108 protein-coding genes and 2 tRNA genes (2 of these 110 only partly in view) are annotated in these 114,085 nt (G+C 52.5%); 72 read left to right on the forward strand and 38 right to left on the reverse strand.

From position 1 onward, the window contains the following. Window positions 1–464 carry the final stretch of an apolipoprotein N-acyltransferase gene (lnt, locus tag ACT53D_RS13115; protein ID WP_476156591.1) on the forward strand. Its footprint begins 1,015 nt before the window's first position, so only the last 464 of its 1,479 coding nucleotides appear in the window; its start codon lies beyond the left edge, outside the window; the stop codon is at window positions 462–464. A 497-nt stretch (window positions 465–961) separates the two neighbouring features. Here lnt and ACT53D_RS13120 read toward each other — a convergent pair whose 3' ends face one another. The 4 genes from ACT53D_RS13120 to ACT53D_RS13135 all read right to left on the reverse strand — a co-directional run bounded on the left by ACT53D_RS13120 (window position 962) and on the right by ACT53D_RS13135 (window position 6,917). Next, window positions 962–4,036: an efflux RND transporter permease subunit gene (locus ACT53D_RS13120; protein WP_476156593.1), complete on the reverse strand. Its 3,075-nt coding sequence runs from the start codon at window positions 4,034–4,036 to the stop codon at window positions 962–964. 2 nt (window positions 4,037–4,038) lie between these two features. Beyond that, window positions 4,039–5,127, reverse strand: coding sequence for an efflux RND transporter periplasmic adaptor subunit (locus tag ACT53D_RS13125; protein ID WP_476156595.1), 1,089 nt, complete (start codon window positions 5,125–5,127; stop codon window positions 4,039–4,041). Beyond that, a complete protein-coding gene (locus ACT53D_RS13130; protein ID WP_476156597.1) occupies window positions 5,124–6,416 on the reverse strand; it encodes a TolC family protein in 1,293 nt (430 codons plus the stop codon). Before ACT53D_RS13130 ends, ACT53D_RS13125 begins: the two co-directional genes overlap by 4 nt. 63 nt (window positions 6,417–6,479) lie before the next feature. After that, entirely contained in the window at window positions 6,480–6,917 is a 438-nt protein-coding gene (locus tag ACT53D_RS13135; RefSeq protein ID WP_379073507.1) for a hypothetical protein, read from the reverse strand. Between the two features lie 171 nt (window positions 6,918–7,088). Between ACT53D_RS13135 and glyQ the strand changes: the two genes are divergently transcribed. Genes glyQ through ACT53D_RS13160 form a run of 5 tightly spaced genes read left to right on the forward strand, consistent with a single transcriptional unit; the run spans window position 7,089 to window position 12,116 of the window. Beyond that, entirely contained in the window at window positions 7,089–8,033 is a 945-nt protein-coding gene (glyQ, locus tag ACT53D_RS13140) for a glycine--tRNA ligase subunit alpha (protein WP_275356646.1), read from the forward strand. Next, on the forward strand, window positions 8,030–10,129 hold the full coding sequence (glyS, locus tag ACT53D_RS13145; protein WP_476156600.1) for a glycine--tRNA ligase subunit beta: 2,100 nt from the start codon (window positions 8,030–8,032) through the stop codon (window positions 10,127–10,129). Before glyQ ends, glyS begins: the two co-directional genes overlap by 4 nt. Before the next feature lie 21 nt (window positions 10,130–10,150). Beyond that, window positions 10,151–10,693 carry a D-glycero-beta-D-manno-heptose 1,7-bisphosphate 7-phosphatase gene (gene gmhB / locus ACT53D_RS13150; protein ID WP_194749307.1) on the forward strand — a complete coding sequence of 181 codons (543 nt, stop codon included), beginning with the start codon at window positions 10,151–10,153 and terminating at the stop codon, window positions 10,691–10,693. Continuing rightward, window positions 10,693–11,406: a lysophospholipid acyltransferase family protein gene (locus ACT53D_RS13155; RefSeq protein WP_476156602.1), complete on the forward strand. Its 714-nt coding sequence runs from the start codon at window positions 10,693–10,695 to the stop codon at window positions 11,404–11,406. Before gmhB ends, ACT53D_RS13155 begins: the two co-directional genes overlap by 1 nt. Next, a complete protein-coding gene (locus ACT53D_RS13160; RefSeq protein ID WP_476156604.1) occupies window positions 11,403–12,116 on the forward strand; it encodes a M48 family metallopeptidase in 714 nt (237 codons plus the stop codon). Before ACT53D_RS13155 ends, ACT53D_RS13160 begins: the two co-directional genes overlap by 4 nt. 3 nt (window positions 12,117–12,119) lie before the next feature. Here ACT53D_RS13160 and ACT53D_RS13165 read toward each other — a convergent pair whose 3' ends face one another. The 4 genes from ACT53D_RS13165 to ACT53D_RS13180 form a co-directional block, all read right to left on the reverse strand. Then, window positions 12,120–13,028 (reverse strand): DMT family transporter, encoded by a 909-nt coding sequence (locus ACT53D_RS13165; RefSeq protein WP_476156606.1) that lies wholly within the window; start codon window positions 13,026–13,028, stop codon window positions 12,120–12,122. A gap of 180 nt (window positions 13,029–13,208) precedes the next feature. Further along, a complete protein-coding gene (locus ACT53D_RS13170; RefSeq protein ID WP_476156608.1) occupies window positions 13,209–14,615 on the reverse strand; it encodes an efflux transporter outer membrane subunit in 1,407 nt (468 codons plus the stop codon). A 27-nt stretch (window positions 14,616–14,642) separates the two neighbouring features. Beyond that, window positions 14,643–17,738 carry an efflux RND transporter permease subunit gene (locus tag ACT53D_RS13175; protein ID WP_476156610.1) on the reverse strand — a complete coding sequence of 1,032 codons (3,096 nt, stop codon included), beginning with the start codon at window positions 17,736–17,738 and terminating at the stop codon, window positions 14,643–14,645. Window positions 17,739–17,747: 9 nt separating this feature from the next. Further along, the gene (locus tag ACT53D_RS13180) at window positions 17,748–18,923 is read right to left on the reverse strand and encodes an efflux RND transporter periplasmic adaptor subunit (RefSeq protein ID WP_228518909.1); all 1,176 of its coding nucleotides are present in this window, start codon (window positions 18,921–18,923) and stop codon (window positions 17,748–17,750) included. Window positions 18,924–19,070: 147 nt separating this feature from the next. Here ACT53D_RS13180 and ACT53D_RS13185 point away from each other — a divergent pair, with 147 nt between their 5' ends. Then, window positions 19,071–19,697: a TetR/AcrR family transcriptional regulator gene (locus tag ACT53D_RS13185; protein WP_194749313.1), complete on the forward strand. Its 627-nt coding sequence runs from the start codon at window positions 19,071–19,073 to the stop codon at window positions 19,695–19,697. Between the two features lie 169 nt (window positions 19,698–19,866). Here ACT53D_RS13185 and ACT53D_RS13190 read toward each other — a convergent pair whose 3' ends face one another. The 4 genes from ACT53D_RS13190 to ACT53D_RS13205 all read right to left on the reverse strand — a co-directional run bounded on the left by ACT53D_RS13190 (window position 19,867) and on the right by ACT53D_RS13205 (window position 21,962). Further along, window positions 19,867–20,094: a (2Fe-2S)-binding protein gene (locus ACT53D_RS13190; RefSeq protein ID WP_194749314.1), complete on the reverse strand. Its 228-nt coding sequence runs from the start codon at window positions 20,092–20,094 to the stop codon at window positions 19,867–19,869. Window positions 20,095–20,229: 135 nt separating this feature from the next. Then, on the reverse strand, window positions 20,230–20,706 hold the full coding sequence (bfr, locus tag ACT53D_RS13195; RefSeq protein ID WP_194749315.1) for a bacterioferritin: 477 nt from the start codon (window positions 20,704–20,706) through the stop codon (window positions 20,230–20,232). Window positions 20,707–20,718: 12 nt separating this feature from the next. Then, window positions 20,719–21,207, reverse strand: a complete 489-nt coding sequence (gene bfr / locus ACT53D_RS13200) for a bacterioferritin (RefSeq protein WP_194749316.1) — start codon at window positions 21,205–21,207, stop codon at window positions 20,719–20,721. Window positions 21,208–21,371: 164 nt separating this feature from the next. Next, window positions 21,372–21,962 carry an SCO family protein gene (locus ACT53D_RS13205; protein ID WP_275356656.1) on the reverse strand — a complete coding sequence of 197 codons (591 nt, stop codon included), beginning with the start codon at window positions 21,960–21,962 and terminating at the stop codon, window positions 21,372–21,374. 130 nt (window positions 21,963–22,092) lie between these two features. On the opposite strand from ACT53D_RS13205, the gene ACT53D_RS13210 reads away from it, so the two are divergent. Together ACT53D_RS13210 and ACT53D_RS13215 are read left to right on the forward strand one after the other, a co-directional pair. Continuing rightward, window positions 22,093–23,010 (forward strand): branched-chain amino acid transaminase, encoded by a 918-nt coding sequence (locus tag ACT53D_RS13210; protein ID WP_379073770.1) that lies wholly within the window; start codon window positions 22,093–22,095, stop codon window positions 23,008–23,010. A gap of 31 nt (window positions 23,011–23,041) precedes the next feature. Next, complete coding sequence (locus ACT53D_RS13215) at window positions 23,042–23,230, forward strand: zinc-finger domain-containing protein (RefSeq protein ID WP_313986044.1); 189 nt, start codon at window positions 23,042–23,044, stop codon at window positions 23,228–23,230. Between the two features lie 870 nt (window positions 23,231–24,100). Here ACT53D_RS13215 and murI read toward each other — a convergent pair. Continuing rightward, complete coding sequence (gene murI, locus ACT53D_RS13220; RefSeq protein WP_476156612.1) at window positions 24,101–24,883, reverse strand: glutamate racemase; 783 nt, start codon at window positions 24,881–24,883, stop codon at window positions 24,101–24,103. A gap of 62 nt (window positions 24,884–24,945) precedes the next feature. On the opposite strand from murI, the gene ACT53D_RS13225 reads away from it, so the two are divergent. The 14 genes from ACT53D_RS13225 (at window position 24,946) to ACT53D_RS13290 (ending at window position 36,092) form a co-directional block, all read left to right on the forward strand. Then, complete coding sequence (locus tag ACT53D_RS13225) at window positions 24,946–25,497, forward strand: cob(I)yrinic acid a,c-diamide adenosyltransferase (RefSeq protein WP_194749321.1); 552 nt, start codon at window positions 24,946–24,948, stop codon at window positions 25,495–25,497. A 33-nt stretch (window positions 25,498–25,530) separates the two neighbouring features. Continuing rightward, window positions 25,531–26,877, forward strand: a complete 1,347-nt coding sequence (pcnB, locus tag ACT53D_RS13230) for a polynucleotide adenylyltransferase PcnB (protein WP_275356659.1) — start codon at window positions 25,531–25,533, stop codon at window positions 26,875–26,877. Beyond that, window positions 26,877–27,371, forward strand: coding sequence for a 2-amino-4-hydroxy-6-hydroxymethyldihydropteridine diphosphokinase (gene folK, locus ACT53D_RS13235; protein WP_313986054.1), 495 nt, complete (start codon window positions 26,877–26,879; stop codon window positions 27,369–27,371). Before pcnB ends, folK begins: the two co-directional genes overlap by 1 nt. A 13-nt stretch (window positions 27,372–27,384) precedes the next feature. Next, a complete protein-coding gene (locus tag ACT53D_RS13240; protein WP_228518910.1) occupies window positions 27,385–28,023 on the forward strand; it encodes a deoxynucleoside kinase in 639 nt (212 codons plus the stop codon). A 60-nt stretch (window positions 28,024–28,083) separates the two neighbouring features. Further along, a complete protein-coding gene (panB, locus tag ACT53D_RS13245) occupies window positions 28,084–28,893 on the forward strand; it encodes a 3-methyl-2-oxobutanoate hydroxymethyltransferase (RefSeq protein ID WP_476156615.1) in 810 nt (269 codons plus the stop codon). A gap of 10 nt (window positions 28,894–28,903) precedes the next feature. Continuing rightward, window positions 28,904–29,605 (forward strand): tRNA (adenosine(37)-N6)-threonylcarbamoyltransferase complex dimerization subunit type 1 TsaB, encoded by a 702-nt coding sequence (gene tsaB, locus ACT53D_RS13250; protein ID WP_476156617.1) that lies wholly within the window; start codon window positions 28,904–28,906, stop codon window positions 29,603–29,605. Between the two features lie 46 nt (window positions 29,606–29,651). Next, the gene (gene rimI / locus ACT53D_RS13255) at window positions 29,652–30,074 is read left to right on the forward strand and encodes a ribosomal protein S18-alanine N-acetyltransferase (RefSeq protein ID WP_476156619.1); all 423 of its coding nucleotides are present in this window, start codon (window positions 29,652–29,654) and stop codon (window positions 30,072–30,074) included. 10 nt (window positions 30,075–30,084) lie between these two features. Beyond that, complete coding sequence (locus ACT53D_RS13260; protein ID WP_476156621.1) at window positions 30,085–30,846, forward strand: uracil-DNA glycosylase family protein; 762 nt, start codon at window positions 30,085–30,087, stop codon at window positions 30,844–30,846. Window positions 30,847–30,967: 121 nt separating this feature from the next. Then, window positions 30,968–31,564: a LemA family protein gene (locus ACT53D_RS13265; RefSeq protein ID WP_194749326.1), complete on the forward strand. Its 597-nt coding sequence runs from the start codon at window positions 30,968–30,970 to the stop codon at window positions 31,562–31,564. A gap of 54 nt (window positions 31,565–31,618) precedes the next feature. Then, on the forward strand, window positions 31,619–32,440 hold the full coding sequence (locus tag ACT53D_RS13270) for a TPM domain-containing protein (protein ID WP_476156622.1): 822 nt from the start codon (window positions 31,619–31,621) through the stop codon (window positions 32,438–32,440). A gap of 9 nt (window positions 32,441–32,449) precedes the next feature. Then, window positions 32,450–32,959 carry a TPM domain-containing protein gene (locus ACT53D_RS13275; RefSeq protein ID WP_476156624.1) on the forward strand — a complete coding sequence of 170 codons (510 nt, stop codon included), beginning with the start codon at window positions 32,450–32,452 and terminating at the stop codon, window positions 32,957–32,959. Continuing rightward, on the forward strand, window positions 32,925–33,605 hold the full coding sequence (locus ACT53D_RS13280; RefSeq protein WP_476156626.1) for a hypothetical protein: 681 nt from the start codon (window positions 32,925–32,927) through the stop codon (window positions 33,603–33,605). Before ACT53D_RS13275 ends, ACT53D_RS13280 begins: the two co-directional genes overlap by 35 nt. A 67-nt stretch (window positions 33,606–33,672) precedes the next feature. Further along, window positions 33,673–35,382 carry a proline--tRNA ligase gene (locus ACT53D_RS13285; protein ID WP_476156627.1) on the forward strand — a complete coding sequence of 570 codons (1,710 nt, stop codon included), beginning with the start codon at window positions 33,673–33,675 and terminating at the stop codon, window positions 35,380–35,382. Between the two features lie 65 nt (window positions 35,383–35,447). After that, window positions 35,448–36,092 (forward strand): lytic transglycosylase domain-containing protein, encoded by a 645-nt coding sequence (locus ACT53D_RS13290; protein ID WP_379073546.1) that lies wholly within the window; start codon window positions 35,448–35,450, stop codon window positions 36,090–36,092. 75 nt (window positions 36,093–36,167) lie between these two features. On the opposite strand, the gene ACT53D_RS13295 is transcribed toward ACT53D_RS13290, so the two are convergent. Both ACT53D_RS13295 and queA read right to left on the reverse strand, forming a co-directional pair. Beyond that, the gene (locus tag ACT53D_RS13295) at window positions 36,168–37,040 is read right to left on the reverse strand and encodes a hypothetical protein (protein WP_476156629.1); all 873 of its coding nucleotides are present in this window, start codon (window positions 37,038–37,040) and stop codon (window positions 36,168–36,170) included. A gap of 71 nt (window positions 37,041–37,111) precedes the next feature. Next, complete coding sequence (gene queA, locus ACT53D_RS13300) at window positions 37,112–38,137, reverse strand: tRNA preQ1(34) S-adenosylmethionine ribosyltransferase-isomerase QueA (protein ID WP_476156630.1); 1,026 nt, start codon at window positions 38,135–38,137, stop codon at window positions 37,112–37,114. Between the two features lie 54 nt (window positions 38,138–38,191). Here queA and ACT53D_RS13305 point away from each other — a divergent pair. Beyond that, window positions 38,192–38,276, forward strand: a tRNA-Leu gene (locus tag ACT53D_RS13305). A 123-nt stretch (window positions 38,277–38,399) separates the two neighbouring features. Here ACT53D_RS13305 and ACT53D_RS13310 read toward each other — a convergent pair. Then, a complete protein-coding gene (locus tag ACT53D_RS13310) occupies window positions 38,400–39,185 on the reverse strand; it encodes a DUF2189 domain-containing protein (protein ID WP_194749333.1) in 786 nt (261 codons plus the stop codon). A gap of 529 nt (window positions 39,186–39,714) precedes the next feature. Further along, window positions 39,715–39,873, reverse strand: a complete 159-nt coding sequence (locus tag ACT53D_RS13315) for a hypothetical protein (RefSeq protein WP_476156808.1) — start codon at window positions 39,871–39,873, stop codon at window positions 39,715–39,717. Here ACT53D_RS13315 and ACT53D_RS13320 point away from each other — a divergent pair. The 5 genes from ACT53D_RS13320 to ACT53D_RS13340 all read left to right on the forward strand — a co-directional run bounded on the left by ACT53D_RS13320 (window position 39,851) and on the right by ACT53D_RS13340 (window position 44,731). After that, window positions 39,851–40,222, forward strand: a complete 372-nt coding sequence (locus ACT53D_RS13320) for a DUF2244 domain-containing protein (protein WP_476156802.1) — start codon at window positions 39,851–39,853, stop codon at window positions 40,220–40,222. The two genes, ACT53D_RS13315 and ACT53D_RS13320, sit on opposite strands and share 23 nt — an antisense overlap. Before the next feature lie 20 nt (window positions 40,223–40,242). Next, a complete protein-coding gene (coxB, locus tag ACT53D_RS13325; RefSeq protein WP_476156632.1) occupies window positions 40,243–41,409 on the forward strand; it encodes a cytochrome c oxidase subunit II in 1,167 nt (388 codons plus the stop codon). Window positions 41,410–41,439: 30 nt separating this feature from the next. Next, complete coding sequence (ctaD, locus tag ACT53D_RS13330; RefSeq protein ID WP_194749336.1) at window positions 41,440–43,032, forward strand: cytochrome c oxidase subunit I; 1,593 nt, start codon at window positions 41,440–41,442, stop codon at window positions 43,030–43,032. Window positions 43,033–43,218: 186 nt separating this feature from the next. Further along, window positions 43,219–43,758 (forward strand): cytochrome c oxidase assembly protein, encoded by a 540-nt coding sequence (locus tag ACT53D_RS13335; protein WP_194749337.1) that lies wholly within the window; start codon window positions 43,219–43,221, stop codon window positions 43,756–43,758. Window positions 43,759–43,798: 40 nt separating this feature from the next. Then, a complete protein-coding gene (locus ACT53D_RS13340) occupies window positions 43,799–44,731 on the forward strand; it encodes a cytochrome c oxidase subunit 3 (protein ID WP_476156634.1) in 933 nt (310 codons plus the stop codon). Between the two features lie 57 nt (window positions 44,732–44,788). Here the strand turns inward: ACT53D_RS13340 and ACT53D_RS13345 are convergent, their stop codons facing one another. Beyond that, the gene (locus tag ACT53D_RS13345) at window positions 44,789–44,989 is read right to left on the reverse strand and encodes a twin transmembrane helix small protein (protein WP_194749339.1); all 201 of its coding nucleotides are present in this window, start codon (window positions 44,987–44,989) and stop codon (window positions 44,789–44,791) included. Window positions 44,990–45,038: 49 nt separating this feature from the next. On the opposite strand from ACT53D_RS13345, the gene ACT53D_RS13350 reads away from it, so the two are divergent. From ACT53D_RS13350 to cyoE, 4 genes are read left to right on the forward strand one after another with little or no spacing between them, the layout of a single operon-like run. After that, window positions 45,039–45,764 carry an SURF1 family protein gene (locus ACT53D_RS13350; protein WP_476156636.1) on the forward strand — a complete coding sequence of 242 codons (726 nt, stop codon included), beginning with the start codon at window positions 45,039–45,041 and terminating at the stop codon, window positions 45,762–45,764. A gap of 2 nt (window positions 45,765–45,766) precedes the next feature. Then, window positions 45,767–46,381, forward strand: coding sequence for an SCO family protein (locus ACT53D_RS13355; RefSeq protein WP_476156638.1), 615 nt, complete (start codon window positions 45,767–45,769; stop codon window positions 46,379–46,381). Window positions 46,382–46,384: 3 nt separating this feature from the next. Then, window positions 46,385–47,359: a COX15/CtaA family protein gene (locus tag ACT53D_RS13360; RefSeq protein WP_275356682.1), complete on the forward strand. Its 975-nt coding sequence runs from the start codon at window positions 46,385–46,387 to the stop codon at window positions 47,357–47,359. A gap of 18 nt (window positions 47,360–47,377) precedes the next feature. Beyond that, window positions 47,378–48,274 carry a heme o synthase gene (gene cyoE, locus ACT53D_RS13365; RefSeq protein WP_194749343.1) on the forward strand — a complete coding sequence of 299 codons (897 nt, stop codon included), beginning with the start codon at window positions 47,378–47,380 and terminating at the stop codon, window positions 48,272–48,274. A 76-nt stretch (window positions 48,275–48,350) separates the two neighbouring features. Here cyoE and ACT53D_RS13370 read toward each other — a convergent pair whose 3' ends face one another. From ACT53D_RS13370 to ACT53D_RS13390, 5 genes are all read right to left on the reverse strand, one after another. Beyond that, window positions 48,351–48,872, reverse strand: a complete 522-nt coding sequence (locus ACT53D_RS13370) for a superoxide dismutase family protein (protein ID WP_228518914.1) — start codon at window positions 48,870–48,872, stop codon at window positions 48,351–48,353. Window positions 48,873–49,029: 157 nt separating this feature from the next. Further along, the gene (locus ACT53D_RS13375; RefSeq protein WP_275356683.1) at window positions 49,030–49,893 is read right to left on the reverse strand and encodes a fatty acid desaturase family protein; all 864 of its coding nucleotides are present in this window, start codon (window positions 49,891–49,893) and stop codon (window positions 49,030–49,032) included. Beyond that, window positions 49,894–50,766, reverse strand: coding sequence for a fatty acid desaturase family protein (locus ACT53D_RS13380; RefSeq protein ID WP_379073580.1), 873 nt, complete (start codon window positions 50,764–50,766; stop codon window positions 49,894–49,896). It abuts the gene before it with no gap. Between the two features lie 178 nt (window positions 50,767–50,944). Next, window positions 50,945–51,232, reverse strand: a complete 288-nt coding sequence (locus tag ACT53D_RS13385; protein WP_194749345.1) for a PsiF family protein — start codon at window positions 51,230–51,232, stop codon at window positions 50,945–50,947. Between the two features lie 145 nt (window positions 51,233–51,377). After that, entirely contained in the window at window positions 51,378–53,315 is a 1,938-nt protein-coding gene (locus tag ACT53D_RS13390) for an SMP-30/gluconolactonase/LRE family protein (RefSeq protein WP_476156641.1), read from the reverse strand. Window positions 53,316–53,499: 184 nt separating this feature from the next. Between ACT53D_RS13390 and ACT53D_RS13395 the strand changes: the two genes are divergently transcribed. Further along, window positions 53,500–54,465, forward strand: coding sequence for an AraC family transcriptional regulator (locus ACT53D_RS13395; RefSeq protein WP_194749347.1), 966 nt, complete (start codon window positions 53,500–53,502; stop codon window positions 54,463–54,465). A 155-nt stretch (window positions 54,466–54,620) separates the two neighbouring features. Then, window positions 54,621–55,664 (forward strand): NAD(P)-dependent alcohol dehydrogenase, encoded by a 1,044-nt coding sequence (locus tag ACT53D_RS13400; RefSeq protein WP_194749348.1) that lies wholly within the window; start codon window positions 54,621–54,623, stop codon window positions 55,662–55,664. Between the two features lie 124 nt (window positions 55,665–55,788). Here the strand turns inward: ACT53D_RS13400 and ACT53D_RS13405 are convergent, their stop codons facing one another. Next, entirely contained in the window at window positions 55,789–56,130 is a 342-nt protein-coding gene (locus ACT53D_RS13405; RefSeq protein WP_476156643.1) for a FlxA-like family protein, read from the reverse strand. A gap of 495 nt (window positions 56,131–56,625) precedes the next feature. Here ACT53D_RS13405 and ureE point away from each other — a divergent pair, with 495 nt between their 5' ends. The 18 genes from ureE to ACT53D_RS13495 all read left to right on the forward strand — a co-directional run bounded on the left by ureE (window position 56,626) and on the right by ACT53D_RS13495 (window position 76,139). Then, the gene (gene ureE / locus ACT53D_RS13410; RefSeq protein WP_476156645.1) at window positions 56,626–57,072 is read left to right on the forward strand and encodes an urease accessory protein UreE; all 447 of its coding nucleotides are present in this window, start codon (window positions 56,626–56,628) and stop codon (window positions 57,070–57,072) included. Beyond that, complete coding sequence (locus tag ACT53D_RS13415) at window positions 57,065–57,742, forward strand: urease accessory protein UreF (protein WP_476156647.1); 678 nt, start codon at window positions 57,065–57,067, stop codon at window positions 57,740–57,742. The genes ureE and ACT53D_RS13415 overlap by 8 nt, the downstream gene beginning before the upstream one ends. 24 nt (window positions 57,743–57,766) lie before the next feature. Beyond that, window positions 57,767–58,468: an urease subunit gamma gene (locus ACT53D_RS13420; protein ID WP_476156649.1), complete on the forward strand. Its 702-nt coding sequence runs from the start codon at window positions 57,767–57,769 to the stop codon at window positions 58,466–58,468. A 3-nt stretch (window positions 58,469–58,471) separates the two neighbouring features. Next, complete coding sequence (gene ureC, locus ACT53D_RS13425) at window positions 58,472–60,181, forward strand: urease subunit alpha (RefSeq protein ID WP_476156651.1); 1,710 nt, start codon at window positions 58,472–58,474, stop codon at window positions 60,179–60,181. Beyond that, on the forward strand, window positions 60,178–60,813 hold the full coding sequence (ureG, locus tag ACT53D_RS13430; protein ID WP_476156653.1) for an urease accessory protein UreG: 636 nt from the start codon (window positions 60,178–60,180) through the stop codon (window positions 60,811–60,813). The genes ureC and ureG overlap by 4 nt, the downstream gene beginning before the upstream one ends. A 214-nt stretch (window positions 60,814–61,027) precedes the next feature. Then, window positions 61,028–61,726, forward strand: a complete 699-nt coding sequence (locus ACT53D_RS13435; protein ID WP_476156655.1) for an urease accessory protein UreD — start codon at window positions 61,028–61,030, stop codon at window positions 61,724–61,726. A gap of 45 nt (window positions 61,727–61,771) precedes the next feature. Further along, window positions 61,772–62,344, forward strand: a complete 573-nt coding sequence (locus ACT53D_RS13440) for a HupE/UreJ family protein (RefSeq protein ID WP_476156657.1) — start codon at window positions 61,772–61,774, stop codon at window positions 62,342–62,344. Window positions 62,345–62,400: 56 nt separating this feature from the next. Then, window positions 62,401–63,552 (forward strand): transporter substrate-binding domain-containing protein, encoded by a 1,152-nt coding sequence (locus tag ACT53D_RS13445; RefSeq protein WP_476145104.1) that lies wholly within the window; start codon window positions 62,401–62,403, stop codon window positions 63,550–63,552. Next, complete coding sequence (locus tag ACT53D_RS13450; RefSeq protein WP_476156659.1) at window positions 63,518–64,174, forward strand: ANTAR domain-containing response regulator; 657 nt, start codon at window positions 63,518–63,520, stop codon at window positions 64,172–64,174. The genes ACT53D_RS13445 and ACT53D_RS13450 overlap by 35 nt, the downstream gene beginning before the upstream one ends. Window positions 64,175–64,304: 130 nt before the next feature. After that, window positions 64,305–64,808: a MarR family winged helix-turn-helix transcriptional regulator gene (locus ACT53D_RS13455; RefSeq protein ID WP_313987048.1), complete on the forward strand. Its 504-nt coding sequence runs from the start codon at window positions 64,305–64,307 to the stop codon at window positions 64,806–64,808. A gap of 60 nt (window positions 64,809–64,868) precedes the next feature. Continuing rightward, window positions 64,869–66,356, forward strand: a complete 1,488-nt coding sequence (locus tag ACT53D_RS13460) for an efflux transporter outer membrane subunit (protein WP_476156661.1) — start codon at window positions 64,869–64,871, stop codon at window positions 66,354–66,356. Beyond that, complete coding sequence (locus ACT53D_RS13465; RefSeq protein WP_476156663.1) at window positions 66,334–68,505, forward strand: FUSC family protein; 2,172 nt, start codon at window positions 66,334–66,336, stop codon at window positions 68,503–68,505. Before ACT53D_RS13460 ends, ACT53D_RS13465 begins: the two co-directional genes overlap by 23 nt. A 12-nt stretch (window positions 68,506–68,517) precedes the next feature. After that, window positions 68,518–68,730: a DUF1656 domain-containing protein gene (locus ACT53D_RS13470; RefSeq protein ID WP_275356702.1), complete on the forward strand. Its 213-nt coding sequence runs from the start codon at window positions 68,518–68,520 to the stop codon at window positions 68,728–68,730. 10 nt (window positions 68,731–68,740) lie between these two features. After that, window positions 68,741–69,625 (forward strand): efflux RND transporter periplasmic adaptor subunit, encoded by an 885-nt coding sequence (locus ACT53D_RS13475; protein WP_476156665.1) that lies wholly within the window; start codon window positions 68,741–68,743, stop codon window positions 69,623–69,625. A 72-nt stretch (window positions 69,626–69,697) separates the two neighbouring features. Next, complete coding sequence (locus tag ACT53D_RS13480; RefSeq protein ID WP_194749354.1) at window positions 69,698–70,792, forward strand: calcium:cation antiporter; 1,095 nt, start codon at window positions 69,698–69,700, stop codon at window positions 70,790–70,792. A gap of 65 nt (window positions 70,793–70,857) precedes the next feature. Next, window positions 70,858–71,799: a DedA family protein/thiosulfate sulfurtransferase GlpE gene (locus ACT53D_RS13485; RefSeq protein ID WP_194749355.1), complete on the forward strand. Its 942-nt coding sequence runs from the start codon at window positions 70,858–70,860 to the stop codon at window positions 71,797–71,799. Further along, a complete protein-coding gene (locus ACT53D_RS13490) occupies window positions 71,792–74,986 on the forward strand; it encodes an efflux RND transporter permease subunit (RefSeq protein WP_476156667.1) in 3,195 nt (1,064 codons plus the stop codon). The genes ACT53D_RS13485 and ACT53D_RS13490 overlap by 8 nt, the downstream gene beginning before the upstream one ends. Then, a complete protein-coding gene (locus tag ACT53D_RS13495) occupies window positions 74,979–76,139 on the forward strand; it encodes an efflux RND transporter periplasmic adaptor subunit (RefSeq protein WP_476156669.1) in 1,161 nt (386 codons plus the stop codon). The genes ACT53D_RS13490 and ACT53D_RS13495 overlap by 8 nt, the downstream gene beginning before the upstream one ends. A gap of 45 nt (window positions 76,140–76,184) precedes the next feature. Here ACT53D_RS13495 and ACT53D_RS13500 read toward each other — a convergent pair whose 3' ends face one another. The 3 genes from ACT53D_RS13500 to ACT53D_RS13510 form a co-directional block, all read right to left on the reverse strand. Further along, window positions 76,185–76,556, reverse strand: coding sequence for a YidH family protein (locus ACT53D_RS13500; RefSeq protein WP_194749358.1), 372 nt, complete (start codon window positions 76,554–76,556; stop codon window positions 76,185–76,187). Window positions 76,557–76,599: 43 nt separating this feature from the next. After that, a complete protein-coding gene (locus tag ACT53D_RS13505; protein WP_476156671.1) occupies window positions 76,600–78,834 on the reverse strand; it encodes a RelA/SpoT family protein in 2,235 nt (744 codons plus the stop codon). Window positions 78,835–78,949: 115 nt separating this feature from the next. Continuing rightward, window positions 78,950–79,123: a DUF1328 domain-containing protein gene (locus ACT53D_RS13510; RefSeq protein WP_194749360.1), complete on the reverse strand. Its 174-nt coding sequence runs from the start codon at window positions 79,121–79,123 to the stop codon at window positions 78,950–78,952. 252 nt (window positions 79,124–79,375) lie between these two features. On the opposite strand from ACT53D_RS13510, the gene ACT53D_RS13515 reads away from it, so the two are divergent. Continuing rightward, window positions 79,376–79,882 carry a hypothetical protein gene (locus tag ACT53D_RS13515; RefSeq protein ID WP_313987072.1) on the forward strand — a complete coding sequence of 169 codons (507 nt, stop codon included), beginning with the start codon at window positions 79,376–79,378 and terminating at the stop codon, window positions 79,880–79,882. Window positions 79,883–80,004: 122 nt separating this feature from the next. On the opposite strand, the gene ACT53D_RS13520 is transcribed toward ACT53D_RS13515, so the two are convergent. Next, window positions 80,005–81,450, reverse strand: a complete 1,446-nt coding sequence (locus ACT53D_RS13520) for a sensor histidine kinase (protein WP_476156673.1) — start codon at window positions 81,448–81,450, stop codon at window positions 80,005–80,007. Continuing rightward, complete coding sequence (locus tag ACT53D_RS13525) at window positions 81,447–82,118, reverse strand: response regulator transcription factor (protein ID WP_476156675.1); 672 nt, start codon at window positions 82,116–82,118, stop codon at window positions 81,447–81,449. The genes ACT53D_RS13520 and ACT53D_RS13525 overlap by 4 nt, the downstream gene beginning before the upstream one ends. Before the next feature lie 208 nt (window positions 82,119–82,326). On the opposite strand from ACT53D_RS13525, the gene ACT53D_RS13530 reads away from it, so the two are divergent. The 10 genes from ACT53D_RS13530 (at window position 82,327) to ACT53D_RS13575 (ending at window position 90,969) form a co-directional block, all read left to right on the forward strand. Beyond that, window positions 82,327–83,001 (forward strand): MtnX-like HAD-IB family phosphatase, encoded by a 675-nt coding sequence (locus tag ACT53D_RS13530; protein WP_194749363.1) that lies wholly within the window; start codon window positions 82,327–82,329, stop codon window positions 82,999–83,001. 15 nt (window positions 83,002–83,016) lie between these two features. Further along, window positions 83,017–84,390, forward strand: a complete 1,374-nt coding sequence (locus ACT53D_RS13535) for an aspartate aminotransferase family protein (RefSeq protein WP_194749364.1) — start codon at window positions 83,017–83,019, stop codon at window positions 84,388–84,390. Between the two features lie 10 nt (window positions 84,391–84,400). Next, window positions 84,401–85,273, forward strand: a complete 873-nt coding sequence (locus tag ACT53D_RS13540) for an arginase family protein (RefSeq protein ID WP_476156804.1) — start codon at window positions 84,401–84,403, stop codon at window positions 85,271–85,273. Beyond that, on the forward strand, window positions 85,270–85,638 hold the full coding sequence (locus tag ACT53D_RS13545) for an EamA family transporter (RefSeq protein ID WP_476156677.1): 369 nt from the start codon (window positions 85,270–85,272) through the stop codon (window positions 85,636–85,638). The genes ACT53D_RS13540 and ACT53D_RS13545 overlap by 4 nt, the downstream gene beginning before the upstream one ends. Continuing rightward, window positions 85,635–86,474, forward strand: a complete 840-nt coding sequence (locus ACT53D_RS13550) for an alpha/beta hydrolase (RefSeq protein WP_275356715.1) — start codon at window positions 85,635–85,637, stop codon at window positions 86,472–86,474. The genes ACT53D_RS13545 and ACT53D_RS13550 overlap by 4 nt, the downstream gene beginning before the upstream one ends. Window positions 86,475–86,505: 31 nt before the next feature. Continuing rightward, on the forward strand, window positions 86,506–86,760 hold the full coding sequence (locus ACT53D_RS13555) for a phosphopantetheine-binding protein (RefSeq protein WP_313987085.1): 255 nt from the start codon (window positions 86,506–86,508) through the stop codon (window positions 86,758–86,760). After that, entirely contained in the window at window positions 86,760–87,998 is a 1,239-nt protein-coding gene (locus ACT53D_RS13560; RefSeq protein WP_275356717.1) for a beta-ketoacyl-[acyl-carrier-protein] synthase family protein, read from the forward strand. Before ACT53D_RS13555 ends, ACT53D_RS13560 begins: the two co-directional genes overlap by 1 nt. A 2-nt stretch (window positions 87,999–88,000) precedes the next feature. Further along, entirely contained in the window at window positions 88,001–89,152 is a 1,152-nt protein-coding gene (locus ACT53D_RS13565) for a GNAT family N-acetyltransferase (protein WP_338656656.1), read from the forward strand. Beyond that, a complete protein-coding gene (locus ACT53D_RS13570) occupies window positions 89,127–89,522 on the forward strand; it encodes a DMT family transporter (protein WP_194749370.1) in 396 nt (131 codons plus the stop codon). Before ACT53D_RS13565 ends, ACT53D_RS13570 begins: the two co-directional genes overlap by 26 nt. 232 nt (window positions 89,523–89,754) lie before the next feature. Continuing rightward, entirely contained in the window at window positions 89,755–90,969 is a 1,215-nt protein-coding gene (locus ACT53D_RS13575) for a diguanylate phosphodiesterase (protein ID WP_313987092.1), read from the forward strand. Here the strand turns inward: ACT53D_RS13575 and ACT53D_RS13580 are convergent. The 5 genes from ACT53D_RS13580 to ACT53D_RS13600 form a co-directional block, all read right to left on the reverse strand. Beyond that, window positions 90,966–92,381: an efflux transporter outer membrane subunit gene (locus tag ACT53D_RS13580; RefSeq protein WP_476156681.1), complete on the reverse strand. Its 1,416-nt coding sequence runs from the start codon at window positions 92,379–92,381 to the stop codon at window positions 90,966–90,968. The two genes, ACT53D_RS13575 and ACT53D_RS13580, sit on opposite strands and share 4 nt — an antisense overlap. After that, window positions 92,378–95,506, reverse strand: a complete 3,129-nt coding sequence (locus ACT53D_RS13585) for an efflux RND transporter permease subunit (protein WP_476156683.1) — start codon at window positions 95,504–95,506, stop codon at window positions 92,378–92,380. Before ACT53D_RS13585 ends, ACT53D_RS13580 begins: the two co-directional genes overlap by 4 nt. Beyond that, window positions 95,503–98,589, reverse strand: a complete 3,087-nt coding sequence (locus tag ACT53D_RS13590) for an efflux RND transporter permease subunit (protein ID WP_476156685.1) — start codon at window positions 98,587–98,589, stop codon at window positions 95,503–95,505. The genes ACT53D_RS13585 and ACT53D_RS13590 overlap by 4 nt, the downstream gene beginning before the upstream one ends. A gap of 15 nt (window positions 98,590–98,604) precedes the next feature. Continuing rightward, on the reverse strand, window positions 98,605–99,906 hold the full coding sequence (locus ACT53D_RS13595; protein WP_476156687.1) for an MdtA/MuxA family multidrug efflux RND transporter periplasmic adaptor subunit: 1,302 nt from the start codon (window positions 99,904–99,906) through the stop codon (window positions 98,605–98,607). 387 nt (window positions 99,907–100,293) lie between these two features. Beyond that, on the reverse strand, window positions 100,294–100,860 hold the full coding sequence (locus tag ACT53D_RS13600) for an MOSC domain-containing protein (RefSeq protein WP_476156689.1): 567 nt from the start codon (window positions 100,858–100,860) through the stop codon (window positions 100,294–100,296). A 294-nt stretch (window positions 100,861–101,154) separates the two neighbouring features. On the opposite strand from ACT53D_RS13600, the gene ACT53D_RS13605 reads away from it, so the two are divergent. The 8 genes from ACT53D_RS13605 to kdpE all read left to right on the forward strand — a co-directional run bounded on the left by ACT53D_RS13605 (window position 101,155) and on the right by kdpE (window position 111,939). Continuing rightward, a complete protein-coding gene (locus tag ACT53D_RS13605) occupies window positions 101,155–103,281 on the forward strand; it encodes a molybdopterin-containing oxidoreductase family protein (RefSeq protein ID WP_476156691.1) in 2,127 nt (708 codons plus the stop codon). A 331-nt stretch (window positions 103,282–103,612) separates the two neighbouring features. Further along, window positions 103,613–103,696, forward strand: a complete 84-nt coding sequence (kdpF, locus tag ACT53D_RS13610; protein ID WP_379073774.1) for a K(+)-transporting ATPase subunit F — start codon at window positions 103,613–103,615, stop codon at window positions 103,694–103,696. A 1-nt stretch (window position 103,697) separates the two neighbouring features. After that, window positions 103,698–105,473, forward strand: a complete 1,776-nt coding sequence (kdpA, locus tag ACT53D_RS13615; protein ID WP_379073640.1) for a potassium-transporting ATPase subunit KdpA — start codon at window positions 103,698–103,700, stop codon at window positions 105,471–105,473. A gap of 68 nt (window positions 105,474–105,541) precedes the next feature. Further along, window positions 105,542–107,578 (forward strand): potassium-transporting ATPase subunit KdpB, encoded by a 2,037-nt coding sequence (gene kdpB / locus ACT53D_RS13620; protein ID WP_476156693.1) that lies wholly within the window; start codon window positions 105,542–105,544, stop codon window positions 107,576–107,578. Between the two features lie 20 nt (window positions 107,579–107,598). Then, a complete protein-coding gene (kdpC, locus tag ACT53D_RS13625; RefSeq protein WP_476156695.1) occupies window positions 107,599–108,174 on the forward strand; it encodes a potassium-transporting ATPase subunit KdpC in 576 nt (191 codons plus the stop codon). Between the two features lie 6 nt (window positions 108,175–108,180). Then, window positions 108,181–108,465: a hypothetical protein gene (locus ACT53D_RS13630; RefSeq protein WP_476156697.1), complete on the forward strand. Its 285-nt coding sequence runs from the start codon at window positions 108,181–108,183 to the stop codon at window positions 108,463–108,465. 31 nt (window positions 108,466–108,496) lie between these two features. Beyond that, window positions 108,497–111,226: a DUF4118 domain-containing protein gene (locus ACT53D_RS13635; protein ID WP_476156699.1), complete on the forward strand. Its 2,730-nt coding sequence runs from the start codon at window positions 108,497–108,499 to the stop codon at window positions 111,224–111,226. Window positions 111,227–111,228: 2 nt separating this feature from the next. Then, window positions 111,229–111,939 carry a two-component system response regulator KdpE gene (gene kdpE, locus ACT53D_RS13640; RefSeq protein ID WP_476156701.1) on the forward strand — a complete coding sequence of 237 codons (711 nt, stop codon included), beginning with the start codon at window positions 111,229–111,231 and terminating at the stop codon, window positions 111,937–111,939. Here the strand turns inward: kdpE and dapA are convergent. From dapA to ACT53D_RS13660, 4 genes are all read right to left on the reverse strand, one after another. Next, complete coding sequence (gene dapA / locus ACT53D_RS13645; RefSeq protein WP_476156703.1) at window positions 111,936–112,901, reverse strand: 4-hydroxy-tetrahydrodipicolinate synthase; 966 nt, start codon at window positions 112,899–112,901, stop codon at window positions 111,936–111,938. The genes kdpE and dapA overlap by 4 nt on opposite strands. Window positions 112,902–112,904: 3 nt before the next feature. Next, window positions 112,905–113,258, reverse strand: a complete 354-nt coding sequence (locus ACT53D_RS13650) for a hypothetical protein (protein ID WP_379073654.1) — start codon at window positions 113,256–113,258, stop codon at window positions 112,905–112,907. Window positions 113,259–113,570: 312 nt separating this feature from the next. After that, a tRNA-Arg gene (locus ACT53D_RS13655) sits at window positions 113,571–113,647 on the reverse strand. 90 nt (window positions 113,648–113,737) lie between these two features. Then, a protein-coding gene (locus ACT53D_RS13660) for a sulfite exporter TauE/SafE family protein (RefSeq protein ID WP_476156705.1) crosses the window boundary here: on the reverse strand, window positions 113,738–114,085 show its 3' end. It continues 687 nt past the right edge of the window; only the last 348 of its 1,035 coding nucleotides appear in the window; its start codon lies off the right edge, out of view; its stop codon occupies window positions 113,738–113,740.

Raw genomic sequence — 114,085 nt, forward strand, 5'->3', positions numbered from 1 at the left:
GCTGGATATACCGTGACTGGCTGCATATGCCGCTCAGCGATTTATCCCGCGGCACATCGAAACAGCCATTGCTGATTGCCGGGCAAAAAGTCGGCGTCAATATTTGCTATGAAGACGTGTTTGGCGAAGAAATTGCCCAGCAACTGCCGCAAGCCGAGCTCTTGGTCAATATCAGCAACGATGCCTGGTATGGACAATCATTTGCGGCCGACCAGCATATGCAATTCAGCCAGGTGCGCGCCATTGAAACCGGACGGATGGTGTTGCGCAGCACCAATACGGGCGCCACCGCCATCATCGATAAAAATGGCCAGGTATTGCAGCATGCACCGCATGATGAGGCGGTGATTTTGACGGGTGAAGCGCAGAGCTACCAAGGACAGACGCCTTATGTTTGGTGGGGGAATTGGGCGTTTTTGGTCTTGAGTGCGGCAGGATTGATCTGGATTAGGGTCAGAAGGTAATTCTTGCTGCTTGCGTTTGCGGATTGAAGTAGACCAGTCTTGTCGTGAGCGCAGCCAGGTCTGCGTGGATTTGGTAGGCGATTCTTAGGGCATTCTGTGTCCACATCATGGTTGATTGATAGAGTAGTAGAGTGGGCATGGATGCCCACGCGGATAGTTGCTTGTAATCTGTGATGTTCTATTTCGCCACTCGGCGAGTGATTTTTCTTTGCTTGCCCAAAGAGCAAGTCAGCAAAAGAAAGTGCACCCGAGTTTCTGCTGATTCCCTGCGGTGCTCGGCTTAGGGATTTCGTCCATTGCTTTGCCGGACTGAGGCTAAGCGCTCGCGAAACTCATCTTGGCTAGAACTGCCAATACGGCTTCACCTGAAGCTCAGCCTATGCCGCAACACTATGCAGGACGAGGTGACCTTCTGGAGGTAAGTCACTGGTCTAAAGGCAAAAAGATTGCCTGACTAGTCAGCCAAACATCAAGGCGAAGAAGAATTGCTTGCTCATTTAAACCCTTTTTTTCCTACCAAAAAAGTGCTGATACAAAATCGGCAAGACAAACAATGTTAAAAAGGTCGCGGTGATGAGGCCACCAATCACCACAATGGCTAATGGCCGTTGAATCTCAGCGCCTGGTCCAGTGGCAAACAATAAGGGAATCAAGCCAAAGGCGGTGATGCTGGCGGTCATGAGTACTGGCCGTAGGCGGCGTTTGGCGCCTTCGTAGGCGATGAGGCTGGCGGCCATCCCTTGTTCAGCCAGGTGTTGGAAGTGACTGACCATCACGACGCCATTTAGTACGGCGATCCCTAGCAGCGCGATAAAGCCGACCGAGGCTGGGACAGACAGGTATTCACCTGACAGCCACAGTGCGAATACGCCACCGATCATGGCAAATGGGATGTTGGCGAGTATGAGCAGGGCTTTGGGCAGGGAGCCGAAGGTCATGAACAGCAGCAGGGCAATCAGTGTGACCGCAATCGGGATGACGATGCTAAGCCGTGCGGCGGCACGTTGCTGGTTTTCAAACTGGCCGCCCCATTTCAGCCAGTAGCCTTCGGGTAGCGTTACTTGCTGTGCCACTTTTTGCTTGGCTTCTTCTACAAAGCTGACCAGATCGCGCCCTTTGACATTGGCGGTGACGACGACCATGCGGTTGCCGCGTTCGCGGTCTATCTTGACCGGGCCTTCTTCGCGCACGACGTGGGCGACGCTGGAAAGGGGGACGGTATCGCCTTGTGGCAGCGCCAGCATGAGCTGGCTGAAGTCGGCGGCGGATTCGCGCACGATCTGGCTGCCGCGCAGCAAGATCGGGGTGCGGCGGTTGCCTTCCAGCACGATACCCAGCAATTTGCCTTCGAGCTGGCTTTGCAGCAGGGTGTTGATGTCCGCCACGCTAAGGCCGAGTCGGCCGGCGGCGACGCGGTCTATCTTGATTTGCAAATATTGCACGCCACTGTTTTGCGGGGTATAGACATCCTGATTGCCCGGGATGGATTCAAGCACTTTGATGATTTGCTGCGCTTTCTGGTCAAGTACGTTGAGGTCTGTCCCAAAGATTTTGAGCGCCAAATCACCACGCACACCGAGGATCATTTCGTTTACGCGCATTTCGATCGGTTGCGTGAAGTTGTAATCCAGGCCTGGAATGCTGTGCATGACCTGGCGTAGCTTTTCGATCAGCGTGGCTTTGTCTGGCACTTGCCATTGGTCACGCGGTTTGAGCACCAGAAAATTATCGGTCTGATTCACGCCCATCGGGTCCAGGCCCAGTTCATCAGCGCCCGCCCTGGAGTAAACGCCTTCGAGTTCTGGCACTTGTTGTAGCAGGGTTTGTTGCAGATGGTTATCTGTTGCGATGCTTTGTTGCAGCGAGATAGAGGGCAGTTTTTCGGTGCCGATGATGATGTCGCCTTCATCCATGGTGGGCATAAAGGTTTTGCCGATCAGCGGATAGACGGCGCCGGTGAGCACCAGCAGGATAACCGCGGCTAAAAGCACAGGGCGCTTATGTTGCATGGCCGTGTTCAGTGCGCTGGCATACCAGTGATTGAGGTGCCGGATCAACCATGGCTCTTCGTTGGCCTGGTCGCGGATGAGGAACGAGGCCAGTACCGGAATAATGGTGAGCGATAGCAACAACGATGAACCTAGAGCGAAAATAATGCTCAGCGCCACCGGCGCAAACAGCTTGCCTTCCAACCCTTGCAGACTGAGTAAGGGGAGAAATACGGTCATGATGATGATCATACCGGCACTGACAGGCACACTGACCTCGCGCATGGCCGCGAGAATGATGCCGAGTTTATCTGTGGTGGGTGAGGCTTGCTTGTGCGCCAGATGTTCGACGATGTTTTCGACCACCACCACGGCAGAGTCGACCAACATGCCAATGGCGATGGCAAGGCCCCCCAATGACATGAGATTGGCTGACATGCCATATTGCTGCATGAGCCAAAAGGTGGCGAGCATGGCCAGGGGCAAGGCGCAGGCAACGGTGAGCGCTGCACGCAGGTTTCCTAAAAACAGTACCAGTAAAATCAGCACCAGCACTACCGCTTCCATCAGCGCCTTGTTCACCGTGTGTACCGCGTGTTCGACCAGATTACCACGGTCATAAAACACATGAATATTGACGCCCTTGGGGAGGGTGGGGGCGATTTCATCCAGTTTGGCACGTACGCCTTCCACCACTTGTCTGGCGTTCGCGCCCCTCAAGCCCAACACCAGGCCTTCCACCGCTTCACCTTTACCGTTACGGCTGACGGCACCGTAACGGGTCAATTCCCCGATGCGGACTTCGGCAACATCCGCGATGCGTATGGGGCTGCCCTGGTGACCTTTGAGCACGGTATGGCGCACATCATCCAGCGTCTTGAAGGCGCCTTCAGCACGTACCAGTAAAGACTCTTCGCCATCCTTGAGGCGGCCTGCTCCATCGTTGCGGTTGTTTTCGCTGATGGCTTGTTGCAGTTCGCTCAAGGCGACGCCACGTGCCTGCAGCTTGGTGTTATCCGGCACGATTTCAAAGCTGCGCACCAGTCCGCCCAGGGCATTGACATCGGCCACGCCAGGCACGGTGCGCAAACGTGGACGAATCACCCAGTCCAGGAGCGAGCGCTTTTCCTGCAGGCTGAGCGTGTCCGACTCTATGGTGAACATGAACATCTCACCAAGCGGGGTGGTCATGGGGGCGATGCCGCCAGAAATCTCGGCGGGCAAGTTGGGCCAGGCATTGTTGAGCCGCTCGGTGACTTGCTGTCGCGCCCAGTAGATATCGGTGCCGTCTTCAAAGTCGATGGTGATGTCGGTCAGGGCATATTTCGCCACCGCGCGTAAACTGGTTTGTTTGGGGATGCCCAGCATCTCGACTTCAATCGGTGCGGTAATTCGCGTCTCAACTTCTTCAGGCGTCATGCCCGGTGATTTGATGATAATTTTGACTTGCGTCGAAGAGACGTCCGGGAAGGCGTCAATGGCAATGGTCTGATAAGCGGTCCAGCCTGCGAACAGCAGGCCGATCGCAAACACGCACACCAGTAGCCGCTGCTTGAGCGAGGTTTCAATGAGCCAGTTCAACATGCTTATTCTCCCCCCATGCCCAGCCAATAGCCTTTTAAGGCGGCTACGCCATGCGTGGCGATACGCTCATTGCCGGTTAAATCGGCTTTGATAATGAGCTGTTGGTCTTCTTCCAGCAGAATGTTGACGGGCATGACGGTCACGCCGTTGGCTTGTTGCACAAAAATCAGGGCCTGTTCGCCTTGGCGGGCCACCGCCGTTCTCGGGACGGCAAAACTGTGTTGTGTCGTATGCTCAACCAGCGCCACATCTACGATTTGCCCGATAGAAAGTTGCTCGGCGCCTTCGCTAATCACGGCACGGACTTGCGTGGTTTGGTTGTTTTTGTTGAGCTTGCGCAACACGGTTTCAACTTTGGCGCTCAGCCCCAACTTGGGCAATTTGACGGCTGTGCCAGGCGTCAGTGTGCTGGCCTGAGCAATCGGCAGCTGCATCATCAGCCATAACGGCTTGGGATTCATGATCGTGAAAATCGGCATGGCCATGTCCACGCGTGCGCCTACGGATTGCTGCTGATCCATGATTTGGCCGCTGATAGGCGCAATAATGACCATGCCGTTTTGCATGCTGCGTTTTTGCGCCAGCTGATGGATTTGCGTTTCGCTCAGGCCAGACAGCTTGAGGGTTTGTTGCCGCTCATGCATGAGCGCCTGGCTGGTTTCATAGGCGCTTTGGGTTTCCTGCATCCGGCGCTGGGCAATGATGCCGTCCTTGAACAATTCCTGGTCACGTTTGAGGGCTTGCTCATGCAGTCTGGCCTGGGTTTCTGCTTGCAGATAATTACTTTGCAAGGCGATCAGGTCCGGGCTGCTGAGCTGGCCGATGACCTGGCCTTGTTTCACACTATCGCCGACACTGACATTCAGTTTAGTAATCAGGCCGGCTTGTGGCGCGGTGACCACGCGTGTTTGCGTGGGCGGCAAGACGACTTCTGCGGGATAGCTGGCAGAAAGACCGGTTTGCTGGGCTTTCAACGGCCCCCATTGCACCTGCATTTGCTGCAGTTGTGACGCGGTCAGTGGCAAGCGTGTGGCCGCCAGGGTGTTCAAGGACAGGCAAGCCGCGAGCGTGAATAACAGTATTTTTTTCATGGGAGGACTCCTACGGCCTGATTGTATTTGGCGATATTCCATTGCACTTGAAGTTGCTGGCTGCTCAAACTGCGTTCAGCTTCAAAAGCCAGCAGTTGCAGGCGTAATAATTGGTTGAGGTCAAGCTCGCCCAGCCGATAAGCTTTGCGTGCCAGCGCAAAATTTTCACTGGCGATGGCTTGTTGTTGCTCGATGACGGCGAGCTCCTGGCGGCTGACATGCAGGTTGTGCTCAGCCTCGTGCAGGCTGTTTTCGAGCTGGCGGCGCAGGGTTTCCAGTTGCATGCGGGCATCGCCTATATTTTGTTCTGCATTGGCAATCAGGGGCGCACGCTGCACTTCGCTTTGCAGCGGGATGTTGACATAAAGCCCCATGCTGCCATTGAACTTGCTATCAAACCCTCCTTGCATAGTGCGCGTGTTAACCGTGAGCGTCGGGTTTTGCCGCTGCTCTATCATGGTCAGGTCACGCTGCCCTTCTGCCAGCTTGACTTTTGCTTGGGCTGCCAGCCAAAACGGGGATTCTGTATAGCCTTCACGGCTGGAGAGGGATTCTTCGAGGCGGGCTGGCATTTCATTCAGACCGGTCAACTGCTGGTAGCGGAATTGCGCATGCATGAGTTCTGCCTGTGCCGTGATCCACAAGCGCTCAGCCTGCAAGGTTTCCTGGCTGGTTTGCATCACCTCGAGTCTGGCCACCTCTCCCGCCCGAAAGCGTTTTTGCACATCCTCGGCAATGCTGCGCAAGGTGTCGCGTCTGCTTTCTGCCAGACGCAACTCATTACGGCGCATGGCAATCTCCCAAACCGCATTGCGCAACAAGTCTGCCGCCAGTTGTTGCAGGCTGGCCTGGTCCTGTGACAGGCTGTTATCAGCCAAACTGGCCACCTGGCTACGCGCTTCGCGTTGCCCCGGTAGCCAGATCGGGATTTGCATTTGTGCTTGCCATTCGCGCTCATCGCGATCACTCAGCCAGGCATCGTTTTGATGAGAGAAACCGACGCTAGGTGCCAGGGGCAACCAGCTTTTTGCCATGATTTTGCGTGCGTTGACCATTTGCTGATGCGCGGCCAGCAAGGCTTGTTGCGGGTGAATGGCCACCACCTGCTGCAAAACCTCGTGCAGTGACAGGCGTGCATTGAGCGCCACGGTATCTTCGTGCTCGGTAGGATGCTGGGCGACACTGGCGGGCAATTTCTCGGCCAGCGCTGGTTGCGCAAGCCAGACGCCGCAGGCGGCAAGCCAGGCGATCAGCAGGGAGCGGTTGACTCCCCTAACTAAATGAAACATAGAGACTCCTGAATAAAACAGGCAAACGGATGGCTAATGCCAACCGGTGCTACGCGTATTTATTCAGGCGTAAGGCGGTGCGCGTGGGGCGTGGCAGGCGAGAGTGAGACTGGACGGAGCGCGTTCCTGACGGTGTCGCTCAAAAGGTTTTTCAGATCGTTGCAGCGCGATTGCCAGCAACAGTAGTGCGGGCAAAATGGCGGCGGGCAGCCAAAAGCTGGCATAGGCATCTATCAGTGATGACAGCGGATTGCTTTCGCTGATGGCTTGGCCTAAGCCGATGATTTGACCGTGCGATTTGTTGGAGTGTACATGCCAGTGAAAAGGGTGCTTGGAAGCTTCGGCCTGAGTATGCAGGGCGGGGATATCAACCATGTGCATGTGCGGACCGTCATCCGCCGCGGTATCGCCAGCAGCATGGGCGTGCATGAGCGGCGCGACGGTTTGCAGCAAGGCAAACCATAGCGTCAACAACAATACCCATGTGCGATAAGTGCTCATCTTCTCAATCTAACAAAATTCAGTGAATGCCACAATCGCAAAAAGCCGTAAAAAAAGCATTCAACTCTTCAAATGGGGCTGCCAGGTAGCTGGACAAGGCCTGAATGCAATTTCTTTACCCGGGCTGAATCAGGTAAAATATTGGTTTTACATTTATCTGGATCAGGCGTCATGGTACTGACCTTTCAGCAAATTATTTTAAAGCTTCAGGAATACTGGGACAAACAAGGCTGCACTTTGTTGCAACCTTACGATATGGAAGTGGGCGCTGGTACCAGCCACACCGCAACCTTTTTGCGCGCCTTGGGCCCTGAGCCCTGGAAAGCCGCCTATGTGCAGCCTAGCCGCCGCCCCAAAGATGGTCGCTATGGCGAAAACCCAAACCGTTTGCAGCATTACTACCAATTTCAGGTGGTACTGAAGCCCGCCCCGGCCAATATCCTGGAGCTCTACCTCGGCTCACTTGAGGCACTGGGGTTTAATCTGAAAGAAAACGATATCCGTTTTGTCGAAGATGATTGGGAAAACCCGACGCTGGGCGCTTGGGGGCTGGGCTGGGAAGTCTGGCTCAACGGCATGGAAGTGACGCAATTCACCTATTTTCAGCAAGTAGGCGGTATTAACTGCAAACCCATCACCGGTGAGATTACCTACGGTCTGGAGCGGTTGGCCATGTACCTGCAAGGCGTGGAAAACGTCTATGACCTCGAATACTCGCCCGGCGTGAAATACGGTGATGTGTTCCACCAGAATGAAGTGGAACAATCGACTTATAACTTTGAGCATTCTGATGCGGATTTCCTGTTCACGGCCTTTAATGCGCATGAGAAACAGGCCAAGCATTTGATGGAGGTGAAGCTCGCGCTGCCAGCGTACGAGCAAGTGCTCAAAGCCGCGCATACGTTTAACCTGCTGGATGCGCGGGGGGCGATTTCCGTCACCGAGCGTGCCGCTTATATTGGCCGTATCCGCAACCTGGCGCGCGCCGTGGCCGCCAGCTATCTCGATAGTCGCGCCCGACTGGGCTTCCCGATGGCGCCTAAAGCCTGGGCGGATGAAGTCATCGCCAAACTGGAAAGCGAACAAGCCGAACAAAACAAGAAAGCCGCCGCATGAGTACCCGCAATCTGTTAGTTGAATTATTTGTAGAAGAGCTGCCGCCCAAAGCACTGAAAAAACTGGGCGAGTCGTTTAGTAGTGTGCTGGCCGAGAGCTTGAAAGCTTCTGGCCTGGTGGCAGAAGGCAGTGTAGTCACCTCCTTTGCGTCACCCCGTCGTTTAGCCGCACACATCACACAGGTATCCGAAAAAGCGGCGGACAAGCAAGTCGCGCAGAAACTGATGCCAGCAACCGTTGGTCTGGATGCCAACGGGCATGCAACGCCGGCATTAGTGAAGAAGTTGCAGGCCTTGGGCGAGAATGAAAGCGCGGTTGCCAAATTGCGCAAGGAGCACGATGGCAAGGCCGATATTCTGTTTCTGGATGCCACTCAAGCGGGGGCGACCTTGCAAGAAGGCTTGCAAAAAGCGCTGGATGAAACGCTAGCCAAATTGCCTATTCCCAAAGTGATGACTTACCAGATCAATGATGGCTGGGAAAGTGTTAATTTTGTGCGGCCGGCGCATGGCTTGGTCGCCTTGCATGGCGATACCGTCGTGCCGATTTCAACCCTGGGGTTGACGGCAGGCAACACCACGCAAGGGCATCGTTTTGAAGCGAAAAATCCGGTGGTGACGCTCACGTCTGCCGACACCTATGCGCAACAACTGGCGGATGAAGGGGCGGTGATTGCGAGTTTTGATGCCCGTCGTGCCGAGATTACGCAGCAATTGCAAGCTGCGGCTGACAAACAAGGCCTAAAGCCGATTGAAGACGACGCATTACTTGATGAGGTCACGGCGCTGGTGGAGCGCCCGAATGTATTGCTGGGCCAGTTTGAAGAAGCGTTTTTGGCGGTGCCGCAAGAGTGCCTGATCTTGACCATGAAGGCCAACCAGAAATACTTCCCGCTACTGGATGCCAACGGCAAGCTGACAAATAAATTTTTAATTGTGTCCAATATTAATCCGGCCGATCCTAGCAAGGTGATTGGCGGTAACGAGCGCGTGGTGCGTCCGCGTCTGGCCGATGCCAAGTTCTTCTTTGACCAGGATCGCAAAAAGACGCTGGAAAGCCGTCTGGCTGGCTTGGCGAGAGTGGTTTACCACAACAAGCTTGGCTCGCAAGGCGAGCGCAATGAGCGCGTGGTGGCGATTGCCACCGCGATTGCGCAACACATCGGCGGTGACGGCTTTGTCGCCAAAGTGGCACAAGCCGCGCGCTTGTCCAAGGCTGACCTGCTGACCGATATGGTCGGCGAGTTCCCTGAATTGCAAGGCATTATGGGCCGCTACTACGCCCAGCATGAAGGCTTGGCCGATGACGTGGCATATGCGATAGAAGACCACTACCGCCCACGCTTTGCCGGTGATGAGTTACCACGCAGCCAGGTAGGTGTGGTGGTGGCGTTGGCCGATAAGCTGGAAACCTTGGTCGGCTTGTTCAGCATCGGCGAGAAGCCGACTGGCGATAAAGACCCGTTTGCCTTGCGCCGTCAGGCCCTGGGCATTTTGCGTATGCTGATGGAAACCGATTTGCCGTTGGCCTTTGACCAGTTAATCGCACAAACGCTGAGCGTCTTTCATGGGGATGCCGAAGTGGCAGAAGCTATCCAGGCCTTCTGTTTTGATCGTTTGGCTGTCAATCTGCGTGACGGTGGCCACAGCGCACAAGAGGTCGATGCAGTATTGTCATTGTCTCCCAGCCAGTTGGCTGAAGTGCCACGCCGCCTAAATGCTGTAAGATATTTTGCCTCCCTGGCAGAAGCACCAGCGTTGGCTGCTGCCAATAAGCGCATTGCCAATATCCTGAAAAAAGCGGACGAGGATGTTAAGGCCGAAGTGAACGACAGTTTGTTGCAAGAGGCGGCTGAAAAAGCCTTGTATCAGGCCCTGGCTGACACCAAGCCTAAAGCGGATCAGCTGTTTGAAGCAGGCGATTACACCGCTTCTTTACAGGCACTGGCCGTGCTTAAGGCTCCGGTGGATACCTTCTTTGATGAGGTCATGGTGAATGCCGAGGACCCTGCTTTGAAAGCCAATCGTCTGGGACTGCTGGCGACCTTGCATCAGGCCATGAACCGTGTGGCTGATTTGTCCAAGTTGGCCAGCTAAACAGCCGTCAGGAGTGTAGCCATGAAACTCGTCATTCTTGATCGTGACGGCGTGATTAACCGCGACAGCGCGACCTTTATCAAAAATCCTAACGAATGGATTCCGATTCCGGGGAGCCTGGAGGCAATTGCGCTGCTCAACCAGCATGGCTACCGGGTGGCGGTGGCGACGAATCAGTCGGGCATCGCGCGCGGCTATTTTGATATGGCCACGCTCAATGCCATTCACGACAAAATGCACAAAGCCTTGGCGCAAGTTGGTGGCCGTATTGACGCCGTCTTTTATTGCCCACATGCGGCCGATGCACATTGTGACTGCCGCAAGCCCAAGACCGGCATGCTGGAAGAAATCAGCCGCCGTTTTAATGTTGAGCTGACCAAAGTGCCAGGCGTGGGCGATGCCTTGCGAGACTTGCAGGCCTTCGCCAAAGCCGGTTGCCAGCCTTACCTGGTGCGCACCGGCAAGGGCGAAGAAACCTATAACTTGTCCGAGGTGCCTGCGAACACGATTGTGGTGGCTGATTTGGCCGCTGCGGTACAGCACATCATCGCCGGGGATAAGTAATGCAAACCGTGCTGCTGTATCTGCGAGCCTGGCTGTTTTATCTTGGCCTGTTCGTGCTGACGATTCCATTTTCATTGTTGGCAATCTTGCTGATTCCGCTGCCTGCGGTGACGCGTTCACGCTGGGTCAGTGGTTGGGCGCATGCGGTGATGTGGTGGCTGAAGGTCACATGCAATCTGCGTTATGAAGTCAGTGGCCGCGAGCATATCCCGGCCACGCCCAGTATTATTCTGGCAAAACATCAATCTGCCTGGGAGACCATTGCCCTGCAAACCATTTTGCCGCCGCAAGTGTGGGTGCTCAAAAGAGAGTTGCTGATGATCCCGTTTTTTGGCTGGGGTTTGTGGGCGGTGGGCTCGATTCCGATTGACCGCAGCAGTGGCCGCGAAGCGCTGAAGAAATTAGTGAATCACGGCAAAGACCGGCTCAAGCGTGGCTTGTGGGTGGTGATTTTTCCGGAAGGCACACGTACCGCCCCCGGTGCCCGCGCCAAGTATCATATTGGTGGCGCCTGGTTGGCGAGCCATACCCAAACCGCGGTGTTGCCGGTGGCGCACAATGCAGGCCGCTACTGGCGTAAAAACTCCATCCTTAAATATCCAGGCGTGATTCAGGTGGTGATCGGTCCAGCCATCGCCACCAACGGCCTCAAGCCGGATGCACTGAATCTGCAAGTCGAAACATGGATTGAAACGGAGATGCAGCAGTTGTGATCACGCAGCAGTTGCAACTGCCAAATGGGCAAACGATTGCTTACCAGCTGGATCTGCGGGCACGTAGAACCATAGGCCTTAAAATCACGGCCGAGGGCTTGGTGGTCCATGCGCCCAAGCGCATTTCTACCTCGCAATTGCAGCAAGTTTTGCAGGAAAAGTCCAGCTGGATACAGCAAAAGCTGGCCCTGCGTGAGGCCAACCAAGTGGCCCCCATGCAATGGCTGGATGGTGAGCCGCTGTTGTTTATGGGCCAGGATATTGTGCTGACCCTGATTGCGCATCCCACCAGTAAGGCAGTCACGCTCGAAGGTGACAAGTTGCTGGTCCGTTCACCTTTTATCAACAATCCCGACTGGGTCGCGCGCAAAGTGCTGCAATGGTATGCGCAGCAGGCTTTGCCTGATTTTAAACGCCGCGTGGCCTTAATTGCCGCCCAGATGGGCGAGCAGGTGAGCGGTGTCGGACTATCCAATGCCAAGTCCCGCTGGGGCAGTTGCAATAGTCGCAAGCAGATTCGCCTGAACTGGCGCTTGATCCAGGCGCCGCCGCATGTGATTCAATATGTGGTGTGTCATGAAATGGCGCATCTGAAAGAAATGAATCATTCAGTCAGGTTTTATGCGGTGCAGGCCAGTTTGTTTCCGCAATACGAACATGCCGAGAAGGCGTTAAAGGCCCTGTCACCCATCTTGCATCGTATGGCTTGATTTTTAATGCACCTTACCGGTGTTCGCCAGCCCAATACCACAAAAAATTGTCAGCATGCCTGCCAGTTGGTAGCCATGAAAGGGTTCGCTCAATAACACGCTGGAGAGTAAGGAACCAAAAATCGGCATGGCGTGAATAAACACACTGGCGCGCACCGAGCCGACCAATGTGACAGCCTTGGCATAAGCCAGGAAAGCAATCACCGAAGGAAAAATCCCAATATAAAGCAGTGACCAGACCGTTTGTATATGATCTACCGTTGTCACAGCGGTCTGCTTCTCCCAAATATAGAGCGGTAACAATAAAATCAGCGCAATCAGGACCTGGCATAGCATGAGCCCGGTGCGGTCAATCAACGCTGGAATCTGTTTTAGCCACAAGGTAAACAACGCCCAGCAGATCATGGCGACAAAAATAATCATATCGCCAGGAGCAAATGCCAGCGATCGCAGCACTTGTATATCGCCATGCGAGACGACCGTCAGGACGCCGATCAATGAAATCAGTAGCCCGAGCAATTGACGGGTCGATAAGCGTTGCTGATAAAACAACCCGCCAAAGATTGCGACTAGAAAGGGAATAAACGAATTCAGGATAATCCCGTTGGTTGCGCTGGTGCTATGCAACCCCCAGTACACCAGCAGATTAAATGCAAGTACGCCCGTCATTGCGGTCCCTAGCACATGCCAGCGGTAATTTAGGTAGTGGGCGCGGTCACGAAAAAACGGTTTGATCGCAAAAGGGAGCAAGCATAAAAACGCCAGGCCCCAGCGGATCAGGGATAAAGCAACGGGCGGCACCTCATGGCTGACGGCGCGGCCTGCGATAAAGTTACCTGCCCAAAGCAGGGGCGGGAGAAGTAACAGCCCCAGTGTATATGGGGTAAGAGTGGCGTGCGATGTATCTTTCATCTGGGGATTGCATACGATGATTACCATGTTTGCTGACATGGTATGCTGGCCTAGCCTCTATGGCTAGGGGCAATGTTGGATGATTGTGTGCCTGAGTGACTGAAAGGGTCCTTGAGGCGAGTGATCAGGCCGCTGGCGGGTCAGGGGGTAATCGCCAGCGTTTCCTTTGTGCTCCTGATGTCAGAATGCGCCGCCCCCCAGGACTTTATATAAGGTCACCTGATTGGAGACTTCCGACAGCCTGACGCTGATAAGCGTCTGTTGCGCAGCGTAGTAGCTACGTTGCGCATCCAGTACCGTCAGGTAACTATCCAGGCCTTTCTCGAATCTTGCGCGTGATAGTACAAAGCTTCTTTGCGTGGCATTCACCTGCGCCGTTTGTGCCGACAATTGTTCTTCCAGCGTGGCACGTAATGCCAGCGCGTCAGAGACCTCTTTGAACGCGGTTTGAATCGCTTTTTCATATTGCGCCACGCTAATCTCCCGGCTGACTTCGGCAACTTTCAGGTTGGCCTTGTTCAACCCCCCATTGAAGATGGGCAGCACGATTTGCGGTGCAAAACTCCAGACATGGTTGTTGCCGCTAAACAGGCTGCCCAACTCCGGGCTAGCCAAACCGGCGGATGCCGTCAATGAAATGGTCGGAAAGAAGGCTGCTCTGGCCGCACCAATATTGGCGTTATTGGCCTGCAGCGTGCGCTCTGCTTCCAGTACGTCCGGCCTGTTCTGCAAGACCGTAGAGGGAAGGCCATCCGGCAGGCTGGCGGTTTGGGAGACGGCCTGTAAGTTGTTCACCTGTTCAAGATTGATATTCGGAGACTCACCCACCAGTAGGGCCAGCGCGTTTCTATCCTGGTCTACCTGGGTCATATATTTGGCGACATTGACTCGGGCAGACTCCACGCTGGTTTCCACTTGCCGCAGCGTCAGCTCATTGATACTGCCCAAAGCCAGTTGCCGTTTACTCAAGTCGAAAGTCGCCTGTTGGGTGCGCAAGGTTTCCCGTGCCAGCGCCAGGTTTTCACTATCTGCGGCCAATGTCAGGTAGGCGTTCGCCACCTCAGACACCAGGCTGATCTGGGCGCTTCTCTTGGCCTCTTCTGTTGATAGGTATTGATACACGGCCTGATCGCGCAGGCTGCTGATGCGCCCGAAAAAGTCCATCTCATAGGAAGAAAATCCCAGGTTTGCCGAGTACTGGTGGCTGTTAAATGTCATGGGTCCGGTCGGCAAGTTCAGCATCATTCGTTGATTTGTCCCGCTGACCGTGCCATTCACCTTGGGAAACAGGGCCGCCCGCTGGATCTGATATTGGGCACGCGCCTTTTCGATATTGAGCGAGGCGACCCTTAAGTCACGGTTGTTTTCCAGCGCCTGCCGGATCAACTTTTTCAATTCGTTGTCGGTAAAAAACTGCTCCCAGCCCAATTCAGCCGAGAGTGTGTCTCCCGCCAGTTTTGCCTGGCCGGCAGATGGCTGCCATTGTGCAGGAATCGGTGCGGCAGGTCTTTCATAGTTTGGTTGCATGTTGATGCAGCCTGCCAGCAGCAGGCTGGCAATCACAATGGGATAGCGTGATTTATTCATGTTCGTTATTCCTTTTAATGAGCGACCTTAGCCTTTGAATACCCTGCGTACCGCCACGAAAAACAGCGGGACAAACAGGATGGCCAGTACGGTGGCTGTGAGCATGCCGCCAATCACACCTGTGCCCAACGCATTTTGGGCACCAGAGCCTGCGCCAGTCGAAATGGCAAGCGGCAGCACGCCAAGGATGAAGGCAAGCGATGTCATGATAATTGGCCGGAAGCGCAGCCTTAACGCCTCTAATGTGGCCTCTGTCATCTCTTTGCCTTGCTCCATTTTTTCCTTCGCAAACTCCACAATCAGGATGGCATTTTTGGCAGACAGGCCTATCGTCAGCAGCAAGCCAACCTGGAAATACACATCGTTGGAGAGTCCCCGCATGGACGCTGCAATCAAGGCGCCGACGATCCCCAGGGGCACCACCAGCATGACTGCAAATGGAATGGACCAACTCTCATACAATGCGGCGAGGCATAAAAACACAATGAGCAGGGATAAAGCATACAGCGCGGGGGCTTGTGAACCGGTCATGCGCTCCTGGTATGACAATCCTGTCCACTCGTAGCTGATGCCGGGAGGCAGGGTTGCCGCCAATGATTCCATGATGGCCATCGCCTCGCCGGTACTATGTCCCGGTGCCGGGGCGCCCAGGATTTCTACCGAGGATTGACCGTTATAGCGTTCCAGCTTGGGTGACCCATAAGCCCAGTGTGCGCTGGCGAATGAAGAAAATGGCACCATTTCACCGCTGGCATTTTTCACATACCACTGATCAAAATCCTTGGGTTCCATCCGTGCTGAAGTGGCCCCTTGCAGGTACACACGCTTGACCCGGCCGCGGTCCATAAAGTCATTGACGTAAGTGCTCCCCCAGGCGGTGGAAAGTACTGAATTGATATCCGCGAGGGAAATGCCCAGGGCACTGGCTTTGGCTTGATCAATATCCAGCTTGTATTCTGGTGAGTCTTCTTGCCCGTTTGGCCGCACCCCGACCAATGAGCGATTCGCCGAGGCCATCCCCAGCAGTTGGTTGCGTGCCTGCATGAGGGCTTCATGCCCAAGGCCTGCCCGGTCTTGCAACTGTAGGTCAAAGCCCGAGGCATTCCCTAACTCGACCACGGCTGGCGGGCCGAATGCAAAGACCATGGCCTCGTTAATGGTTGAGAATTTGCCCATGGCTTTTCCGATCACCGCTGATATTTTCAGGTCAGGTCGTTTACGTTCTGACCAGTCTTTCAAGCTGACAAAGGCGAGCCCATTGTTCTGGCCACTCCCCGCAAAGCTGAAGCCAGACACCGTGAACACGGATGCAACGGCCTCTTTTTGTTCGCCCAGGAAATGATGCTCTACCTTGTTTAGGACTGCCCGGGTGCGCTCTGTTGTTGCACCGGCAGGCAAGATCACTTGCGTAAACAGGATGCCCTGGTCTTCATCAGGCAAGAAAGCCTGTGGCAAACGGACAAATAATAGGGCCATCACGACAACAATCAGTGCATATATCAGTCCGTAGCGGCCAAGACGATGCAGCATACGGGCAACCACGGATTGACTGCCCTGGGTGGTACGTTCCACTCCTCGATTAAATACCTTAAAAGCACCCGTCAACGGGTTGTGTGTCTTGCTGTGTGGTTTCAGTAAGGTGGCGCATAGGGCAGGCGTCAGAATCAGGGCTACCAGCACTGAAAGCACCATGGCCGATACGATTGTGATGGAGAATTGCCGGTAAATGACGCCGGTAGAGCCGCCGAAAAATGCCATGGGGACGAATACCGCCGAGAGCACAAGGGCGATGCCGATCAAGGCCCCACTAATTTGCGTCATGGAACGACTGGTGGCTTCCTTGGCAGACAGTCCCTCTTCGTGCATCACGCGTTCAACGTTCTCTACCACCACAATGGCATCGTCTACCAGCAGGCCAATCGCCAGTACCATGGCAAACATGGTCAGCGTATTGATCGAGTATCCGGTGGCGGACAACACGGCAAATGTCCCCAGCAGGACCACAGGCACGGCAATGGTCGGGATGAGTGTGGCACGGATATTTTGCAGGAAAAGATACATCACCAGGAATACCAGGATGATGGCTTCTACCAGCGTTTTGATGACTTCCTCGATGGAGACTTTGACAAAGGGGGTCGTGTCATATGGCATCACCGCCTTCATGCCCGCCGGGAAAAACTGCTCCAGCTCAAGCAGTTTAGCCTTGACGGCTTGAGCCGTTTCCAGCGCATTGGCGCCGGTTGCCAATTTGATTGCCAGGCCTGTTGCCGGTTTGCCGTTATATTGAGCGACAACCTCATAGCTTTCGCCACCGAGTTCAATTTGGGCGACATCCTGCAATCTGACCGCAGCCCCATTGGCAGTGCTTTTTAATAAAATCTGCCCAAACTGCTCGGGTGTTTGCAAACGACTTTGCGCCGTCACCGTGGCATTTAATTCTTGCCCTTTTTTGGCAGGCATGCCACCGATTTGGCCTGCTGACACCTGGGCGTTCTGTGCTGTGATCGCCGCGCTGATTTCGGCAGGCGTCAGCCCAAAATTGTGCAGCTTGGCTGGGTCCAGCCATATGCGCATGGCATATTTGGTCCCAAAAACCTGCGTATCGCCTACGCCATTCACCCGGCTAATAATGTCCTGGACATTCGACCCGACATAGTCCCCCAGATCGATGCTCGACATGCTGTTGTCTTCTGAGATAAACGCAGCCACCATCAAGAAGTTATTGGAAGCTTTGGCGACCTGCACGCCTTGTTTTTGCACATCCTGCGGCAGAAGCGGGGTAGCCAGCGCGAGCTTGTTCTGGACCTGTACCTGTGCAATATCCGGGTCGGTTCCCGCGTCAAAGGTCAGTGTAATGGTGACGCTGCCTGAAGCGTCGCTGGTCGAGGACATATAGGTCAGGTGGTCGATCCCTTTCATTTTTTGCTCGATCACCTGCGTGACGCTGTCTTCCACCGCTTTGGCCGAGGCGCCCGGGTAAGTGGTCGTGATGGAGATCGCAGGCGGTGCAATCATCGGGTATTGCGCAATCGGTAATGACCGGATCGCGAGTATGCCTGCCAGCATGATCACGATCGCAATCACCCAGGCAAAAATAGGGCGGTCAATAAAAAATTTAGACATGATGACTCCCTATATTGGCTTGGTTGTGCGGCTTTTGTCGGTCGACACAATTTTTACTGGCATTCCAGGCCGTATTTTTTGCAGCCCATTCACTACCAGTCTGTCGCCTGCATTCAGGCCCTGGCGTACCACCCACTGGCCATCCAGCGTCTTGTCCGCCTGAATATTCCTGAGTTGCACCTTGCTATCCTTGTCCAGCACATACACGACAGGGTCCCCTTTGGCGTCGCGACTCACGCTTCGTTGTGGCACCAGGATGGCGGTTTCTGCAACGCCTTGTTCCAGGACTGCGCGCACATACATGCCCGGTAACAGTACGCCTTTGGGGTTGGGGAATATGGCCCGCAGCGACACGGTGCCTGTCGACTGGCTTACGGTAATGTCTGCAAATGCCAGCTTGCCAGTCAGTGCATAGGTACTGCCATCCTCAAGGACGAGTTTCACTTCGGCCTGATTTTCTCCTGCCTTCTTGAGGCGGCCACTCTCCCAGTCATGGCGCAGCCGCAACAGATCAGCGCTAGACTGGGTCACATCGACATAAATGGGATCAAGCTGCTGGATATTGGTCAGCATGGTTTCCTGATTCGCAATCACCAGGGCGCCCGGTGTAATGTTCGATTTCGCCACCCGTCCAGAAATCGGCGCCAGGACGCTGGTGTATGCCAGGTTGATTTTTGCTATTTGCAATGCGGCCTTCGCCAAATCTACCTCTGCCTGTGCCTGATCCAGCGCTGATTGCGCATCTTCCAGATCCTGCTTGCTCACGGCTTGTATGCTCGCCAGCTCGTGATAACGCTCAGCCTTGCTTTTTGCAGCCACAAGATTCGCCTGGGCTTTATTCAGGCTTGCCTGCGCACTGTCTAATGAAGCCTTGTATGTGGAAGGGTCAATTTGGTACAGCTGTTGGCCCGCCTTGACATCTGTCCCTTCGGTGAACAGGCGTTTTTGCAAAATACCACTGACCTGCGGCCGGATCTCGGAAACCAGAAAGGGGGAAGTGCGTCCAGGTAACTCGGTTTTCAGGTTAACCGATTGTGGCTGGAGGTTAATGACTTCCACTTCTGCTGGCGGAGGGGCTGCCGGTGCAGGGGCTGCGCCCTGATGACAACTGGTAAGTAATTCACATAAAGCGAGCAATACCGGAAATGCCGTCGCCAAACGCATGGTCTGTAATGTTGGTTTCATAGGATTCTCCTTTTAAGTGCCGCCATGAAAATTGGTTTTTTTCAGGTTGCCTTAAATTAGATTGAGTATTCATTCTAGATTGAATGATCATTCTAATATAGAATACTAAAAAAGCAACTTTTATTTTTAATGATGACAGGAGAAGTCATGTCCCTCTCGAACATACAGAATAGCCGTGCGGACCTACGGCGCAACCAGGTGCTGACGGCCGCGACTGAGTGCTTTAGAAACCAGGGCTTTCATGGCACCAGCATGTCCCAGATATCCAAAGCTTCGGGCATGAGTGTTGGGCACATCTATCATTACTTTGAGAATAAAGAGGCCATTATTGAGGCGATCGTGGAAAAAGATTTGCTCAAAATACTCAATGTTGCTAACCGCGTTGAGCAAAACCGGGGCGACGGTGATATCTTTGATGCCCTGATTGCTGACGTTGAAACGACTGCGATGGATACTTTCTATGATCCAGATGCGCCCTTATTGCTGGAGGTGATTGCCGAGGCCGCACGCAATCCAAAAATTGCCAATATCATCCGCCGCGCAGAAGCCACGGCCATGGAAAGTATCAAAAGTTATTTTCGTAAAGGAATGATGCAACGGCAAATGAACATCTCAGAAGAGGCGCTAGATACCGCTTGTAATTTGATAGCTTCTTTGTTTGAAGGCTTTACTATCCGGTTGATCAGGAATCCTGACCTTTCACTGAAACGTACTATCCCGATGTTAGGCAGGACGATTCGGTATGTTCTGGAGCACGAGTTAAATGCCAGCTAACAAGTAGGATGGTTAAAAGTAACTGTGTTTTGAGAGATTAGACAAGCGCTGAGAGTTGCTTTTGGCTCACTTGTGCACGCGGAGAAGATCGTGATTGGCAAGAGTGATGTTTGCCAAAAGCGGGCAATAAAAAAGGGCTGATAGCCCCTTTTTTTGAAACTGTATGTAATCAGGCGGCGCCTAATTGTACAGGTGTTAACTGGATCAGTTTTTTAACCAGGCCCGGATGTTGTTCTGCATGTGCCTCTTTCAGGCAGGCTTTGGCACAGCTGGCACATTTGCCGCATTCTGCCCCTACGCCCAGTTGATCTTTCAAATGCTTGACGGTTTTTGCGCCATTCTTCACTGCTTGATGAATCTGTCGCTCTGTCACTGCATTACACACGCAAACGTACATATTGCCTCTAATTAAGTTCACTAATGATAATTATTATCATTTAATGTGACTTTGTCAAGCGGCATATGGTTCCTTGCAGCCATAAAAAAAAGCCGCTTTCGCGGCTTAATTCAATGATTCACTAGCGTGTATCAGCTAATCAGACTCAATCTGTGATTGCAGGTAATTAGGTAGGGTCACGTCTTCGATCAGGCTTTGCTGGGTTTCCAGCCAGTCGATGGCTTCTTCACACGCTTCAAGCAACTCGGTCAACAAGTCGCGTGTGACGTAATCTTGCAGTTTCTCGGCTTCTGCAATCGCCTCTACCAGTTGCGGGCGCTGTACTTCTTTTTCAAAGCTCAGGTCGCCCTGCAGACATTCCACCACCTCTTCGCCTATGAGTAACTTGCCCAGGTTTTGCAGGTTAGGCAGGCCATCCAGAAAAAGAATGCGTTCAATCACCTCGTCCGCTTCTTTCATGACGCGGATGGATTGTTTGTACTGGTAGTCATTCAGTCGCTCGAGCCCCCATTTTTTGAACATGCGCGCATGCAAAAAATATTGGTTGATCGACGTCAGTTGGTTTTTAAGCACCTTGTTCAAGGTGGTAATGATTTGTTTATCGCCTTGCATGCGTGATACTCCTTATGCAGCAGAAGGGCTGCTGCCCATTTGGCTCTGGCAGTAGTTTTCGATACCCACCAGTTTGATCAGATTGAGCTGTTTTTCCAGCCAGTAGGCGTGGTCCATTTCGGTATCTTCGAGTTGCACCAGCAACATTTCGCGGGTGACGTAATCTTGCGCTTGTTCACAGGCTTCCATAGCCTTTTTCAGGTGTTTGACCACGGTGTATTCCAACGCCAGGTCAGACTCCAGCATGGATTTTACATCCTTGCCAATATTGAGTGATTCACGCTTGGCCAGATTGGGTTTGCCTTCGAGGAACAGAATGCGCTGTATCAAGGCACGTGCATGTTCGCGTTCGTGCAGCGATTCATGCAGGCTATGCTCTGCCAGGCTGCCCAGGCCCATATCGGCATACATTTCACCGTGAATCAGGTATTGATCGGTGGCGGACAACTCGCCTGCCAGCAAGTCGTTCAGTATCTCTATAATTTTTTTGTCGCCCTTCATGACGGCTCCTTGCACGTTTCAGATGCTAGCCATCATACAGCAAAAATAAATTGATGCAATTGAAATTTTTATGTAACTATTTGATTTTAAATGATATTTTAAATAGAAACATAAATGACAATCGTTCTTGATGCGCTTGGGGTGAATCATTCCAGTCAGCGAGGCTATAACAGCAACGAGAGGTCATGCGCAATATTCTCTGGCTTCTCGCCATAGCCCTCGTAAACACGCGGTGCGCCAGTCTTATCAAACACATACAAGCCTGCACTGTGGTCCATGGTGTATCCTGATTTTCCCGGCTCACTGACTTTGGCAGCATACACCTTATATTCGCTCAAATTGGCCGCCACTTCAGCCGGGGTGCCGCGCAAGCCAATAAAACGCGCATCAAAGCCGGGGACGAACTGCGCCAACACCGCTTGCGTGTCGCGCTCTGGATCCACCGTCACAAACAGCACCTGTACATCGTTGGATTTTTCACCGAGTAATTGCATCGTCTTTTTCAGGTCGGTCATGGTAGTGGGGCAAACATCCGGGCAATGCGTGTAACCAAAAAACATCACCACGACCTTGCCTTTAAAGTCGCTCATATGGCGCAATTTGCCCGTGTGATCGGTGAGAGACAGCGGCTGCCCAAACTGGGTACCAGTCAGGTCGGTGCCAATAAAGCGGGCAGAGGGCCCTTGCTGGCAAGCCACCAGCAGCATGCTCAATAGCGAGAACACCAGATAAAGCCACTTAAATCGCACAGGCATGCAAAAAATCCTTGTAAATCATCATTGAAATGGATTCTAGCATAGGCGAAAAGCGCGCAGATTAGTTTACAATACTGGTTTTTGATGACTGACGGATTAAAGGCGAGTTTAAATGGCAATACCGAGTTCGATGGCAGACCGTGACGGCGTTATCTGGTACGACGGCAAAATGGTCAACTGGCGTGACGCCACCACCCATGTATTAACCCACACCCTGCACTATGGCATGGGCGTGTTTGAAGGGGTGCGTGCCTACAAAACTGACAAGGGGACAGCGATTTTCCGCCTCAAAGAGCACACAGACCGCTTGTTCCGCAGTGCGCATATCCTCGGCATGAAAATGCCGTTTGATAAAGCGACCATCTCCGAAGCCCAAAGAGCTGCTGTGCGTGAGAATAATCTCGACTCTGGCTATCTGCGCCCGATGGCGTTTTATGGTGCAGAGGCCATGGGCATTTCTGCCAAAACCTTATCTACTCACGTCATTGTTGCCGCCTGGAGCTGGGGTGCTTACATGGGCGAAGAGGCGATTACCAAAGGCATTCGCGTAAAAACGTCTTCTTTTGCGCGTCACCACGTCAACATCACCATGTGTAAAGCCAAAGCCAATGGCAACTATATGAACAGCATCCTCGCACATCAGGAAGCGGCGCAGGACGGTTACCAGGAAGCGCTGTTGCTGGATGTGGACGGTTTCGTGGCTGAAGGTTCCGGTGAAAACATTTTCATCATCCGTAACGGCAAGCTGTACACGCCAGACCTGACCTCTGCGCTGGAAGGCATTACCCGTGACACCATCATTCACCTGGCCAAAGAAGAGCTGGGCCTTGAAGTGATTGAAAAACGCATTACGCGTGACGAAGTCTACAGCGCTGACGAAGCCTTCTTCACCGGGACTGCTGCTGAAGTGACGCCTATTCGTGAACTGGATAACCGCGCCATTGGCGAAGGCACCCGTGGTCCGATCACCGAGAAACTGCAAAGTATGTATTTCGATGTGGTTAAAGGGAAAAACGCCAAGTACGCTCACTGGCTGACCCTGGTTTAATGAATTGTTGCCTGTTTGCTGGAGAGTTTGAATGTCTGATGTCAAAGAGTTTGAAGTAGACGGCAAAGACTTGCCATTGCATTGCCCAACCAAAGAAGTGGCCTTGTGGGCATCACATCCCAGGGTGTTTCTGGATGTGGCGAAAACGGGAGAGGTCTCGTGCCCGTACTGCGGGACGAAATACCGGTTGAAACCCGGCACACAGGTGCATCACCATTAAGTCAAAACCCACGCATCGCGTGGGTTTTTTGTTGGTGGGGTTGTTGCGTAGTTTAGAAGTTTTAGGAAAGTCATTTGGTATTTCTGCGTCATTCCGCGGAGGCTAGAATCCAGGCGAGGCGAAGGGTTGGTTTGGCTGTAATAAAAGAGCAAACGTTGCATATGTTGGAAGTACAAATGGATATTTCTTTGGATAGTCATACTTCTATTTCGCCTGTAGGCGAGTTACTTTTCTTTGCTTGCCCAAAGATAAAGTAACCAAAAGAAAGTGCACCCCAGCTTCCGCTTGTTTCCTGTGTTGCTCGGTTTAGGACTTTCGTCCGTTGCTTTGCCGGACTTAGGCATAAGCGCTCGCAGAACTCATCCTAGCGGCCTGCACAAAACGCAGGCCACCGCGGGATTCGAACAGCCGCTCGCTTAATCTTATTTTGTCTGCGCTACTCGGCGCGGCAGATGGGGACCCCGAACACCATGCGAGCGCAACCGTCATTTGTTTCAACAAAAGAATTGGAGATTCAAACCGTCCAAACTTCAACGATGCAACTTTGGCGAGATAAATCCCATTCCATCACGCTGAGTAGCGGAGACAAAGTAAGAAACAAGGGAGCGACTGTCTGAGCTCCGCGGCAGCTTGCAGGGTGTGCAGGCTGCTAGGACGAGTTTCGTGACCGCTTACTTTGTTGAGCAACGCAAGGGAGCCGCAAGGCCGTGATGGCTGGGTGTCGTCCTCTTTGGTTACTTTCTGGGGGACCAGCACCAGAAAGTGACTCGACGAGAGGCGAAAGAGTAGTCTGTGAATGCGACGAGTTGAAGAGTCTTTTAAGTGATAAATAAAAAATTACTTTTTTAGGATGTCCCTATTCGTAATCAGCTAAACCGAGTTGCTCCACAAGGCTTGCATTACTTGCTGAGTTTCTTCTGTTCCACTGGTCAAAAACACAAAATCCCCAGCTTCCATAGCTGCATTAAGTATCTGCTTTTGCTCCAGCACCTGATGTAGACGCTTGGCAACAGCTGCCCCGGTATCAATCAAGGTGACTTCGGGCCCCACAATCTCTTGAATCTGCTTTTTAACAAACGGATAGTGTGTGCAGCCCAGCACTATGGTGTCTGCGCCTGCAGCCATCAGCGGTCGGCAGTACTGTTGCAGAAGTGCCAGGGTTTGCGGGGTATCTAGCTGACCTTGTTCTATGCACTCTACCAGTCCCACGCAGGCTTGTGTCACGACTTGCACGCCTTGACCGTAATGCTCGAGCAGGGCGGCGAATTGTGCGCTTTTAAGCGTGCCAGTGGTGGCGAGCACGCCGATGATGCCGTTTTTGCTGGCCGCTGCCGCGGGTTTGACGGCGGGTTCCATGCCGATAATGGGTAGAGTGTAACGCTCGCGCATGGCGCTGATGGCCGCGGCAGTGGCGGTGTTACAGGCGACGACCAGTGCTTTTGCACCTTGGTCGATGAGGGTGTCGGCGATGGTAAAGCAGCGCTGCTGAATTTCTGTCGCCGTTTTGTTGCCATAAGGCGCATGTGCGCTGTCAGCAAAGTAGTAGAAATGCTCGTGTGGCAGCTGGCGGGTTAAGTGTTTGAGGACGGTGAGGCCGCCGACCCCGGAATCCATGACCCCGATTGGGGCGTTGACTGCAATCGCTGAGCACATCGAAATGGCACGGTATGATTTATAATGGCTGGATTATATCGGATTTTATACGGGTGACAGGGATGGCCAACCGGCTGAGCAAGATTTACACGCGTACCGGCGATAGCGGTACGACCGGGCTGGGCGACGGCACGCGCGTCGCAAAGTCTGATCTGCGCGTGGAAGCCATGGGTGACGTGGATGAGCTGAATGCGGTGTTAGGCATGTTGCTGGTTGAAACCTTGCCTGAGGATGTGCGTGACAGTCTGCTGGCGATACAGCATGACTTGTTCGATTTGGGCGGTGAATTGTGTATGCCAGGGCATACGTTTATGCAGGCTGGCCGTGTCGCGTTTTTGGAAATGACGCTGGATACCTGGAACGAAGCATTGACGCCGTTAAAAGAGTTTATATTACCTGGCGGCAGTCGGGCAGCCGCGGTGTGTCATTTGGCACGCACGGTGTGTCGGCGTGCCGAGCGGGTGTTGCATGCCTTGCATGCGCAAGCACCGGTGACGCCCGTGGCCTTGCAATACCTGAACCGTTTGTCCGATTTGCTGTTTGTCCTCTGTCGTACCTTAAACCGGCATGCGGGTGTGCCGGATGTCTTGTGGAATAACCAACATAAACTGTAGCGCGGCGCAGGCTGACGCTCGAATTGCAAAATAATGATTAAACAATTACTGCAGAAAGTATTCCGTCGGCGTGCCAGCGCGAATACACACACTCAATTGCCAGCGGCACAAATCATCCAGGCGGGCAAGCACAAAATCAACCAGAAACATATCAGCCAGGCGGCCCTCAAAACCTGCGACCAGCTGCAAAAGGCCGGGTTTCAGGCTTATATCGTCGGCGGCGCAGTGCGCGATTTGCTGCTTGATCATCCGCCCAAAGACTTTGATGTGGCAACCAATGCCACCCCTGAGCAGGTGCATAAGGTTTTCCGCCGTTCGCGTATTATTGGCCGCCGTTTCCGGCTGGTGCATGTGTTATGGGGGCATGAGACTATAGAAGTGTCTACCTTTCGCGGGCATCACCTGAGTGAGGGCGATGCTGAAACCAATGACAGTGGCCGTATCATTCGCGATAACGTGTTTGGCAGCATAGAAGAGGATGCGGTGCGCCGCGACTTCACCGCCAATGCTTTATATTACGACCCCAAGCGGCAGGAAGTGCTCGATTTTCATAATGGGGTGGCCGATATTCGTGCCAAAACCTTGCGTATCATCGGCGACCCGATCAAGCGTTATCAGGAAGACCCGGTGCGTATGTTGCGCGCCGTGCGCTTGTCAGCCAAACTGGGCTTGAAGTTGGAGCGAGATACCGAGACCCCGATTCGCAAGCTGGCCGATTTACTTGAAGACGTGCCGCCTAGCCGCTTGTTTGATGAAATGCTTAAGCTGTTCTTGTCCGGGCATGCCATTGAAAGCATCAATGCTTTGCGTGCGCAGCAGTTACATCACGGCTTGTTGCCGTTGCTGGATGTGATACTTGAGCAGCCCATGGGCGAGAAGTTTGTCATGCTGGCGCTTAAGAATACCGACGAGCGCATTTCGTCCGGCAAGTCATCCAACCCCAGCTTTTTGTTTGCAACCTTGTTGTGGCATGAAGTCTTGCTTGCCTGGCAAGAAAACCAGAAGCGTGGCGAACATATGATTCCTGCGCTGCATGAGGCGATGAACGAAGTCATCGACAAGCAAGCCGAGAAGATGGCGATTCATAATCGCTATACGACCACCATGAAAGAGATCTGGGCGATGCAGCCGCGCTTTGAACAGCGCTCGGGCAAGCGGCCATATGCCTTGCTCACGCATCCGCGTTATCGCGCCGGCTATGATTTTCTGCTATTGCGCTGTGCCTCTGGCGAGCTGCCGCAAGAAATCGGTGACTGGTGGACGCGTTTTGCCGATGCCGGGACAGAAGAGCGTACCGCCATGTTGCTACCGGAAAGCGGCCCGAAAAAACGTAGACGCAAGCCACGCAAGAAAAAACCGGCGGGTGGAGACCTGGCCTGATGGCGATTGCCTTGATTGCCCTGGGCGGCAATTTGCAGCAGCCGGAGCGGCAGGTTAGCAAAGCCATTGAAGTGTTGGCGCATACGCCAGGCTTGACGCTGCTGCAAGCTTCTAGTCTCTATGCCACCGCCCCAGTGGGGTATGATAACCAGCCAGACTTTATCAATGCCGTGGTGCAAATGGCGACCGAGATTAAGGCGCCACACCTCATGCAATTGCTGTTGGAGATAGAACAGCAGTTTGGCCGCGAGCGCCCCTTTCCCAATGCGCCACGTATTCTGGACCTGGATCTGCTCGATTATGACGGCATGCAGTTGGATACCCCGCTGCTCACCCTGCCGCATCCACGCATGCATATGCGCGGCTTTGTGGTGGTGCCGCTGGCTGAAATTGTGCCGGACTTTGTGCTGCCATCCGGGCAGAGTGTTGTAGAATGGTTGACAACAAACAAGCACGACGACGTGCGCAAACTGGATCCGAATTCAATCCGCTAGACGAGCAATCTCCATGTTTACCCGCTTTCCTTATGTTGTCATTGAAGGTCCTATTGGCAGTGGCAAAACCACGCTGGCCCGCATGCTGGCAGACAAGTTTTCGGTAGAGTTACTCTCCGAAAAAGCCGAAGCCAATCCTTTTTTGACCCGCTTTTATCAGGATGCGCAACGCTACGCCTTGCCTACGCAGCTATTTTTCCTGTTTCAGCGTTCACGGCAGATTGAGGACATGGCGCAGCGTGACATGTTTGGCCAGCCTACGGTGTCTGACTTTTTTCTCGAAAAAGACCCGCTGTTTGCGCGCCTGAATCTCGATGATGAAGAGTATTCGCTTTACCATCAGATTTACCAACATCTGCAGCTCAAGGCACCCAAGCCTGACCTGGTGGTCTATCTGCAAACCCCGGTCGATGCCTTGATGGATCGTATTGAAGAGCGCAATATCAGCTATGAGCAAGACATGCCGCGCGAGTATATTGCGCGTCTGGCTGAGGCTTACAGTGAATTCTTTCATGCTTATGATGCTTCACCTTTGCTGATCGTCAACAACGAAAAGCTCAATATCATTAAAGACCCGGAAGCCTTTGATTTGCTGATCGAACGCATAGGCCAGATCAAGAGCAGCCGCGAGTACTTTAATCCCAATTTCTGATGCGGGTCTGCTGCGACGCATGTGCTTTTTGCGGGCAGCCTTTTAAGACGACATAACGACATGCTGAATACTCTGATCACCAGGGCCAGATCGGGCGAGAAGATTGCCATGCTGACCTGCTATGACGCCACCTTTGCCAAGTTGCTGGCATTGGCGGGAGTGGATGTATTGCTGGTCGGGGACTCACTAGGCATGGTGATACAAGGCGGCAGCAACACGCTCGCCGTCACCATGCAAGACATGGTTTACCACACCCGTATGGTCGCCAGAGGCGCGCCGCATACGGTCATCATGAGCGACATGCCTGCTTGCAGCTATGAGCATGATAGAGAAACTGCGCTCACTAACGCACAAACCCTACTCGCGGCAGGCGCGCATATTGTCAAAATCGAGGGCGGTGGAGACATGGTCGAAACCGCGCGCTATCTGATTGAAAACGGTGTGCCGGTCTGTGCGCACCTTGGCTTTACCCCGCAATCCGTTGAAAAGCTGGGCGGCTATAAAATCCAGGGCAAGACAGAAGAAAGCGCCCGCGCCATGCTGGCCGATGCGCAAGCGATGGCCGCCGTCGGCGTCAGTATGGTGCTGTTTGAAATGGTGCCCGCCGCTCTGGCGACGCAGATTACGCAAACGATTCAGGTGCCTACCATAGGCATAGGCGCCGGGGCAGGCTGTAGCGGCCAGGTGCTGGTATTACAAGATTTGTTGGGCATTTATACTGGCCCCGCCGACAAAGCGCCGCAAGACTACAAAGCGCCCAGGTTTGTGCAAAACTTTTTGCAACAGGGCGGCAGTGTGCAGGGCGCGGTGGAGAGTTATGTGCACGCCGTAAAGACCGGGTGTTTTCCTGAGGAAAAGCATCGTTATTAATCTGCGTACCATGAAATTACTTGCCATCGAATCCTCCACCGAAACGCTTTCTCTGGCCCTGCAAACCGAGGCCGGGTTATTGACGTTTGATGAAGTCACCGGCCCTGCCGCTTCGCAACGCATCTTGCCGGAAATCCAACATTTATTGATGAAGGCTGGCGTAAAGTTGCCTCAGTTGGATGGCATCGTCTATGGCATGGGGCCAGGTGCATTTACGGGTGTGCGTGTTGCCGTCGGCGTGACACAAGGCTTGGCTTTTGGTGCAGATTTGCCAGTGGTAGGGATCAGCTCGGTCTTGGCCGTGGCTGAGACAGCGTGGCTGCAAACGCAGTCCGAGAAGGTGCTGGTGTGCCTGGATGCACGTATGGGCGAGGTCTATCATGCTGCTTTTATCCGCGAAACGGATCAGTGGCTGGCGGTGAGTCCGCCGGTGGTGTGTAAGCCACACGAGGTGCCTGCAATAGCGGGCGAAGGTTGGTTGGGGGCGGGCTCGGGGTGGCGGGTGTTTGCCGAGGGCTTGTCCGCGCAATATGCAGGGCAGGTGAGTGAATTTGCCCCTGAATGTTTGCCTAAAGCCAGTGCCATGCTCGCGTTGGCGCAGCCATTGTTTGTGGCTGGGCAAGGGCAGGCAGCCCATGAGGCGGCCCCTTTGTATGTGCGCAACCGGGTGGCGTTGACCGCTGCCGAGCGTGCGCAAGGCCAGACCTTGTAAGGGCCATATGAGCGCATTACCACATTCTCAACCCAGCTTCAGGCCGATGACAGAGCAAGATCTGTCTGCCGTGATGCGTATCGAACCCACCATTTACAGTCATCCGTGGACCCTGGGCAATTTCAAGGACTCCCTCAATGCCGGCCATAGCGCCTGGGTCATGGAGTTGGCGGGCGAGTTGGTCGGCTATGCGCTGGTGATGATGGTGCTGGATGAAGCCCACTTGCTCAACATCAGTGTGGCAAAACCGTTTCAGGGGCAGGGTTTTGGGCGTGCGTTGCTGGCGCAGATGATTGCCATCTCTCGCCGCTATCAGGCGGCCAATATGTTTCTTGAGGTGCGGGTCAGCAATACGTCCGCGATTGCCTTGTATGAGGCGGTGGGGTTTTGTGAAATGGGCATACGCCGCAATTATTATCCGACCAAGAGCGGCCGCGAGGATGCGGTGCTGATGGGCTTGGCCTTATGAGCAGGAGGGCATGATGAGCTTGACCCGTGACGATATGCTGCGTGAACTGGAGTTGTTGCCGGCATGGCATGTGCGCATGCCGCCAGTGCTGGAGATGGCTGCTGCCATGCCGCAAACAGCGCCTGTGACTGTGGGCGAGCAAGTGACCCTTGTCGCAGAAAAAACGGTCCCTCCAGATGTGACAGAGACCCCTCCCGAGTTACCTGTCACTGAGTCGCCAACCATGGCCCAAGGGCTTGCTACAGCGGAGTCAGCACATGTTTCCCCCTCCAACTGGGATACAAAAGTTGCTGAAGAGGCCCCCGTGCACAGCGTGTCGCTTGACGCGCCAGTACTGGCGCTTGAGGTGGATAACCCTGTAGAGGATATCGCCGCTGAGACGCCAGCCGAGAGCGTTGCAACGCTGATTCAGTCTCCCTGGCTGATCTATTCGACCCGCCCCGTTGACGCCCCCAGCCAGCAATTGCTGCAAAACATCATGCAAGCCATGCAGTTACCTGCTGATGAGGTGACCGTGACTCATGAACCGTTGCAACGCGCACAGGTCAGCAGCCGCTTTTGTGTGCTGTTTGGCCTGGCGGCCGCCAATCAGTTTTTAAATGCCCAACATAACGAGATCGCAGCCGTGCGTGGTCAGTTGCATGCAGTGGGTGACTTGTCGTGTGTGGTGACGCATGACTTGGCTGCGATGGTGCAAACACCTGCGCTCAAGCGTGAGGTATGGCAGGACTTGTGCCTGTTACTGGCAAAGAAAAGCGAACTGATGGCTTGAATAAACACTTCTTTGGCCGCATCTATTGCAGTGTTGTGGAGTGTTTGAATGTGGCTAACCAATCGTGGCAAGCCCGTCACCACCAAATATTTTTAAGTGATTGAAGACTGGAGTCTCAAATATGCGCCGTTTATTCACTCTGTTGTTGCTGACTGCGACACTTAGCCTGTCTGGTTGTGGTTATAACCAGTTCCAAAGCCTGGATGAAGAAACCAAAGCCAATTGGTCTGAAGTGCTCAACCAGTACCAGCGCCGGGCCGATCTGGTGCCTAATCTGGTTTCGACAGTCAAGGGCTATGCCAGCCACGAAGAAAAAGTACTGACTGAGGTGACCGAGGCGCGCGCCAAAGTTGGCAGCATGCAAGTGACGCCAGAGCTGCTGAATGATCCTGAGGCGTTTGCCAAGTTTCAGGCGGCGCAAGGTCAATTGACCAGTGCCTTGTCACGCTTGATGGTGGTGTCAGAAAACTACCCTAACCTGAAGGCAGATGCCAGTTTCAGGGACTTGCAGGCGCAGCTGGAAGGCACAGAGAACCGTGTCACCGTGGCGCGTAATCGTTACATCGAATCCGTGAAGCAATACAACGTCGCTGTACGCAGCTTTCCAAACAACCTGACCGCCATGATGTTTGGTTATCAGCCCAAGCCCACGTTTACGGTAGAAAACGAAAAAGCCATTTCTAGCGCGCCTAAAGTCGATTTTGGTGACAGCAAGTAACGGCGGGTGGCTTTGCGCTTAAGAGCATTATTTCTTACCTGGTGCCTGTTCTGCATGGCGTTGGTTAGCCATGCAGAAGATCTGGTTGCTATCCCTGCTTTACAGGCTGCGGTCACTGATTTGACGCAGACCTTGCGTCCTGAAGAGCAAGCGGCCCTGAACCAGAAGCTGAGCCAGTTTGCCCAGCAAGCTGGCTCGCAGGTCGCGGTACTGATCTTGCCCAGCACGCAGCCAGAAGACATCGCGCAATTTGGCATTCGCCTGGCCGAAGCCTGGAAAATTGGCCGCGATAAGCAGGATGATGGCGTGATTGTGATCGTCGCCAAAAACGACAAAAAAATGCGCATTGAAGTCGGCTATGGGCTGGAAGGGGCGATTCCTGACGCGATTGCCAAGCGCATTATTGCCGAGCAAATGGCGCCGGCCTTCAAGCAGGGCCAGTTTTACAACGGCCTGAATCTGGCCACGGATACCTTGATCAAGCTGATACAAGGCGAGCAACTGCCCGCAGCGGATAAACCATCCTCGCATCACTCAAATGCGGATGGCTGGATGACCATGCTGCCGATATTGATGTTTGCCGCCATTATCGCCGGGGCGATTTTCAAGAGCATGTTAGGGGATTTTCCGGGCAGCCTAGTGACCGGCGGTGCGTTGGGTGTACTGGCCGGATTCCTGGGGGCCACCTTGCTGGTCATGGGCTTGGTCGGCCTGGCGGCATTTGTCTTTACACTGGCCATGGGCGGGCGTGGTGGCAGTGGTATGCCGTATTCTGCGGGCGGCTTTGGCGGCTACTCGGGCGGCAGCCGTGGGCCGGATATTTTCAGTGGCGGTGGCGGTGATTTTGGCGGCGGCGGGGCTTCCGGCGATTGGTAAACTAAACTCATGAAACCCATTCATCCTCTCAAACGCTGGTTTAAGCATGCCTGGAGCCATCCTCGCCAGGTCAAGGCGCTGTTTTCTGTACAGGCGCTGACCAATATTGAAAATGCTATCTCACAAAATGAACACCATCATGCCGGTGAAATACGCGTGGTGATTGAATCTGGCTTGCCCGCCTATGCTATCCTGCGAGGGCTCACCCCAAGGCAACGCGCCATTCACTTGTTTGGTCATTTGAATATCTGGGATACCGAGCATAACAATGGCGTACTGATTTACCTGTGTCTGGCCGATCAGGATGTTGAAATTGTCGCCGACCGCGGTATTCATCGGCAGGTGGGGCAAGCAGGCTGGCAGCAGATTTGCCAGCAGATGGAAGGGATGTTCAGAAGTGGGCAGTTTGAAGCAGGTGTGGTTTACGGTATTCAGGCCATTGGCCAACATTTGGCAGCGCATTTTCCGCCCGAAGCTGTGCCGCGTGACGAGTTGTCTAACCGCGTCCTTATTCTCTAGCGCACACCTGTTCTCCGGTTTTGTATTGGCCTGCTTATCGGGCGCGATGCCAGCACAGGCCGATCTCAAAGACATCTATCGTATTTATCACAGTCCTCCCACCCTGCAAGCTTTTGAGATTTGTCAGGGCGGGGGCTGTGTCCAGTCAGACGTGCTGAGCCTGAGTTCTGCCGAATGGGATAACGTCGAGCAACTATTTACGCCGCTGCCAGCGACTGCAGAGGCCGAGCGCGAGGCCATTGCAAAAGCCATCGGCCTGCTGGAGGACATGGTCGGTACCAAAATTGGTACTGCAGCAGACCGTGCCGGGACGTTTAACAACAGTGAATACCTGCATCAACAAGACTGCAACGACGAAGCGATCAACAGTACGACCTATCTGCGACTGATGCAGCAAGCTGGCCTGATCCGTTACCATGACATTCTTGATACCCGCACCCGCAAGTTTTTTCTAACCGGCTGGCCACATACGGCCGCCGTCATCCGTGAGCAGGCCAATCAAGCTGAATATGCGGTTGATAGCTGGTTCTACGATAACGGCTATCCGGCCACCATCATCCCGATGGCGACCTGGAAAGACGGATACATTCCTACCGATAGTCCGATCTTGCAACGGCCACAGCAAAAAGAGGCGACTGCCGAGTAGGCGCGGATGACGCCGCCAGCGAATAAGGCTAAAATCGCGCTTTCGGATTTTAATTAAAGTTATTCTTATGCGCGCCTCACAATTTTTCATTGCTACCCAAAAAGAAGCCCCTTCAGACGCTGAACTCATCAGCCACAAACTGATGGTGCGTGCCGGCTTGATCAAAAGGCTGGGTAGCGGTTTGTATAGCTGGATGCCGCTGGGCTTGCGCGTGTTGCGTAAGGTAGAAAACATTGTGCGCGACGAAATGAACAAGGCGGGTGCGCTGGAGCTGTTGATGCCCGCCGTGCAGCCTAAAGAGTTGTGGGAGGAAACCGGCCGCTGGGCGGTGTTTGGCCCACAAATGCTCAAGATTCAGGACCGGCACGAGCGTGACTTCTGCTTTGGCCCCACGCATGAAGAAGTGATTACTGACATCGCGCGTAAGGAAATCAGCAGCTACAAACAGTTGCCGCTTAACTTTTACCAGATTCAAACCAAGTTTCGTGATGAGATTCGCCCGCGTTTTGGCGTGATGCGTGCGCGCGAATTTTTGATGAAAGATGCCTACTCTTTCCATACCAGCGTCGATTGCCTGGTGAATACCTACAACACCATGCACACGGCTTATAGCAATGTGTTCACTCGCCTGGGCCTCAAGTTCCGCGCCGTGAAAGCCGACTCAGGCGCCATTGGTGGCGATGGCTCGCAAGAGTTTCACGTACTGGCAGACAGCGGTGAAGATGCACTGGCCTATTGCGAGCAATCTGATTACGCGGCTAACGTAGAACTGGCCGAAGCCGTGGCGACTGGCAGTCGTGCCGCAGCCACAGAAGCCATGCGTGAAGTGGATACACCCAAGCAAACGACCTGCGAAGATGTGGCCAAGTTGCTGGAAGTGCCTGTGAGCAAAACCGTGAAGTCGGTGGCCTTGCTGGTGGATGGTGTGTTTACGCTGGCCTTGTTGCGCGGTGATCATCAACTCAATGAAGTGAAATTCGGCAAGGTAGAGGGCGTGAAAGAGTTCCGCCTGGCCACCGAAGAAGAAATCCGCGCCAACCTGAACTGCCCGCCTGGTTTTATTGGCCCGGTGGGCGTGAATGCCAATGTACGTGTGGTGGCCGATAGAACCGTGGCCCTGATGAGTGACTTTGTCTGTGGCGCCAATAAACCTAAGTTTCACCTGGCAGGGGTCAACTTTGGCCGCGATTTGCCTGAGCCAGCCATCGTGGCCGATATCCGCAACGTGGTAGAAGGCGATGCGAGCCCGGATGGCAAAGGCAGCCTGAGTTTGTGCCGTGGCATTGAAGTCGGCCATATTTTCCAATTGCGCACCAAGTATTCAGAAGCCATGCAGGCGACTTACCTGGACGAAAACGGCCAATCACAAGTGATGGAAATGGGCTGTTATGGCATTGGCGTGTCACGGATTGTGGGGGCAGCGATTGAGCAGGGCAATGATGACAAGGGCATTATTTTCCCCTTGAGCATGGCACCGTTTGCGGTGGTGATCTGCCCGATCGGCCTCGATAAGAGTGAGGCCGTCAAACAGGCCGCGTTTGAGCTCTATGCGCAACTGCAACAGGCGGGTGTAGATGTCTTGCTCGATGACCGTGGCGAGCGTCCTGGCGTGATGTTTGCCGAGAGTGACCTCATGGGTATTCCGCACCGCGTGGTAATTGGTGACCGTGGCCTGGCTGAAGGCAAGGTGGAATACAAAGGCCGCACCGATGCTGAGGCACAAAACCTGCAAGTGGCTGATTGTTTGGCCTTTTTGCAGCGCAAGCTTGCTGAGTAATTAGCGGGATTTAATCCCTCTTTTTGCCCGTCCACCGCACGCCGCTTGTGATTACAATAGGCAACATGAAAAAAGTGTTTTTTTATGTGTTTGCCTTGTTGGTCACCGGCCTTTGTCTGTGGGCGGCGCCTTCTATGGCGGGCAATCAAAAAGAAGAGCCGCTGGCCAATAGCGTTAAAGCTGTGATGCAAAAATCCGTCAGTGACCTGGCGGCGCCGCGCCTGATTTTTGATTCCGAGCAAGCGGCACAAGTCTGGTTGCAAGAAATGTCAGCCCGCTTGGCCAAGCGCATGCCAGACGCGCACTACCGTGAAGATTTTCTCAAGTCCGTGCATTATGAAGCCACACGCGCCGGGCTGGATCCTCAGTTGGTGCTTGGCCTGATTCATGTTGAAAGCGGTTTTAAAAAGTATGCAGTCTCTAGCGTGGGCGCAAGAGGCTATATGCAGGTGATGCCTTTCTGGGTGCAGTCTATTGGTACGCCTGAACACAATCTGTTTGATATGCGCCTGAATCTGCGTTATGGCTGCACGATATTGCGCCATTATCTGGATATTGAGCGCGGCGATTATTACCGGGCCTTGGGTAGATATAACGGCAGTCTGGGCAAGCCGGACTATCCGAATCTAGTGGTGGGGGCTTGGCGCAATCATTGGCATTACACGCCATCGCCGCAAGTGATCAAAGTGAATATGACCAGCAGCCAGTAAAAAGTGCTTTGCAGATAACGTGTGCCTGCCAGCAATCAAAAAACCGCGCTTGAATCAGCGCGGTTTTTTTATGGGTTACTTGACCACCTTGAATCCGTAATAGGTGCCAAACTCGCCTTCAGATTCGTGATAAACGAATAGCATGCCGTTGGTGTATCCCAGCCCATTAAAGTGATTTTGTGAGCGCAGTTTCATGGTAGCGGGTAGGGCGCTTTTACCCACATATTGCCCGTTCAAGTCAAAAATCAATACGGCTTTATGGTCTACGTCTAGCAAGGCCAGCTCATTACCCGCCACGCCGGTGAAGGCGACAAAATGGTCGCTGACATCATCGTGGGCTACTTTGGCTTTGGCAAAGTCCAGCTTGATCTCCTGCAGTTTTTCGCGCTGCTTGGTATCCACAACAAACACGAGATTGCCGTGCTCTTGCTTGGCGAAATAGTGTTTGCTCACTGGGTCATAACTTGGCATGGTAGCCGCATCGCCAAAGGCTGGGTTGAATTGTGAAATTTCGCCAGAAGTGCCCAGCAGCTCGCCAGTCTCGGCCACTTCCAGGCTGAAAATCCCGGTGTTAGGCAAAAAGCCTACCGCGCTAGAAATGTTGTAAGTAATGATCTCCAGCTTGCCGCTATTGGGGTTGAAATAGAGCGAGCGGTTATCAAACCCCGGTTTGGCTGACTGCACATACTTGCCGTCGCCGGTAAACGTATGCACTTCAGACTTGGAGATGGGTGCTTCAAACTCGCTGCCCATGGGCGCCAGGCCGCCATCGGCAATGTAGTAATGCTGGTTGGCTGGCAAGTAGGCCACGCCCATCGGGCGTGTGGTTGGTTTCTTGGCCAGCGGGATTTTGATGCCGATTTCTGCCTCAGGCAAAATCTCGGCCTGGGTGGTGAGCGTCAGGCATAGCAGTGCCAAGCCGCTCAAAGTTTTTGGGATGAATTGCATATCTCCGTATCCTAGTTTTTATCAGTGTTTAATAGACGTTATTTTAGTCTGCAAGTTTAATGCTGGGCGGATTACTTGCGCGTGATCAGCATGGCATCGCCATAGCTAAAAAAGCGGTAAGACTGGGCAATGGCGTGCGCATAGGCCTCACGCATCAAGTCGTAACCGCCAAATGCCGAGACCAGCATCATCAAAGTGCTCTTAGGCAGGTGAAAGTTGGTGATCAAACGGTCTACCAGTTTAAACTCAAATCCTGGCGTAATAAAAATATCCGTGTCGCCATGGTGCGCAAACAACTTGCCTGCATGTGCTGCGCTTTCCAGCGTGCGCAATGAAGTGGTGCCCACGGCCGTGATCCGCTTGCCCGCGGCCCGCGCAGCGAGGATGGTAGCGATCGTCTCTTCCGGCAAATGGTAAACCTCGCTATGCATATGGTGCTCGGCGATATTATCGACCTTCACTGGCTGAAACGTCCCCGCGCCCACATGCAGCGTCACATAACGTACATGGACGCCTTTATCCATTAGCGATTGCAACAGCACCTCGTCAAAATGCAACCCTGCCGTTGGTGCGGCCACTGCGCCCGCATGCTTGGCAAACACCGTCTGGTAGCGGCTATCGTCGGTCGCATCTGCCGCGTGCTCAATATACGGCGGCAAAGGTAATTGGCCATACTGTTCCAAAAAGTCATACCACGACTGTTCGCCTAGTAAGCGAATATGGAACATATCCTGCACCCTGCCGAGCACCTCAGCCTGCATCTCGCCAGCCAGGTGCAGCATACTCCCTGCCTTTGGAGAGCGGGATGATTTGATTTGCGCATAAGCTTCTTGCGGTGACAGTACGCGGTCTATCATCACCTCAATCTGTCCGCCGGTGGCTTTCTGACCAAACAATCTGGCCTTGATGACTTTGGTATCGTTCAGGACCAGCACATCGCCTGCGGCAAACTGCTTGCCAATCTGCCGGAACAAATTATCCTTGATGGAACCGTCTTGCGCATTGACCTCCAGCAAGCGGCTTTCTGAACGATTGGGTAACGGATATTGGGCAATCAGGTGGGGCGGAAGATAAAAATCGAAATCTAGAGTTCTCATAAATGAAAATTATGGTTATAATAGCGGTCTTTGATGTCCTACATTATATCCCATGCCGGGATGGCGGAACTGGTAGACGCACTGGACTCAAAATCCAGCGCCGCAAGGCGTGCCGGTTCGATTCCGGCTCCCGGCACCAAGCGCTCTTAAATAGAGCTCAAAAGACTCAAGAACGTATAAACTTTAAAGGCCTAGATGAAAATCTAAGCCTTTTTGCTTTACGAGAGACTATATCGCAGGATATGGACTTTAAACGAGCGGATTAATTTTTTACCTCAATCAAATCCCGATAGACATGCCAACTTGCGTGCCCAACCACGGGCATGGTCAGCATTAAACCTAAAAAGTTGGTCGCCAGGCCAAATCCAATGAGCACGACAATACAAAAAGCCCAGAGCAGCATGGGGATAGGGTTGCGGGCGCAGGTGCGCAGGCTGGTAATGGCGGCGGTCCAGGCGCTGGTGTTTCTATCTAGCATGAGGGGCATGGCAATGACGCTGATGCTGAAAATGGCAGCGGCAAACAAGGCGCCAGTGCCAAAGTAAACTAACAGGAAAACCGGTTGTTTGAATGTGAATACATTGATGACGACATCGGTAAAGGTGGGCAGCGCACCGTGAAAGTAATGCGAGAAAATGGTCATGGAGAGCCGCACCCAGCTTAAAAACAAACACACCAGCAGCACGGTAAACAGAGTGATGTTGATGAGGTTGGGTAGCCAGGCCATGAGCGTGGGGGCGAGGGCGGGTGGCTCACCAGCTTCCATGCGTCTGCTCAGATCGTATAGCCCCATGGCCAGGAATGGCCCTAGCAGGAAAAACCCGGTAGTGAGCCCGGCGAGCAGCCAGTAATTTTCAGCGAAGATGGTGTGTAACAGGATGCCTGTTGCCGCAAAAAAAATGCCATAAAACAGGCTGGCACGGCCACCGAGATGAATGTCAGTGACGCCGGAGTGTAGCCAGTCTGGAATGATGTGGATGGGGACTTTTCGAATTAAAAATTCATCGTCAGCGTGTATTTTGTTGGCTGAAATATGCTGTATGCCCATGTGTTTGGCCCCCGTCAAAAATGATGGCTATCATTCATTGCTGCTGGCAGTGGGGCCGGTCTTAAAACTAAAAATACACTTTCGTGGACGGCGGTCCCGCTACTGGCATTTCTAATCAATCAACACAAAAAACTGCTTTGAATGCGCCAAGGTTTGAGGCTTTGCGCACGTCACCCGGAGCGCATTTCTGTTCCGAGAGTTGTTTAGCTTAATCATGAATGGTGGCTTAAGCAACAACAAAAATGTGACAACACCCACCGGAATATTTTCTTGATTGTGCTTTTAAGTGACATTTTTCGGTGTGAGTGCGCGCGATGATCTTGATGGCCGAACCAAGGTTTTGAATTGCTTTGCCGCGTTTTTAAAGGGCTGTGAGGGGGATTGCAATTGTGAGATTGGTAGAGTGAGAGTGTTTTTTTGTTAAGCGTGGCTATTCATAAATTTACATTGATGACATTGGCACGGGGCATTTTTTGTCTTGTCACTGCGATTATCTTGTGCTAATTTACAACATGTAACAAATTTGTAACTAAACGTAATTTGGTTGATACAAGCTGAATTCTGGGTTGGCAAACATGTTATCTATTTGCGAAACACAATGCGTTACCAGGCCAAATGCCTCGGCTTCATCGGAAAGTGTGTTGAGGTTGTTGCTGAGTTTGGGCGTGTTTTCGGGGCTGATTGCCATGGCTTTTTTGCATATCGGTGCCTGGATGGTGTTGCCATTTGCTGGCTTGGAATTGGTGTTGGTGGTTCTGGCGTTTGTGGTGGTGCTGCGTCATAGCGGTGACTACGAAAAAATCACTTTCGTTGAGGATCATATTGAAATCGAACAAAGTGTGTTGGGGAAAATAAAACACGTTCGGTTTCAGCGCTACTGGACCCGTATAACGCTCAGGGAAGGTGAGAACGGCAAGACGTCACTGTGGATAGGGTCCCATAATCAAGAAGTCGAGTTTGGTCGAGATACCATGGATGATGCGCAACGCGAAGCCCTGGCCTCTCATCTCAAACGAACACTTCTAAAAACTAGATAACTGGATTTTGGAGCGATTAGATGCAAGGGATGAAGAAACTCGGGGTTGGTGCGGTTGCATGGTTTTTGTCTTTAAGTGCGCATGCTGACTACACCTGGAATTTTCCGGAGCCAGTCACGCCAATGGCTTTGGATACCCTCCACGTACATAATAAATTCATGCTGATTACTGCCGTGATTTTTGTGGTGGTGCTGGCAATCATGATTTACTCGATTGTGACCCACCGTCACAGCAAAGGCTACAAACCTGTCGCCGATAACCCTCCCTCTACTGCCGTAGAAATTTTCTGGACCTTGATCCCGTTTGCGATCCTGCTGTTGATTGACTTTGTCATCATGGGTATCCCGGCCTATCACAGCGTGGTGATGATGGAAGACACGCGAGACCAATCGACCATGGTGATCAAAATTACCGGGTCACAGTGGCGCTGGCAATATGAGTATCTTGATGGCGATGCCAAGGGCATCAAGTTCGTCAGCAACCTGGCGACGACTAACGGCCAAATGCATAACGAGGAAGGTAAAGGCGAGCACTACCTGCTTGAAGTCGATAATCCGCTGGTGTTGCCTGTAGGCGAGAAGGTGCGCATTTTGATGACGGCCTCTGATGTGTTGCATAACTGGTGGGTGCCACAGTTTGGCTCGTCACGTGTGGCCGTGCCTGGGTTTATCCGTGAAACCTGGGTGCAAGTCGAGAAGCCAGGCGTCTACCGTGGCCAATGCAAAGAACTCTGTGGCAAGGGGCATGGCTATATGCCGGTGGTTGTGAATGCGGTTTCCAAAGAAGAGTTTGCGCAGTGGGCAAACAAAAAACAGGATGAGCAAAAAGCCGCGAATGATGTGAAAGAAATGACCAAGGATGAGTTGGTGGCGCAGGGTAAAGTGGTTTACGAGAAAAACTGTGCCGTCTGCCATCAGGTGACCGGGGCTGGCTTGCCGCCTGCATTCCCGGCCTTGACCGGCAGCAAAATTGCGACGGGCGCTATTTTTGGCTCTGATGGCAAATATCAGAAAGATAGCCACCTTGACCGCGTGCTGAATGGCAAGGGTGTGATGCCCGCCTGGAAGGCAACTTTGAACGATACGGAAATTGCAGCGGTGATCACCTATGAGCGTAATGCCTTGGGTAACGCGGCGGCAGTGGATGCCGTGTTGCAGCCAGCGCAAGTTAAAGCAGCCCGTGAATAAATATTTAAGCGATTGATTTAGGAGAGCACTATGAGTACTACTTCAGTAGCACATCATGACGAGCATCAGGATCACCCAACCGGGATCATGCGTTGGCTGACGACGACAAACCACAAAGATATCGGGACCATGTACCTGACGTTTTCACTGATTATGTTCCTGGTCGGTGGCAGCATGATTCTTGGTATCCGTGCCGAGTTGTTCAAGCCCGGACTGCAATTGATGAACCCCGAGTTCTTTAATCAGTTGATTGGCGTGCATGCACTGATCATGATTTTTGCAGCGTTGATGCCTGCTGCAACCGGATTTGCCAACTGGATGTTGCCGTTGCAGATCGGTGCGCCAGACATGGCTTTGCCACGCTTGAATAACTGGGGCTTCTGGATTTTGCCCCCTTCCGCCATCTTGCTGACGTTGCCATTCACTCTGGCATTGTTTGGCGTGGGTGATGGCGCGCTGGCCACCGGTTGGACCTTTTACCCGCCGCTGTCTGTGCAAGGCGGCATTGGTGTGGACTTTGCCATTTTTGCGGTTCACTTGCTGGGTATTTCGTCTGTGTTGGGTTCAATCAACATTATTGTGACGATTTACAACATGCGTGCGCCTGGCATGACCTTGATGAAAATGCCGATGTTTGCCTGGGGTTGGCTGATCACCGCTTTCTTGCTGATTGCCACCATTCCCGTGCTCGCCGGTGCAGTGACCATGTTGCTGACGGACCGTCACTTTGGTACACACTTCTTTGACGCGGCCGGTGGCGGTGACCCGATTATGTTCCAGCATTTGTTCTGGTTCTTTGGTCACCCGGAAGTCTACATTCTGCTATTGCCCGTCTGGGGCTTTATCCCCCAGATTCTGCAAACCTTCAGCCGCAAGCCTATGTATGGCTATAAAGCGCAAGTGTATTCATTGTGGGCGATTGGCGCTTTGGCGGTCGTTGTTTGGGCGCACCACTTCTTTACAGCCGGTATGCCTGTGCCTGCATTGCTGTACTTTATGTATAGCACCATGGCAATTTCCTTACCGTTGGCGGTACTGTTCTATTGCTGGATTCGCACCATGTGGAAAGGCTCCATGAGCTTTGAAACCCCCATGCTGTTCACGGTTGGTTGGATTATTCTGTTTGGCGTGGGTGGTCTGACTGGTCTGGTGCTCGCAGACGTGGCTGCCGATGCGCAATATCACAACAGTTACTTTGTGGTCGCACATTTCCATTACACCCTGTTTGCGGGTGGCATCATGGGGATTATGGCGGGCGTGTACTACTGGCTGCCAAAAATGACAGGCCACATGTATAACGAGAAACTGGGTAAATTACATTTCTGGTTAACAGCCATTTCATTCAATGTGACCTTTATCCCTCAGTTCTTTGTTGGCTTGGCCGGGATGCCGCGCCGTATTCCAGACTATGCCTTGCAGTTTGCCGAATTCAATATGATTTCGAGTATCGGTGCATTTGCCTTGGGTCTGTCACAGTTGCTGTTTGTCTACATCATTATCAGCTGTGTCAAAGGTGGCAAAAAGGCATCAGACCGAGTCTGGGAAGGGGCGCAAGGCCTGGAGTGGACGTTGCCATCTCCTCCGCCATATCACAGCTTTACTGAACAGCCGGTGGTTAAATAAATGCTAAAAAAGCCAGTCAATCCAGTTTTTTTGGTTGATTGGCTTTGTTTTAAGGTTGACGTATTTTGAGTGATCCCAAGCAGTCTAATAACAGGAAAATTGCATGGCTGCTCGCTGCGGTAGCAATTCTCTGGTACCTGATTTCGATGTTTACGATCTGGAAGTAAACCAGTTGCATAAACAGTTATGGCATTAAAACAAGATCAGGTAGAAGCCAATCGAAAATTGGCTTTTAAATTGGTGTGGATCATCGTCGGTGCGCTGTTGTTTGCCTTTGCCTTGGTGCCATTGTATGACGTCATTTGTTCTGTGACCGGGCTCAATGGCAAAACCAAAAATACGGCGGAAACAGCCACAAAAGCAGTTGTAGATTTAAAGCGGGAAGTCACCGTGCAGTTTGTGTCATCGGTGATGCCTGGATTGGGGTGGAATTTTTATCCTAAGCAAAACAGTGTGGTCGTGCATCCTGGCCAAGTCACTACGGTCATGTTTGAGGCAAAAAACATTACCAATGAGGAGGTGGTCGGGCAGGCCATTCCCAGTGTGACCCCAGGCAAAGCATCGGCCCACTTGAAAAAAATAGAGTGTTTCTGCTTTGTCAGGCAATCGTTAAAACCGGGTGAAGTGAAGGCATTGCCACTGCGATTTTTCGTCAGTGCCGAACTGCCCAAAGATGTACAAGAAATGACCTTGTCGTATTCGTTTTTTCCGGCAAGTCAGCAATAAATAATATGAGTAACACGATCAAAGGATAGGGAGTTAATGCATGGCTAGTCATTCAGAAAATCACTATTTTGTCCCGCACGGCAGTATCTACCCGGCATTGATTTCAGTCGGGTTGCTGTCGATGGCGAGTGGCTTTGTCTTTAATGTTACCGGCTCGGACACGCGGCTGGATGGGTCTATGAAAAATCCGGCCTTGTCCTACCTCGCTACCCCGGGCAAGTACATGATGTATCTGGGCCTGGCGATTGTGCTGACCATGATGTTCAAATGGTTAAGTACAGTTGTCACTGAAAGTGTCACCGGGCAGTATAAAAAATGGGAAGACAAATCTTTCCGTATTGGCATGATCGTGTTCATTTGCTCTGAGGTGGCTTTTTTTGCGGCGTTCTTCGGGGCATTGTTTTATATGCGCGTGTTGTCGGTGCCTGATCTGGCTTCTTACGCGCCAGACATTACGCCTTACAAGGACTTTTTAAGTACTTGGCCATCACAGGGGCCTGGCGGAACGGTTCTGGGGGAGACCTATCAACCAAGCACCGCCTTTCACCCCATGACTTGGAGTGGCCTGCCACTGATCAATACCTTATTGTTGTTGAGTTCTGGTGCGACCATTACCTGGGCACACTGGGGCTTGATCAAAAATAACCGCAAACAACTGATTGTAGGGCTGTTCCTGACGATTGCACTAGGGGTGACCTTCTTGTGCTGCCAGGCAGCCGAGTATCACCACGCTTATACAGAAATGGGGCTGACGCTGAAGTCTGGCGCCTATGGTGCGACCTTCTTCATGTTAACCGGTTTTCATGGCTTTCACGTTACCATTGGCACCCTCATGCTGATTGTGATCTGGTTGCGCAGCATTCGCGGTCACTTTACTCCCGAGCACCACTTCGGGTTTGAAGGCGTGGCTTGGTATTGGCACTTTGTGGATGTGGTTTGGCTCGGTTTGTATATCTTTGTTTACATGCTCTGACGGTTAAAAAGGGCGCAAACAGCGCCCTTTTTAGTCTGGTGATTCCATCGTTCTGGATTAAAGCGTATGGCCCACGTAGCCAAAATGTGCGGCGATGACCAGTGCGAGAAACAGGAAGATAGACAGACCAATACGCAGGGTAAGTGCTTTAACCGTGCGGTCTGATCCGCGTTTGTCTTTGAGTAAAAAAAGCAGGGCAGAAAACAGGCTGCCAATAATGACGATCAGTATCAAAATGGTGGCAATTTTAATTAACATGATGTGATCTCTCGGTAACGTGATGACATTATGGGCTGTAAGCAAAAAAATGCAAATACCCTTGGGAAATTATGTTTTTCGTCTGCGCTGGATGGTGGTGGCTGTGATGGTGGTGGCAATCTGGAGTTGTCTGCGCTTGGGCCTGTGGCAGTGGCATAAGGCTGAGCAAAAACAGGCGATTATGCTGGCATTGAAACCGCATGGCGATGCCGTGGAGCTGCGCGCACAAGCGCTGGATATTCCCAGTCATGTTGAGGCCCTGCACTTGCAGACAGTGATGATCGGCGGCCGCTATCTACCACAATACAGTTTTTTTCTGGATAACCAGGTGGTTCAAGGGCAGGCCGGATTTGCTGTCATCACACCGTTTTTACTGCATGACCAGAAGCATCTTATTTGGGTGAATCGTGGTTGGGTGCCCGGTTTTGCAGACCATCAAAAAATCCCCGAGATTCAGACCCCTGAAGCAGAGCAAGTCATCCGGGGGATGTTCTGGCAACAAAGCAAAACCGGATTCCGGTTGGATAAAGCGGGCTCAAGCTGGCAGCCGGTGCAACCTGTAATCGATTTTTCCTACTTACGGCAGCATGTGCCTTTTTCGTTTGCAAATGTCATCCTCAAACTTGATCCAACAATGCCTGCCGGATTCGTTAGAGTATGGGAAGTGCCTGGTGGGCAAATTGAAAAGCATATGAGTTATGCCTATCAGTGGTTTGGGTTTGCCTTGGCGAGTTTTATGATTGGTCTTTATCAAATGATAGAAAAGCGGTCTTGATCATGCAGGAACAGTTGACAGAGGTGGTTTTGGACCCGGTCCAGCAGCGCAAAGGCCGCAGGGTATTTTTTCTGCTGGCGGTATTTTTTACAGTGCCGCTGCTCGTCGTGGTCGCGATGTTCAAGTTTGATTGGCGACCCAGCGGTAAAAGTCATGGTCAGCTCATTCATCCGCCGGTCTCGATTGCGCATGCGACGCACTGGGTCAGCGACAGGCAGCAAGCGCTGCCCACCTTCTGGCAAGACAAATGGAATATGGTGTTTATCGCACGGGAGTGCGACAGCGCTTGTATGCAGCGGCTGTACGACCTCAGGCAGATTTATGTCTCCTTGTATAAAGACATGATCCGCGTGCAACGGGTGCTCATCACGCAACAGACCGATACCACAGAGATCCGTGCACGTTATCCTGATTTGCTGATTATTAATGGAGAAACGCAGCAAGTTGCAGAATTGGGTGGGCTATTAAGCGGTGGTGGACAGAATACGCTGGATGCCCACCGCGTGTATTTTATTGATCCGCTCGGCAATATCATGATGCAGTACGGGCCAGAGATGGAAGCCAAGTGGATACGCAAGGACTTGGTCAAATTATTAAAAGCTTCTTGGGCTGGATAGTCGATGTTTAAACGCTTAAGTGTGCTGGCGGCGATGGTGGCCTTTTGTGTGGTGGTGCTAGGGGCTTATGTCCGGCTCTCTGATGCCGGCTTGGGCTGCCCAGACTGGCCGGGTTGTTATGGTGCGCTCACCGTGCCGCAAAGTGAGGCGGCGATCGCGTCTGCGCAACAGGCCTATCCGGATAAACCACTGCAACATGCCAAAGCCTGGAAGGAAATGGCACATCGCTATCTGGCTGGCAGCTTGGGCCTGTTGGTATTGCTGCTTGGTGTATTGGCTTACAGGCAAAGGCAATTCTTGCACACCCCGTGGCAGCTCTCGGCGGGATTGATCGGCTTGATTGTGTTGCAAGCGTTGCTGGGTATGTGGACGGTGACTTTGTTGCTGAAACCCATGATAGTGACTTTACATTTGCTGGGCGGCATGACGACCTTGGCTGTCTTAAGCTGGATCGCATGCCGGCATGTTGTCAGCCAACGTATCGTGATCAGGCCGTGGCAATTGCGCTGGTTGCAACTGGCTTTGCTGGTCTGGATACTGCAGGTGCTACTTGGGGGCTGGACCAGCAGTAATTATGCGGCCTTGGCCTGTACGGACTTTCCCACTTGCCATGGTGCCTGGTGGCCAGACATGGATGTGGGCGAGGCGTTTCATTTGACACGGGCGTTGGGTGAAAGCCGGGACGGCGGACAGCTACACCTGAATGCATTAACGGCCATCCAATGGGTGCATCGGCTAGGGGCACTGCTGGTGTTTGTATGGCTCATGGTCAGCGTCAAGCTGTTGTGGCAATCAGCCATGCCGCGTTGGTTAACTGGTTGCTTGCTGATGCTCGTGTTGGGTCAGATTGCATTGGGGATTGCCAACCTGATTTTGCAGTTACCGTTAGTGCTGGCGGTCATGCATAACGCCGGGGCTGCGCTGCTCGGAATATGCCTGGTCGCCATTAATGCCAGATTGAAGCATTCATTAGATTAAAACAAGGGGGAGTATGCGATGCAAACAGCATGGATCACACACATGGCCGCTGCAAAAATGGGCTTGCGGCACTTTTATGCCTTATGTAAACCGCGCGTCACTGCGCTGATCGTCTTTACCGCCATGATAGGCATGTTTATGGCCACGCCGGGTATGGTGCCGGTCACTGTGCTGGTGGCCGCCACGGTGGGCATTGCTTTCGCATCTGGGGCTGCCGCGGCATTCAATTGCCTGATCGAGTATAAGATTGATGCCATGATGGCGCGTACGCGCGCACGCCCATTGCCTACCGGCCAGTTATCGCAAATGGAGACCTTGCTGTTTGCCAGCGTGCTGGGCGGGGTAGGGTTGAGCATCCTCTATTACTGGGTAAACCCGCTCACCATGTGGCTGACCTTAGCTACATTTGTCGGCTATGCGGTGATTTACACGGTGTTTCTCAAACCCGCTACCCCGATGAATATTGTGATTGGCGGCGCTTCTGGCGCCATGCCGCCGATTCTGGGTTGGGCAGCAGTCAACAATACCGTCTCGCCAGAGTCGCTGGTGATGTTTTTGATTATTTTTGCCTGGACGCCTCCGCACTTTTGGGCGCTGGCTTTGTATCGCCGCGAAGAATACGCCAAAGTCGGCATGCCCATGTTACCGGTCACCCATGGTGAGCGGTTCACACTGTTGCATATTGTCTTGTATACCGTGATTCTGGTGGTGGTGTCGCTGATGCCTTACGGCCTCGGCATGAGTGGCTGGCTCTACCTGTTGTCCGCCGTGCTGCTCAATGCAGTGTTTATGTATTATGTGGTCAGCCTCTACCGACAGTATTCAGATGCGCTGGCTAAAACCACCTTCAAGTATTCCATCCTCTACTTGAGCCTGATTTTTGCGGCGCTGTTACTGGATCATTACCTCATTTAAAAAACAACAGCGTTTAAAATCAAAGCCACAGTGCCGATGCGGATAGCTCCCGTATCGGCACTGTGCTTTTAGCCCGTTATTTAATCACGCCACACGCGATTCTTGGCCCCGCATTGCCCGCTGGCTGAGTCACATAATCGTCAGCATCGCGATGAAGAATCATCGCATGTCCAATCAGTGCATGTGCCCCTTCAGCCAGGCTGGCATTCTCCAGCGTAGCGCGGTAAATGGCATGGCCAGTGTTGTCTGCTTTCAGGTTAGGAAGGTCGCCAAAATGATGGCTAGGCGTTGCTTGCGAGGCATGTGGATGTGCATCGGGATTGAAGTGCCCGCCTGCACTCGAAGCATCCGCCGCAGAGCAATCGCCTTTCTCATGAATATGAAAGCCGTGTATGGAGTTGGGCGTCAAGCCCGCCACACGGGCAATCAACAGTACTTTCGTGCCCTGTTGAATCAGGTCTACATCGCCGGTGACCTTTGAGTCGGATTTGGCTTCCAGCGTGGCGTGCGCAGAAGTCTGCTGCATGAAAGGTATTTGACTGCAGGAGGCCAATAAAAAAGGCGAGAGGCTGAGCAGCAAGCGGGAGAGGGTTTGCATGAAATACTCCTTGGTATGAATCATTGAGCGAGAGATTACTGTCACCAGGCGAGGGCAGGTGTCGCAAAGTCGGGCATAGACCCTTAAAGCAGGCACCGGGCTTTAAAAGTTTCCATGACGATCACTGGCACCATGCCACGATGCCTGGGTGATCCGACTACTTGGGTTGCAAGAAGCCCAGACCATGCGACCAGGTAATCACATGCACGCCGGCCTCTTTCTGTTTGTCAGCAATTTGCAAATGCAGTTCATGCATTTTGGTCCAGTGGTGCTTGGGACGGTAATGGTGCTCGGCATGATAGCCATTGTTAAACCAGATCAGGTTGTAAAGCTTGCTGTAGCTGCTGACCCCCCAGGCAATCGGCAGGTCAGGATTGCCGCGCCAGTGCTCATACCAGCCGTTAAGCGAAGACAGGCAGTGACCAAGGTAATAAAACGGCACCATAAACAGCATGAATTTCCAGTTCAGCACAAAACCGACCAGCACCAGCAGGATGGAGCAGAGGATTTCAAACACACCAAAGCGCGCCAGGCCAGGATTACGTTTTTTAATTTCCCGGTAGATTTCCGCCGGGTCGTCCCTGAAATAACTTTTGAAGGTATACGCCCAGACATTCTCAGGCTCTCCGTTGCTGCCATAGCGGTAAATTGAGAGCCAGTCTATGGTGTTGCCATTGGCATCCGGCCGGTCGCTGTTACCGATATGATGGCGTTTATGCACGGCATCATAAAAGGTTTGCGAGAAGACCATGGTCACAGACTCCAGCAGGCTGAATATCCGGTTCAGGAACTCAGACTTAAAGTAGGGGTTGTGGATGAAGTTATGCGAGATGCCATTGATGTTCCATGAAATGCTGACGGCGTAGACCAGCCCCAGTAGTACATTGGCGTACCAGGGCAGGCGGTCAAACCATAGAAACATGCCAATCAAATAGGCAAAATGCAGTATTCCGAACACAACGGGGATCACATCCCAGTAAGAGTAGGCAAATAGAAAGCCTGGCTTGTTTTTGGCGGCCATTTATTGTTCCTTCATCCATTCCATCATAAATCCAATCGGGTGTGGCCAAGGGATCACCTTGACCCCGGCTTGTTTTTGTTTCTCGGCAATTTCTGTGTGCAAGGTATGCATCTGTGTCCAGTGATGCTTGGGCCGGTAGTGATGTTCGGCGTGATAGCCATTGTTTAACCACAACCAGTTATAGAGTTTGTTATAGCAGCTGACACCCCAGGCAATTGGCAAGTCCGGGTTGGCGCCGGCGTGCTCATAGTAGCCATTCATGGCCGTCAGCGAATGGCCCAGGTAATAAAAGAACACGAAGAACAGCCCGAATTGCCAATCCCACAGCAAAAAGCCCACGATCATCAAGGTGACCACGACGACTTCAAACACCGCAAAATAAGCCAATGCCTGGCTATGTTTTTTAATCAAACCGTAGATGCGTTTGGGATCATCACGGAAATAACTCAGCAGCGAGTATTTGAGTGGATGCTCGGCTTGACCATGCTCGCCATGACGATAAATGGAGATCCAGTCTATGGTCTCGCCATCGGCACCTTTGCGGTCATTGTTGCCGATGTGATGTTGCCGGTGGACATAGTCATACATGGTTTGCGAGAAGCCCATGGTGACTGATTCCATCAGGCTGAACAGTCGGTTGAGCAGGGCAGATTTGAAGTAGGCATTGTGAATAAAATTATGGGAAACACTATTCACATTCCACGAGATGCTAAAGGCATAGATCAGTCCCACCACACATTTTTGCCACAGCGCCAGACTATGAAAGCTGGAAATCATCCATGCAAAAAACAGAAAATGCAGGCAACCGGCAAGGACAGGGATGATATCCCAGGCGCTATAAGCGAACAGGTAAGGAGATTTTTTGACGCGCACGGGCCAAACCTCAGCAATGATCCACAGATAAAATAATCTCGTATCATGCAGCGGATCACTTACTTAATCCTTACAGCGGCAGAATTTTGCCAAACAGGGGCATGCGCCGACGTTTAGCGCATCGCAGAAGCAACAAAAAAGCCTGTGTAAAACACAGGCTTTTTTTGCAAGTGGTCGCTTAACTGGCGGACAGGCAGGATTTCATAAATGCTTTACGCTCATCGCCTTTGAGCGCTTTGGTTTTAGCGTCGGCGTTACAGGTTTTCATTTTTTCCTGTTGCGCGGTCAACCCTGAGCTGGCGCCCTCTGCGGACAGGCATTGTTTCATGAATGCTTTGCGTTCATCGCCGGCCAAGGCCTTGGCTTTTGCATCGGCGTTACAGGTTTTCATTTTTTCTTGTTGCGTGCCAGCCTGAACAGAAAAACAGACACAAGACAGCAACATAGCAATCACCAGTTTATTCATCGACGTCTCCAAACAAAATAAATTTTTCGAGTTTGAGGCTGCCAGCGGCGGGCCTGTGTTGCATTTTGACATAGAGCGCATGGCTTGGGGAATAAAAAAAGCCCGGGAGATCCCGGGCTTTTATGCCTGACGCTGAGACGTCTATTTAATGAATGGGCATACGATAGAGCAAGCCGGCTTTCATGTCGGGGATCAGTAGTGATTTGCCATCCGCGGAGAGGCTGATATCGGCTGCTGACTGATAGCCCTGGATGATGCGTTGCGGCGTCGCTTTGGGGTCACTGAGTTGCCAGACGTTGCCGCCCGCCCAGTCACTGACATACAGCATGCCGTAGGCGTCGCGGATCAGACCATCTGCACCACCAAAGCCCTGGTTCAGTAGCGTCACTACCGGCTTGCTGCCACACAATTGAACACTGAACAATTTGCCTGTGCCAAAGTCTGCGACCAGCAAACGGTTAGGACCATCCATGAGCAAACCATTGGGGCGTTTGATCCCGGCATTGGCTTTGAGCACTTGCGTGACCTTACCCTCAGGCGTGAGTTTGAAAATCCCCGCGCCCTTGCCGTTGTCATCGCCACTGTCAGAGACGTAGACATTGCCCAATCCGTCAATCTCGATATCGTTCAGAAACACTGGTTTTTGTGGGAAGGCACTGGCGGCAGCGACTACGGTCTGCTTGCCGTTGCTGGTGTCAATCCGCACCACGCGATCATTATCCGCCACATACAGTTGACCGTTAAACAGATCTAGCCCTTTGGGGTCATTCAGGCCTTCTGCCAGTGTGGTACGCGTGCCGTCGGCCGCAATGCGCGTGATTTTGCCATCGCCCGCTTTACCAAATTCACCGATTTCAGACACATACAGGGTGCCGTCCGGGCTGGCAAAAACGGATTCAGGCATGGCGAATCCGCTCAGTGTGTTGGCGGTGTTGGCGTTCACGCCGGACGCACCTGCTTTGCCGGTGTAGCTCACCCGGTAAATCACGCCATTGTAATCGTCCGAGACCAGCAACGAACCATCCGCAAGCTGTAACACATCCGTCGGGCGGCCCCAGACTTCGCCATCCGCGGTGAGCCAGCCATCAATAAATGGCTTGGTTTCCTTGACCTGGTGCTGAGCATCAAAAGTCACGCGCACCAACTGGTAGCCAACCGGCACCTTGCGGTTCCACGAGCCATGCTGGGCAATCACCGCATTGCCCTGATACTCGGCAGGGAATTGCTTGCCTGTGTAAAACTTGAAGCCCAGATTGGCGCTGTGCGCCTGGAATTCTGCGACAGGCTTGGTCACCTCAGCGGGCGGCGTTTTGTTTTTCCAGTTGGGATCGCGTGTATCACCGCCTGCAAAATAGGGAAAACCAAAGTGCAGCCCGGCTTTAGGCGCTGCGTTAAGTTCGTCATGCGGGATATCAGGTCCGAGCAGATCGACGCCATTGTCAGTGAAAAACAGGGTTTGGGTGTCTGGCTGAAAATCCATGCCGACCGAGTTACGCACGCCTTTGGCAAACGTTTCCACCTGACTGCCATCGGCATTCATGCGGATAATTGAGGCCTCGTGACCTGTCGGGTCGCAGATATTGCATGGCGCGCCTATTGTTACGTACAGCTTGTTGTCCGGCCCCACCGCCAGATAGCGCCAACCATGATGCGCCTTGTCCGGCAGTTGGTCATACACGACTTCACGCATGGCCTTAAACGGCAGCGTGAGATCAAAGTCTGGCGCGGCATAGCGTGTGATGCGATGCTGCTCGGCCACATATAAATGGCCATCCACCATGGCGACGCCATTGCCAACCTTGAGATCGTCCAGAATGCTGACCACCTGGTCAGCCTTGTGATCCTTGTTTTTATCGACGACGGCATACACATGATTGCCACGTGTACCGACATACACATTGCCATTGGTGCCCAGCGCCATCTGGCGGGCCCCCGGCACCTCGGCATACACATCAATCTGAAAGCCATCCGGCAGATGCAGTTTGTTTAAATTGGCACGTACATCATTGATATCTGCCCAGGATGCATTCGCCACTGTCGTGAGCACGGCGCCTAGCAGGCAGGTGATTAATCTTTTTTTCATCACGGATATCCTCTTCTCTACAAATATTTAAACCAATATACCTAGCTCAGCCAGTGTAAGCACTTGCGCAAGCCCTGCAAAGTTTAAAAATATGAAATGATTGCCTATTCCTATTTTGGATATGCTGCTTATTGCTATTTGGTAGTAATATCAATGCCTGATTATTCAATGAACCGGGGATATTATGAATAATGAATGCTGGCATGCGCACGACAAGGAACGGACTATTTCTCTGCTCTCGGCACTGACGCCCAAAGAGGGATTTACCCTGACCGCACTTGATGGCGTCAAACTCATGCGCTGGAACCGGTCGATTGCACGCAGCCCAGTGTTTTACGAACCCAGTATTGTGTTTGTCTGCCAGGGCAGAAAAGTGGGTTACCTCGGCGGTGAGGTCTACCAGTATAACCCGCAGCAGTTTCTGATTCTGTCAGTGCCGTTGCCGTTTGAAAGCGAAACCATCGCCTCCCCAGACGAGCCACTACTGGCCATTTCTATCCGTATCAACTTATCGGTGATCTCAGAGTTATTAATGAGTCTGGAGCACACAACGCCGATGCAGGTGAATGGCAAAAGCGGCATTATTTCTACCGCGCTGGACAAACAACTCTCCAATGCAGTGGTGCGATTACTGGAGTGCCTGCAATCCAAAACGGAGGCTGCCGTGCTTGGCCAGGCGATTATCCGCGAGATTCATTACCGGCTGCTCACCTCGGCGCAATCTTCTGCCATCCTGGCCGCGCATAGCACGCACAGCAATTTGGGCCGCATCAGCAAAGCCTTGCGCCTGATTCATGCCGAATATGCCAACGCCCTCAATGTGGACACTCTGGCGGCGGTCTCTGCCATGAGTGTGCCGTCGTTTCATGCCGCCTTTCGCGATGTCACGGCCACTTCGCCTATCCAGTATTTGAAAAAAACGCGGCTGCACAAAGCCAGGCTGCTAATGGTGCAAGACGGCATGAATGCCACGCTGGCGGCGACCAAGGTGGGGTATGAGAGCGCTTCGCAGTTTAGCCGTGAATTCAAGCGCATGTTTGGCCGCAGCCCGATGGAAGAGGTGAGTGCAGTCCGTAGTGCCTTGATCACTTCACCAGGGGAATTTATTGGCAATCAACGGGACTATGCTTATGTGACCGTTCAGCAATAGCGTTTATGCGGCCTGTCAAAACATCCGAGAGGAATAGGCAACGATTTGAGAAGAGCAGGCAAGCCGGATGGCGTACGCTTGTTTAGACTGTTGATCAGACTGCGGACGACTTTGGCCGCGGAACATTTGGTTGAACAAAAAGACATGGAGATGCGATGAAAACTGCAGCCTACGGCGTACAAAATGCAACCTCGCCCGTTGCCCCTATGAGTATAGACCGCCGGGAACCCGGTCCGAATGATGTGCTCATCGACATCGAGTACTGCGGGATTTGCCATTCGGATATTCACCAGGCGCGCAATGAATGGGGCGGTGGTTCACTCTATCCCATGGTGCCAGGACATGAAATTGTCGGCCGCGTGCGGCAGGTCGGCCCGCAAGTGAGCAAGTTCAAGCCTGGGCAATTGGTGGGGGTCGGTTGCATGGTGGATTCGTGCCGTCACTGTGAGGCCTGCGATGAAGGCGAAGAGCAATACTGTGACCACACGGTATTCACCTACAACGCCAAAGACCCCAAGCATGGCGGCCTGACCTTTGGTGGCTATGCCGAGCGGATTACCGTTGATGAACACTTTGTGGTCAGCGTGCCGGAAAACCTGGATACCAAAGCCGTGGCTCCCTTGCTCTGTGCCGGCATTACCTTGTATTCGCCATTGAAACACTGGCAGGTGCAGCCCGGCCAGAAAGTCGGCATTATCGGCCTGGGCGGCTTGGGGCACATGGGCGTCAAGCTGGCGGCCGCGATGGGCGCGCATGTGGTGATGATCACCACTTCGGCCAGCAAGGCGGCTGATGCGACCAAGCTGGGGGCGCATGAGGTGCTGATCTCCACACAAGCCGAAGACCTGGCCAAGCATGCATCCAGTTTTGATTTGATTATTGACACGGTGCCGGTTGCCCATGACCTGAACCCTTATATTGGCCTGCTCAAGCGGGATAAAACTATTGTGCTGGTCGGTCCGCTGGACCCGGTTGACGTCCATGGCGCCAATCTGATCACGCAACGTCGTCATGTCGCCGGGTCACTGATAGGCGGCATTGCGGAAACCCAGGAAATGCTGGATTTCTGTGGCAAACATAATATCGTCAGTGATGTCGAGATGATCGATGCCAACTATATCAATGATGCTTACGAGCGCATGCTTAAGAGTGATGTGAAATATCGTTTTGTGATTGATATCAATTCCATGAAAGCTTAAGCGGTGATGACACGTAAGTGTTGAGTACTTGCCGTCTGGCGATAAAAAAGCCCTGTTGAAATGAACAGGGCTTTTTTATAGGTAATGCCAGGCCCGATCACCAAAGCTAAGGTCCGAAAACAGTTTAAACATATTCGTCTATCATTGAGCGTTTCTGCTTGGCAGGCGCCTGGTTGTTCTGGTTGAGAGTCGACGAGCCTTCTGTCTGTTTCTGCTTTTCTGCCGTTTCCTGTTTTTGCCGGATAAGTTGGTCCAGTTGTGCTTGTGTCGCCTCGATTTGCAATTGGATGAGCTTGGCTTTGGCCTGCCCTTCTTTCGATTGCGTATTAATTGCTTCCTTCAGGTCTTTTTGCAGGGAGGTCAGCTTTTTCTGCAGTGCTTCTATGGCCGACTGGCTGCTGCCGCTCGTGCTGGCTGTACTGGTCATTTGAGTGCTCACAGCGGACATCGAAATAGAAATGGACATGGCATGCTCATAAAAGTATTGGCTACAATTGAATTACGACACAAGTTAGCCAAACTTGAGAAAAGCGCTGAATGTTTGACCAGGCATGTCTTGGTTTTGAAACCATATTCGCTGAAAAATCTGGCTGGTATTTTGTTTTGTCAGTATTTTGCGTATAGCCTCCGATATTTAGACTGTGCTGGTGGGTAATGGGGTTATTGATGCGGCAGGATGATCTCAGTTGATTGACGACTGACCTAGTAGAAAAAGTCAGTGTGACCAAGCCGACGATGACGGGTTTTATGGAAATTATTCAAAGCAAAACACAAAAATGTTGACAATGAAAGTATTTAAGAATAGTTTGAATACAGTTTGTTAATTCTACACAAATCGCCAATGTTGCCGGTTTAGTGTATGGCTAGGAAAGCCCTGTTCAGTCAGTTTGTTGACTGAACAGGGCTTTTTTTTGCTCAAAATTTACATCGCTGTACTTATCAAGCTTAAGGGAACAGATGAATGCTCGTACTAAATAAAATCATTGCTAACTCGACTGATCAGGGAGTCGCTGAGCAGTTACACGATTTAAATCACCATGGCGTTGTTGAACACTTGGTACTGAATAAGGACGATGTTCTGAGGCACCGACTGCGGATGAAGACGGATAAAGGCACGGAGTGTGCGATTCAGCTTTCCAGAAATGAGATGCTGTCCAATGGGGCAGTCCTCCTACTTGAAGACAAAAAAGCCATCGTCGTTCAAATGGCTAAAGTTGAATATCTTTGCTTGCGGCCCACTAGCTTAGCTGCCGCGCTGGAGGTTGGGTATTTCTGCGGGAATATGCACTGGAAAGTGGATTTTGAGGGCGATATTTTGAGAATCATGTTGAATGGTCCGAAGGAACGATATATCGAGCGCATTTTCCATTTTATTTCGGATGTGAAAGTTGAGTTGATGCATGAGTAGTGATTCCCTATTCATCACTCTGCAGCATGCAGACAGCTTCTTTCCTTCAGGAGCAACCTCCTTTTCCTGGGGATTGGAGACGCTCTGCAATGAAAAAAAAATTCAATCTTCGTTTGATTTAAATACGTATATCGAGGGTCAGTTAAGAGGACGTTGGGTCACTTGTGAATTGCCAGGCCTCATCGCTGCATACCAGGCGAAAGGGGATTTAGCAGCGGTTGCGCGCGTGGATAAAGAGCTACATGTTTTATCGCTTACTAAAGAGTTTAGAACAGGTGCTGAACGCGCTGGTTCTGGCTTGTTAACCACGCATGCAAAATTAGGCACGCCGCATGCGGAAGAATACAAGAAACTCGTCAAAAGCCTAAAAGCGCCTGGGCAACTCTCGGCAGTTCAGGGGCTGCTGTGGTTTGGGGTCGGTTTAACCAAGCATCAGGCAGCCGTGTTGTCTGGATATAGTTTTTGTTCAGCCTTCGTCAGTGCAGCCATCAGGCTGGGTCTGATTGGCTATGTTGATAGCCAGATCATCATCAAGAACATGCATGAGATTTCTGCTCATTTGCTCTCGCAACCCTTGGTGCCGCTTGAAGAACTTCATTCGTATATACCCGAAACAGACATTGCTGTGATGCGGCATGAAACAGCAGATTCAAGATTGTTTTTTAATTGATGGCATACATTGAGGGAGAAATGCATGTTACTAACACCCGTAGAAATGGAGCGCTTTGCAATATTCAATGCAGCCCAGTTGGCGCGTAGAAGAATGGAGCGTGGCCTTAAGTTGAACCACCCTGAGGCGATTGCCATTATTGCTGACGAAATTATGGAAGGGGCAAGAGACGGACGTTCCGTGGCCGAGCTCATTAGTTATGGCTCACAGATTCTGACGACTGACGATGTCATGCCAGGCGTGGAAGCCATGGTCACGATGATTCAGGTGGAGCCTGTTTTCCCTGATGGGACAAAACTCGTTACCGTGCACGATCCAATCCGGCCAGGAAAACTCAAGCGAGCGCCAGAGGATGAAATTGTTCCTGGTGAAATCATTGCAGCCGATGGAGACATTGAAATTAACGCCGGTAGAAAACAGGTTTCATTGAAAGCTGTGAATACTGGAGATAGGCCTATCCAAATTGGCAGCCATTATCACTTTTTCGAGGCTAATCGAGCCCTGGATTTTGAGCGTAGATTATCTTTTGGAATGCATCTCGACATCCCAGCTGGTACCGCAGTGCGTTTTGAGCCCGGTGAAAGCAAAGTGGTGACCCTTGTCGCTTTTGGCGGTAAAGCAGAAGTATATGGTTTAAACAACTTGACCAATGGTTCTACAAAAAATGAAGAACTACTAGAGGTCGCTTTAGAGCGTGCACGTCAATCAAACTTTAAAGGTGCGTAAGAGATGGCAAAGATCACGCGTAAAGAATATGCAGCAATGTACGGCCCAACTGTTGGCGATGCTGTTCGACTTGGAGATACCTCACTGCTCGCTGAAATCGAAAAAGATTTTGGATTCCCAGGGGATGAGTGTTTGCATGGCGGCGGCAAAACGCTCCGTGATGGACTTGGAATGGCGCCGGGGTTTGATAGCGCATCCGGATCATTAGATATGTTGATCTCAAATGTGGTGATTATTGATCCAGTACTCGGCATCGTTAAAGGGGACATTGGGATTAAAGCCGGGAAAATAGTCAAGATTGGCAAGGCCGGTAACCCCGCCATTATGGATGGCGTAGATAATGACTTGGTGATTGGCGCAGCGACCACGGTGCGGGATGGTGAAGGGCTCATTGCCACGCCTGGAGGCATTGATGTTCACGTTCATTTTGACAGCGCACAACTTTGCGAGCACGCCCTTAGTTCTGGCCTGACAACCCTCATAGGTGGGTCACTAGGGCCGATTACAGTCGGTATTGACAGTGCCGGGGAGTGGAATGTTGGCAAAATGCATCAATCCAGTGAGCATTGGCCAATCAACTTTGGATTCTTGGGTAGAAGCTCCTCCAACCCTCAATCAATATACGATCAACTTTCAGGCGGTTGTTTTGGTCTGAAAATTCATGAAGACTGGGGCGCGATGCCCGCTGTCATCGACACTTGCCTCTCTGTTGCGGATGAACTTGACTTCCAAGTTTGCCTTCACTCAGACACTTTAAATGAAAGTGGTTTTCTTGAAGACTCATTGGCCGCGGTCAAGGGTAGAACAATACACATGTACCATACGGAAGGCGCTGGTGGTGGGCATGCACCTGACATCATCAAAGTCGTCGGGGAGCTGAACTGCTTACCTTCTTCTACTAACCCCACCAATCCTTACACCATCAATACCTTCGATGAGCACCTGGATATGATTATGGTTTGCCATCATCTGAACCCATCCATTCCAGAAGATGTGGCCTTTGCTGAGAGTCGCATTCGAGCTCAAACAATTGCGGCTGAGGATGTTTTACATGATATGGGCGCCATCTCTATGCTGGGTTCTGACAGTCAAGGCATGGGGCGTATCAACGAAGTGGTTTGTAGAACCTGGCAGTTGGCAAGCAAGATGAAAGACCAGCGCGGCCGTTTAGCCGAGGAAACCTCCCGAATTGGGGATAACGAGCGGATCAAAAGGTACATCGCTAAATATACGATTAACGCAGCACGCGCGTTTGGGATCGATGAACATGTTGGCTCATTAGAAAGTGGAAAAATTGCGGATATCGTTTTATGGCGCCCTGCATTTTTTGGCATCAAACCTGAGTTAGTCGTGAAAGGCGGTTTCATTGTCTGGTCTCCCATGGGGGATAGTGCTGCATCACTAATGACCTGTGAACCAGTCATTATGCGTCCACAATGGGGCGCTTTTGGTGGCGCGCCAAGTCAGTTGAGCTTTAACTTTGTGAATCCTTTGGCAATAGAGGCTGGTCTGTCCGACAAGTTAGGGCTCAAAAAAGGCCTGCTTCCATCGTATGGCACCAGAAAAATCAATAAGTCCGATATGCTTCACAACAAGACCCTGCCTAATATCAGTGTCAATTCTCAAACCTTTCAGGTCTCCATTGATGGCGTTCCGATCACTTGTGAGCCTTCAACGAAACTCCCATTGGCGCAAAGGTATATGTTCAGATGAATACAGACACTGTCAAACCACATCAGGGGGCCGCCAGGGTCGGCATTGGCGGTCCCGTTGGGTCGGGTAAAACGGCCTTACTTGAGCAACTTATTCCAAGATTTATTGCAAGAGGCACCCAACTCGCTGTCATCACCAATGATTTAGTAACTAAAGAGGACGCAATCAGGATTCAACGGAGCGGACTGATTTCACCTGACCGGGTGATGGCAGTCGAAACTGGCGCCTGTCCTCATACTGCTATCCGTGAAGATCCAACGATGAACATCCAGGCGGCTGATTTTCTGGATGAGAAATATGGAAATCTGGATCTCATCCTGATTGAAAGTGGCGGTGATAATTTGGCCTCTTCCTTTTCACTTGATCTCGTTGATTATTGGTTATTCGTCATTGATGTCGCAGGCGGTGATGATATTCCACGCAAACGCGGGCTAGGTGTCATGCAGTGCGATTTGTTGATCATCAATAAAACGGATTTAGCACCCTATGTGGGGGTGAATATCGAACGGATGTTGATGGAAGGTGAAGAGGTTCGAGGTGGCAAGCCAATACTGCTCACCAATTGCGCCAAAGGTCATGGCATTGATGAGGTGGTCGAGAAAATTGCCAGGGAGGTTCTTTTTGAGGGCTAACCATTTACAGGTTGTAGCGCCCATCGTCGAGACAATAGGGGCTGGGGATGCCCTGCCTTTGTCTTTAATGAAGCTTGGTTCAACAGGCGGTAATCAAGTCAGATTGGTATTTGTATCTCCTGGGCCTGGTAAGCGCACTTATATCGATGAGCAATTTGTCACTTATCCCTTTCATGTATGCCGAGCATATTACAAACCAAATGATCCGCCCAGTATGGCTACTTTATGCTTGCAATCGACTAGCGGCGGTATTTTTGAGAGTGATAGAACCAGTGTTTCGATCGTCCTTGCAGAGAATAGCCAGGCACGCGTTACCACTGCGGCCGCGACGGTTGTGCACAGGATGGAGAAAGACATCGCGCAACAGAAAGTCTTTATTGAAGCAGGGCCGGGCTCATTTTGTGAGTATGCGCCTGGGCCTCTGATTATGTTTCCGATGGCCAATTTAATATCGAGTCTAGAGTTGAAAGTGGATCCATCAGCGACTGTGATATTTTGCGACTCTTTTATCGCGCACAACCCCAATCACAATGGCGAGACGTTTACGCGTTTACGGACAGACGTCTGTGTCCGTAATCTACAAGGGGAAGTGCTGGTGAGGGATCGCGCCTTGGTGACTGGGGAGACCTACGAAAGCAAGACCCTGGGCATTACCGGCAAATATAAGGCGCAGGCAACACTCATGGTGATCGCCCAGCAGGTGCCTGCAGACGCTCTGGTGACCCATCTGCGGGCAGGATTGGTTGCGATGGAGGCGTTATATGTGGGCGTGTCTACCTTGCCATCCAACGCCGGGGTGTGGATACGGATGCTGGGGGAGGATGGTGCATCCCTCAAGCAAGGGCTGGATTTAGCATGGATATTGGTTCGAGAGTTTATGGTTGACGCTTTGCAATTAGCTGCGCTTGATTAGGGCAGATGCGTAGGAATGATCAATTTAAATGGAAATGAGGAAAATATGAGAAGTGATATTAAATATCTAGTGACGATGTTTTTGATGATGTGGGCCGGAAGCACCTACGCGCACCCTGGGCATTTCGACGATATGATGGGTTTTTTTGCAGGCTTCAGTCACCCTTTTAGCGGGGTTGACCATTTACTTTCTATGTTTGCAATAGGACTGCTCGCTGGTCAAAGAGGTGGCAAAGCAATCATGTTGGCGCCGGTGGTATGCCTTTCGGCAATGGCGCTAGCATGTGCTGCAGCCATTTCTGGGCTGGTTATTTCTTTCAGTGAAATGGGTATCCTTTTAACCTTGGTCATCAGTGGCGTGCTGTTAGCATGCAGGGTCAAATTGTCCCTGCCATTGTTATTACCTTTGGTAGGGATGTTCTCTCTTTTTCATGGCTATGCGCATGGTCTTGAAATGCCGTTTAATGCAAAAGGTTTTGAATACGGGGTGGGTTTGGTGGCAGGTTCGTCATTACTTCTGTTGGCGGGTATGCTCACTTCACTCAAAGGGCGTGAGAAGATAGTGGCCTATCTTGGCGCTGCAACCGCAGTGGTTGGGTTGTCGCTTCTGGTTGTATAAATACAATAAAATGCTTGAAGGCCGATTGCCTTGGTACGTTGTAGGGGTTTAAATTAATGCAAGATCATTCAATCAAAGTGGGCGTTCTGTACTCCCAAACTGGCGTCGTCTCGGCCATCGGAAACTCGCAACTACAAGGTACTCTGCTTGCGATAGATGAGGTGAATGCCGCTGGCGGTGTGAATGGCAGAATGATCGTTCCGATTTCATATGACACCCAGTCAAATCCTGATCTCGATGCTGCTTTTGCTGAAAAGTTAATCTTGGAAGATAAGGTAAAGGTGATTTTCGGAGGGTACACCTCCATCAGTCGTAGAGCTATTTTACCCGTGGTAGAAAAATGGAACAGGCTACTTTTTTATCCAACCATGTATGAGGGGTTTGAGTTCTCCAATAACGTCATTTATACAGGTGCAACGCCCAACCAGAATATCGTGCAATTAGTCGAGTATATGACCTCCAATTATGGTACAAGGGTTTACCTGGTTGGCTCTGACTATATCTTCCCCTATGAGTCGAATCGCATCATGAAAGAATTACTGACCCAGTATGAAGATGGTGAAGTCCTTGGTGAGGTATATTTGAAGTTGAATGCCAGTGAAGACGAGTTTCTGCCCATTATTGAAGATATCAAAGAAAAAAAACCTGACTTTATTTTTTCGACTGTGGTTGGAGAAACCACTGCATATTTGTATAAGCACTACGCTCAGGCTGGACTGAATCCTCAGCAAATGCCGATAGCAAGTTTGTCTACCTCAGAGGCTGAAATTGCACAAATGGGCGCTGAGGCTGCGGTAGGCCACTTTACAGCCTCACCCTATTTTCAATCTGTAGACTCTCAAGTCAATCGGGAGTGTCTAGCTAACTTTAGAAAAAAATTCGGGCATGGCGCAATCCCAAATATGAATTGGGAAGCAGCGTATTTCCAGGTTCACTTGTTTGCCAACGCGATGGCTCAATCCAACGATGATGATATTGAAGCACTCTTACCCTATCTATTGGATTCAGCGTTTAATGCCCCACAAGGCCTGATCAGTATTGATCCACTCAGTCATCATACAAATCTAAATCCTAGAATTGGACGAGCAAACGCTGATGGCCAATTTACGATTGTGCGTGAATCGTCAAATCAAGTGTATGCGGATCCCTATTTAGTGACACATACATTTGAAGATGTCCGTCTGGTTTCAGGACGATTGGGGATGTAATTTGACCAACGGCCAGCCCACTCAGGCTTTGAGACTAACTTCAGAGTTATTAAGAGATCTGCGATCTTTGAATGTGGTGGTATTTCACCCTCAGGATAAAGATGGGGAAATGCTACTTCAACAATTAGAGCGGATTGGCTGCAAGACGTCGCAATTCTGGCCGCCACGACCAGAGTTATCTGAATTAACAGATTTAATTTTTCTATCCATCAATCCTGAGTTTAATGTGGCAGAGTATGCTTGGTTTAACTCAGAGAATTGCCCACCCATTATTGCCGTTGTGGCCTACGAAAACCCAACCATCGTAAACCTGGCATTAAAAATAGGCGTAAAAGGCGTTGTCGCTTGCCCTATTCGCGAATTTGGCTTGCTTACGTCCATGGTGATTACCAGGCAGTGTTTCAAAGATATTGCCGAAGGGCGTAAGCGTATTCAGCGACTTGAAAGGAAAGTTGCGGGGGTGGCAACAGTCTATGAGGCGAAGCGAATTCTAATGGCTTCGAAAAAAATCTCAGAAGAAGAGGCTTATGCAATACTTCGTGACCAAGCCAAGAGTAAGCGAGTTGAGATAGAAGTGATTGCGGAAACAATCATTTATGCTCAATCAATTATGAATATTTGATATTGATTGATTGAGCCTGCGTTGGGTCAATTAAATTTTTTGTGATGTTGCTGAGCCTACATCAAACAACAAGGACTCTTAACAGCAGCACTTGCATTTTGTTTGATGCCATACTATACTGATCCGTACTATGTTGCTGCTCAAAGAATTACCCACCTCCAAAAGCCTGGAAAAGTTTGTGACCCGCTATCCTGGCACAGACATTACAGCGATTTCTGACTTTGTCAGTATTTTGCGCGCCGCGTCGGATATTTCGACGGCGCTGGATGCGTTACTGGCCAGGCATGGGTTGCTGCAAGGCCGCTGGTGGGTGCTGGTCTTGCTGATGCGGCAGGATGACCTGACTTCTTCGCCTTCAGACCTGGCCGACAAAGCCGGCGTGACCAAGGCCACCATGACTGGCTTCATTGACGGGCTGGAGCGTGAGGGCCTGGTGTCGCGCTTTATGGATACCAGCGACAGGCGCAAATTCCTCATCCGTTTGTCGGTGGCCGGGCAACAAAAACTCGATGAAGTCATGCCGGACTATGTGCAATGCGTCACCCAGTTTATGAACGTCCTGGCCAAGGCACAAAGAGACACCCTGATTGCGGATTTGGCGACATTGGCCAGCCGCGTCGATTTGATTAAATAAACGGCGGCATCATTTTTTTAATTATTTAGTTTGATGCCGTACTATTAATAGCCATACTTTATGTCTCTGCCTTTCACCTCAACACTGACTGTTTTGTCGCCGCGTCAGCTCTGGCAGGTTGCGCGCAGTGCGGTCTGGCTCTTGGCGCTGTTGCTCAATGGATGTCTCAGCAGTCAAGGCATTGCGCCCGTGTCGCAGCCACTGCTACAGGATCAGTTAGCGCTGGGTAAAACCATTTCGGAGGCGCCTGTCATGGCGTGGCCCACCGAGCACTGGTGGCAGGTCTATGGGGATGCACAGCTCAACCGTCTGATTGAGAAAAGTCTGCATGACCATCCTGACCTCAAAAAAGCGACGGCACGAATAGCCGTAACCACCGCCATGGCCGAGCAGGCCCATGCCGCCACCTTGCCCAACCTTGGCGGTAAAGTCAGCTCTTCACGCGAGCGGTTTACCGAGTTGAGCTTTATCCCCAAGCCGTGGGCAGGTCGCTTTAACTGGAACAACCAGGCGACCGTAGACATGACCTACAACCTGGACCTGTGGAAACAGCAGAAATCGGCGTGGCTGGCGGCACTGGATGAAACGCGGGTGGCGGACGCCGAAATGCAGCAGGTCAAGATTGAGCTCACGGCGGCGATAGTCAAAAGTGAGATCCAGCTTGCGGCCGAATATCAATGGCGCGACCTGGCACAAGACGAGCTGGACGATTTGCGTCACGAGATTGCTATTGCCCAAAAGGCCCTGGCGGCCGGACTCAATACCCAACTCGCCCTGAGTCGTCTGGAGGCGAGGCTACCAGCGGCGCAGAACAAACTGGTATTGATAGACTTGCACCTGACCTTGCTCAAAAACCAGATGGCGGCACTGAGCGGCGAGGGGCCTGGCGCGGGCGAAAGCATTACCCGCCCGACCTTGCATTTGTCCGCCAGCGTTGGCCTGCCTGACCACTTGCCCGCTAACCTGGTTGGCCGTCGCCCGGATATGGTAGCGGCCAGATGGCGGGTGGAGGCGGCACAGAAGCATATACAAAGTGCCAAAGCCGCGTTTTACCCGAATATCAATTTGCTGGGCTATGTCGGCTTTCAGGGACTTGCGTTTGCGAGTCTGTTTTCCAGTGCCGGTCTGGTGGGTAACCTCGGCCCAGCCATGACATTGCCGCTGTTTGATGGCGGCCGTCGACGCGCCAATCTGTCCGCCGAAACGGCCTTATATGACATGGCAGTGGAGGACTACAACGCCACGCTGCTGAAGGCACTTGAGCGCATCTCCAGCCAGTTGTCGGTCATGCAAACGGTAGAGGCTGAAATGACAAATACCCGGCAAGCCCTGGACAAGAGCGAGCAGACCCATCGGCTGGCGCTGAAAAACTACCGCGCCGGACTCAGTAACCGGGTCGAGAGCCTGCAAACCAATCTGCTGGTCTTGCAGCAAAAAAACGTGCTGGTCGAACAGGAGGCCGCGCGCCTGGAGGCGTATGCGGCACTGATGCTGGCCTTGGGTGGCGGCGTGATGGAGGAGGCGCATGCAACGCAGGCACGCCCTTAGGCAAGGTTGGCACGCGCTGGCGGCTGGCATTGCAATACTTGGCCACGGGGGGCGGTGGCTGGCCATCTGTGCGCAACAGGCCGGACTAGACTGGTACCGGCAGGATTTCCCGCTCATCGGATATTTGTTCAAGTATTTGCTCGCCTCTTGGCTGGCCTTATGGCTGGCTTTGAAAATGGAAATGGACCAGCCGGCGACGGCGCTGTTGACGGTGGTGATCGTCATGCATTTTCGCTCGGGCATGGTAATCACCAAGAGTTACTACCGGTTGATCGGCACGGGCATTGGTATCCTGTTTTCATTGCTACTGGTAGCCAGTTTTGCGCAGGACCGGTTCCCGTTTTTTATCGCGGCTGCGCTTTGGATAGGCTTGTGCACGGCGGGATCGCTGGTTTACCGCAACTTTCAATCTTATGGCTTTGTGCTGGCCGGTTACACACTGTGTATTGTCGGCTTGCCAGCCACGCTGACGCCCTGGCACACCTTTCAAATTGCTTCAACGCGCATGTCAGAAATCGGGGTGGGCTTGCTTAGTGCCAGCCTGGTGAGCGAGCTGGTGCTGCCGCAGCGCCTGTGGGAAACCATTCAGGCCGTGGTGCGTGGCAAGTTCCGTGATTTCAGTCTGTTGCTTGGGCAGGGCGAAGCTGCTGGCCTGAATCAGCCCGTGCTCAAGTTTATGCAAGACCTGTATCAACTGGAGTCTTTCCGGGCTTCGGCGCAATTTGAAACCGATGATGCGCGCGTGCATAGCACCACGATTAACCAGCTTAATCTGCAGTTTATGGCGGTTTCAACCACCTACATCGTCTTTCAGCGCCTGCAACAGCGGCTGCAGCGCAGTGGATGCAAGCATGAAGCCGAGGCTTTGCAGGAGTTGATGCAACCCCTGGCGACGGCGGTGTTGAGTAAAGGACAACCCGCCATAAGTGCGCCAGAGCTGACGCAATTGCAACAGGCCGTTGCTGCGTATCAGCAAGCGTTTGCTACCGCGTTTCAGCGGCAGAGGCAGGCCTTGTCGATTCTGCCTGAGGGACAGCTGCTGACATTCGAGAGTGGGGCAGCGTTGTTGCAACGTCTGGCCGCCGAATTGGCCGCTTATCTGGACACCTATGTGTTGCTGGTGGCCAATCCGCGCAAGCGGCAAGTGGCCAGCCGCGAGTTTGCAGCCGCGCAGTTGCAAATGCATATTGACTGGTTGCCGGTGGCAATTGCCGCGACACGTGGCGCACTCACCTTGCTGGTGCTGGCCGTGCTCTGGATGACCATAGACTGGCCTTCCGGCATCCTGGCCATGACCCTGGGGGTGATTACCAGCACCTTGTTTGCGGGCAGCCCGACGCCGATGGCTACCTTGCGCCAGTTTACGCTTGGCGTGGTACTGGGCATTGTGCTGGTTTACCTGAGCAATGTGTTCTGGCTGACGGCGGCACACGACTACGTCATGTTGTGCATCGTGATTGCCCCGGCCATTTTGCTGACGGCCTGGCTCAGTGCCCGGCCTGCCACCGCACTTGTCGGGGCTGGGCTGGGCATTGCCTACTTTTTAATGGTTGGCTTTAACCAGGCGCTGGGTGATCTGCCGGTCAGATATTTCAATGATTCGATTGCACTCATGATTGCGCTGGCGGTGTCCGCCATCCTGTTCAGCCTGACTGACTATGCCGCCAGCCCCTGGGCCAGGCGCCGCTTGCTGGCGCAATTGCGCGGGCTAGTGGTGGAGGCTTGCCTGAATACCACCATGACCGCGGCGGCGTTTGAAATGCGGGCACGCGACCTGATCCAGCGCTCGGGCGACCTGCATAGACCACAAGCGGCAGACAGCGTCCACGTCGCAGAGGCATTGTGTGCGGCGCTGGAGATGGGCCATGCCGTACTGGCCTTGCGCACGGCGGCGGTGGCGTTGCCTGCGCAGCCGCAGCGATTAGTGCAACATACACTGTTGCTGGTCGCACACGACTACAAACAGCCCAGCCGCAAACATCAGCAACAGGTCTTGCAATGGCTGGATCACTTTTTGGTCTGGTTGCAAGGCGGTGAATATGCGCAGAGCTTGTCGCCGACGCAAGTGCAAAAGCTGGTAACGCAGTTACATTTTGTCCGGCTGGTGATCGACACCGAAATGCCTGCGCTCAGCCCTAGGTCCTTATGAAGGAGACGACACATGTGGCATGCATGGATTCCGCGTGAACTGACATTTCTGGATGCACATGTGCCGACGCTGTTCGTCGCCTTTTTGCTCGCCGCCGTGGTGGTCTGGCAGTTGGATCAATGGCTGGCGGCATGGGCGATTTACGAGCGACTCTGGTATCCGGCGCTGTTTCGGGTGGCGCTGTTTTTTGGCTTGTTTTCGCTATTTGGCTTAATGGTGTATTGAAGGGAGACACATGCAAACGCAACGTATCTGGATGAAGGTCACCACAGGTGTACTGCGCGCAGGGATCACGCTAGCCATTGCCGTGGCGGCTGGCTGGTTGGCTTACACGTTGTGGGTGCGCTATACCGACTACCCATGGACACGGGATGGCCGTGTGCGTGCCGATGTGGTGAATATTGCCCCGGATGTGGCAGGGCTGGTGACGGCGGTGCCAGTGCACGATAACCAGTATGTGCATCAAGGCGACGTGCTGTTTCGCATAGACCCCCTGCATTATGCACATGCCCTGGCCGAAGCCAAGGCCGTGGCCCAGCAGCGCAAATCGCTATGGGAGATGAAGCAGCAACAAGCCTTACGCCGGGCCCATCTGGATGATGAAGTCATTTCTCGCGAGAACCGTGAAGATACCGATTTGGGGGCGCTGGCGGCGAAAGCCGATTTTGAGGCGGCCGTCGCACAGGTTGAAAAAATAAAGCTCGACCTGGAACGTACCGTGGTGCGCTCCCCCGTGGATGGCTGGGTGTCGAACTTGCTGGTTCGGCCCGGCGATTTTGCCCAGGTCGGGGCGGCCAAGCTGGCAGTCATCGACCAGCACTCGTTCTGGGTCTATGGATATTTTGAGGAACACAAACTGAGCATGATCAAGCCGGGTGACGCAGCCGACGTGCAGTTGCTGGGCAGCCACACCACGCTCAAGGGGCACGTGGAAAGCATTGCCCACGGCATTACCGACCGCGACAACCCTACCGACGTGCGCCTGCTGGCCAATGTCAACCCGACCTTTAACTGGGTGCGGCTGGCACAACGCATCCCGGTGCGTATCCGGCTGGATCAGATTCCGGCAGGCCTGACGCTGGTTGCCGGCATGACGTGTTCGGTGGTCATCAACCCCTAGTGCATTGCGCAACATGCAACAGAAGGGCGCGGCTCTGTTAAGATGAGAACTCATTGATGACAATCTAAGCGCATGCTTAAAGAAAAACCGCCCCAGGGACTGTGGTCCCTGCTCATTTCCATCCTCGCTTATCTGGCGCTGGCGCAAGCCGACAAAGTCATCACGCTCGGGCAGCCTGAGTCGCTCATCATTGCGGTCCTGTTTGTCTTGCTGATTATCAACCTGGCTTTTCAGTTATCGTTTCAGGTGGAATATGTCGCCGAACGGCTCAAAGAGCCTTATGGCACCATGATCCTTACCATCAGCGCGGTCATCATCGAAGTGGTGATTATTGTCATGATGCTCAGCCATACCTCCTCGACCACCTTGGCCAGAGATGCGATTTACTCCGCGGTGATGCTGGATATCAACGGCATTCTCGGCTTGTGTGCCATTGTCGGCGGCATCAAGTACGGCGAGGTCGAGTACAACGTCAACTCGGGCAATACCTATATCGTCATGATCATGACCGCGCTGGGCATCTCGATGGCCTTGCCCGCTTTTTTGCCGCCTGAGCACTGGCGCGTGTATTCCATGTTCACCATCGTTACCATGAGTGTGTTTTATGCCCTGTTTCTCAAGATGCAAACCGGGCGGCACCGCAATTACTTCAGCTACCGTGATCAGCACCAGGCCATGCTGGAACAGGGCCAGCCTGTGCCGGTGATCAGTACCAATGTCAAATTTTCTATTCTTTACATCCTGGCCGGCATCGTTACCATCGGCTTTCTGTCTGAAGAAATGAGCCTGCATATGGATGCGGGCCTGACTGGCAGCGGCGTACCGCCGATTGTGGCGGCGATTGTGGTTGCGATTATTGCGGCCAGCCCGGAAGTGCTCACCGCCTTAAAGGCCGCCGTTAATGACCGCATGCAAACCGTGGTCAATATTGCGCTCGGGGCCACCTTGTCTACCGTGATTTTGACGGTGCCGGTGATTGAAGCGATTGCGCTGATTGAAGACAGGCAGCTCATTGTCGGCTTGTCGCCCACGCAGATGGTGATGACGTTTTTGACTTTGATTGTGGCCACCATTAATCTGCATGATGGTGAAACCAATGCGATTGAAGGCATGACGCATTTTGTCTTGTTTATGGCGTTTGCCATGCTGGCATCCCTAGGCATGTGATGATTGACTTGTGATGATGAGCATGTGATGGTCTGTGTGTGATTTCCCGTTAAAAAAGAACTGTTATGAATGTCGTGCTTGAGCTGATTCAGCAATATGGCTTGCTGATTGTGTTTGCCAGTGTATTTCTGGAGCAGATGGGCTTGCCTTTACCGGCCTATCCTACCTTGCTGCTGGCCGGGGTCTTGATCGGCAATGGCCAGTATTCCTGGGCGGCCATGTTGCTGGTGGCGCTGGTGGCAGCCTTGCTGGCAGACTCCATCTGGTACCGCGCCGGGCGCAAATATGGCAAGCGCGTCATGGGCAAGTTATGCAAAATCTCCTTGTCGCCAGACACCTGTGTGCGACAAACTGAGGCGCTCTACCTGAAATTCGGCCCGCCCGCGTTGCTGGTCTGCAAATTTATCCCGGGCTTTGCCTCAATTTCGAGTGCGCTGGCCGGATCATCCGGCACGCCTTATTGGCTGTTTGCGCTCATGGATGGCCTGGGCGCGCTGCTATGGTCGGGCTCCGCATTGTGGTTGGGCAATCTGTTCAGTTCTGCCATTGACGAGCTGATGCTGACGCTGGTCGAAATGGGTAAATGGGGCACCGGGCTGGTTTTACTGCTGTTGACCGCGTTTATTGCGGTCAAATGGTGGGACCGGCAACGCTTTCTCAAAAGCCTGCGCATGGCGCGGATCAGTGTCGAAGAGTTGCATACACTGATCGCCAGTGATGCGGCGCCGGTGATTCTGGATACGCGTGCCCCGCACTTGATAGAAGACGGCTGGATTCCGGGGGCACAGTTTGTCACGCTGGAAGACGTGGACCAATTGACGCTGGATATTGATGAAGATGCGCCCGTCATTTTGTACTGCTCCTGCCCGAATGAGGTCACCGCAGCCAAAGTGGCAAAAAAACTGATTCGTCGTGGCTATCGCAATATCCGGCCGTTAAGCGGCGGCATTGATGCCTGGCGGGATGCCGGTTTTGCCATCACCGCAGCAAAGGACGCGCATGTTTAATGTGGTAGGGATTGCCCTCAAACGGCCCTACACCTTTGTGGTGATGGCGCTGCTGATTCTGATTTTTGGTACTTTGTCTGCCCTGCGCAGCCCGGTGGATATTTTTCCGGATATCCGTATCCCGGTGGTAGCGGTGGCCTGGCAATACAATGGCTTGCCGCCAGATGACATGGCGGGCCGCATCAGTACGCTATATCAGCGCAGCCTGACCACCACCGTCAACGATATCGAGCATATCGAGGCCAATTCATACAATGGGTTTGCCATCGTCAAAATCTTTTTCCATATGGGCGTCAATATCGCCACCGCCAATGCGCAGGTGGCGGCGATTTCGCAAACAGTGACGCGGCAGATGCCCGCCGGCACCACGCCGCCGTTGATTCTTAACTATAACGCCTCCACGGTGCCCATCTTGCAGATTGCCTTGTCTGGTAAAGGGCTGACCGAGCAGAACCTGGCTGACCTGGGCCTGAATGCCGTGCGTATCCGGTTGGTCACGGTGCCCGGTGCGGGCGTGCCATTTCCCTATGGCGGCAAAAGCCGGCAGATCCAGATTGACCTGAATCCGGCCGCGTTGCAGGCCCGTGGCTTGTCGGCACAGGATATTGCCAATGCGCTGGCTGCGCACAATATGATCGTACCGGTGGGGACGCAAAAAATTGGCAGCATTGAATACACGCTGAACCTGAATAATGCCGTCACTCAAATTGAAGAGCTGTCCAATATCCCGGTCAAGGTGGTTAATGGCGCCACCGTCTATATGCGAGATATCGGTCAGGTACGTGATGGCAACCCGCCACAAACCAATATCGTGCATGTGGATGGCAACCGTTCGGTGCTGATGACCATCCTCAAAAACGGCGCCATCTCGACGCTGGATATTGTCGATGGTATCAAGGCCAAACTGGAAGAAATCAAGCCGGCCCTGCCTGAGACGCTGGTGGCAACCCCGATCAACGATCAGTCGCTGTTTGTGCGCGCGGCGATTGAAGGCGTGGTTTTTGAAGGCGTGCTGGCGGCGGTGCTCACCAGCCTCATGATCCTGCTGTTTTTGGGCAGCTGGCGCTCGTCACTGATCATTGCCACCTCCATTCCCTTGTCTATTCTGGGGGCGGTGATGGGGCTGTCGGCGATAGGCGAGACGCTCAATATCATGACCCTGGGTGGCCTCGCCTTGGCAGTAGGTTTGCTGGTCGATGAGGCCACCGTGACTATTGAAAATATTAACTGGCACCTGGAGCAAGGCAAGCCGGTCGAGCAGTCCATTCTCGATGGTGCCGCACAGATTGTGACGCCTGCGTTTGTGTCGCTGCTGTGTATTTGTATCGTGTTTGTGCCCATGTTTTTTCTTGAGGGCGTGTCGCGCTTTTTATTCGTGCCCATGGCCGAAGCCGTCATGTTTGCCATGGTCAGCTCGTTTATTTTGTCACGGACCCTGGTCCCGACCATGGCCAATTACTTGCTCAAACCACATGTCGCAGGTGAACACCGCCCAGCCAGCCGCAATCCGCTGGTCAGGTTCCAGCAACACTTTGAAACCCGCTTCGAGCAGCTCCGGCAGGGCTATCATGGCTTGCTGAGCCTGGCGATTGCCCACCGCCGACTGTTTATGATCGGCTTTATGTTGCTGGTCATGCTGTCATTTTTATTGCTGCCCATGCTGGGACGTAACTTTTTTCCGGCGGTGGATAGTGGCCAAATCCTCATGCATGCCCGCGTACCGGTCGGCACCCGTATTGAAGACACCGCCAACCGTTTTGCCCGCATCCAGGCAGCCATCAAACAGGTGATCCCGCCGGAGGAAATCCTCACCATCGTCGACAACATCGGCATGCCGATCAGCAGTATCAACATGGCCTATAACAATACCGGCCTCACTGGTGCACATGATGGTGATATCCAGATTGCGCTCAAACCCGAGCATGCGCCGACGGCAGATTACATCCGTACCCTGCGCGAAGTGCTGCCCAGGCAGTTTCCGGATACGACCTTTTCATTCCCGCCAGCGGATATTGTCAGTCAGATCCTCAATTTTGGCTCACCGGCCCCGATTGACATCCAGATTCGCGGCGGCAAGCTGGCCGAAGATTTTGTCTATGCCAACCAGTTGCTGGCGCGCATCCGCGCAGTGCCGGGTGTGGTCGATGCGCGTATCCAGCAGTCGCGTCGGCGTCCCGGTTTTGAAATTACCGTCGATAAAACCCGTGCGCAGGAGTTGGGCATCAGTACGCGCGACGTGACCAATAGCCTGGTGGTGAACCTGGCGGGCAGTTCGCAAGTCTCCCCGACTTATTGGTTGAACCCAGCTAATGGCGTGACTTACCCGATTGTGCTGCAAACCCCGCAATACCAGCTCGATAGCCTCAACACGCTGGCCAACCTGCCGATAGGCGGTGCAGATGCGCCGCTGCAGACATTGGGTGGGTTGGCAACATTTAAACGCAGTGTCGGCAATGCCGTCATCAGCCAATATGATATCCAGCCCATGGTGCAGATTCATGCCAGCACGCAGGACCGCGACTTGGGGGCGGTGGCCGCCGATATCCGCAAGATTCTGGAGGACACGCAAGCGCAAGTACCTAAAGCCGCCAGCGTGGTGATGCTGGGCCAGGTGCAGACCATGCAAAGCGCATTTACCGGCCTGTTCTTTGGACTGCTGGGCGCCATTGTGCTGATTTACCTGCTGATTGTGGTCAACCTGCAATCCTGGAGTGACCCGTTTGTGATTATTTCAGCTTTACCAGCGGCGCTGGCCGGTATCGTCTGGATGCTGTTTGTGACCTTCACGCCTTTGTCGGTGCCCGCCCTGACCGGCGCCATCATGTGTATGGGGGTGGCGACGGCCAATAGTGTGCTGGTGATCAGCTTTGCCCGCGAACGGCTGGCTGTGTTGCAAGATGCGACTGCTGCGGCGCTGGAGGCGGGCTTCGTCCGCTTTAGGCCAGTACTCATGACCGCGCTGGCCATGGTCATCGGCATGACCCCCATGGCTTTGGGCCTGGGCGAGGGCGGCGAGCAGAATGCGCCGTTGGGCCGGGCTGTGATCGGTGGCCTGCTGTTTGCCACCGTCGCCACCCTGCTGTTTGTACCCGTTGTCTTTAGTGCGATTCATCAAAAACGACAGGCTTCCCCTGAGGCAAGTGTTTCAGGGCCAGTCAGTGATTCAGGAGACCCTATCCATGAGTAATCCACCCACGGCCAGCCGGGGCCTAAAGCTGGCGGGTCTGATCTTGGCCCTGATCGCTAGTGGCATTGTGATTGCGGGCATCAGCAGCCGTCACAGCCATGACGCCAGCGTCAAGGCCTGGACCGACCAGCAGGCGATTCCGACGGTCAGTATCCACCCGCCTGCACAGTCTGACCAAGGGGGCAGCCTGATCTTGCCAGGGCGATTTGAGGCCTACGCACGAGCACCGATTTATGCGCGCGTCAGTGGCTATCTCAAATCCTGGAAAGCCGATATTGGCACGCGGGTGAAAAGTGGGCAATTGCTGGCCGAGATCGAGACGCCGGATCTGGATCAGGAATTGTTGCAAGCCAAAGCCGATCTCGCCAGTGCGCAAGCCAATGTGGCACTGGCAGAAACCACGGCCAAGCGCTGGCAGGAAATGCTAAAAACGCAGTCGATTGCCCGTCAGGCGGTGGATGAGAAAGTGGGAGACTTGCAAAGCAAGCAGGCGATCGTGAAGGCGGCCGAAGCCAATGTCAACCGTTTGCTCGCCCTCAAAAGTTTTGCCCGTATCGTGGCGCCGTTTGACGGCTCAGTGACAGCGCGCAATACCGACACTGGCGCGCTGATTAATGCGGGCAGTAGTAGTGCGACGGTGTTGCCGCTCTTTGAAGTGTCGAACACGCGCAAGTTGCGCCTCTATATCAATGTGCCACAAAATTATGTCGGTCAGATCCGGACCGGTGACAAAGCCAGGTTTACCGTGCCGGAAGCCGCGGGTGAAGCGTTCGAGGCCACGATACAATCAACTTCAGGTGCCATCAATGCGTCCTCTGGTACAACGCTGGTACAGTTACTGGTGGATAATGCAGCGGGCCGTTTTTTGCCCGGGGGCTTTGCCAATGTCAATCTGCTATTCAATGATGCCGTCGCGCGGCTGAGCATTCCTGCCAGTGCACTGATTTTTGACCAGAATGGCCTCAAGGCGGCTACCGTTGGTAAAGATCGCAAGGTGACTTTAAAAACGATTACCATTGCGCGTGACCTGGGTAAGCAACTAGAAGTGCAGTCCGGCCTGACGAGCACGGATATGGTGGTAGAAAATCCGCCAGATGGTCTCAACGATGGGGATCAGGTCAATATTGCCATGAGGGCCGCAGCAGAAAAATGATGATTGCGTAAATCTGCCAATCCAGTTTATCTGAGCCTGGAAAGGCTAGCGAGTAAACACTAACCAGCCGCTTAATGCCGCAGCAGAGACCGCCAGGAACAAGTTGACTGCCGGTGGCAGCCAGTAAACGTGACCACGTGGTTTTTCCTGTGTGCTGAGTGATTGGTAAAACAGCAGAAACTGGATGGCAGACAAGATTGCCGTACAGGCCCCCAGCAGAATAAATCCAACCCCGAGATAGAGCGATAACATGCTTTGGGAGGGCGACACTGGCTGACCCTGTGCCATGAGCTGCATAAACAAGCCAAAACGCTCAATCACAAACCCCAGCCCCATCAGGGCAATGGCTGAACGTTGCCAGGCCAGCAATGTCCGTTCCGCCGCAAAATAAACCCGTGGGTCATCAAGGTAAGACATGTGCTGGATTCTCCCGTTTCATGATGTCACCATTCACCGTGGCTTAGGTCTGTCGCTGGGCCATGATTACGCCTGGCACTTGCTTTAGCCTTGCCAGCAAGTGCTCTAGCTGGTCGAGGTCAACCAGCTCCACCGTAAAGTGCATGAGCGCCACATGGTTGCGGCTGAGCGTGTTCGCTTTTGTGGTATTGATTTTTTCACGTGCAAACAGCTCGCTGATGTCACGCAACAATCCCTGACGGTCATTCGCTTCCAGCACAATATCCACTTCGTACACGCCAGATTGTTTATTGCCCCATTGCGCATTGAGCAGACGGTTGTGGCGTGCCTGGTCCAGCCGCGTAATAAACGAGCACGCCTGGCGGTGGATGGTCACACTGTGGTTGCGCGTCAGATAAGCGACTATCGGTTCTGGTGACACCGGCTTGCAGCATTTGGCCATGGTGGTTTGCACATTGCCTATGCCTTCAATCATAATGCCCGCATGGTTCACCTGAGAGGCGCTGGGGCGCTTGATGATGGCTGGCGCATTGCCTTGCGCAACCGGTGTCAATTCCCCCTGAATGGTGATGGCAATTTGGTGTTCGCTGATATCGCCGCGGCCAATCGCAGCCAGGCAATCTTCCAGTTTCTGGAACTGCAGCTTTTGTGCGACTTTTTCAAGCGGCAGGCTACTGGCACCGGCACGGTGTAACTCTTTGTCCAATTTAGCCCGGCCCTGGGCGACGTTTTCTTCAAAATGCTGGTATTTAAACCAGTGGCGCACCTTGGCGCGTGCACTGGCGCTTTGCAAAAAGCCGAGCGCAGGGTTCAGCCAGTCTCGGCTGGGGGCGCCATGTTTGGCGGTCAGGATTTCCACCCGCTGGCCGTTTTCCAGCTTGGTATGCAAGGGGACGATCTGGCCGTCGATTTTCGCGCCGCGGGTGCGATGACCCAGGTCTGTGTGTAACGCGTAAGCAAAGTCTATGGGGGTGGCGCCTTTGGGCAAGTCCATGACTTTGCCTTGTGGTGTCAACACGTATACTTTGTCCTGCAATAATGCATTGTTGAATTGCTCCAGCAAATCACCGTGATCAGCGACCTCATCCTTCCAGGACAGGATCTGGCGCAACCAGGCAATTTTTTCGTCGAATTTCGCGTCGGATTTTCCACCTTCCTTATAGCGCCAATGTGCGGCAACGCCCAGCTCGGAATGCTGGTGCATTTCAAATGTGCGGATCTGCACCTCCACTGCAAGGCCACGAGGGCCGCTGACAGCGGTGTGCAGTGACCGGTAGTTGTTGCTTTTGGGGCGGGCAATATAGTCATCAAACTCACCGGGAATCGGTTGCCACAAGTGATGCACCAGGCCAAGTGCGGTATAGCAGTCTTTCACATCTTGCACCATGATGCGTACCGCACGCACATCATAGAGCTGGTTAAATTGCAGATGCTTGCTACGCATTTTTTTCACGATGCTGTAGATGTGTTTTGGCCGCCCGCTCACTTCCCCCTGGATGCCCGCTTGGGTCAGTTCATGCTGCAGCTGCCGCACGACCTCTGCAATATACTGTTCACGATCCACGCGCCGTTCGTCCAGCATTTTCGCGACTTCTTTATACAGCTGCGGTTCGAGGTAGCGTAAGGATAAGTCTTCGAGTTCCCATTTGAGTTGCCACACGCCCAGGCGGTTGGCCAGCGGGGCAAAGATACTCTGGTTCTCGCGGGCAATCTGCACTTGTTGCTCAGGGCTGGCGCCAGACAAATGCCGTAATAATTGGGTACGCTCTGCCAGCTTGATCAACACGACCCGGATATCTTGCACCATCGCCAATAGCATTTTGCGCAGCGCTTCCAACTGTTGCGCGCGGTCATTCTGTTTGTGGTCCGCTTTGGCGTCCGCATGGTGCAAGCCATCCATTTCACTCAAGGCATGGATCTGTGACATGCGCGAAATACCCTCTATCAGACTGACAACGCACGGATTGAAGCGGGTAGATAAGTGGACGGACCAGTCATCAAGAAAGTCTGGCGCGGCATATAGAATGCAGGCAGTCAGGCTGTCTGCATCCATGTTGATATCCGAGAGGGTAGAGGCCGTTTCTAAGGCATGTTGCAATAGGGGATAACGGTTGATGGCATGGTGTTGCGCATACAGAGACGCTGCCAGCTCAGCCGCCTGCCGTATTTGTGTCAATTCATCAGCCGTAAACCGTTGCGCTAAGGAATCCATCCACAAACTGAGTGCCTGTGGATCAAGTACAGTGGGCGTGTGAGTAGAGCGGTGACCAGAAACCATGCCCTATTATCGCCGCTATCCCGAGGCAGCGTAAAGATAAAACACGTCCTGACGCATGGATCAGGACGCGTCCCCGCTGCAGAAGGTGGTGTCCGCTGCCAGGGTTGAATGGTCATTAAGCGATCATACTGATGCCAAGCACCGTTGCCAGCGCAATGCCGATGGCCAGCAGCAGGAAAATAAAGAAAAATACCTTGGAGATGGTGGCCGCGCCCGACTCAACGCCTCTAAACCCCAAGAGCCCGGCGATAAATGAAATGACCAGAAACAAGAGTGCGTAATAAAGCATGTTCGACCTTTCCCAATTGGTTAAATACATGCTCATGATAAAAAAAGCCTGGCATGCGCACTATCAGCCTCTGTCGTGACTGCCAGTCAGAAAAGGCTGACGCAGCGCGCAGTCTGATCATGCGTGATTGACAAGTATAAAAGTGCTTGGCGAGCGTCAAAATGCGCGTATATTATTTCAAATCAAGGATAGGCAAGTCCGCCAGTGTGAATGGCGGAGTGCAAATGAGTTAACCTGCAGGAGGGCGCAGTCATGGGCGGGATCAAACAGTGTCGAGCAGCCTGGCTGGTCACAGGAAGTTGCCTGTTAAGTCTTTGGTGGCCAGTTTCTTTTGCGCTGGCTTCCAGCGATAGTGCCAAAGTGATCAGTGCCATGACAGTGGCTGAGGATAAGCACGGTAGCAAATCCACAAGCAAGCCTGCCGTCATTGCGCTGGTCAATCTGGATGAGGTGTCGCCTGACTGCCAGCAGCAAGTCACCATGGCCAGAATCAAAACCGTGGCTTATAGTGAAAGTGGCATGACGCCTGAGAAAATCAAGTTTGACTGGCAAGGCAATGCGCTGGATGTGGCCACCAATGTCGGTGAAAACCCGGTATTGACGCTAGAAGAGATTCAGGCCGCCCACCAGTTTATCCGCGTCGGCAAGCAGTACCTGATTCATTTTCAGCTGTGTTCTGATGGTCAGCAACGCAGTCTGATTAATTTATATGCCACGCTGAATCCGCCGAGTCGGCCAGCACGTAAAATCAAATCGTAAGATCGTTCTCCCTATCAAGATGAAGCATGATGCCAGGGTGGGTTGGATGGCCAGCAACCGCTCGTTTTCAGCCCATACTGTTCCCAGCATAGTGCATCAGACCTGGCGAAGTGCATCACGCCTTAGTTCAGTTTGGTCGGGCCGCCAGCGTCCGGCCGTTGAAACCGCACCCTCATCAACGTGCCTATGCCCTGTGCGCCAGCGCTAACGGTGATGCTGGCACTATGCAGCGCCACAATCTCCTTGACGATGGACAAGCCCAAGCCACTGCCTTCCTGTGAATGGTTGAGCACGCGGTGAAAGCGTTCAAACACCATGGCATGCTCTTCTTCCGGGATGCCGATACCGTTGTCTTCCACCTGGATTTCCGTCCATTTTTCCTGGGCAATCACAGACAGCGTCACCTTGCCCCCTTCCGGCGTATAGCGCACCGCATTGTCCAGCAGGTTGACCAGCAGAATCTTCAGGCGTTGCTTGTCGGCATGGATGGTGAAGTCTGGCAAAGGTCCGGTACCACTGGATTCCAGTCCCAGATCTATATTTTTTTTCAGTGCAAAATGAATCACTTCCACGCAGGCATCTTGGGCCAGGGCCAGCAGATTGACCGGTTTGAGCGCAATCACGTTGGCGGCTTCAGGCTGGTTATTTGACAGCCGCAACAACTGGTTGACGATATGTGTGAGCTTGCTCACGCTTTCGCTGATCATGCCCAGCTGGTGTTGAGACTGGTCCTTGGCCTGCTCATGGCGTAATGCCAGCTCCAGTTGCGCCTGTATGCCCGCCAATGGGGTACGCAATTGATGGGCGGCATCGGCAATAAACTGGTTCTGCGCCAGGATGGCGTTATTGAGCCTGCCCATGAGCAGATTGATCGAGTTGATCAACACCATGGCCTCTTCGGGCACGTTGTTGAGCATGACCGGGTCCAGTTGCGTGCTGGAGCGTTTGGCGATCTCTTCGTTGAGCTCGTGCAGTGGCCGTAGACCCTTGGTCACCCCGGCTAACAGCATGACACTGCAGACCAGCAGCAGGAGCAACTGTGGCAGGACGATGGCGAATAGAATCCGGCTGCGCAAGTCATTACGTTTGTGCACGGTTTCGGCAATCAACACAGAGTACATGAGCGGCTGGTTCTGATGATCGACGATCGTGCTTTTCTGATTAAGCAATCGCACGACCTCGCCATGCGCTCTGGCATAGCGTAAATGACGATGATTCAAGCTGTCCTTGTGGTTAAAGGGCAGTGTCGGGTCGCCACTTAAATAATGGCCTTGCGCGTCGTAAATCGCAAAATAGGTTTTATCATCCTTGTCAGAAAACAGCACTGTTTGTGATTCCGTGCTCATTCTGAAATTTTCCGGGGTCTTGCCGGATTCGCTGATCATGGCGATCACGTCATTGGCAATATCCTCCAGCATCTCATCAAACGATTGCTCAATAAAGTGGCTCCCCACCTTGTACAAAATGGTGGTGTCCAGCGGCACCAGGATGAACATGGGGATGGTCACCCACAAGAATAACTGTTTGCGCAGGGTGCGGCCTTGGCTCAATTTGAACAGTCGATTCATGGATTTTTTTGTTCCATGATATAGCCCAGACCGCGTACGTTGGAAATGCAGACCTCGCCGTCGCCCAGTTTTTTGCGCAAGCGGTGCACATAGACCTCAATCGCGTTCTGGCCGATATCCTGTTCCCAGTTGCAGAGGCTTTCAATCAGCGCCTCTTTGGTTACCAGCTTGCCGCATTTATTGGCCAGGGTTTCCAGTAAGGAAAACTCGCGTGGCGACACACTGAGTTTCTCGCCCTTGAGGTGAACGCTATGCTCCTTGGTGTCCAGTTCCAGCGGACCTATCGTAATCTTGGAGGAGTAGTGCGCATTCACGCGCCGGATCTGGGCGCGGATTCTGGCAGCCAGTTCGGGCAGTCTGAATGGTTTGATCAGGTAATCATCCGCGCCCATGTCAAAGGCGTTGACGATATCATCCGGGTTGTCATTCGCGGTCAGCACGATGACAGGGACGGATTGTTTGCTGTTGCGCAAGCGCTGAATGACTTCAAAGCCGGTTAAAAACGGCAACCCCAAATCCAGTAACACCAGATCATAGGTTTGTGCTTGTGCCGCCAGTACACCGTCCTTGCCATTTCTGAACCAGTCAACCGCATAGGTTGCATTGACTAGCGATTGCACGACGGCATCACCGAGTACCACATCATCCTCAACCAACAAAATACGCATTCATCTGAGTCCTGCTTCAAGATTACTGCTAGCTTGCCTCATGCCTACTTACAGCTTGCTTACATCAATTTGGCCACTGAATGACTGTAAGTGTTTCGTAAGAATTTGACTGCATGATGACGCCGTAACCAAGATTGACTGGTAGGCGCAACAGGAGAGGCCTGCTGTTCGGACCAGATTGCTGTTGTCGAAAAATAAGGAGAGGGTGATGTTATTTATTGTGGATTTTGATGGCACCATTTCAAAGTCGGACACGATTGATGCCTTGCTGGAGAAGTTTGCCGATGACCGTTGGCAGCAGTATGAGCAGTCGTGGCTGGCGGGCGAGATCGATGCCGTCACCTGCATGAGCAACCAGTTGGCGCTGGTTGAGGCCGATCACATTGCCCTCGAAAGTTTTTTCCGCACCATAGAGCTAGACCGTAGCTTTTGCCAGTTTCATAGCTTTGCCCGCCAGTTTGCGCGTGTGGTGATTGCCAGCGATGGCCTGGATCATGCGATCAAGGTTTCCATGCAACATTCCGCCTTTCCTGAGCTGCCGGTGTTTGCCAATCGCCTGAACTTTGAACCCAAAGGCATCCGCATGACTTTCCCTAACCGTCAGCCTGATTGTGCGGGCGGCAACGGCAATTGCAAATGTGCGATTGCCACGGCCCAGCGCGCCTATCCTGGCGAAAAAGTGGTGTTGATCGGCGATGGCAAGTCAGACGCCTGTCTGGCCAAACGCGCTGATGTGGTATTTGCCAAAGGCTCACTGGTCAAGCATTGCGAAAAAAACCAGATTCCTTTTATTCCGTTTTCAACCTTTGATGATGTCGTGGCCGTCTTGCAAGACTGGCCCGAATGTCAGATTTCAACCACCCTTACCCACCAAACAGCCTAGTGAGGCGATTTCATTATGGACCAAAAAATTATAGAAATTCTTGATAAGAACAATCAGTACTGTTCACATGGTGACACGGTGAACTATGCCGATCCCCCGAAAGTGTTTGAGGGCTGTGATGGCAGCTTTTTGTATGACGAAAAAGGGGTGAAATACCTCGATTGGCAAATGTGGTATTCCGCTGTCAATTTCGGCTACAAAAATGAGCGCATTGCCAATGTACTGAAGAAGCAGATTGATACCTTGCCTCAACTGGCCAGCCAATACCTGCACAAGGAAAAAGTCGAGCTGGCAGAAATCATCTGCCGCTACATGGAAGAAAAGTATGGGGTCAAAGGTCGCGTCCACTTCAACGTCGGCGGGGCACAAGCGGTTGAAGACTCCTTGAAAGTGGTGCGTAACCATACCGGTAAAACACATCAGTTTGCATTTATGGGCGGTTACCACGGCCGTACACTGGGCGCCTCTGCGATTACTTCCAGCTACCGTTACCGCCGCCGGTTTGGCAACTTTGCTGACCGCGCGCACTTTGTGCCGTATCCATACTGCTTCCGTTGCCCGTATGACATGAAAGTGGAAACTTGCGATACCTATTGCCACAAAGAGTTTGAAAAACTGTTTGAAACCGAATACCAGTCTTTCTGGGATGAAAAATCCAAACAGTGTGAATTTGGCGCGTTTTATATCGAGCCTATGCAGGGGACCGGTGGCTACATTATTCCGCCTGAGGGATATATGCAAAAGCTGCAAGCTTCACTGAAAAAACGCAATGTGTTGCTGGTGGCCGACGAAATTCAGATGGGCGTTTACCGGACGGGTAAATTGTGGTCCTGGGAAAACTTTGGCATCGTGCCGGATATTTTTGTGTTTGGTAAGGCGATCACCAACGGCTTGAATCCGTTGTCCGGGATCTGGGCGCGCGAAGAATTGATCTCGCCAGAAAAATTCCCACCAGGCTCAACCCACTCTACTTTTGCCTCGAATCCGCTCGGCACTGCCGTGGCGCTCGAAGTGTTGAAAATGACGCAAGAGTCAGATTTTGAGCCGCATGTACGTCAACGGGGTGCGCATTTCCTCAAGCGTCTGCATGAACTGAAGTCGCGCTGGAAATGCGTGGGCGATGTCAGCGGTCTGGGCCTGGCGCTCAGAATCGAGTTGTGCGAGAGCGACGGTTTCACCGCGAGTCGTGCCCTGGCTGACCGCATGTTTAACGAAGGCCTGAAAGGCGATTTGCTGATCGGTGACAAGCAGTATGGCTTGGTGCTGGATATCGGTGGCTACGAGAAAAACGTGATCACGCTGGCGCCTTCGCTGATGATTACCGAGGAAGAAATCGACCTGGGTATCCAGCTGTTTGAAATGCTGCTCAAGCGTTGCGGGGCAGAGTAACTTGCTTGAGATGGAAGTGGTCGCTTACGATTTTGATGGCAGCATTCAGGCGCAGCTGGCCATGCTGAACGCGCAAGGGGTGCAGCCGGTGCTGCATGCCATGCGCCAGCATGAAACGGCGACGCGCCTGTGGGCTTCCGCCAAGGCGTTTGCCGCCATGGCCAGCCAGTTGCGGCCGCGCACAAGCCTGCCGCAATTTTCGCTGATTGGTTCCGGCGACTACCACCATATCTCACTGGCCTTGATTGCGCGTTTTGAAACGCCGTTGACGGTGGTGCTGTTTGACAATCATCCTGACTGGATGCAGCCACCGCATCAGTATCACTGTGGTACCTGGGTCTATCAACTGGCCCGTTTGCCACAGGTCAAGCGCGTGATCATCGTCGGCCTCGAAAGTGGCGATATTGATCACGATCAGTTTAAAAAAGGCGATGTAGAAAGCTTTCTGCAGCAAAAAATCATTTTGTTGCCCTATCGCAAGGTGCAGGTGAATGCGCCGCAGCCCCTGTTTTTGCACAGCAAGCTGGCGCAAGACCTGGTGACGGGGATTCAAGAGGTGCTGTCGTACATAGACACTGAGCAGGTCTATATCAGCATTGATAAAGACTGCCTGCAAGCGGCAGACGCCAAGACCAACTGGGAGCAGGGGAGTCTGCCACTGGCCACCGTCACCGCCGTCATCCAGGCGCTCAGCCAGCATAAACAGCTCATAGGTGCGGATACGGTGGGCGACTTTTCGCCGGTGCGGTTCCGTTCACCACTCAAATGGATCGCCTCTTATTTAGACCGCAAAGTGCATCCGCGTGAGTCTGTGCAGGCTGCCGCCCGGGTTAATGCTGCCGCCAACCTGCGCTTGTTGCATGCCCTGAAGGGGGGCGCATGATGATACATACCGGCGCATTATTTGTCGCAGCCGTCCTGCTGGATACGCTGGGCACCACCTTGTTTAAGCTGGGTGCCATGCAACCGGAAACCACGGTAGAAACTTCGCCGATGGCGCTGTTGCGGTCTTGCCTGAGCCGCTGGCATGTGCCGGCCGGCTTGCTGGTCTACGTGGTGGAATACGTGATCTGGATTACCTATTTGTCCGCTTCTTCGCTGAGCCAGGCTTTTCCGATGTATAGCATCACCATTGTATTGATCATGCTGGTGTCACGACTGGCGTTAAATGAACAGATTGGCATGAAGCGCTGGCTGGGGGCCTTGCTCATTGTAGCCGGCGTTGGGTTGTTAGGGAGCAACACATGAACACATTGCAACAACTGATAGGCGAAAACGGCTTCTGGCTGCAACAGTCAGAACACGCCGTATTACTGGTCCACGGTTTGACCGGCACGCCTGCAGAAATGAAACATTACGGCAAGCAAATCGCCCGTAAAGGCCTGTCTGTCGTGTGCCCGGTGCTGGCCGGGCATTGTGCCTCGGTGCAGGAGTTGAGCCGCACCCGCTGGCAAGCGTGGTTTACCTCGATTGAAGCCGTCTTTCTCGAGATGCGCAAACATTATAAAAGCGTGTTTGTTTCAGGCCTGTCTATGGGCGCCCTGATTGCCTTGCTGGTGGCTGCCAAACACGGCAAAGAAGTGGCTGGCGTGGTGCTGTTGTCGGCGACCTTTGTCTATGACGGCTGGAATATCCCCCTGTTCAAGCAACGCTTTTTGTTGCCCCTGGTGCTGTATTCGCCCTTGCGCTATGTCATGCAGTGGGAAGAAACCGCGCCTTATGGCATCAAGTGCGAACGTACGCGCGCCATGGTGGCAGCCGTGCTTGAAAACAAAGATGCCCGTACCTCGGAAAAAATCGGCTATTTCAAGACCCCGGCGACCGTCATCTACCAGAGTGTCAAATTGATCCGCGCAGCGCGCAAGCAGTTGCCACAAGTGACTTGCCCGGTATTGATTGTGCATTCGACCGAGGATGACATGGCCAGCCTTAAAAATGCCTATCTGGTAGAAAAAGAAATTGCCAGCAAGCATGTGGAAACCTTTTATATCGGCGATACCTACCACGTGGTGACACTGGACAAGCGCAAGGATGATATCGCCAGACGCAGTGCAGAGTTTTGTTTGTCCGTGATTAACGCCTGATCACTAGAAGTGAGATAAGTAAGGAGTGCTTATGCAGAATACACAGAATACATTTGAAGTCGTCAGCGGCCTGATCGCCAGCAAGCTGGAGATAGACCAGAAGACGATTACACCGCAAAGCAAGCTGGTCGACCTTGGCCTGGACTCGCTGGATATTTTTGACATTATCTTCCAGGCTGAAGATCAGTATGGCATCAAGGTGCCTAACCCTTCAGAAGAGATTGCCACCGTAGAAGATGTGGTGCGCATGCTGGACGACTTGCTCAAGACCGAGGCCAGCGCATAATGAGCATGCCGCGCCGGGTGGTGATCACGGGGGCGGGCATCGTTTCGCCGCTAGGCAACGATGTGACGACCTTTCAACAAAGCCTGTTGAATGGGGTGTCAGGCATTGGTGCGCTCAAGGCCGAGTTTGCCGAGCAGCTCGAAACGCGGATTGCTGCCCAGTGCCAGTTTGAGCCCGAGCAGCATTTCAGCCGCCAGGAGCTAGCCTTGCTCGACCGCGTCAGCCAGTTTGCCTTGCACAGTGCCGAGCAAGCCTTGCAGCAGTCTGGTATCGATTTGGCTGCCTTCAGCCCAGACGCGCTTGGTTGCTTTATCGGCACCGGCATGGGTGGCGCTGCCGCCACGGAAGAAGGCTATGCGCGCTTGTTCAAACAGGGCCTGAACCGGCTCAAACCGTTTACGGTGCTCATGGCGATGAACAGTGCCGCTGCCTCGCAAATTGCGACCAAATACCAGCTCGCTGGCCCGAATCAAACCATTTCCACCGCTTGTTCTTCTGCCGCGATTGCCATTGGTGAAGCCGCCAAACAGATTGCCTTTGGCCGCTGTGAAGCGGCGCTGGCCGGCGGCAGTGAAGCCTTGCTCACCTTTGGCACCATCAAGGCCTGGGAGGCGTTGCGTACCCTCGCCAAAGAAGACCCGCAAGCCGCTGCAGCCTCCTGCAAACCGTTTTCTGCCGATAGAACGGGCCTGGTACTCGGTGAAGGTGCGGCTGTGTTCGTGCTCGAAACCTACGAGCATGCCAGTGCGCGCGGCGCGCATATTCTGGCGGAAATCGTCGGTTTTGGCACGTCAAATGACTTTAGCCATATGACCCAGCCTTCGGTCGAAGGTCAGGCCCTGGCCATGCAAAAAGCCTTGCAAGATGCCGGCCTCAACCCTGAGCAGATCAGCTATATCAATGCTCACGGCACCGGCACCCAGCTCAACGATGTAACCGAGACCCGTGCGATCAAGCAAGTGTTTGGTGAGGCGGCGGCGCAGATTCCGGTCAGCTCCACCAAATCCATGCATGGTCACTTGATGGGCGCTGCGGCCGCGGTCGAGTTGGTCGCCTGCATTGTCGCCTTGCAGCAAAACACCTTGCCGCCCACCATGCATTTGCACACCCCAGACCCGGAATGTGATTTGAATTACGTGGCCAACCAGGCGCAACCCGTTCAGCATCTCGAGACTGTCATGAGTAACTCGTTTGCCTTTGGTGGTACCAGCGGTGTCCTTATTTTGAGAAAGATCTAATCATGCAAACTGCCTTATATATGGATTCCAACCTCAGTGCCGAAACGCCTGTGTTTGACGTCGAAATTGGCTACAGTGCCGCCAAGTTTCCCGAGGAAACCTGGAAAACGCTGTTAAAGGATGATCTCGAAGGCTACCGCTTGCATCTGGCGTTTGACTCCGCCAATGTGCAGGGCTTTAAAACCGGTTACCTGGCGGTCAAGAAAAATCAGGTCATTGTTTGCCTGGCGCCGTTTTTTATCACCGATTACAACCTGGATACCACGGTGCAAGGGCGCCTGAAACCCTTGCTGCAAAAAGTCCGCGAGCGTATTCCTTTCCTGATGCGGGTCAAATTACTTTGCGTCGGTTCGCCAATCACGGATGCCTGCAAAATGACCTTGCATCCTGACTATCCGTTTGATCCGGCCATGATGCAGGCCCTCAATGCGCAGTTGCAAAAAATTGCCGCCAAAGCCGGTGCCTCGGTGATTGCCTTTAAAGATGTGCTGGCACGTGACCTGCAAAAAGTGGGTGCCCCGCTCAATGCGCTGGGCTACAGCACGCTCAGAAACATGCCGGTCGCCGTTAATCAGATCGCATTTGACTCGATGGAGGCCTACTTCGCCAGCCTGAGTTATGCCACGCGCAAAGACCTGCGCAGAAAGCTCAAAAAACGCTCGCAGATTGAAATCCGCGAAGTGCAGGGCATGCCGTCCAATCTGGACGAAATCTACCAGCTGTATCTCGAAACCTATGAGCGCAGCGAATTGAAGTTTGAAAAACTGACCAGCAGCTTTTTTGAGTTTGTGGCTGGCCTGATGCCAGAAAATACCCGCTTTGTGCTGTATTACCTCGAAGGCAAACTGATTGCGTTTAACATGCTACTGCACAACGGCCATACCCTGATGGATAAATACATTGGCATGCACCAGCCTGTCGCGGCGGAGCACAATATTTACTTCTTAAGCTGGATCTATAATATCGAGATGTGCCTGCGCGATGGCATCACGCAGTTTCAAAGCGGACAGGCCTCCTACGAGGTAAAGAAAAGACTGGGTGCCGAGCTTGAAGACACTTATTTGCTGTTTAAACATACCAATCGCTTCCTGAATCAACCGCTGGCTTGTCTGGCCAAATTGCTTGCTTATGAAAACTTTGACCAGAACATCTAACGCCAGTGTCGTCTGGTTATTTTCACTGCTGATTTTCTGCGATACGTTTAGTCAGGTGTTATTCAAGATGGCCTCGCTGGAGGTTGGCGCGGCCTCATTGGAAAGCTGGCAGAGTTTTTTTGCCTTTGCCGGCTCACTGTTGCTGCAGCCTGCGCTGGTGGGAGGGGTGATGCTGCTACTGGTGGCGTTTTGTTGCTGGATGCTGCTCATGTCTCGCACCGACCTCTCCAAGGCACATTTGATCTCTGGCATTGCCTATGCCACCGTGCCACTGGTCTCGGTTTATTTGTTTGCCGAGCATCTAAGCCCGGCACAAATCATGGGCATTGGCCTGATCACCCTGGGGGCGACGATTTCCAGTCTCAGCTAGCAGCGGGCGATTAGCGCAATGCCAGCCTCCATTCACGCGTCCAGCATGCGATGTCACACCTGAATGTGCGGGTGACAGGGTTTAAAAATAAAAGTGTCACATCTTCCCACTACAGTGTTGACGGTTTTCCGTTGAAACATCTAACTTTTTGGCCAGTTTGGATAATGTTTTTATGTTTAGATTAATTTTTGTTTGTATAATGCATTAATATAAATTTGTTTTTGTAATAAATATGTTTACGGTATTGGTGTATAAAAGTCGCTCAGTGAAGCAGCTGGTGGGGGATGAACTTGCTGCATTGGTTGACGCTGCTGCTGAAAAGAATCAAAAGAATGCCATTTCAGGCGTGCTCTTATACGATGGCGACTATTTTCTGCAATATCTGGAAGGTCCGGATATTGCCATCAAGCTGCTTTATCATCTGATTACCTTGGATGACAGGCATCGTAATGTGGTCAAGCTGATGGAGGACTTTTCTCCTGCGCGGCGATTTGGCGGCTGGTCCATGTACTGCATTGATGTGCAAAAGGTGTATGGTGAAGACATTTATGCCCTGTTGTCAGAGGGGGCTACCTTTAATAGCGGCGAGTCGCTCCCCGATCATGACCGTGTTATTAAACTGATCACGGCCTTTGCCACCTCCCGCTGGAGCGATGGCGAGCGGACACTGCACGCGGAAGACTGGCAGTTTCAGCCCCAACCATCCCCTTTTGATGTCGTGAATCCTGCCCGCATTCAGCAGGCGGCTTGCCAGTTTGCATTTCAACCGATTGTTTCTCCGCTGACCGGACTGATCTCTTCGATTGAAGCGCTGATCCGCAGCCCGTCTGGCGGCTCCCCGCAGCAGTGTTTTGAGGGATTGTCAGCCGAGGAGTTATATCTATTCGATCTGGAATCCAAGCAGCACGCGTTGGCCCTGGCATCGCAGATGCAACTGGGACCGATCAAGTTATCCATCAACCTGTTGCCGATGTCTTTGGTGCGGGTGCCCAATGCGGTGGAAAAGCTGCTCAGTTATATCGCACAGTTTGATTTCAAGCCGCAGCAAATCATCGTTGAAATCACCGAGCAAGAGTCTATCGCCAACTTTGATGACTTTCAGCGCGCCATCAGGGAATTACGTCTGGCAGGCATTAGCGTGTCGATTGATGATTTTGGTGCCGGCTTTGCCGGGCTGACCTTGCTGTCCAAATTCCAGCCTGAGAAGCTTAAGGTGGATAGACTCATTGTCGAAAATATTCACAAGGATGGCCCCAAGCAGGCGATTGTGCGGGCGCTGATTGAGTGTGCCCATGCGCTGGGCATTACGATTGTGGCCGAAGGGGTAGAGACCGTGGAAGAATGGTGCTGGTTACAATCTGCCGGCGTTGATTTGTTTCAGGGATTTTTATTTGCCAAACCCATGCTCAATGGGGTTGCACCTATCCAGTGGCCTGTTCAGACTTAATAGTTAGACTGGGGCAGCACGTAAGCGCCACCCAGTGCCACCATCAAAGCCACTGAAGCATTGAGCCTGCGCCCGGTGATGGAGAGCAGGTTGCGCTCGGCGCTCAACAGCGTGGACTGCACGTTGACCACGTATTGGTATTCACTGATGCCGGCGCGGTAGCGGTTTTCGGTTTGGGTGACGGCTTCGCGTGCAAATTTGACGGCGGTTTCCTGTTCTTTTGCCTCCGCCTCCAGAATACGCAGCAAGGCCAGATTATCCTCAACTTCGCGCAAGCCATTAATCACGGTTTGTTTATAGGTGGCGACACTGGCATCGTAGCGGGCAATGGCGGCATTGGTGTTCGATCTACGCAGCTGGTTATCAAAAATCGGCCCGGCCAGCGCGGGGCCCAGTGACCAGAGGCGGTTAGGCAGCGAAAGCAGATTGCTCAGGCTGTTGTCGCTATAGCCAAAGGTCGCGCCCAGCGTCAGCGTGGGGAAGAGTGCCGCACGCGCAACGCCGATCTGTGCATTGGCGGAGGCGACCCTGCGCTCAGCCCCGGCAATGTCTGGTCTGCGTTCCAGCAGGCTGGCAGGCAAGCCTGTATTCGCGGCGGGTAGGGACAAATTGGCCACGTCTTTGTATGGTTGTTCGGGGATGGACAATTCTGCTGGCGGCTTGCCGATCAGTATTGCAATCGCATGCTCCAGTTGTGCGCGCGAGGCGCTGATATCAATCGACTGTGCCAGTGTATTGCGCAATTGCGTTTCGGCCTGGGCGATTTCCGTGCGCGACGCCAAGCCCACGTTATAGCGGTTGGTGGTCAGCTTGAGGGAGCGATCAAAGCTTTTGGCCGTGTTATCCAGCAGCAGCTTTTGCGAGTCCAGAATCCTGAGCTGAAAATAGGTTTGTGCCAGCGTAGACTGGACCGAGAGCTTGGCCGCTGCCAGGTCGGCGGCCGTGGCTTCGGCATTGGTTTCGCCGGCAATCACGCTGTTACGTATCCTGCCCCACAAGTCCATCTCCCAACTGGCGTTGAGGCCAATGCTGTAATCACTGCGCACGCCAGTGGTATTGGTGGTCTCTCCGCGGGTGGCGCCTGCCTGCCCGTTGAGTGCGGGCAATTGCGGCGAGTGGCTCGCCCGCGCCAGTGCCAGCCCTTGCCGATAATTGGCTTCCGCAATCAGGATGGTGTAGTTGGCTTGATTGGCCTGGGTGAGTAAGGCGGTCAGTTGGGGATCGTTGTAGCGTTCCCACCAGGCCGCAGACAGTTCTGGTGAACCGGGCTCTGCCACTTTCCAGCCTGCAGGCGGCGGTTCTTTGTATTGTGCCGGTATCTCGACGCGCGGGCGTACATAGTCTTGCCAGACACTGCATCCTTGTATCATCAGGCCCGCCATGGCCAGCACCCACATTTTGACTATGTTCATACCGTTTGATTCTTCAAAGAATTTGAGTTTAACGAGAGGCCGAAACGCTGGCTGAGCCAACGTCCCGCATCATCCAGATACAGATAAACCACGGGCGTGGTGACCAGCGTCAGTACTTGCCCTACCAGCAGGCCACCGACAATGGAGATGCCCAGCGGCTGGCGGATTTCAGCACCATCGCCGACACCCAGCAACAAGGGCACCGCCCCCAGTACCGCCGCCAGCGTGGTCATTAAAATGGGCCGCAAGCGTTGCAGGCAGGCCTGGGTGACGGCAGCTTCAGCAGAGAGCGCGTGTTCACGCCGCAAATGAATCGCCGCATCAATCATGATGATGGCGTTTTTCATGACAATGCCCACCAGGAGCACAATGCCTATCATGGCGATAATGGTCAACTCGCTGTCAAACCATAACAGGGCCAGCAAGGCGCCTATGCCCGCCGAGGGCAGGGTGGAGAGGATGGTCAGCGGATGGATCAGGCTTTCGTACAGCATGCCCAGCACGATGTAGATCGCGATCACGGCGGTCAGGATCAGCCACGGCTGGCTATCCATGGAATCCTGAAACGCTTTGGCTTTGCCGGCAAAGGTGCCATGGATGCTCTCTGGCGGCGCCAGCGCGGCAAAGGTCGATTCGATGGCCTGGCTGGCGGCATCCAGCGCATAGCCCTGGGCCAGGTTAAACGAGACCGTGGCGGCGGCAAACTGCCCCTGGTGGTTGACCGCCAGCGGCGTATTCACCGGTTGCCAGTGGGCAAAACTGGCCAGCGGAATGCGCTGGTTTTTCAGGCTGGTCAGGTAGATATTCTGTAAGGATTCCGGCCCCTGCGCAAAGCGGGCCGCCACCGTCATCACCACATAGTATTGATTGAGCGGCTCGTAAATGGTGGAGACTAGCCGCTGGCCAAAGGCATCATTCAAGGCACTGTCAATTTGCTGCTGGGTGATGCCCAGGCGCGTGGCCGCATCGCGGTCCACCACCAGATTAATCTGCAAGCCCTTGTCTTGTGCATCACTGGAGACGTCAGTCAGTTGCGGCAGCTTGGCCATGGCATCTTTGAGTTTGGGAGCAAACTGGCGCAAATCGTCTACGTTGCTGGAGAGCAAGGTGTATTGGTATTCTGCCGAGCCGGGACGCAAGCCGATATTGAATTCCTGTTGTGGTCGCAACCGTAACGACGCTCCGGCCACGCGGTCCAGTTGCGGGCGCAAGCGATCCACCACTTCTTGCGCCGAGGCCTGGCGCTCTGCACGGGGTTTCAGCCGCGCATTGAGCATGCCGGTATTGGATTGCCCACCGCCAAAGCCGCCCGTGTATTCATAATAGGTATCGATATCGGGGTCGCGGGCGATGATCTGCATGAATTGGGCCACTTTTTCACGCATGGCCCAAAACGACAGATTCTGGTCGCCCTCGAAGTTGCCTTGCAAGCGGCCGGTATCTTGCAGCGGAAAAAAGCCCTTGGGCACCAGGGTATACAGATAAAGGTTGCTGGCGATGGCCACGGTGAAGAGCAGCAGAATCAGGCGCCTGTGGTGCAGGCTCCAGCGCAGCACACGCTGATACACTGAGGCTGGCCAGGGCTGGTCCTGCGTGGCGGGAGCGGGACTCGTATGGTCAGCGCCACCAGCCTTTGCGCCATGCTTTGCTGCTTGCGGCCGCAGTAGTTTGGAGGAGAGGACGGGTGTCAGTGTCAGCGACACCAGCAATGAAATGATCACCGCACTGGCCAGCGTGATTGAAAACTCGCGGAACATGCGCCCGACCACACCGTCCATGAACAGCAGCGGAATAAATGCCGCAATCAGCGCCAGGCTCATGGCGATAATGGTAAATGACACCTCGTGCACTGCCCGCAGCGCTGCCTGCAAGGGGCTGAGGCCATGTTCAATGTGCCGGGCCGTATTTTCGACCACCACAATCGCATCATCCACCACAAAGCCGGTGGCAATAATGAGCGCCATCAGGGTCAGATTATTGAGGCTGAAACCGCACAGGTAAATCACGGCCAGCGTCCCCAGCAAGGACACCGGAATGGCGATGCTGGGAATCAGCGCCGCGCGCCCGCTTTTTAAAAACAGAAAAGTCACCACGATCACCAATCCAATCGAGATCAGCAGGCTGTGTTCGACTTCTTCTAACGATTTGCGGACGATGGTGCTGCGGTCTATGAGCACTTCCATGGCAATGCCAGGCGGCAACAAGGGCTGCAGCCTGGGCAGCAAGGCCTTGATGCCATCAACCGTGGCGACAATGTTGGCGCCCGGGATATTATTCACCGCGATGACCACGCCGGGCTTTTGCTTGACGCTGCCGGCGCTGCGCAGCTCCTGCACCGAGTCTTTCACCTCGGCAATGTCGCGCAGCCTGACCGGGGCGGCATTGCGCCAGGCCACAATCAAATCACGAAAATCGGCCGCCTGGCGGTTACTGTCGTTCACCTCAAGCTGCCAGCGTTTGCTGGCACTCTCGATAAAGCCTTTGGGTAAATGGGCGTTGGCATTGGCGATGGCCGTGCGGATCTGGTCCAGGCTAATGCCATATTGATTGGCAGTGAGCGGATTCACTTCTACCCTGACCGCCCGCAAGGCACTGCCATTGACGTTGACCTGGCCCACGCCATCCACTTGCGAGATGCGCTGCCCGACCAGGCTGTAGGCCACATCGTACAGCTCGGACTGGCTGTAGCGGTCCGAGGTCAGCGCGATATGCATGATCATGGTCGGGCCACTCTTGCGCCAGGTTGGGTTGCTTTGCATGCCGGCTGGCAGCAAGGGGATGGCGGTATTGATGGCCGCTTGCACATCGCGTGCGGCACTGTCTGCATTGCGGTCCAGATCAAACTGCAAACTGACCCGGGTCTGGCCTTTGGTGCTGCTGGAGGTCATCTCGTTGAGGCCGGCAATATTGCCCAGCGAACGCTCCAGCGGTGAGGCCACAGCCGAGGCCATGGTTTCGGCGCTGGCGCCAGGCAGCCGCGCAAACACATCGATGCTGGGCATTTCCACTTGCGGCAGCGAGGCAATCGGCAGCGCCACATAAGCCGCAATGCCGGGCAAGGCAATCGCCAGTGCCAGCAAGGTGGTGGCCACGGGGCGGCGCAAAAACAGCGTGAGCCCACTCATGGGTTCGCCTCGCTGTGTGCGACAGCTTTGCGCTGACCAGGCTGTGCCAGGCGGTCAAACATCAGGTAGATGACAGGCGTGGTGAACAAGGTGAGCAGCTGGCTTACTAACAGGCCGCCTATCATGGCAATGCCGAGCGGCGCACGCAATTCTGAGCCGGGGCCATCGCCGGTGACCAGCGGCACGGCACTTAACAGCGCCGCCAGTGTGGTCATCAGGATAGGCCGGAACCTGAGCAGGCAGGCTTCATAAATGGCTTCTTCAGGCGACTTGCCATGATGGCGCTCGGCCTCCAGTGCAAAATCAATCATCATGATGGCATTTTTTTGCACAATGCCGATCAGCAGGATAATGCCGATGATGGCAATCACGCTGAGCGGGTGCCCGGTCAGCATGAGGGCCAGCAAGGCGCCGACGCCCGCTGAAGGCAAGGTGGAGAGGATGGTCAGCGGGTGGATATAACTTTCATACAAAATGCCCAGCACGATATACATGGTGAGGATGGCGGCCAACATTAAAAATAATTCGTTGCCGAGTGCGGCATTAAAGGCGGCGGCCGCGCCCTGAAAGCGGCTAATCATGGTGGCCGGGAATTGCATGCGCTGTTTGACTGCATCAATCGCGGCCACAGCATCCCCCAGGGCATAGCCGTCGGCAAGGTTAAAGCCAATGGTGACCGAGGGTAACTGGTCTTCCCGGTTCACCACCAGCGCCGCCGGTTGCTCGCTGATGCGGGCGATACTCGCCAGCGGCACCTGGCGCCCGGTATTGCTGGTGACATAAACCTGATCCAGCGCCTGCAAGCCAGAGGCCGAGGATGGTTGCGACTCAAGAATCACGCGGTACTGATTGGCCTGGGTGAAAATGGTACTGATCATGCGCTGGCCAAAGGCGCTATAGAGCGCATTGTCCACATCCGCCATGGTAATGCCCAGCCGCCCGGCACTGTCGCGGTCCACGGTCACGGCGGCGCGCAGGCCGTCGCTGTGCAAGTTATGTGTGACGGTGGTCAGTTGCGGCAGCTTGCGCAGTGCTTGCATAAAGCCGGGGAGTGCGCTTTGCAAGGCCTGCGGGTCAGTGCTGGTCAGCAGGTATTGATACTGCGTCTGGCTGACACGGTCTGACAGCGTCAGGTCTTGCACCGGTTGCATAAACAGCTTGAGCGGGGCGGTGGCCTCCAGGCGAGATTGCAAGCGGGTGATGACCTCGCTGGCGCTGGCCTGGCGTTGCGGGTAGGGCTTGAGGTTGATCAGCATACGGCCACTGTTATGCGTGGTGTTGACCCCATCCACGCCCACCACCGAAGAAATACTTTCTACATCGGCATCCTGCAAAATGGCTTCTACCACGGCTTGCTGCTTGTGGCTGATGACGCTGAAGGCATCCGAACCGTTGGCCTCGGTCATCACCTGGATAAAGCCGGTATCCTGGGTCGGGAACAGGCCTTTGGGGATGCTGATCACCAGCGTGACCGTCAGCACCAGCGAGGCGGCCGCAAGCAGCAATACCAGCGGCTGATGCCGCAAGGCAACCTGCAGTCCTCTGCCGTAATAGGCAATGATGCGGTCTATGAGGTTAGTCTGGTTTGCGACAGGGGCTTTGGCCGGTTTGAGCAAGCGCGCGCACAGCATGGGCGTCAGGGTGAGCGAGACCACCGCCGAAATGAGGATGGCGACCGCCAGTGTGACGGCAAACTCCCGGAACAAGCGGCCAATCACATCGCCCATAAACAGCAAGGGGATCAGCACCGCAATCAGTGAAAAGGTCAGCGAGATGATGGTAAAACCGATCTGGCGGGCGCCCTTGATGGCGGCATTCATCGGCGTCTCGCCTTCTTCAATATGGCGCGCGATATTCTCAATCATGACAATGGCATCATCGACCACAAAGCCGGTGGCAATGGTCAGCGCCATCAGGGTGAGGTTGTTGATGCTAAAGCCCGCCGCATACATGATGCTAAACGTGCCCACCAGCGACAACGGCACAGTCAAACTGGGGATGACGGTGCCCGCCGCCGTGCGCAAAAACAGGAAGATCACCATCACCACCAGGGCAATGGCCAGCATGAGCTCAAACTGCACATCTTCAAGCGCACTGCGGATGGTATGCGTGCGGTTAGTGAGTTCGCTGACGCTGACATCGGCCGGCAAGCCCGCCGTCAGGCCGGGCAGACGCTCGCGAATCTGCTCGACCACCTCAATCACATTGGCGCCGGGCTGGCGGCGGATATTGACCAGAATGGCGGGCGTTTGGTTGGCCCAGGCAGAGATATACAAGTCTTCTTGTGCTTCTTTCACCTCGGCCACATCCCGCAGGCGCACGGGCCGGTCACCGGTGTTGGCAATAATCAGGTTACGGTATTCCTCTGCGGACCGCAGTTGGCTGTTGGCATCGAGTTCATAGGCCAGCAAGGGGCCATCAATATTGCCTTTGGCCTGGTTGGAGTTGGCGCTGTCTATGATGGTGCGCAGCGTATTCATGCCCAGCCCGTAGGCCGCCAGCACGGGCTGATTCACCTGAATGCGGATCGCCGGTTTTTGCCCGCCATCCACACTGACCAGGCCCACGCCACTCACCTGCGCAATTTTTTGTGCCATGCGCGTATCCACCAGATCGCGTAACTTTGGTAATGGCAGGCTCTGTGAAGTCACAGCCAGCGTCAGCACCGGGGCATCGGCCGGGTTCACCTTGTTATAGATAGGCGGGGAGGGTAAATCCGCAGGCAAAAAGGTACTGGCCGCGTTCATGGCCGCCTGAACTGACTGGACGGCAACATCGAGGCTGTTTTTCAGGCTGAACTGCAAGGTAATGACTGAAACGCCGCCAGAGCTGGCAGAGGACATATGTGCCAGGCCAGCCATAGAACCAAATTGACGCTCCAGCGGTGAGGTCACATTCATCGCCATCACCTCGGCACTGGCGCCGGGGTAGAGCGTGACCACTTGTATCACCGGGTAATCAACCTGCGGCAAGGCAGATTTGGGCAACAAGGTATACGCCAGCAGCCCTGCCAGCAGAATGGCGACCATCAATAACGAGGTCGCCACCGGTCTTAAAATAAACAGCCGTGAAGGGTTCATCATCGTCAGGCGTGCCGCTTATGCCCCGGCTGCCGCGCGACGTCTATGCTTGGATGCTTGTCCGTCAGCGCTAGCACTGGCCGGCGTTGGGTCCGCCTGCTCAGCCGGATCCAGCGCGTGATTCGGGTCCTTGACCCGCACTTTGGCGTCTTGCTTGAGTTTATCAATGCCGCTGCTCACCACCCGGTCACCCGGCTGCAAGCCCTTGGTAATGGCCGCGATTTCTGCGTCGGTATGCCCCACGGTCACCGCTTGCAACACCACTTTTTCGCCGTTGGTATCGGGCACAATTTTATACACAAAAGCGCCGTCCGGCCCTTGCTGCAAGGCATTGATCGGGATCACGCTGGCATGCGGAATCGTCTCGCTAAACAGTTTCACATTCACAAACTGGTTAGGAAACAGGTGGTCGTCCTCGTTGGCAAAGGCCGCCTTGAGCTTAAGTGTGCCCGAAGTCGTATCAATCTGGTTATCAATACTCTCAAGCACCCCGCTGGCCAACCGCCGCGTATTGCCTTTGTCCCACGCTTCTACCTTGAGTTTGTGCAAGCCAGCGCTTGACTGGCTTTGTGCCACCAGGCGCGTGATGCGGTCTTCCGGCAGCGTAAACACCACATGGATAGGATGAATCGCATTAATCACCGCAATCGGGCTGGTGGTGTCAATATTGTTGCCGCTATCGACCTGGCGCAAGCCAATACGGCCGCTGATCGGCGCGGTGATGTTGGTAAAACTGAGCTGTAACCTGGCGTTTTCCACCGAGGCTTTGTCGGCCTGCACCGTGCCCTGATATTGCTGCACCAGCGAGGCTTGTGAGTCTACTTGCTGCGAGGCAATCGAGTCTTGCGCTTGCAGGGTTTTATAGCGCTCCAAATCAATCTGGCTGTTTTTGAGCAAGGCCTGGTTACGCACCGCCTGCCCCTGAATCTGCCCCAGCGCCGTTTCAAACGGACGCGGATCAATCTTCGCCAATAACTGCCCTTGCTTGACCAGCTGACCTTCCTGAAAAGCCACTTGAATCAATTGCCCGGCCACGCGGCTGGTCACCGTCACCACCGCAGACGGAATCGCCGTCCCCAGCGCCGTATGTGTCACCGGAATATCGGCAACCGTTACCGTGGCCGCTGTCACTGGCGTGGGCTTTTCTCCCCCTGGGCCATGATGGCCACCGTGTCCGCGACCATGCCCTTGCCCAGCTTGCGCCTCGGCCTGGGGCACCTCAGCCCCTTGCTCGGTACGCGAATGTTTCCAGAACCAGAGTGCCAATCCCAGGGCAATCAGTCCTATTGCAGTGTTCAATAGCGCTTTTTTATTAGACATAGCCGACTCAATATGCTTGCTCAACGTTGAAAATACAAACATCTCTTCATGCGGTCAATCATTCACCCCCGCGACTTGCATTTTATCGCGCCCATCCCCCGATTCTGGTTTTCCAGAAAAAGAAAATTCCAAATCGCAAACGGGAGTTGTTTGTAATTGGGGTGGGGCTCACTGTGATATCTGTTTACAGGGCGTAACCTTGCATCACCGCATTGAGTGCTGCATTTGCTAGGCAGCTAATCTAACAATTGGTGCGATTATTGTGCAAAAGATTTTGTCACGAAATGTATCAACCCCTGATTCAACGCGGGGGATTGAAGCGGGCTAAGTCAGGGGGGGAGACGGCGAAGACAAGTCAGGAAAAAGTAATTTTGCGGGCTGCTTCTGCTAGAAGCTCAAAGACGATTGCAACGGCGCATCTGTTGCAGACTCAGCGACCATCACCCGCACCGGGTCTCCTCGCTGCAGTATCCCACTTTTTAAAACCCGTGCCGTGACCCCGCCATGACCACGCATGGCGTTGTAACCGCCTGTCCCCAGCACCTGCTCCATACGTGAGCATGGCTCACAAGGGCCAGTCACCTCCAGCACCACTTCACCTATCAATAGATGCAAGGGCTGATCTTTAAACAGTGATTTAGCCGCCAGCAGATTGAGCCCGGAGACAATCAGGTTGCGCCTGAGCACCGCCGGATCGACCTGCGCCCGCCCCGTGAGTGCCTCAATCACCGGTAAATGCTCGGCTTGCAGCAAGGTTACTTGCCGTTTGCTGCCATTCGCTTGTGATGACGCGCGCAAGCTGGCTCTATCCCCTTGCAATCCACGGTTTGCTATCGCTAAGGCTTGATTGGGTGACAAACAAGGCTGGCCGCGATCTGGACGAAGGTAAATGGTTTCCAGTCGACCGTGTTGGCTAAAGTGCTGGGTTAAGTCACGCAGGGTGGCGGTTTGCATTGATTGAGTCTTAAAAATAAGCGGCGATTCATAAATTGGGGCGCTGGGAAAACACAATTGATTTTGTTTGTGTATCGCCTAGAACGATTATATCGAGTTTGAATAGCGATTCATGCAACCCATGTTCAAACTTTTTATCTGCAGGCGATGATCCGCTTTAAGAACAAAAAGTATCAATATCCAGCAGCATTGTATTTCCATGCTAAGGGGTATAGTATTTAGAATAGACAGACCTGTCTTGCATTGATTCTTTTTAAAACATGACGGCATATAACAGTGCGCTTGGAGTGTCATATGAATGATGTTGCAGATGTAGTCCAAACCTTTCATGGTGGTTGTCCGCATGATTGTCCTGATACTTGCGCGATGCAGTTTCATGTCAAAAACGGCGAGCTGATTTCAGTTTCAGGTAACCCTGATCATCCGATGACGCGAGGCGGGTTATGCGTCAAATTAAAAGATTACGAAAAGCGGCATTATCACCCCAACCGTCTGCTGTATCCCATGAAGCGGGTAGGGCCCAAAGGGACCAATCAGTTTGAGCGCATCAGCTGGGATGAAGCCCTGGATACGATTGTTGATCGCTGGCAGGCATTGATTAAAGAAGATGGTCCACGCGCCATATTGCCTGTGAGTTATTTAGGTAATCAGGGATTGGTGCATGGCCTCAACGGCGGTGATGCCTTTTTCAACCGGCTGGGCGCCACCGTTTGCGAAAGAACCTTTTGTGGTGAAGGGTCTTGCACGGCCTGGTTGCTGACCGTCGGGCCGACCGCAGGCGTGGACCCCGAAAGTTTTATCCATGCCAATTTCATCGTCATCTGGGCCTGTAACTCTGTCTCCACCAATCTGCATCACTGGCACATTATTAAAGACGCCCAAAAAAGAGGGGCCAAAGTCGTGGTGGTAGATTCTTTCGCCTCCAAAACCGCAAAAGAAGCCGATTGGCATATTGCCCCTAAACCTGGCACCGATGGCGCGCTGGCGATGGCGATGATGCACGTGATCATTGCAGAAGACTTGGTTGACCATGACTATGTTGAGAAATATACCGTGGGTTATGCCGAGCTGGCGGAAAGAGCTAAACCCTGCACGCCGGAATGGGCAGCTGACATCACAGGCATCCCCGCTGACCAGATTCGGTTATTTGCCCGCGAATATGCGACCACGCCGCCAGCCGCCATCCGCATTGGCGTCGCGCTGGAACGCAGTTATGGCGGCAGTCAGGCCATTCGCGCCGTGACCTCTTTACCCGCCCTCATTGGTGCCTGGCGTCATGTCGGCGGCGGTGCACTGCAATTCCCTGTCTGGGAGCATCCTTACAAGTTTGACGTGATTTGCAGGCCGGACCTCATTCCTGAAGGCACGCCCGTCGTTAATATCCTGCAATTGGGCAGGGCGCTGCTTGGCGAAACGCCGTTAGAAGTGCCCATTAAGTCTGTCATGGTGTGGAATACCAACCCGGTCACCCAATCGCCCGAAACTGACAAGGTCATCGAAGGGCTTAAGCGGGAAGACCTGTTTACCATCGTTGCCGATCATTTCATTTCAGATACGGCGTCGTATGCAGATATTGTCTTGCCCGCCGCCATGGGTGCAGAGCAGGAAGACATGATCTTATCCTGGGGACATTTATACCTCACCTACAACACCAAATGCATAGAGCCACCCGGCGAAGCCTTACCCAATAATGAAATATTCCGCCGCTTGGCCCAGCGTTTGGGCTTCGAAGAAGACAATTTCAAATGGAGTGACAGCGAATGTCTTGAAAACTATGTAGATTGGAATTCACCCGCCTGCAAAGGCATAGACCTCAACTACATGCGTGAGCACGGGTTTGCAAGACTCAATGTCGGCACCAAAGACGACCGCGCCCCGCATCGTGAGGGCAATTTCCCCACCCCGACCGGTAAATGCATGTTCATGGTCGAAGACGCCAAGAATTTTGTCGCAGGCCCCTTCAGGCAGATGTATGACGGTTTTCAACCAGGCGAAGAGTTAGACCCATTGCCAGCCTATGTGCCCAGTCGGGAAGCGCCTGATACCAACGCAGCGCTGGCAGCCAGGTTTCCTTTAAACATCATCTCCCCAAAAAGCCATGGCTTTATCAATTCCTCATACGCAAATATGGAATCCAAACTCCGTGTGCAAGGTGAGCAATACCTGATGATCAACCCGGTAGATGCACTCGCACGCGATGTGCAGGATGGCATGATGGTCAAAACCTATAACGAAAGAGGCGCTTTTGAAGCGGTCGCCCGTGTCACTACTGATGTGAATCCCGGCATCGTGGTCGCTACTCTGGGCTATTGGCGCCAACTCAACAAGGGGACGGTGAACTGTATCAGCTCAGCCGAGTATGGTGACATGGGCCACTCAAATACGTTTAGCGATAATCTCGTTGAAGTCGAGCTTGTTTGAACAGTTAATTTATAAAAGCAGAGGCACGGGTTCGAGTGATCTATCGAGTTTTTTCACTCGGGATCTCCACTAACTGTGAAAGGCTGTTCAATCAATCGGCTGAACAGAGTCTACAAATTAGTGGCGATTCAGTCTGATGGCTACTACCTTACTTGCCATTTCCTTCTAAGAGAGTTTCTAAAACTCCGATTCTCCCGCACTTGCTGGTGTATTTATACATTTTTTATACGCCAGCATTTTTTCATTACAACTTCTTTATTTTCGAAGGCGTAACCTGACTCAGGTGTCAAAAGTTGTTTTTGACGTTTTAGAAATTAAGGAGGTACTGAGCATGATTTACATCATTAGCGGAGTCACAGCAGCGTTCCTGTTTGTATATCTCATTTACGCCCTTATCAATCCGGAGCGCTTTTAACATGTTCACGAATGGATTTATACAAGTTGGTTTGTATATGCTCGTGTTGCTGTTGCTGACCAAGCCAGCAGGACAGCTGATATACAAGGTCATGGAAACACGATCTTTGCAGGATCACAAATGGCTAGGCGCACCAGAACGCCTGATTTACCGCTTATCCGGCATAGACCACAAAATCGAAATGAACTGGAAAGCTTATGCATTGGCTTTGTTAGCGTTTAATGCAATCGGTGTCCTGTTTGTTTTCTTGTTGCAAATATTGCAGGCATGGCTGCCACTCAACCCGGAAAAACTTGCCAACGTGACTTGGGATTCTGCCTTCAACACGGCAGTGAGTTTTGTCACCAACACTAACTGGCAAGGTTACAGCGGTGAAACTACCATGAGCTATTTCACGCAGATGATAGGCTTGTCTGTTCAGAACTTTGTTTCTGCAGCAACAGGTATTGCAGTTGTGATTGCATTGATTCGCGGCTTTGCCAGAAGCAACACTGACCGCATCGGTAACTTTTGGGTAGATTTGACTCGCTCCACCTTGTATTTGTTAATGCCTGCTTCATTAGTGCTGGCGACAATCTTCATGCAACAAGGGGTGATCCAGAACTTCAACCCTTATGTCGATGCACGAACCGTTGAAACAACCCAATATGAAGTGGCCGTTGCAGGTAGCGAGATGACCGAGCAGGCAACAACTCAGACACAACATATTGCCATGGGTCCTGTTGCCTCGCAGGAAGCAATCAAAATGCTGGGCACCAACGGCGGTGGTTTCTTTAACGCCAACTCTGCACACCCGTTTGAAAACCCTACCCCGCTGACTAACTTTATTCAGATGCTGGTCATCTTTCTGATCCCGGCTGGATTGTGCTATGCCTTTGGCATGATGGTGGGTGATCGCAGGCAAGGCTGGGCTGTATTCGGTGCAATGGCCATCATGTTCGTGGTCATGGCTGGCGTGACGATTCGTTCTGAATTGATCGGCAACCCTCTGTTGACCAGTGTCGGTGCGGATACTACCTCTACCTTGCAACAGCCTGGTGGCAATATGGAAGGAAAAGAAACACGTTTCGGTATCGTGACATCAGCCTTATTTGCCACGATCACCACCGCTGCATCCTGTGGCGCAGTGAACGCCATGCATGATTCCTTTACACCTATTGGCGGCATGATGCCGATGTGGTTGATGCAATTGGGCGAAGTAGTGTTTGGTGGTGTCGGTTCCGGTTTGTACACCATGCTGATTTATGCCGTGATCGCCGTGTTTGTAGCCGGGCTGATGATAGGTCGCACACCTGAATACCAAGGTAAGAAAATCGAAGTGTTCGAAATGAAAATGTCAGCACTGATTATTCTGGTAACGCCATTGTTGGTACTGATCGGAGTGGCAATTTCGGTGGTGGTTGAACCAGGTCTTGCTGGTATTGCTAACCCAGGGGCGCATGGCTTGAGTGAAATTCTTTATGCCTACTCATCTGCAGCCAATAACAATGGCAGCGCCTTTGCCGGGTTATCTGCCAACACCCCGTTTTATAACTTCATGCTTGCATTTGCCATGTGGTTTGGCCGGTTTGGCATCATTGTGCCAGTGCTTGCGATTGCCGGTTCATTGGCTACCAAGAAACGCATTAAACCGGGCTTAGGTACTTTGCCTACGCATGGACCGCTGTTTATCGGCCTGTTGATCGGTGCAGTGATTCTGGTAGGGGCATTGACCTATATCCCAGCGCTAGCACTAGGTCCAGGCATTGAGCATTTGATGTTGTTTTCACAACACTAATGCGACCCTAAGAAAGTAAGAGAGTGAGTAAATTGATGGCTACAAATACTGTTAGCAACTTACCGAAGATGGATCAACTGAAAACGGCATTCGTTCAGTCCATCCTGCGTTTGGCACCACAGGTGCAATGGCGCAATCCGGTGATGTTTGTGGTGTACCTGGGCAGCATCCTGACCACAGCTTTGTTCTTTGCCGGATTGTTCTCCGAAGTGAATACGCAGTCAGGCTTTGCTGGTTTGATCAGTCTATGGCTGTGGTTCACTGTGATTTTTGCCAACTTTTCCGAGGCAATTGCTGAAGGTAAGAGCAAAGCTCAGGCAGCCAGTTTGCGTAGTTCCAAGAAGAACGTGCCTGCCAAAAAACTGGCCAGCGCTAGCAAGTCGGCCAAGGTCAGTCTAGTGGATAGTCTGTCACTGCGCAAAGACGATATTGTGTTGGTTGAAGCAGGTGATACGATTCCAGCCGATGGTGAAGTGCTTGAAGGGATTGCTTCAGTGAATGAAGCCGCGATTACCGGTGAATCTGCACCAGTGATCCGTGAGTCCGGTGGTGACTTTAGTGCTGTCACTGGTGGTACACAGGTACTGTCTGACTGGATTGTAGTACGCGTTACCGTCAATCCGGGCGAAGCATTTTTAGACCGTATGATTGCCATGGTAGAAGGTGCTACGCGTCAGAAAACACCCAATGAAATTGCATTGACCATTTTACTGGTGTCGTTGACGATTGTTTTCTTGCTGGCCACAGTAACCTTGTTGCCTATGTCGATCTTCAGCGTCAATGCAATAGGTGCAGGTGAACCTGTTTCTATCGTCGTGCTAGTAGCTTTGTTGGTCTGTCTGATCCCGACCACGATTGCCGGACTGCTGTCTGCGATTGGCGTTGCCGGTATGAGCCGCATGTTGCAAGCCAATGTGATTGCTGTGTCTGGTAAGGCGGTGGAAGCTGCAGGTGACGTGGATGTGTTGCTGCTGGATAAAACCGGAACCATCACGCTAGGTAACCGTCAGGCTTCAGCCTTTTTCCCTATTAGTGGAATTACCGAAGAAGCTTTGGCGGATGTCGCTCAGTTGTCTTCGCTAGCTGACGAAACACCTGAAGGCCGCAGTATTGTCGTATTGGCTAAAAACAAATTCGCTATCCGCGAACGAGATATGCAATCCTTAGGTGCAGTGTTAGTGCCTTTCTCAGCACATACCAAAATGAGTGGAATCAATCTGGGTGAACGCCAAATCCGCAAAGGTGCAGCAAGTGCGATCAAACAGCATGTCGTTAGCCTGGGTGGTGCATATCCTGATGAATTGATTCGGATTGTGGACGATATTGCCAAGCGTGGTAGCACGCCACTGGTCGTCGCAGATGATGCAAAGGTGTTAGGTGCAGTCGAGCTGAAAGATATCGTCAAAGGTGGTATCAAAGAGCGCTTTGCCGAATTGCGCAATATGGGCATCAAAACCGTGATGATCACCGGCGACAACCGTTTAACGGCTGCATCTATTGCTGCAGAGGCAGGGGTAGATGATTTTCTGGCTGAAGCAACCCCCGAAGCGAAATTACAGTTGATTCGTGACCATCAGGCTGAAGGCAAACTGGTTGCCATGACCGGCGATGGTACCAACGATGCACCAGCATTGGCGCAGGCCGATGTCGCTGTAGCAATGAATACAGGTACACAGGCAGCAAAAGAAGCCGGTAATATGGTTGACTTGGACTCAAACCCGACCAAACTGATTGAGATCGTTGAGATCGGTAAGCAAATGCTGATGACGCGTGGCTCGCTGACCACTTTCAGTATCGCTAATGATATTGCAAAGTATTTTGCAATTATTCCAGCTGCTTTTGCCAGCACTTATCCAGCATTAGCTGCACTCAACGTGATGCATCTTGGCTCCCCCAACTCTGCCATCTTATCTGCAGTGATTTTCAATGCCCTGATTATTGTTGTTTTGATTCCTCTGGCCCTTAATGGCGTGGCCTATCGTGCCATAGGCGCGGCAGCATTATTACGAAGAAACATGCTGATTTATGGGCTAGGCGGCATTATCGTCCCGTTTATCGGCATTAAAGCCATCGATGTCTTGCTAGTTGCAATTGGCATTGTCTAGTGAGTTGAAAGGTGAATTTCATGAAAAATATAGTACATGTCTCTCTAGTAATGTTTCTCAGCCTGACCTTGGTCACTGGTGTGGCTTATCCACTATTGGTCACAGGCATAGGTCAAACATTTTTTCCTGAACAGGTTGAAGGCTCGTTGATTAAAAAAAATGGCAAAGTGATTGGTTCAGCCCTGATCGGCCAGAACTTCAGCGACGAAAAGTATTTCTGGGGCAGACCTTCTGCTACTAGCCCATACCCAAATAATGCGGCAGCTTCATCCGGCTCTAATTTAGGCCCGTTAAACCCTGCCTTGACAAAAGCAGTGAGCGAGCGTGTAAAAATTCAACAGGCCGCTACACATAGCAATCATCCAGTCCCTGTAGACCTGATTACAACCTCAGGCAGCGGCCTGGACCCGGAAATCAGCCCAGCAGCTGCTTTATATCAGGTAGAAAGAGTCGCGAAAGCCAGGCAGATGGATAACGAAACTGTGAAAACATTAGTCATGAAACATGTGGTGGGTCGTCAATGGGGAATCTTTGGTGAACAGCGTGTCAATGTGCTCCAGCTTAACCTGGCACTGGATGAAATCAACCGCTCCTAGAGGTAGATGATGTTTCAGCTATTTCCAAAACAAGCTCAGAGAACTGTTGAGCGCAAGCCAACCACCTCGATAGAGCTCTATGCTCAAAAAGAATGTGTCGATTTGGTTAAAAAAGTGTTTTTTGCGACATGTGGTGAGCATATTCATATTTTTACTTTAGACAATGGTGTATTGAATGGTAAAACACAGATGATTTTTGATGTGCCTACTGTGTTGGTAGACAAAGTGACCGTCAGGATTATTTTGTCTTTGCCGGGAAATGGCGTGCATGGCTTGCATCCTTTACACTGATAGCATCACCTTCCCATACAAGCTGTGATAAATGAATAAAACTGTGGTGCGCCCTAATCCAGATCAATTGCTTAAGCAGCTTGATCTTGAAAACCGGAAAAGCCTTAGAGGCAAATTAAAAGTCTTCTTTGGTAGTTCGGCTGGTGTCGGTAAAACATGCGCCATGCTGAATGCCGCGCATGCCTTGCAACGGGAACATGTACATGTACTCGTTGGTGTCATCGAAACACATGGCCGCTCAGAGACTGCTTTAAGAGTGGAAGGTCTGCGATGTTTGCCACTGAAGGAAATTCCCTATCGGAATAAAACTCTTAACGAGTTTGATATTGATGAAGCGTTGCGTATTCACCCAACCGTGATTCTGGTAGATGAATTAGCTCACTCGAATGTAGAAGGCTCAAGACACAAGAAACGCTGGCAAGATGTTGAAGAGTTATTGTCTTCTGGCATTGATGTGTATACCACTGTCAATGTGCAGCATATCGAAAGCCTGAATGATATCGTAGCTCAAATCACCGGTGTAAAGGTACAAGAGACCATTCCGGATAGCGTGTTTGATTTAGCCGATGAAGTGGTACTCATCGATTTGCCTCCAGAAGAATTATTACAGCGTTTGGACGACGGCCGGATTTATATCCCGGAGCAAGCGCAAAAAGCACTTAAAAACTTCTTCCGTAAAGGCAATCTGATTGCTTTACGTGAGCTGGCATTAAGGCGTACAGCAGACCGCGTTGATGCACAGATGCAGGAGTATCGCCAGGATCAATCGATACAGGATATCTGGCAGGCTAATGAGCGTATTTTAGTTGGTATTGGTCCCAACAAAGAATCTGAGAGCCTGATCCGCACTGCAGCTCGACTGGCACAAAGCCTGAAGGCTGACTGGCTGGTGGCTTATATCGAAACGCCTGCATTGCAAAATATCAGCATAGCAGCGCGCAAGGAAATTACCGAATTGCTCAGATTGGCACAATCACTAGGCGCCACAACTGCCAATCTTAGCGGCGACTCAGTGACCGACAAGTTATTGGAATATGCACTTAGCCATAATGTCTCACGCATTGTTATAGGGAAGCCAACCCGATCAATTTTGTCACGCTTTTTCCAACCTAGTGTCAGTGATGCACTGGCAAAAGCAGCTACAGATATTGATGTGCATATCGTGATGAAGGGCAGGGAAAGATCATCCAAACATAAAAGATCAAAACTGAGTGCATTAAGCATGAGTGCGCACTTTAACAACCAGAAGCGGCAAGGTTATGTCTGGGCGGTCGTCATCAGCGCCATTACTTCACTAGTAGCCAGCGTCTTGCTGCTTTATTTTGAATTGGCAAATATCATCATGCTGTATCTGCTTGGCGTGATGCTGATTTCTATTCGTTATGGAAGAGGCCCAGGTATTGCTGCTTCATTCTTGAGCGTGTCTATTTTTGATTTCTTCTTTGTGCCGCCTCGTTTTTCTTTTACTGTTTCGGATACCCAATACTTGCTCACGTTTGCCATTATGCTTTCAGTGGCTTTAGTAATCAGCAATCTGACCTCCAGTTTGCGCAAGCAGGCAATGATTGCCAACTACAGAGAAAAGCGCAGTTTGGCATTGTATGAAGTGGGTAAAGAATTAGCCTCAGCCATGACTACCAGCCATATTGTTGAAGTCAGCATTCATCACGTTGCCAGAATGTTTAATTCCAAAGTAGCCATTCTGACGCCAGATTCAAATGAACAATTGCAAATTGCACAGGTTACGGAGTCTAACGATATCTCTTTGCTGGAAACAAAATTACCTGAGGTAGATCTGGGCATTGCGCAATGGACATATGACAGGCAACAGCAAGCCGGATTAGGTACAGACACTCTACCCTCAAGCAAAATTTTATATATCCCGCTCAAAGCCCCCATGCGTACCCGCGGTGTGCTGGCGATTTCACCAGACAGTAATCAAGAAATCTATCTGCCAGAACATCGACAGTTGCTAGATACTTTTGCTTCGCAAATTGGGCTGGCGCTGGAGCGTAAACACTATGTAGAAATTGCTCGTGATGCTGTTATTTCGATGGAAACTGAACGTTTAAGAAACTCTCTGCTGAGCGCAATTTCGCATGATTTAAGAACTCCCTTAACCAGCATCATTGCCACAACAGGGCAACTAAAAGAGTCTATTGATGTAACAACCAATGAGTATAAGCTGATCGCTGGTTTGCATGACCAAGGGATCCGGATGCAAAATCTGGTTTTGAATCTCTTGGATATGGCCAGATTGCAATCCGGTACTGTGAAATTAAACAGTGATTGGCATGTGCTAGAAGAAATAGTCGGTTCTGCTATTAATGGCTTGCAAACGACACTGCAAGGTCATCGGGTGACAGTAAAACCAATGGAGCATATTCCATTGCTGTTTGTTGATGCCATTCTGATTGAACGTGTATTAAGTAACTTATTAGATAACGCCTGTAAATACAGCGAGCTTGGCACAGAGGTCATCATTGCGGCACAGCAAAATAAACAACATATCCATGTGTCATTTACTGATGAAGGTCAAGGATTGCCAGATGGGATGGAGGCCAGCATCTTTCAGAAGTTTACCCGTGGCCGTAGCGAATCATCCATTCCTGGTATAGGGTTAGGTCTGTCAATTTGCAAGGCAATTATTGATGCCCATGGTGGCAAAATCTGGGCGGAAAAAAATCCGAAAAAAGGAACGACCTTTATTTTCACCTTACCTGTGAAAACACCGCCACTGGTTAGTGAAATGGAGATTTAAAGATGTCTGATACAAAGGGTAATATCGTCGTTGTTGAAGACGAAGATCAAATTCGTCGCCTCATTACCATTATTTTGGAAGCAGAGAGCTTTGCGGTTTATTCTGCAGAAAATGGCAAGCGTGGCTTGGTGGAGATTGGCACGCGAAAGCCTGAGGTGGCTATTATTGACTTGGGATTGCCCGATATGAATGGTGTTGAACTGATTCAAGAAGTACGGACCTGGAGTTCTATCCCAATTATTGTGCTGTCTGCCCGCTCTAACGAACACGATAAAGTCAACGCGCTAGATGCTGGCGCAGATGATTACATTACTAAGCCATTTGGTTCTGAAGAGTTATTGGCCAGAATACGTGCCCATTTGAGAAGGCACAATACAGTTCAGCAGAATAATAGCCAGTCCAATATCAAGTTTGGCCGTATCACGGTGGATTTTATCAAGCGCCAGGTCTATCGGGATGGACAGCCCGTATCGCTGACGCCGATTGAGTACCGTTTATTAACCGTGTTATTGCGTTCAGCAGGCTGTGTGTTGACCCAGCGTTACTTATTGAAAGAAGTTTGGGGGCCATCTAATGTTGAACATACGCACTATTTGCGTATTTATATGGGCCATTTGCGTAACAAACTGGAAGAAGATCCAGCCCAGCCCAAGCATTTTATAACCGAAATTGCGGTTGGCTACAGGCTGGTACTGGATGCTGACACAGCTTAAGCGGCTTGAATAAGGCCTGTCTCTGACAGGCTAAATGCTTGAATCAGTTCTTTTTTGAGCGCAGGTGTCACATCAGTCATTGGTAGTCTTAGCTCCGGATATATCAATCCTTGATGCCCCAGTAACGTTTTCACAGGTGCCGGGTTAGGCTCTTTAAACAATAAATGAATCAGTGTTTCCAAGTGGGCAAATTGTTGGCTGGCCTCACGACATTTCTGCTGTTTAGCAAGCTCGTACAGACGAAGGAAGCTTTCTGTATGGATATGTGCAGAAGCCGAGATAGCACCTGCAGCACCATGCAGCAATCCATCCAGAATAAGGCTATCGTCTCCACACATCACGCGCAGATTGGTTTCTTTAATAGTGCGGTACAAAGTTTCCGAGTTGCCGCTGGATTCCTTGATACCAATAAAGGTGGGATTGTTTGCGAGACGCTGCACTGTCTCCAGGTGAATCGGAACGCCAGCACGTGCGGGAATGTTATACAACACAATGCTGGAAGAAATGGCGTCAGCTAATGCGCTGAAGTGAGCGAACAAGCCTTCTTGGGATGGTCTGATAAAGGATGGTGGAGCGATCAGAAAGCCAAAAGGGTTTAATGAGTCTAGTAATTGCGCCTGATGTACTAATGCACGCGTATCTGTGCCAAGCAGACCGATTAGAATTGGAATTTTTTGGTGCGTGACTTGCTGTACCGTTCGGATGATCTGTAATTGTTCATCTAGTCGCAAACTACCCATTTCGCCTGTGGTGCTACAGACCACCAGACCATGCACGCCATAATTTACCATGCGTTGCGTAAGCGTTTTTAATGCATCCAGATCAAGCTCGCCATGTTTGAATGGCGTTACCAAGGGTACCCAGATCCCTTCCAGTGGTGTTTTATCGTTTATGACCACTGAGTGTACGTCTTTAACCTTCTCATATCCATGCGATACCAAACAAGCAGAGTCTCCATCCATGATTCAAACCTCCTTCGTGAAATGGCCAAACTCGGCAGATTCAAAGAATTGCATGACCACTGACATGATTTTCTGCTCACAGCCGGACACTGCTTTGATAGATATTTTGACACGTTTGGAACGGTCAACTGTTTTCACGCTGTAAGAAGGCACTAGGTTTTTGAACTGTGTGGCTAAGATGAATCGGAATTGAGACATTAAATGCACATCAATGGTGACTGTCATTCGAATATAGTCCAGATGATTGGCTATGTGTCTAGGTGTTCGTAGGATGCGTCTGGAATGAATATATGGGATATTTAAAAGCGCTTTGGTAAGCGAATGCTGCAATGGTGCATCAGGAATTAAATAAAACATACCTCACTCTTTCATGTTGTTACGAGGTATTCAGTCTATTAAAACAGGTATTAAAAACCTGTAAATTGAAAAAAGCCAAAAATAAAAATTGTATAAATGTCTGTAGTGGCTATAAACCCAGGCAACCCTATTCTCACAAGCATAAAGTGTCTCCAGCAGAGCCGCCTAGAGATAGCCTTGATAATCCGCCTTCATACAGAGACAGGCTTGATCAGTAAGAGTTGGGAGGGTAGCTATAAGCTATAAGAAGAGCACCAAGTCGAAACAAAAAAGCCAAGTTAGAAATCACTATCTTGGCTTTTATTTTTTTGATGGTGCGCCCGGCGGGAGTCGAACCCACGACCCTTGGCTTCGGAAACCAATACTCTATCCAGCTGAGCTACGGGCGCAATCCTGCCATTATAGCAAATTAAGTGCGGCTGGCTTCGCTTGTCGCCGCTCAATTTTTAGGTGTGTTTGATTCAAAGCGTTGCTCACTGTTATTTAAACTGGATCTTTTTGATTAAGTTGCTTTCGCCTTTGTAGTAATAAGCTTCGTATGCGATTTCTTTGAGGGAATAGACTTTTTCGATGACAATTTTGTCAGCGCCTATATTCTGCGCGTTTACATAAGCTTGTCTTGGTGCATCCAGTGCTGCGAATGGAATAATTCGTTCAAATTCAAAGCCTTCGCCGTATTTGAACTCAATGGTATAGATTAAATCATCCCAGTTTAAGGTGGCGTCGTAGCCCTTGGATACGCGGACGATGTGTACGTTAGGGTCGTGAGCCTCTTGAATGCGTAGGATGGCGCTGTTTAGTAACAAGACGCCGGACAGGACCATGGC

Source organism: Methylophilus sp. DMC16, from assembly GCF_056314045.1.

What these genes read in the sequence shown, in the direction of transcription:
- panB (WP_476156615.1), top strand. Translation starts at nt 28,084, where the DNA reads ATGCTGAATACTCTGATCACCAGGGCCAGATCGGGCGAGAAGATTGCC.
- ACT53D_RS13445 (WP_476145104.1), top strand. Translation starts at nt 62,401, where the DNA reads ATGCAAGATCATTCAATCAAAGTGGGCGTTCTGTACTCCCAAACTGGC.
- ureG (WP_476156653.1), top strand. Translation starts at nt 60,178, where the DNA reads ATGAATACAGACACTGTCAAACCACATCAGGGGGCCGCCAGGGTCGGC.
- ACT53D_RS13225 (WP_194749321.1), top strand. Translation starts at nt 24,946, where the DNA reads ATGGCCAACCGGCTGAGCAAGATTTACACGCGTACCGGCGATAGCGGT.
- kdpB (WP_476156693.1), top strand. Translation starts at nt 105,542, where the DNA reads ATGGATCAACTGAAAACGGCATTCGTTCAGTCCATCCTGCGTTTGGCA.
- folK (WP_313986054.1), top strand. Translation starts at nt 26,877, where the DNA reads ATGGCGATTGCCTTGATTGCCCTGGGCGGCAATTTGCAGCAGCCGGAG.
- queA (WP_476156630.1), bottom strand. Translation starts at nt 38,137, where the DNA reads ATGAGAACTCTAGATTTCGATTTTTATCTTCCGCCCCACCTGATTGCC.
- ACT53D_RS13470 (WP_275356702.1), top strand. Translation starts at nt 68,518, where the DNA reads ATGTGGCATGCATGGATTCCGCGTGAACTGACATTTCTGGATGCACAT.
- ACT53D_RS13395 (WP_194749347.1), top strand. Translation starts at nt 53,500, where the DNA reads ATGAATAATGAATGCTGGCATGCGCACGACAAGGAACGGACTATTTCT.
- ACT53D_RS13455 (WP_313987048.1), top strand. Translation starts at nt 64,305, where the DNA reads ATGTTGCTGCTCAAAGAATTACCCACCTCCAAAAGCCTGGAAAAGTTT.
- ACT53D_RS13570 (WP_194749370.1), top strand. Translation starts at nt 89,127, where the DNA reads ATGAAAACTTTGACCAGAACATCTAACGCCAGTGTCGTCTGGTTATTT.
- ACT53D_RS13460 (WP_476156661.1), top strand. Translation starts at nt 64,869, where the DNA reads ATGTCTCTGCCTTTCACCTCAACACTGACTGTTTTGTCGCCGCGTCAG.
- ACT53D_RS13205 (WP_275356656.1), bottom strand. Translation starts at nt 21,962, where the DNA reads ATGCCTGTGCGATTTAAGTGGCTTTATCTGGTGTTCTCGCTATTGAGC.
- ACT53D_RS13600 (WP_476156689.1), bottom strand. Translation starts at nt 100,860, where the DNA reads ATGCAAACCGCCACCCTGCGTGACTTAACCCAGCACTTTAGCCAACAC.
- ACT53D_RS13505 (WP_476156671.1), bottom strand. Translation starts at nt 78,834, where the DNA reads ATGGTTTCTGGTCACCGCTCTACTCACACGCCCACTGTACTTGATCCA.
- ureE (WP_476156645.1), top strand. Translation starts at nt 56,626, where the DNA reads ATGCTCGTACTAAATAAAATCATTGCTAACTCGACTGATCAGGGAGTC.
- ACT53D_RS13435 (WP_476156655.1), top strand. Translation starts at nt 61,028, where the DNA reads ATGGCTACTTTATGCTTGCAATCGACTAGCGGCGGTATTTTTGAGAGT.
- ACT53D_RS13165 (WP_476156606.1), bottom strand. Translation starts at nt 13,028, where the DNA reads ATGAAAGATACATCGCACGCCACTCTTACCCCATATACACTGGGGCTG.
- ACT53D_RS13175 (WP_476156610.1), bottom strand. Translation starts at nt 17,738, where the DNA reads ATGTCTAAATTTTTTATTGACCGCCCTATTTTTGCCTGGGTGATTGCG.
- ACT53D_RS13285 (WP_476156627.1), top strand. Translation starts at nt 33,673, where the DNA reads ATGCGCGCCTCACAATTTTTCATTGCTACCCAAAAAGAAGCCCCTTCA.
- ACT53D_RS13125 (WP_476156595.1), bottom strand. Translation starts at nt 5,127, where the DNA reads ATGAAAAAAATACTGTTATTCACGCTCGCGGCTTGCCTGTCCTTGAAC.
- ACT53D_RS13440 (WP_476156657.1), top strand. Translation starts at nt 61,772, where the DNA reads ATGAGAAGTGATATTAAATATCTAGTGACGATGTTTTTGATGATGTGG.
- ACT53D_RS13525 (WP_476156675.1), bottom strand. Translation starts at nt 82,118, where the DNA reads ATGCGTATTTTGTTGGTTGAGGATGATGTGGTACTCGGTGATGCCGTC.
- bfr (WP_194749315.1), bottom strand. Translation starts at nt 20,706, where the DNA reads ATGCAAGGCGATAAACAAATCATTACCACCTTGAACAAGGTGCTTAAA.
- ACT53D_RS13500 (WP_194749358.1), bottom strand. Translation starts at nt 76,556, where the DNA reads ATGTCTTACCTTGATGACCCACGGGTTTATTTTGCGGCGGAACGGACA.
- ACT53D_RS13545 (WP_476156677.1), top strand. Translation starts at nt 85,270, where the DNA reads ATGATGATACATACCGGCGCATTATTTGTCGCAGCCGTCCTGCTGGAT.
- ACT53D_RS13575 (WP_313987092.1), top strand. Translation starts at nt 89,755, where the DNA reads ATGTTTACGGTATTGGTGTATAAAAGTCGCTCAGTGAAGCAGCTGGTG.
- ACT53D_RS13450 (WP_476156659.1), top strand. Translation starts at nt 63,518, where the DNA reads ATGTCCGTCTGGTTTCAGGACGATTGGGGATGTAATTTGACCAACGGC.
- ACT53D_RS13335 (WP_194749337.1), top strand. Translation starts at nt 43,219, where the DNA reads ATGGCATTAAAACAAGATCAGGTAGAAGCCAATCGAAAATTGGCTTTT.
- ACT53D_RS13515 (WP_313987072.1), top strand. Translation starts at nt 79,376, where the DNA reads ATGGGCGGGATCAAACAGTGTCGAGCAGCCTGGCTGGTCACAGGAAGT.
- ACT53D_RS13520 (WP_476156673.1), bottom strand. Translation starts at nt 81,450, where the DNA reads ATGAATCGACTGTTCAAATTGAGCCAAGGCCGCACCCTGCGCAAACAG.
- ACT53D_RS13170 (WP_476156608.1), bottom strand. Translation starts at nt 14,615, where the DNA reads ATGAATAAATCACGCTATCCCATTGTGATTGCCAGCCTGCTGCTGGCA.
- ACT53D_RS13370 (WP_228518914.1), bottom strand. Translation starts at nt 48,872, where the DNA reads ATGCAAACCCTCTCCCGCTTGCTGCTCAGCCTCTCGCCTTTTTTATTG.
- ACT53D_RS13340 (WP_476156634.1), top strand. Translation starts at nt 43,799, where the DNA reads ATGGCTAGTCATTCAGAAAATCACTATTTTGTCCCGCACGGCAGTATC.
- ACT53D_RS13295 (WP_476156629.1), bottom strand. Translation starts at nt 37,040, where the DNA reads ATGCAATTCATCCCAAAAACTTTGAGCGGCTTGGCACTGCTATGCCTG.
- ACT53D_RS13400 (WP_194749348.1), top strand. Translation starts at nt 54,621, where the DNA reads ATGAAAACTGCAGCCTACGGCGTACAAAATGCAACCTCGCCCGTTGCC.
- ACT53D_RS13585 (WP_476156683.1), bottom strand. Translation starts at nt 95,506, where the DNA reads ATGAGTGGGCTCACGCTGTTTTTGCGCCGCCCCGTGGCCACCACCTTG.
- ACT53D_RS13355 (WP_476156638.1), top strand. Translation starts at nt 45,767, where the DNA reads ATGCAGGAACAGTTGACAGAGGTGGTTTTGGACCCGGTCCAGCAGCGC.
- ACT53D_RS13485 (WP_194749355.1), top strand. Translation starts at nt 70,858, where the DNA reads ATGAATGTCGTGCTTGAGCTGATTCAGCAATATGGCTTGCTGATTGTG.
- pcnB (WP_275356659.1), top strand. Translation starts at nt 25,531, where the DNA reads ATGATTAAACAATTACTGCAGAAAGTATTCCGTCGGCGTGCCAGCGCG.
- ACT53D_RS13540 (WP_476156804.1), top strand. Translation starts at nt 84,401, where the DNA reads ATGGAAGTGGTCGCTTACGATTTTGATGGCAGCATTCAGGCGCAGCTG.
- gmhB (WP_194749307.1), top strand. Translation starts at nt 10,151, where the DNA reads ATGAAACTCGTCATTCTTGATCGTGACGGCGTGATTAACCGCGACAGC.
- ACT53D_RS13595 (WP_476156687.1), bottom strand. Translation starts at nt 99,906, where the DNA reads ATGTCTAATAAAAAAGCGCTATTGAACACTGCAATAGGACTGATTGCC.
- dapA (WP_476156703.1), bottom strand. Translation starts at nt 112,901, where the DNA reads ATGGATGGAGACTCTGCTTGTTTGGTATCGCATGGATATGAGAAGGTT.
- kdpC (WP_476156695.1), top strand. Translation starts at nt 107,599, where the DNA reads ATGAAAAATATAGTACATGTCTCTCTAGTAATGTTTCTCAGCCTGACC.
- ACT53D_RS13345 (WP_194749339.1), bottom strand. Translation starts at nt 44,989, where the DNA reads ATGTTAATTAAAATTGCCACCATTTTGATACTGATCGTCATTATTGGC.
- ctaD (WP_194749336.1), top strand. Translation starts at nt 41,440, where the DNA reads ATGAGTACTACTTCAGTAGCACATCATGACGAGCATCAGGATCACCCA.
- ACT53D_RS13605 (WP_476156691.1), top strand. Translation starts at nt 101,155, where the DNA reads ATGAATGATGTTGCAGATGTAGTCCAAACCTTTCATGGTGGTTGTCCG.
- ACT53D_RS13555 (WP_313987085.1), top strand. Translation starts at nt 86,506, where the DNA reads ATGCAGAATACACAGAATACATTTGAAGTCGTCAGCGGCCTGATCGCC.
- ACT53D_RS13650 (WP_379073654.1), bottom strand. Translation starts at nt 113,258, where the DNA reads ATGTTTTATTTAATTCCTGATGCACCATTGCAGCATTCGCTTACCAAA.
- ACT53D_RS13495 (WP_476156669.1), top strand. Translation starts at nt 74,979, where the DNA reads ATGAGTAATCCACCCACGGCCAGCCGGGGCCTAAAGCTGGCGGGTCTG.
- ACT53D_RS13560 (WP_275356717.1), top strand. Translation starts at nt 86,760, where the DNA reads ATGAGCATGCCGCGCCGGGTGGTGATCACGGGGGCGGGCATCGTTTCG.
- ACT53D_RS13215 (WP_313986044.1), top strand. Translation starts at nt 23,042, where the DNA reads ATGTCTGATGTCAAAGAGTTTGAAGTAGACGGCAAAGACTTGCCATTG.
- ACT53D_RS13405 (WP_476156643.1), bottom strand. Translation starts at nt 56,130, where the DNA reads ATGTCCATTTCTATTTCGATGTCCGCTGTGAGCACTCAAATGACCAGT.
- kdpA (WP_379073640.1), top strand. Translation starts at nt 103,698, where the DNA reads ATGTTCACGAATGGATTTATACAAGTTGGTTTGTATATGCTCGTGTTG.
- ACT53D_RS13480 (WP_194749354.1), top strand. Translation starts at nt 69,698, where the DNA reads ATGCTTAAAGAAAAACCGCCCCAGGGACTGTGGTCCCTGCTCATTTCC.
- kdpF (WP_379073774.1), top strand. Translation starts at nt 103,613, where the DNA reads ATGATTTACATCATTAGCGGAGTCACAGCAGCGTTCCTGTTTGTATAT.
- ACT53D_RS13375 (WP_275356683.1), bottom strand. Translation starts at nt 49,893, where the DNA reads ATGGCCGCCAAAAACAAGCCAGGCTTTCTATTTGCCTACTCTTACTGG.
- glyQ (WP_275356646.1), top strand. Translation starts at nt 7,089, where the DNA reads ATGGTACTGACCTTTCAGCAAATTATTTTAAAGCTTCAGGAATACTGG.
- murI (WP_476156612.1), bottom strand. Translation starts at nt 24,883, where the DNA reads ATGTGCTCAGCGATTGCAGTCAACGCCCCAATCGGGGTCATGGATTCC.
- ACT53D_RS13130 (WP_476156597.1), bottom strand. Translation starts at nt 6,416, where the DNA reads ATGTTTCATTTAGTTAGGGGAGTCAACCGCTCCCTGCTGATCGCCTGG.
- ACT53D_RS13420 (WP_476156649.1), top strand. Translation starts at nt 57,767, where the DNA reads ATGTTACTAACACCCGTAGAAATGGAGCGCTTTGCAATATTCAATGCA.
- ACT53D_RS13565 (WP_338656656.1), top strand. Translation starts at nt 88,001, where the DNA reads ATGCAAACTGCCTTATATATGGATTCCAACCTCAGTGCCGAAACGCCT.
- ACT53D_RS13265 (WP_194749326.1), top strand. Translation starts at nt 30,968, where the DNA reads ATGCGCCGTTTATTCACTCTGTTGTTGCTGACTGCGACACTTAGCCTG.
- ACT53D_RS13635 (WP_476156699.1), top strand. Translation starts at nt 108,497, where the DNA reads ATGAATAAAACTGTGGTGCGCCCTAATCCAGATCAATTGCTTAAGCAG.
- ACT53D_RS13155 (WP_476156602.1), top strand. Translation starts at nt 10,693, where the DNA reads ATGCAAACCGTGCTGCTGTATCTGCGAGCCTGGCTGTTTTATCTTGGC.
- ACT53D_RS13535 (WP_194749364.1), top strand. Translation starts at nt 83,017, where the DNA reads ATGGACCAAAAAATTATAGAAATTCTTGATAAGAACAATCAGTACTGT.
- ACT53D_RS13180 (WP_228518909.1), bottom strand. Translation starts at nt 18,923, where the DNA reads ATGAAACCAACATTACAGACCATGCGTTTGGCGACGGCATTTCCGGTA.
- ACT53D_RS13270 (WP_476156622.1), top strand. Translation starts at nt 31,619, where the DNA reads ATGGCGTTGGTTAGCCATGCAGAAGATCTGGTTGCTATCCCTGCTTTA.
- ACT53D_RS13390 (WP_476156641.1), bottom strand. Translation starts at nt 53,315, where the DNA reads ATGAAAAAAAGATTAATCACCTGCCTGCTAGGCGCCGTGCTCACGACA.
- rimI (WP_476156619.1), top strand. Translation starts at nt 29,652, where the DNA reads ATGACAGAGCAAGATCTGTCTGCCGTGATGCGTATCGAACCCACCATT.
- kdpE (WP_476156701.1), top strand. Translation starts at nt 111,229, where the DNA reads ATGTCTGATACAAAGGGTAATATCGTCGTTGTTGAAGACGAAGATCAA.
- ACT53D_RS13135 (WP_379073507.1), bottom strand. Translation starts at nt 6,917, where the DNA reads ATGAGCACTTATCGCACATGGGTATTGTTGTTGACGCTATGGTTTGCC.
- ACT53D_RS13120 (WP_476156593.1), bottom strand. Translation starts at nt 4,036, where the DNA reads ATGTTGAACTGGCTCATTGAAACCTCGCTCAAGCAGCGGCTACTGGTG.
- ACT53D_RS13465 (WP_476156663.1), top strand. Translation starts at nt 66,334, where the DNA reads ATGCAACGCAGGCACGCCCTTAGGCAAGGTTGGCACGCGCTGGCGGCT.
- cyoE (WP_194749343.1), top strand. Translation starts at nt 47,378, where the DNA reads ATGCAAACAGCATGGATCACACACATGGCCGCTGCAAAAATGGGCTTG.
- ACT53D_RS13415 (WP_476156647.1), top strand. Translation starts at nt 57,065, where the DNA reads ATGAGTAGTGATTCCCTATTCATCACTCTGCAGCATGCAGACAGCTTC.
- ACT53D_RS13290 (WP_379073546.1), top strand. Translation starts at nt 35,448, where the DNA reads ATGAAAAAAGTGTTTTTTTATGTGTTTGCCTTGTTGGTCACCGGCCTT.
- ACT53D_RS13590 (WP_476156685.1), bottom strand. Translation starts at nt 98,589, where the DNA reads ATGATGAACCCTTCACGGCTGTTTATTTTAAGACCGGTGGCGACCTCG.
- ACT53D_RS13350 (WP_476156636.1), top strand. Translation starts at nt 45,039, where the DNA reads ATGCAAATACCCTTGGGAAATTATGTTTTTCGTCTGCGCTGGATGGTG.
- ACT53D_RS13385 (WP_194749345.1), bottom strand. Translation starts at nt 51,232, where the DNA reads ATGAATAAACTGGTGATTGCTATGTTGCTGTCTTGTGTCTGTTTTTCT.
- ACT53D_RS13315 (WP_476156808.1), bottom strand. Translation starts at nt 39,873, where the DNA reads ATGGCAATCAGCCCCGAAAACACGCCCAAACTCAGCAACAACCTCAAC.
- ACT53D_RS13550 (WP_275356715.1), top strand. Translation starts at nt 85,635, where the DNA reads ATGAACACATTGCAACAACTGATAGGCGAAAACGGCTTCTGGCTGCAA.
- ACT53D_RS13260 (WP_476156621.1), top strand. Translation starts at nt 30,085, where the DNA reads ATGATGAGCTTGACCCGTGACGATATGCTGCGTGAACTGGAGTTGTTG.
- ACT53D_RS13210 (WP_379073770.1), top strand. Translation starts at nt 22,093, where the DNA reads ATGGCAGACCGTGACGGCGTTATCTGGTACGACGGCAAAATGGTCAAC.
- ACT53D_RS13510 (WP_194749360.1), bottom strand. Translation starts at nt 79,123, where the DNA reads ATGCTTTATTACGCACTCTTGTTTCTGGTCATTTCATTTATCGCCGGG.
- ACT53D_RS13630 (WP_476156697.1), top strand. Translation starts at nt 108,181, where the DNA reads ATGATGTTTCAGCTATTTCCAAAACAAGCTCAGAGAACTGTTGAGCGC.
- ACT53D_RS13530 (WP_194749363.1), top strand. Translation starts at nt 82,327, where the DNA reads ATGTTATTTATTGTGGATTTTGATGGCACCATTTCAAAGTCGGACACG.
- ureC (WP_476156651.1), top strand. Translation starts at nt 58,472, where the DNA reads ATGGCAAAGATCACGCGTAAAGAATATGCAGCAATGTACGGCCCAACT.
- ACT53D_RS13475 (WP_476156665.1), top strand. Translation starts at nt 68,741, where the DNA reads ATGCAAACGCAACGTATCTGGATGAAGGTCACCACAGGTGTACTGCGC.
- ACT53D_RS13275 (WP_476156624.1), top strand. Translation starts at nt 32,450, where the DNA reads ATGAAACCCATTCATCCTCTCAAACGCTGGTTTAAGCATGCCTGGAGC.
- glyS (WP_476156600.1), top strand. Translation starts at nt 8,030, where the DNA reads ATGAGTACCCGCAATCTGTTAGTTGAATTATTTGTAGAAGAGCTGCCG.
- ACT53D_RS13490 (WP_476156667.1), top strand. Translation starts at nt 71,792, where the DNA reads ATGTTTAATGTGGTAGGGATTGCCCTCAAACGGCCCTACACCTTTGTG.
- ACT53D_RS13310 (WP_194749333.1), bottom strand. Translation starts at nt 39,185, where the DNA reads ATGGGCATACAGCATATTTCAGCCAACAAAATACACGCTGACGATGAA.
- tsaB (WP_476156617.1), top strand. Translation starts at nt 28,904, where the DNA reads ATGAAATTACTTGCCATCGAATCCTCCACCGAAACGCTTTCTCTGGCC.
- ACT53D_RS13360 (WP_275356682.1), top strand. Translation starts at nt 46,385, where the DNA reads ATGTTTAAACGCTTAAGTGTGCTGGCGGCGATGGTGGCCTTTTGTGTG.
- ACT53D_RS13580 (WP_476156681.1), bottom strand. Translation starts at nt 92,381, where the DNA reads ATGAACATAGTCAAAATGTGGGTGCTGGCCATGGCGGGCCTGATGATA.
- bfr (WP_194749316.1), bottom strand. Translation starts at nt 21,207, where the DNA reads ATGAAGGGCGACAAAAAAATTATAGAGATACTGAACGACTTGCTGGCA.
- ACT53D_RS13185 (WP_194749313.1), top strand. Translation starts at nt 19,071, where the DNA reads ATGTCCCTCTCGAACATACAGAATAGCCGTGCGGACCTACGGCGCAAC.
- ACT53D_RS13190 (WP_194749314.1), bottom strand. Translation starts at nt 20,094, where the DNA reads ATGTACGTTTGCGTGTGTAATGCAGTGACAGAGCGACAGATTCATCAA.
- coxB (WP_476156632.1), top strand. Translation starts at nt 40,243, where the DNA reads ATGCAAGGGATGAAGAAACTCGGGGTTGGTGCGGTTGCATGGTTTTTG.
- ACT53D_RS13240 (WP_228518910.1), top strand. Translation starts at nt 27,385, where the DNA reads ATGTTTACCCGCTTTCCTTATGTTGTCATTGAAGGTCCTATTGGCAGT.